The sequence below is a fragment of the Borrelia miyamotoi genome (genome assembly GCF_019668505.1).
GTDB classification, from domain to species: Bacteria; Spirochaetota; Spirochaetia; order Borreliales; family Borreliaceae; genus Borrelia; species Borrelia miyamotoi.
Map to the genome: position 1 here is coordinate 115,344 of NZ_AP024371.1, position 115,343 is coordinate 230,686.

The window sequence follows — 115,343 nt, forward strand, 5'->3', positions numbered from 1 at the left end:
AATCATTAGCCTAAAATACTGCGTAAATCATTTACGAAGCCTAGTATAAAAAGACTCAATACCAATAAAATGCCAACAAAATAAAAGTAATAAATAAATTTTGCACTAAATCGTTTCCCTCGCAAAAGCTCAATTAAACTGATAAAAATCTGACCTCCATCAAACATTGGAACCACAAAAAAAAATAAATTCATACCAGCAATAAGCAAATTTAAAATTGCAATAGTATTAAACCAATATGAAAATCCAATAGAAGAAGAATTAACAAGAATATTCATTATTCCAATAGGACCTACAACATTTTTAGAATTATTCTTAAAATTAGAAAATAATTCAACAATGGAATACAAAATATGACCCAAAATATTTAAAACTTTATTAAAAGAATTTTTAAAAGCAACTATTAAATTATCTGTTTTAAGTACCCTTTCTAAACTAGGCAATAAAGAAATTCCTAAAATTTTCTTAGTATCTTGAAATACCAACTTTGAAGTTAAAATCTCCCCATGTCTCTCATATTTAATATTCACTACATCAACACCAAGCTTAGTGATCAAATTACTTAAATCTTTATTATTATTTAAAACTACATCATTGATACTTATTATCTTATCATTAGGTTTAAGACCTGCAATTCCAAATGGAGAATTTGCTTCAACTTTAGCAATGACAAGATCTACCCAAGGGCTAATTTCTTTTAAAAGTTTATCTAAATTCGTATACTCTTCAAAGCTAACATTCTTATTATCTCTTAAAACAGTGAAAGTCATTTTAGAATCTTTTAAAGAAACAAACTTACTTAAATCAGAAAAATATTTGATATTGTGATTATCAACTCTTAAAATAATGTCCCCATCTCTAAAGTTACTTACAACATTATTATTAATAACATTTATTTTACCAGGGTAATCGAAATAAACAATACCTACCATTTCTATCATGATAAAAATAATTAATGCCAAAATTAAATTAAAAAGAGGACCTGCAAAATATATTAATATTTTCTTAAAATGAGAAATACCAAAAATAGAATCTTTATCTGCTTCAAGCTGCCTATTGAGTTTAATCTCGTTTTCTAAGTGATCAGCTCCCTTAAGCTTACAATATCCACCTAAAAAAATAGGAGAAACTTTATACTCTGTCTCTTTTATTTTGATTTTAAAAAGGCTAGGCCCTATTCCAATAGAAAAAACTTCAACCTTAACTTTAAAAAGCTTTGCACATAAAAAATGACCTAATTCATGAATGAATATTATCAAGGTAAAAGCTAAAATATTAAGAAAAATATACATCACATTACTCCCAAAAAATTATGACAAACATAGATAAAATATAGGACCTGTTAAAAGATATGAATCAATTGAATCAAGAGCACCACCTCTACCAGGAATAATATTACCAGAATCTTTCACTCCTACACTACGTTTAAGCCCAGATTCAAATAAATCACCAATAATAGTAAAAAATCCTATTAAAATACCAAAAACCATAGCTTCTCCATAAGTCAAATTTATAAGTCCTAAAAATACTACAACTATTGCAACAATAACAGAAAACAATACGCCACCTAAAAATCCCATTATCGTTTTATTGGGACTAATAATTGTGGGTCTATAACTATTCTTTCCAAAGAAATATCCAATAAGATAGGCAAAAGTATCATTACCACTAACCATAGAGAAAAGTATTAATAAAAGAATAGGTGCCTTTGGCAAAGTAGTAATAGCAACAATAAACGATATTAAAACACCAGGATATATAAGTATGAAAATCATAGAAGTTGCCTGTAATAAAAAATCAACAATTTCATGCTCTTTAATGAAAACCAAGTTAACAATCCAATTACTAAAAACCAAAGTTATAACCAAATAAAATATTATATTTATACCCAAATCAAAAATATTAAAATGTACATATGTCAAGATTGGAGGAGCTATCCCTAAAAAGAAGGATAAAGCACTAGATAAAGAAGAAGACTTAACTCTAAGCAAATCATTAACTTCCTTTGCAGAAATTCCACTAAATATAAAAATTAAAATATTAATCAATAAATAATCCTTAAACTCAAAAAATATTAAAAATAAAATTAAAGGAACAAAAAATAAAAATGTTCCAAGTCTTGCAATAAATGCTAGTTTTTTAGGCCCAAAATTAAATAAACTTTTATTTCCCAAAATTTCTCTTCCTATTCTTAAAACATGCCAAGTCTTTAACATAATGAGAAACAGAATACTCTGGCCACAAAACATTTGAAAAAACAAATTCACAATAAGCAATTCTCCATAAAAGAAAATTACTTATTCTCATATCTCCACCAGTACGTATCAAAAGGTCAAGATCACAAAGTTCCGGATTATCCAAAAATTTGGAAAACATAAGCTCATCTAAAGTCTCAAACCTTAAACCACTTCTCAGAATTCTCTTAGCAGCTCTTACTATCTCATTTCGACCACCATAATTAATGGCCAAATTCAATACAAACCCATCAAAATTTTTTGTAAAATCAATAGCATCAATGATTGCTCTCCTTACTTCTTTACTTAAAGCTTCAATATCTCCTGATACTATTATTTTTATATTATTCTCACTATAAAACCCAAATTCAGAACTTAAATAATTGGCAATCAAAAACATTAAATATTCTATTTCGGATTTTGTTCTATTCCAATTTTCAGTAGAGAAAATATAAAGAGATAAATATTTTATGCCCAATTTAATAGAATAATGAACTATCTCCTTGGCTCTCTTTAAACCTTCTTTATGACCTTCAAAAAGCGAAAGACCTTCCTTTAAAGCCCATCTTCTATTTCCATCCATGATGATTCCAACATGCATTGGAAGGGAATCACTACTCATACACTCAAATTTCCATTATCTCTTTTGTTTTCAAATCAAAAATTTCTTCTATTTTTTTGATATAAAAATTAGTACTTTTTTGAATATCATCCAAAATCCGTCGTAAATCATCCTCAGTAATCTGAGAATCTCTCTCTTGTTTCTTAGCTCTACTATTTAATTCTTGCCTTATATTCCTAGCCGCAACCTTATATTCATCCGCAATTTTTTTTGCCTGTTTTACTATTTCTTTACGTCTCTCAATAGTCAATACAGGAACTTTAATTCTAAGTACTGAACCATCATTTGAAGGATTCATAAAAAGATCTGAATTAAGTATGGCCTGCTCTATCTTAGAAAGCAAACTTTTATCCCAAGGTTGAATTACAACAAGTCTTGCCTCAGGAATACTAATATTAGCAACCCTAGTTAAAGGGATTTTTTCTCCATAATAATCAACTGATATTTTATTAAAAAGAGTACTACTAATTCTACCTGTTCTTAAAGATTTATATTCACTCTCAAGAGATAAAATAACTTTATTCATTTTCTCATCCAATAAAGCCTTATATTCCTCCATTCAAGCCCCCTCAAAATCAAAAGAATAATAAATTATTATCCAACACTTAAATATTTAAAATCTATTATTTCTATCTCAGTCGAAATTGATTTGGCAACCTCTTCGATCTTCTCCTTAACAGTAAGTTTATCATCCTTTACAAACGATTGTTCTAAAAGAACAATCTCTCTTAAATGCTTTTTAAGTTTTCCAGATACTATTCCCTTAATTACATTCTCAGGTTTCCCACCAACTTCCAACTGTTTCATAAATATTTCTTCCTGCTCTTTGACATAACTAGGAGAAATATCATTCACACTTAAATAAAGTGGAGCAAAAGCTGCTACATGCAAAGCCAAATCCATTGCAAGACTATTTAATCTCTCATCTTCTATTTTTGAAACATTATCTACTTTTAATTTAATAAACACACCTATCTTAGATTGCTCTCCATGAAGATAACTTTTTACAATTTCATTAGATGCAATATTCGTAGTATAAATTCTATTTACATAAATATTTTCTTTTATTGTAGATGCTAAATTTTTAATTTCAAGTTCTTGATGCTCATCTAAAGAATCATTGCCACTCTCAACTAATTGTCTTATCAAAAGATTTCCAAAAGTTACAAAATCACTATTAATAGCAACAAAATCTGTTTCACATGAAACAAGCAAAAGACCTACTCTCGCTTTATTTGCATAAGAGAATACCCGTCCCTCCTTAGCATCTCTACCACTTCTTTTATCAGCTGATGCAATACCCATCTCTCTGAGCTTTTTCTTAGCTAACTCAAAGTCACCACCAACAGCATCTAATGCTTTCTTGCAATCACCAAATCCAGCCCCAGTTGCATCTCTGAGCTTTTTCACCTCTTGAGGATTAATACTACTCATATTACTACTCTCCTTTATATCCTTCTAATTCCTTTTTGTCATTCTTAACTTCAATTTGGCTCATTAAATCTTCTTCATTCAAGTTTTCAACTATCTGAATTCCAACTTCTTTATCACTTTCCAAAATAGCATCAGATATTATTTTAGTAAATAAAGCAACAGAACGAATTGCATCATCATTGCCAGGAATTGGACAGTCAATTACATCTGGGTTACAATTTGTATCAACAACCGAAATGATAGGAATACCAATCTTTCTAGCCTCATTAATCACTATTTGCTCTCTTTTAGGATCAATAATGAAAATAGCACCAGGAAGTTCTTCCATATCTTTAATTCCAGTCAAATTTTTAGATAACTTTAATTTCTCACGATTAAGTTGAGAAACTTCTTTTTTGCTAATCATCTCAAAAGTTCCATCAATTTCCATCTTTTCCAATTTTTTCAATCTTTGAACTGATTTCTTAATAGTATTAAAGTTAGAAAGCATTCCACCAAGCCATCTATTGTTAACATAAGGCATATCACTTCTTTTAGCCTCCTGCTCAATTATTTCGCTTGCTTGCTTTTTAGTTCCAACAAACAAAACTTTCTTACCACTCTTTACAATATTTTGAACAAGTTCATAAGAATCTTTGATACCTTGTAAAGTTTTTTGCAAATCCAAAATATGTATTTCATTTCTCTCTGAAAAGATAAATCTTTTCATTCTTGGATCAAGCCTTTTTACCTGATGCCCAAAATGAACTCCAGCCTCTAAAAGGCTTTTCATAGTAATAACTGCCAAAATAACCTCCTAAATCCCTCGCTTTTACTCACTACTTAAATAGCGGAAATTATATTTTCTTTAATAAGAATATCATAAAATAACCCAATTAGTAAGCTTATTATATTGAACAACTACCATTAATATATTCAATCAAAATATCTTCAACCCCATTTTCAAGACTAATACCTTCCCCAGCTTTATTTTTCCAATATCCAAACACAACATAATGATAAACAATATCTGGCATTAATTCCCTAAATTTAATAAATGAAACCTCACAAGCTTTAACTATTTTCTCTTTTTTGGAATAAATACACAAAAACTAGTTTCTACCTCAATAAACTTATGGCTATGCGCCATTATCTTACCAAAAGCTTCCTTTTCTTCTTTTATCTTGTCAACATAAACTAAGTCATTTTTCAACAGAGTATTAAAGTAATTAAGCATTTTATCCTTACCATATTTTTCAATAGCACTAACAAATTAAGAGCAGTTAGTTTCCCTGTAACACTAAATTTACCTGACTTTATCAATAATATTTAAAGCCTCTAAACCTGACTCTAGCAATAAATCTGATACAAGTGCAACATCAAAATTTGCCTTATAAATCATTTTTATTGCTCTCAGATAATCTTAATAAAAAGATCAAAACTATTGAACCAACAATTGGAAATAAATAAAATAAAATGTTTATTTGCCTATTATAATAATCGAAATAAAAAAGAGGTAGAAAAAATAAAAATAGAACCCCTCCTAAAAAACTTACCAAATAAATCAATAAAAATCTAAACTTTAATATACCAAAAACGACAACAAAAAAACTTACTATAAAAGAAATAAGAATATTGGTTAAAATTAAATGCAAAAAAAATGTTACCATATTTTTCCTTGAACTAATTCAACAATTCAAAACTATGCAAAGTACCTATGTTTACAATAACACTATACAAATCACTTTCAATAGCATTGCCTGCCGCCATAACAAAAATTACCAAATTATACTTAGGAAAAACATCTTTTGTAAAAAAGTCATTACTAATTTGCTTAAGATCAAATGGTCTCTCATCACTATCTAGTAATTTAGATTTTTTTAAAGCTTCAGAAAATTCAACGTAAAAACCATCAACAGTATAAGATCTATACACTGTCTTAACATCTCCTATAAGAGGCGCTGAAAAATCATTACCCTTCTTTATACTAAATAAAACTGAACCAGGAGTACTTTTTCTCAAGTTTCCAAAATCAAGTTCAAAATATAAAGGAAATTTTCCTTGAATCCAACTTTTGTTCAATTTCACAGTCGGTTTCCCCGAAAAATGATCATCATCCAAATTGATTTTATAAAATCCTCTTTCATTAAATGCATTAACATTATTAAAAACACTCTTTAAAGCATTAAAATCTCTTTGAACACTCTTTGTAAATCCATCAGAATGATAATTTGAACCTTCTGGATAAAATTTATAATATATATCAAAACCTTTAACCTTAGCATTATCGTTATTATCAAAATAAAAAGAAGGTAACGCAAAAGCAAGAACATCCCTAGAAGCTCTATTATCAATCTTTAGTGGAGAATCGACTAGAATTATATTATCAAGTCCACAAGAAAATATGAATAATAAAAAAACCAAAAATATATTTTTATAAAAACTTTTCATTCTAAAATAAAAAATAAACCAGCTCATCTAAGCTGCAAAAGCTTATTCTTAGCAAGATTAATATATAAGTTATTTTCATAAGAAAAATTAGAAATTTTTTCATATATCTCAACAGCCAACTTTTTATCTCTAACTTCAATTAATGCCGCTTTACTAAGCAAAGCCCTAATTTTAATAAAATCCAATCTAGTCTGCTTAATCACATCATCATATATCAATAAAGCATTCTCCGGTTGTCCCATTTTTTCATAAACCACAGCTTTATTAATATAGGCAAGATCTCTTTCAATCCACTTGGAATCAATAATCATATCTAAATCATCAATAGCTTTCTTATATAAACCTTTGTTTTGGAAATAAGTAGACCTTGCAAGATAAAAACGAGGAATAAATTCATATGCAATATCATGTCCATCACTTATAGCTGCCTCTATCTTAAATTCTAATTTACGTTTTTCTTCTTCATCCTTTGTTCTTAAATAAATATTTAAATCCCTCTCCAGGTTCTCTACTACTTCCCCTCCTGTCTTGACATAATCTACATCCACAGAAACATAAAAAAAAGCTATAACTGCCAAAAAAACAATAACTGTAAGAATGCCTATAAAAAATTTACTTTTAAACATCAGAATTCCTCTTCAATAGATCTTCAAATGGCCTATAAGACTCCTCATCATTTTCCTTAAACAAATAAGAAGAAATTTCTTCGCTTGATTTTTGCTCCTTATATGCTCTATAAGAAAGCAAAACTAATTTATTTTTAAAGTCAATATTAGTAATCATAACTTTAAGTTTGTCCCCAATACTCAAACTTTCAAAAGTATCTAAACTGGACTCTTTAGTATCTCCAAGTTGAATTTTACTGATAAATCCCATTATTTTCCCATAAACTCTTACCTGAACTCCTTTTGATTTCTTCTCCACAATTTCAACCTCAAGAATATCACCTCTCTTATAGCTCTTAGAAAAATCATCCCAAGGATTTTCTTCCAACTGTTTAATTCCCAACCTAATATTTTGCTTCTTTGCATCAAATTCAATAACTTTACCATTAATTGAACTTCCCAACTTAAAGTATTCCTCGGGATTAACCTCATCAATCCAGGAAATGTCGAACTTACTAATATATGCATCTATACCTTCTTCAAGACTAACAAAAGCACCCGTCTTTGTAATATTTTTAACAATACCCTGCACAACCTTACCAACAGCACATCTTTCATATAAACTATTCCACGGATTATCATTAACTTGCTTAATGCCTAAAGATATTTTTTGATTTTCTTTGTCTATCTCCAAAATTTTAACTTCTACAATTTGTCCAACTTTAACTAATTCTTGGGGACTTTTTATAACTCTTACCCAAGAAAAATTACTTATATGCAAAAATCCTGATATCTCACTATCAAGTTCAACTACAGCTCCAAAGGGCAATATTTTGACAACTTTACCCTTCACAATACTTTCAACCTTATACTTAGATTCAACAGAGTCCCAAGGATTTGTCTTCAAATCTTTAAGGGACAACTCCATCTTCCCCACATTTAAACTTAATTTGATAATTTTTAATCTTAATTTATCACCAACACGAATAAAATCCTCAACATTTTCAACACGACTAAATGCAATATTTCTTTTATGCAATACTCCTAAAACAAGATTCTTAACTCTTATAATAGCACCATAATCAGTAATTCTTTCAACAATTCCATCGACGATATCTCCCTCACTACAAGAACTAACAAATTCTTTTTTCTTCACAACCTCCCGATCTCTCTCCAAAGACCGTCTATCAAGAATCAGTTTAAAACCATCTGTTTTATCCGCTTGAACAATATAAAACTCAATAACTGAGCCTCTTTTTAATCTTTCATCCCTAGACTTAGAGCTTAAATAAGACGGCATAAATCCTACTACATCTTCATTAATTTGAATCTTATAGCCACTTGAAAGCTCAACCAACACCTTACCTTTAAGCACTTTTTTATTTGCAATATACTCATCAACCTTATCTTGCAAATTAAGAGAATCAAGCTTTGTAACACTAAGAACTAATCCCAACTCTCCCCCTATCTTCGTAACTATTGCATTAAGTTTGTTCCCAACACTTGGAATGGTTTCAAATTCATCAATTCTAATAAAACCTTCAGACTTATAACCAATATCTACAAGCACATAATCTTTCATGATATTTATAACAACACCAGCAACATTACTACCCAGTTCTATTTTTTCAAGAACCTTTAGATAATTTTCTTGTAAATCTTCTTGATTTTCCATCCTCACCTCTCTATCACTTTTTTTTCAAATTAAATGTCCTTATGATAATATCACATACATCGTCTAAGCATTTATAACTCGTATCTATATAAAAAACTTCTTTGGCTAGTTTCAATTTACCATACTCTTTATTTTGATCAATTTTATCTCGCCTCTCAAGTGCATGTTCTAATTCATTTAAAGCCACATCCCCATCTCTTTGATTATACCGCCTTAAAGCCCGAACTTTCACGGAAGCATCAAGATATACCTTAACCCTAGCTTCTGGAAAAATTACCGTAGTAATATCCCTACCCTCTATTATATAATCATCATCCTTCAATTTAACTAGTTCTCTTAATTTTTTATTCACAAACTTCCTAACACCCATATAAGAAGAATAAAGAGAAACCTGAAGATCTATCTTTTCATTTAAAATATGATTTATAACATTTATACCATTAAGTAAAAAATCAACACCATCAAATTTAACATCATTTTGTGATATAAGTTCCAAAATTTTGCTCTCACTAAGCAAATCATACTCGTTTAAAGTAAACCTTTGAGCAATTAAAGTTATTATTCTATAAAAATAACCAGAACTAATAAACCTAAAACCTAATCTAATCCCTAATTCTTTCGCAACCGAACTTTTTCCTGAAGCAGAAGGGCCATCAATTGCTATTATCACTTAACACTCCCCCCAAAAGCTGTGCCTTCAATCTATTAATTTTAGCTAAAGAAAGAACTTTAATTTGTCCCTCCTTTAAATTATCTAATTTAATATTACCTATTCTAATTCTGTGAATTTTCTTCAAAAAAATATTCTTACTTAAAAAAACTTTCCTAATTTCCCTATTTTTACCTTCCGTTAAAACCAACCTAACAGAACTATCACCAAGCATTACATAAGATTTTAACTTAAAAATTTCCCTTTCTATCTTTACTCCACGTTTAAAATTAATAAGCAAATCCTCATTAATAGCCTTTTTTGACTCAACAATATACTCTTTCTCAACTTCCCTCATTGGATGCAAAATACCATTTGCAAACCAGCCATCATTAGTGAAAAGTAAAAGCCCAGAACTTTTAAAATCAAGTCTACCAACTGAGAATAAACGTTCCTTAAACAAAGGTTGGACTAAAGATATTGCCAACTTTCTTCCATTTGGATCAAAATTAGAACACAAATAATTTTTAGGCTTATGCAGCGCTATATAAATCTTACTCTCAATTTTGGAAACTCTCCTAAAAACAAATATCTGATCCTTACACTTTACCCTATCACCTAAGAACACTTTATCCCCAAGCTTCGCAAAACTGCCATTTATTCTGACAAGATTTTTTCTTATGAGATCTTCACAAAATCTTCTAGAGCCTATACCCTTATCTGCTAAAAAAACATGAACCCTAAGCCCTTTGCTGTTCATATTTATCAATACTTCTTCCCTTTCTTAAAACTAGCTTACCATCCACATAAACTATGTCTATAACATCTAACATTTTATATTCAAGGACAACTAAGAAATAACAAAATCGGTCAAAAAAATAACACTTATCACCAGGGTCCAACAAAAACTCAAAAATAAAATTATCTTCCTTAGCTAAAATAGAAATAACTCTTGTTTTTTTATCTAAAATTCTAGCATCATATGTACCTAAAATAACATTAGACCTTTTAGTATTACATAAAATATCATCGTTCTTTTTGCTTATCCTTGATGACCTCCTGACTCTACACTTAAAGGCTTTAATTTCAGATACACAACTCTGAAGACTATCCACACTTTCCACAAAGAAACTATTTTTGCGAAAAAAAGGAACCTTAGATGCACTTAAATACACACCATCTTTCAAATTCTGACTCTTGGCCTTAAATTTCTCATACTTTTCACTAAAACTTATTAATTTCCTCACTACTGCCCTTTCAACTAGCTTTTTATCTCTTAACTTTACTGGATAAAAAATTTGTGTCTTTAAATAAAGCAAACTAGTCGCAAAAGAATAAAATCTAATTAACTCTTTAACATCCATTTCAAGACTATCAGAAAATATTAAAAAATCTTCTATTATTTTATTTAAACTAAAAGCCTTTAAAAGATCTCTCCTACGTACTATATAATCAAAAAAACTCTCTATTTTACCTTTAAAATCACCACAAACAATCAAATAATCATCTAAACTCACTATTCTAGCCTTTATCTTTTTCAACATTAAGCATACCAACTTCAGAAAAATCTTGATTGAGACCTTCAAAAATTATCTTTCTAAGCTTACTCTCAAGTTTATTAGTAAGTTCTTTTTCTTTAATGAGATAATTCACAGCACTCTCTCTACCTTGTCCTAATTTATCATTTCCCATAGAATACCAAGAACCTGTTTTCTGTATTAAATTATACTTAATTGAAGCATCCAATATACTTGCTTCACGAGAAATACCTTTCCCAAAATAAATTACAAGCTCTACCTTACGAAAAGGAGGAGCTACCTTATTCTTTACAACCTTAACTCTTATTTTGTTTCCAATAACATCATCTGCAGAAGTTCCTGTTACTTGCTCAATCTTCCTAACTTCAAGACGAAGAGAAGAATAAAATTTTAAAGCATTCCCTCCGGTAGTAGTCTCTGGATTGCCAAACATAACACCAATTTTCATTCTTATTTGATTAATAAACATAATACAAGTATTAGATTTTGAAAGTATACCAGTAATCTTCCTTAAAGCCTTACTCATTAATCTTGCTTGAAGACCAATCTGAGAATCTCCCATCTCTCCATCAATCTCTGCCTGTGGTGTCAAAGCTGCAACAGAATCAATAACAATTAAATCAACTCCACCACTCCTAATTAAATACTCAGCAATTTCAAGAGCTTGCTCACCTGTATCAGGCTGACTAAGCCAAAGTTCATCAATATTAACACCTAAAGCTTTTGCATAAACAGGATCAAGAGCATGCTCAGCATCAATAAAAGCTGCTATCCCACCACTCTTCTGAACTTCAGCAATTGCTTGAAGAGTTAAAGTAGTCTTACCAGAAGATTCAGGACCGAAAATTTCTACTATTCTTCCCATTGGATATCCCCCAACACCAATTGCCTCATCAAGTAAAATAGAACCACTGGATATGCTCTTTATACCCTTGCCTACAGGAGATTCTCCCATCTTGATAAGACTTCCTTTGCCAAAATCCTTTTCTATCTGAACCCTAACAAGCTCAATAGCTTTTTCTCTACTTAATCTGTCATCTAAAGAATTATCTATTTTATCTTTTAATTTTGACATCTTACTCCTTTTAATCAATTTTGGCAGGTTCTATTTTTTTAACATGATATCTAAAATGAGTATTATTTATTACAAAATCAAGATTGTCCCCTTCTTTTGCATCTAATAAATTCTCTCCAAAAGGAGATTTATAAGATATAATACCTTCATCAGGATTTGATTCCCAAGGTCCAAATATCAAATAAAACTCTTCTTTTTCAGTATCTTTATTAATCATAGTAACCTTTGTTCCAAACCCAACAACAGAACTTTGAAGCTCTTTAATATCAACAACTTTTGCAACATCTATTTCTGACATAAGAAAATTTAATCTTTTTGTTAAGAATTGCTGTCTTTCCTTTGCCGAATGATACTCTGCATTTTCTTTTAAATCACCAAGCTCACGCGCCTTACCAATTTCCTTAGAATTCTCCGGTATTTCTACATCCTTTAAATACTGCAATTCCTTTTGCTTTTTACTAAGAGAACTTAAAATAGTTAAAAATCCTATCTCAACTTTATCTCCTGCAAATTGCATTTTCTCATCTTCAAATTCAATATCACCAAACACAGTTCTTATTGCAGATTTAATATGTAAGAGATCCTTTGGAGGAAAATCTCTTATATAAAAACACGTCATATATACCCTTTTGGCAAGTTCTTCATCCATGACTTTACTTAAAACAATATTAAGGTATTTATCCTTAATCAAAAGATTAATTACCATCTTATAAATTCTCTTATTAGCAACAGAATTATTTTTATTATTAATCTTGACAACACTGCCTGTTAAAATCTTGATTAAACTTACTAACAACTCTGAATCAGAATAATCCAAATTTAATGAATAAACAGTATAATGCTTTAAAATCCAAATATAAGCATCCTTATAGATTTTATAATTTTTTATAACATAATTAAAAAGCTGTTCGATTTCTTTTACATCTTCCTTGTAAAGAGAATCTATCAATTTTTTATTAATATAATAAGGAAAAAGCTGTTTATAATAATCAACCCAATCAATCAACTCTTCTTTAATTAAAGATACCAACTCTTTTTTAATCTCCGCATTCAAAATTGAATCAAAAAGATCGACTATATTTTTGGAATATTCTCTTAAGAGAACCTCCAAGTTAATATCTTTTTCAATATTAACTTTCAACGCAATGCCACTCTCAGAGTTTTTTAAAGATTTAAGTATTACATAAGAACTTATAACATAATGATCAACCTTTGTAAAATTATTAACATAAATTAAAAAATAATTAAGCATTTCCTCTTCAATATGCCAATCCTTTATAACACCACCTGCTGTACAATAGTGCATAAAAATTTCATATCTTTTGTAAAAATCTTTTTCTATTTTAAACTTATCATAAACTTTTTCATTAAAGTTAGAAGCCCTCTCATTATACATATAAAAGTCAGCTTTTCCAGATGCCATAACAAAATGAGGATTATCTCTTAAAATTTGCTTAGCTTTCACACTCCAAGCATTCCACGCGCTCTTAGTCATCAAACTTGGAACAAGTTCTCTTTTAATTCCTTTAAGATCAATTGACTTATAACTTTTAATAATTACTCTTAAGGCCCATTCAATATCTTTCTTTAAACTCTCTACAAGCTCTTCTTTTGGCTTAATCGCCTTTAAAACCCTAATATTTTCTTTTTCAAGAGGAGCTAAAGCAGAAATAGCCATATCAAAACTAATAAAATGTCCACGCTTAGAAACAAAATCAACCACAATCCCTTGTTCATTTACATCCTTAACTATTCCTACAAACCAAGTCTGATGATATACAAAATTGCCTTTAGCAAAAAATAAATACTTTTCAAAATCAGAATAAACATCAACAAAATTTTTATCTAAGTTTTCGATATCAGATTTTTCAAGGTATTCCCCAATATTTTTAATATCCTTATATTTTTCTCTTAAAAAAATAACTAAATTTTCTCTTGCTTTCTGATTTTTATGGTCAAGCTTTAAAATTCCCTTTAAAATTTCTATTGTTTCATCAACATTTCCACTTACAGAATAATGCTCATATAAATCTTCATAAAGAACCACAGCTTTCTTAAAACCAAGTTCTTTTTCAACTTTCTGAAGTATTAGAAGAAAAGAATCAAAATCATCAGAAGTATATCGAATCAATTTAGACCATATTTCTCTAATGCCTGACATTTGTTTTTTATCAATAAAACGATAAATGGCTTTTCTAAAAAAATATATTGATTTTTGCAAATCAATATTCTCATAATGCATAGCAAGTTGCCTTACAAATACAGTATCATCAACATCAGCTTCAACAATACGAATCCAAATATCTGGTAATTTCTCATTCTCGTTATTTTGCGAATATATCTTTGCAAGCGTGTAAAGTGCATGCTTATTTTCAGAAGTTAAAAGCATCTTATGACATATATGTTCAACAAGAGACCACCTCAAATTTTGAGAAAACAAGTCCAAAACCGTAAGCAAACTCATATCATTAAGTGGCCTTCTACTATATATAAGCATGCCTGAAATATAAAGACCAGCAATACTCTTCTTGACATCCTTTAAATGTTTACCACAAATATCTAAAGCTTCCTCTGTTAAATTTTCAGAAATTATATTATCTATTAACTCATCCAATTCTCTTATCTTTGCAAGAGAATAATTATTAACAACTATTCTTGTCCACTTATCCTCTTGCAAGATATTATCCAATCTTTCTATAGTAGTGTTAGACATTCAACTCTCCTAATACCAATTTTATTAAAACCAAACTAATTGACATACTGCTGATATATTCCTATATCTATTTCTTTAATATAAGATAAAATTTCATCAATTCGGACACGATCTTCTTTTATCCTTACATAATGATCAATAAGCCAAAAATATTTATTGATAAGCCTTGGAAGCAATATGCTCTCATTTATTGATCTATAAGACTTCTCCTTAAGCTCATTACGCAAGCTATAAACAGACTGCTTTAAATGACCAAGCTCAATAGGCCTTAATTCTCTTTTTATATTAAACACACCATTTAATGCACCATAAACGGGTATCCACTCCTTAATAAGGGTATCAGAAATATTCCTATCACTCTTAATAGCTTCTATTAACTTAAGTATCATCTCAGATTCAAGTGCATCTATATCTATCTTTTGAGGATTAATAAAAAAAGCCTCTCTAAATAATACTTTAGCCTCTTTAATTTCATCAATAAGAGCATAAGAATCAGCAAGCTCAGCAACTACATCTGCATTTTCTTTCGCATCGCCTAATATCTGCAAAAAAACTGCTATAGCCCTCTCATAATTTCCCATTCCCTTATAAGACTTAGCAATCTTTATCAAAATATCTAAATTTTCTGGTTGTAATTTATATATATCTTTATATATAGTTAAGCATAATTGAAATACAAAATACTTAATTGAGTTCCGGCCTTGAATAAAATCAAAATTCATCTTTTTTAAATATCTTCTAGCAAAATTATTCCACTCTCTTATTAAAAACTCAGCCTTTTCATAGTCTTTATCTATCCGGTCAAGGCTTTCAACCTGGCCACTCCAATATACAGAACTTTTTAAAGCCGTTAAAACCTCAATATTATCAAAATCAAGAGAATGTGCTTCTTCTGATTTCATTAAGGCTGTTTTAAAATCACCTTTCCTGAAACTTAAATAAACATCCTTGATTAATTCCGCGATTTTTTCTGATGACACATTCCTACCACTTTAAAATATGTATAAATTCCAAATGAGTTTATATAATTATAACATTAATAAGTTTTTAGTCAAACCGGCCCCTTTAAAACAAAAAACAATATTCTATTTATTATTTTTTTAAGATAAAATTTATGTGAAAAATATTCAAAATAATAATCATGAGGGTAACTTCAACTTTATGAAAATGGAACCTAATAAACTTATTAACAAATCTATTCGCTATTATAACTCTCAGAGATACTCAGATGTAATAAAACTTTTAGAAAAGGAAATTTTCTTTTACAAGAATCACTATTTCTATCATTATATTTTAGGAATATCTTATCTTAGAATAGGAAATTTAGGAAATGCTCAAACATATCTAAAGAAAGCTTATACTTTAAATCCAACAGAACCAGATGTCAAGCAATCAATTGCAATACTACTGGCAGCCCAAGGCAAAGAAGACAAGGCTATACAGATATGGCTTAAAATGATAGAAGAAAATCAAGCAATAAAACGATCAGAACTCTCTTTAGAAACCATTCGAAAAAATCCTATTCAAGGAACACTATTCCTGAATAAAAATAAACTATATGCCAAACTATTTCCTGAAATTAAAGTAAAAACAAGATACAACCTATCTCAATTAATAAAGTCCTTCACAATATCAAGCCTTGCATTCTTAGTAATAGCAATAATATTCTTATTTACATATTATAAAGAAACAATTAAAATAACATTAAATGATTCTACCTCAAAAGAAAACAAATCTATAAACAATATTGCAGCATACATTGATGATATTAAAATAAATGACAAAGAAAAAATTAAAAACCATGAAGGACAATTTGTATTCATACTTACTGAAACTGAAATCAAAAATTCATTTCAAAAGATAAAAACTTATCTAAAAAAAGGCAAAGATAATTTTGCAAGAATTGAAATAAATAAAATATTAAACTCAAATGCATCAGAATCAATTAAACTTAAAGCTAAAAATTTAGCAAGTTTTATCTCAAGACCAGACTTTATTACATTCAACGACTATTTATCTTTAAAAGAAATTCAAAATAACCCATCAATTTATTCAAATGTATATATAAAATGGTCAGGAATTATAAACAATATTGAAAAGAAAGATAACATAACCTACTTTGACTTTTATGTCGGATATAACAAAAATACTCTTGAAGGAATAATAACAACAAAAACTACTTTTGATATCGACATTGATTTCAAAGACTCTGCTGAAATACTTGGCCAAATAGACTATAACTATAACACAAAAGAACTAACTCTAAATGCAATCACAATACGCAAAATAGAGAAAAAAAGAATTAATTTTATGACTAACAAATAAAGCTATTAAAGCTTACATACTTTTAAGCTAAAAAGGCGTGAACAAAAATTTGTCATTTCCTTTAACAAATTTTATAGCCTCATCAAAAGACAATAACAACTCTTCCTTTTTAGTTAAATCTCTTACCTTTATCTTATCTTCTTTATATTCCTCTTGCCCTATAAAAAATAAAAATCTTATAGCCTTATCAAGAGCATATTCTATTTGCTCCTTAATATTTTTACCATCCTTATTCTTTGGATATACCTCACAAGCAATATTGTTTACCTTAGAATAATCATGTCTTCTAAATTTATCTGCAAGTTTATAATAATAATCTTGCAAACCAGAATCTATGTTAACAATTAATACCCTCGAACTGGCTTTAACAACAAACAACTTAATGTAATTAAATTTGTCACTATCAATTATATTGTGAATCCTATCAACACCAAAAGAGCCCCCAACCCCTGAAACTTTTTGTAACGAGTTAGAAAATAAAGATAATAAATTATTGTATCTTCCACCACTACAAATACTTCCCATATCAATGCCTGTCATCTTAGCCTCAAATACAAGCCCGGTATAATAATCAAGTCCACGAACTATTTTAAGATTAAAGTTAAATGCATCCTGAATTCCCAATTCACTAAGATGTATAAAGATCTCTTCAATCCTTTTAATATCATTATTATGTTCTAAAATACCTTTTAATGTCTTCAATTTATCCCAAAAAGTCCCTTGTAAATTTATAAATTCTAATATTAAATCAACATGTTTTTCGCTTATCTGTAAAAGCAAATTTTCTCTCACATTCTCAATTCCTATCTTATCTAATTTATCTACATTTCTTAAAATAAAGACAGTAGCATCTTTTAACCCCAATTTATCAATATAAGCTTTCAATATCCCAATGTGAGAAAAGTGGACAATAAACTTTCTATTAATACCTTCTATGAAATTTAAAAAAACATCTTCAAGCCCACAATAAACAACAGATAGAATCTCAGCATCACCACGAAAAGTATCCTCACCAACTATATCAAAATCAAACTGTAGAAATTCTCTATATCTACCCTTCTGAGGGGTTTCCCCCCTAAACACTCTTCCCAGTTGAGATCTTCTGAAAGGAAATTTAAGCTTATTTCTATTAGTAGCCATAAATCTTGCAAAAGGAACCGTTAAATCAAAACGCATAGAAACATCTCTATCCCCATTATCTTTAAATCGATAGATTTGTTTCTCTATCTCATCCCCGCTTTTCCTTAATAAAAATTCAGAATACTCAAGAATAGGAGTATCCATCAAATCAAAATTATATGAAGCAAGAACACTATGTATTTGCCTTATAATATGAGTACGAATCAACGCTTCTTTTGGCAAGTAATCTCTAAACCCTTTTAAAGTTCTGACATCCACTATATTTAAACCTCTACTAATTTAAAATTCAATCTTTTCATAATATAATATTATAAATATGAGAAGAAATTAATCAAACATTAATCTTAAACTGTTAAATATTTATTACTTATAAGGAGCACCTAAATACTTAATGCGTAAAAATTTTGCCAGCAACTTAAGATTAAATATAGTTCTCATAGCTTTCCTAATAATAACACTTTTAACCATTTATAAATATTTTATGCTAATGTCCTCAAAAGATATACCATATTTCAACCAAAATATAAATTACATCTCAAGAAGAGGAAATATTTATGACAGAAATGGTAAAATAATAGCATTCTCTTCAAAATCACATTCAATAGGAACTTACCCAAATAAAATAAAAAATATTGTAAGTATATCAGAAACCCTTGGAGCAATACTGAAAATTGATCCTCAAACACTAAAAAAAAAACTGTCCTCAAAAAAAGGATTCACATATATAAAAAGAAAAGTAACAAGGGAAGAATCTGAATTAATTAAAAGAATTCAATCAGAAGGCAGATTAAAAGACATCATACTTTATCCAGACTATACAAGAATTTATCCATTTAAAGAACTAACAAGCAACATTACAGGTTTTGTAGGAACTGATAACATTGGGCTTGAAGGCCTTGAACTGTCTCTAAATAGCATATTAAATGGGGATCTCACTAAACAAAAATCTATAAACGAAAAATTAAGTACAAACAACATATACTTAACAATAGACATAGACCTGCAAAAAAATATAAATCAAATAGCAAAAAAATACTTTAAAGAAAATCAACCTGAAAACATGATTGCCATAGTAATGGATGCTAAGAATGGAGAAATTTTATCAATGCTTCAACTTCCACAATATGATGCCAATTACTATTCAAATTATTCTAAAGAAATATGGCACAATTTTGCCACCTCTCTTACCTATGAGCCTGGAAGTATTAACAAAATTTTTACAGTAGCTATCCTCTTAGACAGTGGATTATTAAAATCAAATGAAAAATTTCTAGATAACGGTGTATACCAAAAAAAATTCAAATCAGGTGAAATAGTTACAATCAAAACTTTAAATCCTCCTTATGACTACATCAATCCTAGTGGAATCCTAATTTATTCATCAAATGTAGGAATAGCCCACATTACAGATAAAGTAAGTAACGAATATTTCTATAACAAATTAATAGACTTTGGCTTTGGAGAAAAAGTAGGATTTCCTTTCCCCGGAGAGACAAAAGGTCTCCTAACTCACTATTCAAAATGGTCAGGACGAAGCAAAGCCACAATCGGATTTGGACAAGAAATAGGAGTATCTGCTATTCAAATACTACAAGCTGCTAGCATATTAAGCAATAACGGAATTATGTTAAAACCCAAAATCATAAAAAAGATAAGCGATGAAATGGAAAATACAATTCAAAAATTTCAAAAAGAAGAAATTAAAAAAGTAATATCTACTAATACAGCAAAAAAAGTTTTAAAAATGATGCAAGAAGTTGTAAATAAAGGAGGAATACCAAAACTTAAAATGAAAAACTTAAGTATTTCCGCAAAAAGTGGAACTTCTCAAGTAATTGATAAAAATACAGGAAAATACTCAGAAGAAGACTATACATCCTCAATACTAGTAATATATCCTACAGAAAATCCAAAATACATTATATACATTGTGTATAGATATCCTAAAAAGATAATATATGGAACAAGAATTGCTGCACCAATGGCAAAAGAAATAATAGAATTGATTGAACATAGAAATAATAAAAATGCATACAATGAAATCAAAATTTCTTCAAGAATTAGCATATCAAAACCTACAATAAAATACGAAAAAACAGGAGCTTTACCAAACTTTACAGGGGTCTCAAAAAGAGATCTAATAAAAATTTTAAAAAACTATAAAAACATAAAAATTAAGGTAAACGGCAATGGTTTTGTATATAAACAATCTCACCCACCTAACACAAAATTAAAAGACATCAATGAACTTGAAATAACACTAAAATAATTTAAGAAAATAAATTCTTTATCTCATTTCTATAAAAATCTAAAATATAATTACGTTTAACATCCATCTTAACAGACATCTCTTTACCTATCTCAAATGGTTTTTCTAAAAGGACAAACTTTAATACTTGCTCAAAAGGCTTAAATCCATTAGTTCTATTAATAAGTTTTTTTATCTCATCATTAATAGCTTTAAGAACAATGTTATTTGCAATAATCTGTCGCTTATTGTGAGCATCAAGAATTTTCTGACCTATGCTCTCTAAATATTTATTCACTTCTTCAAAATTAGGAAGAATTAATGCCCCTAAAAATTTTTGATCCTGCCCCACAACAACAGCTTTTTCAATCAATAAAGATTCTTCAAGCTTAATTTCAATTGGCATAGGTTCAATATTTTCTCCATTATTTAAAACAATAGTATCTTTTTCTCTCCCTATTACCTGAACAACATTATCCTTTGACAACTTAACAATATCCCCCGTATCTAAAAATCCATCAGCTCCAATAACCCGCCTTGTAGCATCTTCATCTTGATAATATCCAATCATAACCTGAGGACCTTTAATAAATAGGATTCCTTTACCTGGCTTTTTAAGCTTATTCCCATGTTCATCCCTAATTTCAGCAACAGTTCCAGGCAATATTTTGCCACAAGTACCAAGCATTAATTTCCCATACTCATTAGATGCAACACCAGGAGATGCTTCTGTTAACCCATAAGCATTAGCAAGCTTAATCCCAATTGAATTAAAAAACCTAGCAACAGATAAAGACATACTACTCCCACCAGCAATTCCAACAATAAAATTGTTGCCCAAAAATTTTCTTATTTTTTTAAAAATAAGAAAATCTCCCAAACTTCTAAGCGGAAATAAAACTACTAAACCCAAAACTCCTAAAAATTTTTTTATAGGCATGAATAAATCAAATCCATTATTAGGGTACAATCCTAAAACTATCCTAGAGCAGATATCATGCAAACATGCTACTTTAACAAAAATTTCAAATAATAATCTTGCTAAGAATGACTTTTTGACAAGCTCTTTAAAAATATTCTGTCTTACTGCAATCCAAAGTCTAGGAACAGCAGCAAGATAATGAGGATTAATATTTTTAATATCATCAAGCATCTTCCTTGGAACAATACTTGAAAATAAACAAGTCATACCTTTAAGAAAAATATTATAAGAAAACGATCTCTGAAATGAATGCCAAATTGGTAAAATACACATAAATATTTGACCCTCAGTAACACTAACCATACGACTAAAACTAGATACCTGATAAAGAAAATTAGCATGAGAGATCATTACTCCTTTAGGTGCCCCTGTGGTACCAGAAGTATATATTATTGTTGCCATATCATCAGGACTAACATTCTTTAAAATTTTAATAATCTTTTCATCTTGCCTTGTGTTATCCCCAATTGAAAGACACTCTTTGTAAGTATAAATTTTAAAATTACTAAACCGTTCCTTATTTTTTTCATTTAAATCATCAATAATAACAATTATAGGATTAACTCTAAAACTAACCTGCACAACCAAATCAAGAAGATTTAAATTTTCCACTATCACTATATTTGGAAGAATGGCATTAATAATTACTTCAATCTCAAAAAAAGTAACATCAGTTCCCTTTGGAACATCCACAGCACCTAAAGCCAAAATTGCAAAATCTATAACACTCCATTCAACTCTATTCTCAGAACAAATAAACACTTTATCTTGATACCCCAAACCCATTTTTTCTAAGAATGATGCAAATTTCAAAACATTATTCTTTAAATCCTTATAAGTAACTCTGAAATACTCTTTATTGCTTCCTCTATATATTTGTGCAATTCCACTGCCATGCTTTTCAGCAATCTCAAAAAAAGCTTTTACTACAGACATATAATCCTACTTTATATAATATCTAATGATATTAATAATGTTACTAGATTATAACATTTTCAATAATAAAATCCTAATTCAAATTTTAATTACTTGTAGATTAGTCAATGAGATAATGCTTACACTGAATGTCTTTTTTCCAATTACTTTATTGAAATAATTATTATTTATAGAGAAAGGTTTTAAAAATCAAAATATGTACTATTAAGCATAAAAAAGTTCTAATTGCCTATAATAAAAAATCTAATTCCTTCAGACACTATAAGAATAAAATTTTCCTCTGACCAAATCCCATCAATTTACTTTTCGCCCTTTCTCCCTTTACCACGAACATTATATATCTTAGAATAATATATCTTTCACCCAAATCATCTTCTATCTTATTAAGATATTCATGAAGATCAAGCTCTAAAGATGGATTAGAAATTATTTCTACTATATACACAGACACGCCTAGTCTTAATCCTCATCAATAAAAAGATTATCAAAATTACCATCAATCTTGGTGTTCCCATTATCATTATTTTTGGAAATATTAATGCTATTTTCACTTTGACTTTTATTGAAAAAGCTCTCACCTCCTTCTTTAGGATTAATTCTGCCAATAAAAATACACGATTTAAAAAAAATAAAATTTTTTACAGAAAGCTTAGAAAAAATTTCAAAAATCACAGGAATAAAAAGTAAAGTCAATAATGTACTAGCAATCATTCCACCAATAAAGGTAAAAGCAATTGGCCTTATAAGAGCATTATCACTTGAATCTGAAAACGCAAGAGGAAAAAACCCAATTATCGATGTTAAAGCAGACATTAAAATTGGCCTAAACCTAGAACGGCCTGCTTCAAGTACGGACTCTCTAATACTAAATCCCCTTTTAATCAATAAATTAATATAATCTACCAACACAATGCCTGTATTAACAACAATTCCAATAAGCATAAGCATACCAACAGCAGTAAAAACAGAAACATGTTCTCCTGATATGAAATAAATTGGAGAAACACCTATTAACGTTAATGGTATTGTAAAAAGAATAATGAATGGCTTTAATAGAGACTCAAATTGTGCTGCCAACACTCCAAATACAAGTAAGATAGCCATAAAAATTATAACCATAAAATGCTGCATACTCTTCATAAATTCACTGTATTCTCCTTCAAACTTAACTAACACACCATCCTTTTTAGGAACCTTATTAGTTACAAAATTCACTACATTTGCCGTAATCAAAGCTAAATTTTCATTTGGAGCAACACCTGATGTAAGGTTAACTACTAACGATTGATTTTCTCTTAAAATCTCTCCAAATCCTTTTTTTTTCTTAAGCCTCACTATTGAAGAGAGAGGAATTTTAATACCAGCTGAATTCATAACAAACATTTTATCCAAATCTCTCAAACTAGTCATATTTCCTCTATCAAGCTTGAGCACAATATCATAATTTATCCCATCTTGAGTGTATTTCCCTGCCAAAATCCCATCAATATTACCCTTAATCTCTTTTGAAAGATCTGACACACTAATTTCATAATAATAAGCCTTCTCTTTATCTAATTCTATATCAATTTGAAGCTCTTCTTTTATATCAAGTCCAGGATTAACAAGATTGGGAAATTCTTTCTTTAAAAGACTAACTAACAACTTTCCATATTCTATTGCATACCCAAAGTCAGACGCAATAATTTTAATATCAATAGGAGACCCACCAAAAGAAGTACCTCCTGAAAAAGTATGAGAACCAAGATCAGGATAAAGATTTTCAACACGCTTATCAACTCTATATTTAATATCTCCTTGCTCCTTAATAAATTCTCTACTGTTCTCTTCACTTAAAGGAAATATAATTCTAAAGGAAAACCCACTTAAACTTATTTCAGAAATAACACTCTTATAACCCTTAATTTCGCTCTTTAAAATTTCTAAAACTTTATCTGAGTGAATTCTTGAAATTTCCAAACTCTGCTCATGGGGAAATCTAAAAAAAAAATCCATAGAATAAGAATGGGTTTCGGGAATAAAAGATACATTTAAAAGGGGAAATAAAGCTAAACTTAAAACAAAACTAAAGAGAATAATAAGCGAAAAAATTATCTTGTTAGTTAAAACGTATTTAAGCAACTTAACATAAAATCGTTCACCAAAAGAATAAATCCCATAAAAAAAATTATCAATCTTTCTAATAAATTTATTCTTGATAGGTTTTTGAAAAGTAGTATAAATCCCAACATAATAACTTGAAAGAACAGGAACTAAAAAAACTGCAACAAATAAAGAAGCAGTCAAAGATACTACAATAGTGAAAGCAAAATCCCTAATAAAATCACCAATAATATCCAATTCAGCCTTAAAAATAAGCATAGGAAGAAAAACACAAATTGATGTCAGAGTAGCAGCCATAATTGGTAGCATCATCTCTTGTGTTCCAAGAATGGCAGATGAAATGAGTTTAGCTCCCCTCTGTCTATATTTATATATATTATCTATTACAACAATAGAACAATCTACAAGCATACCAACACTCAAAGCAAGACCCGAAAGACTCATAATATTCAGCGAAATATCCGCAAAATACATCAAACAAAAGGTAAGAATAATAGCTAATGGTATTGCAATCCCAATAATAATTGTCGCTCTAAGACTCCTTAAAAAGAAAAAAATAATACATAACGCAAGCATTGCCCCAGAATAAGCTGCATCAGAAACAGAAAAAATAGCCTTTTTAATAAACTCAGAAGTATCATTAATAAGCTCTAAGAATATATCTTTTGGAAGTTCAAGCTTGATTCCCTCAATCTCTGCATTTACTGAATCTGAAACAACAACAGGATTTGCACCACTTTGTTTTTTGATAGATACCCAAATAGAAGGCTTGCCATTATAATATACATAATTTTTTAAATCATAAGAGACCATATCAACACTTGCAATATCCCTTAATCTAATTTGAGCAAGAGAATTATTATCACCTAAATAAGTATTTGGAGTCTTATAAGAAATAACCACGTCTTCCAAGTCTTTAATCGAATTAAATTCTCCAGATACTTGTGCTTGATATCTTAAATTATTGTCTAATAAGCTACCAACCGACAATTCAAAATTGTGAGAAGAAATAAATGGTGCTATTGCTGATAAAGTTAGTCCATATGCCTCCAACCTATTTTGAGAAACTTCAACTAAAACGTGTTTAGCCTCACCTCCACTAATCTGCACATGTCCAACCCCATTAAGCCTTTCCAACTTGGGCTTAATAATATTATCAGCATACCTTTTAAGTTCTATAACAGACCTATCTGCATACATAACAAATGACAATAATACCAAATCTCTTGCACTTCCTCTATGAATTTTAGGCAAGCTTGCTTCTTTAGGTAGCAAGCTTTTTGAAGACTCAATCACATCTCTTATTTCATTTAAAGCTAAATCTACATTAGTTCCACGATAAAATTGAATAGTAATATTGCTAGTCTCTTTAAAAGAAACACTGTTGATTTTTTTTATATTCTTTATCAAGGCTAAATTGCCTTCTAAAACACTAGTTACTTTTCTTTCAATTTCTTTAGCAGAACTTCCCGCACAGTTAGTAGAAATAATGACATAATTTTCTTCAATAACGGGCCACAAATCTACCTTTAATCTTGAAAAAGTATAAATGCTAATTACAACCAATAACGAAAATAATATTAACATAGCTATTGGTCTACCAATAACCTTTTTTACTAACAATATCGAACCTCAAAACTAAACATTGTCTTCAGCAGCAAGCCCATCTTGAATATCCACTATATCCACATAAGCTCCATCAGAAAGCGAAGAAAGACCTTCAATGACAATTAAATCATTTTCATTAATGCCAGCCTGAATAGAGACAATATTATCTACCTCAAAATCTATTATAGGAAATACTCTTTCAACCATTTTTTTAGCTATATTTAACTTAAATACGCAAAGTTTACCCTCTCGCTCAATAAAAGCACGTTTTGGAATTTTAACCACGTTTTCTAAATGCTTAGTAATAAGCTTGATCTTGGCAAACATACCAACAAGCATTTTGCTTTTATTATCTCCTATAGGTTCAAGATATACCGCAGCAGTACGACTCTTAAAATCCAAAACAGGAGACACTTGTGAAATTTTTGCTTTAAATTTTTCATTAGGATAAGATTCAAGTTCAATAACTGCATCACTGCCAGCCTTGACATCTAAGATATATTTCTCAGTAACATAAGTTTTTATCTGAATTGCATCTATTTTCCCTATTAAAGCAATACTTGTTTGAGGTCCAACTATATCTTCAACTTTGAAATTAACAGATAAAACATATCCAGAAATTGGTGCTCTTACTGAACTCTTTAAATAAAGAGACCCTGGCTTTGACGGATCAAGTACTGCAATTACTTGTCCCTGTTTTACATAAGCTCCAAGCTTAACATGAAGAGACACTATTTTACCGGTAACATCTGGGAAAACCTCAGCTTTAACTTTGACATCTATATCCCCATTTAAAGTAATATAATTACTTAAAGTCCCCTTTCTAGCCTTCACAACAATAACTGGAAATCTAAAAGACTCACTAACATGATCATTGGTATTAATATTCCCTTGAAGTTCACCATTAATCTTCCTACTACACGAAAAAATAAATAACAAAAATAGAAACAATAAATAATGTTTACAATGAACCCCAATATTAAAAATAAAATTCACAAAACATTCTCACTAATCCAACTCACTTACTAAATCTCTATATTCAAGTATTATATTAGCATAATTTAGCTTATCTTTTATAAGCTGCAAATCACTCTGTTTATAGGAAGCTTCAATGTCATTTAATTTCAAAAGATCTAAGGTTCCTGCATTAAAGGCCTTAAAAGCCACATGATAATTCCTTTTAGACATTTCTAAATTTATCTTGGAATTATCTAAAATAGATTTATATAGTCTTATACTCTCACGCTTCTGAATAATATTAGCTTTTAATTCACGAATCTTACTTTCAATTTTATTGCCTAAAATTTGTAATTGATAATCTTGCTCCCATATTCCTATAAAGCTTTTTGAAAATGGTAAAATCTCATTCAAACTATAAGTTAATGCCAAAGAAAATTGAAACCCTTGATTGGACGAATTACCCAAACCATTGCTAAAAGCAATGCCTCCAGGCCCATAATAAATTGAAAATGAAAATTTTGGTAAGAAAGTATCTAGCCAAAGACTATTAAGCATAGTTTTCATAATTTTAGCAGAACCATTTAACTTTCTCACTTCTAAAGACCCGTTAACATCTATAACCTTATCAAATAATGAAATATCTAATATCTCGTCTGACAACTCTCCTATAGTCTCAAAATCTTGAAAGACATCCAACCCTAATAATAATTTAAATTTTTCCTTTATCCTTTCAAATTCAATAATTTGCTGTTCTAAATCAGGTTGGAACTTGCTATACTTCAGCTTAGCATCAAGATAATCTATTTCAGAAATAAGTCCATTATTATAAGCAATTCTTGCTTGCTCAACTTTAACTCTGCTATTTTTAAGTTGACTTTTCAAAACTTCTAAAATATTTTTGAAAGCTATTAATTCATTATACATTTTAAGCACATTTAACTTAATACCTTTAATAACCTTATCTTTGGTGAACTTAGCAAACTCATAATTAAGAATAGCAAGCTTAATTTTACTGAAATCAGATGCAGATATCGAAAAATTAGCAGAAAACCCAAAACCTAAGAACCAATGTGCATTACCTATTAAATTAGGTATAGCAAAGCTAGACTCTGAAAAACTTGAACTAATCTCTAAATTTGGAATAAAAACATTCCAAGAAGTATCTTTATGTAATTTTTTTATCTTTTCTTCGTACTCAGCATTTTGAACATCTAACCCGTACTTTAAAGCCATACGAACAGCATCTTCAGCAGATATTTGCATAACTTCTGCATAAAAAGAAAACGGCAAAATAAAAATTAACCTTTTAATATCCACTTCTACCCTTTTACAGCTACACATAAAAACATTCTTACAAATGATTACAGTATAAACTATATAACTAGTATATCATAAATTTAGTGAAAATGATGATAACATAATATAATTATGTACATGAACATCTTAAAAAAGATTTTCCTAACACCAAACTTGATACTTATTTTATTAATTAAGATATATCAAAAAACTTTTTCCAAAATCATTGGCTTTCAGTGCATATATGAACCTAGCTGTTCAAATTATGCATTAGAATGTTTAATAAAATACAACATTATAACAGCCTTGATTCTAATTAAACTAAGACTGCTTAGATGCAATGCACTATTTAAAGGAGGTTCTGAGCCACTACCAATTAAAAACCCAATATTAAAATCATTAAAGAAATTTAAAGAAAGATTAATCAAATAAACTTTTATATTTATCTGGAACCCAATTTTTGACATACTCTTTATAAAAATCAACAAATTCAACAGCATTAGTATATTCATGCCCAGACTTTTTATAATTTTTCTCTATCAAAGGCAACAACAAATCATCATTCCAATAAAAATTATCAAATAAATAATAAGCATCAGGATCATCTTCTTTAAGACCAATCCTAACAAGAGAATGAATACTCTCAGGCCCTCCCATTGCTAACAAAGGATCATCTAAAAACTTAATATCATATTCGGCAAATGCCCAATGGGGCTTCCATAAAGGAACTAAAATCCACTCATTCTTTTTAATAGCAGACTCTAAACTTGCAAGCATTACACTCTCACTTGAAGAAATAAGTTCATATTCTTGATCTAATCCATAAAGATTAAGGGTTTTTTCTACAGAAAGTTGTGTGCCAGCTCCAGCATCTATTCCTACCATTTTATTTTTAAACTCAGCTCCTCTACCCTTAAGCTCAGCAATATTTGAAATTGTAACATAACTTGGAACTACAAATCCTTGTAACGTTCCCTCATAATTAGCACCAAGATCAACAAATTTATCCTTAAATTTTTCATAATAAAACTTATCCGCCGTAGGAACCCATGCAGATACCATACCATCTACCTGCCCCAGTGACAAATACTGATACATAACAGATGTTGTAACAGGAAATATCTCTGCCTTATACCCCATTTTCTCAAAAATGACTTTTATAATATTAGTAGCGACTGTCTCTCCTATCCAATTAACATACGCAATCTTGATTAATTTTAAATCCTTGGAGTTATCATTATTAGAATTATCATTCTTATCACAAGAAAACAAAACTAAAATAAAACTTATAAAAATAGATATTAATAAACTTCGCATAATCCAATTCTCCTACTAATGCATAAAAACAAAATTATTATTTATTATACATTTCTAAAAATCTTTTGAATTTATTTTCCTTTTTTGCTCCATAATTATCAGTATTTAAATAACTAAATTTAATAAAAATAGCCTGCATAATTCTATCTAAAATAATGGCTATTATCACAACAGCTAATCCAGATATTAAACCTTCACCAAAATTTAATCTTTCAACAGAATATATTACTGTTCTGCCAAGCCCTGATGAACCAACCATCGCTGCAATTACTATCATAGATATTGCCATCATTATTGATTGATTAATTCCCTCTATTATGCTTTGAAGAGCCAATGGTAACTGAATTTGGAAAAGAATACGAACATTACTACTTCCAAAAGACTTTGCAGCCTCAATGACTTCACTTGGAACTTGAATAATTCCAAGCCTTGTATATCTAATAACAGGAGGCATAGCAAAAACTATTGTAGCAAAAATAGCTGAAGATGTACCCATACCAAAAAAAGGTATAGCTGGTATTAAATAAATAAATGGAGGCATTGCCTGCATTAAATCAAGAAATGGTTTTAAAAATACATAAAATTTTGAATAATATCCACATAAAATACCTATCAAAATTCCCCAAATCACTGAAAAAAACACAGATACAAAAATAATTGATATAGTATCCATTGAAACTTCCCAAAGATCAAAATATAAAATAAAACAAAATCCCAACATAATCAGTAAAGCCAATCTTTTCTTTAAAAATAAAAAACTTAAAACACAAATAATCACAATAAAAAGAATAGGATTAATTAAAAGAAACAAATTTTTCAAATTTTCATACAAAAAAATAACAACTTTTGCAAACCCTATGCCATTGGAATTCGAAAAATTATCAACAAAAAAACTAAAAGCCTTATCTATATTAGACACTATAAAATCTCTGGTCATAAATACCTATCTTGCCAATAAGCTAGCAATCTCCCCTAAGTCAATATATCCAATAATATCACCTTGTTCCTCTATTATGATCAAATAATCCATCTTATTTAAATACTTAACAACACTTTTTATCTCATCATCTAACTCTAAAATTAAAGAAATAACATTACTATACTTTTTACCAATAGACAAATTATACAAGCTAAAATTATCACCTTCTTTCTCAAGAATAATATTAAATCTATTAGGTTCATCCTTAAAAGCAAAATCCATTCTAATAATATCCTTAATTTTTAAAATATTTAAAACGGAAAGATTATTAATAAAATTAGCTATAAAATCTGTTTTAGGATCCCTTAATATTTCTAAAGGCTTACCAACCTGAACAATCTCTCCATCTTTCATAAAAGCAATTCTATGACCCAATTTGAAAGCCTCAATTAAATCATGAGTAATAAATACAACTGTCTTTTTTAATTTGTCTACCAATCTCAAAAGCTCACCCTGCATTTCTCCTCTAATCAAAGGATCAAGAGCTGAAAAAGCTTCATCCATTAAAAGTATATCAGGATTAACCACCAAAGCTCGTGCTATACCTACCCTCTGCTTCATTCCACCTGAAAGCTCATTTATATATTTATATTTAGAATCCTCAAGACCCACAAGCTTTAAAATATCAAAAGCCCTTTGTATCCTAATTTCCTTAGGAACATTTTTAACTTCAAGTCCATAAGTCACATTCCTTAAAACATTCATATGCGGAAAAAGTCCAAAATTCTGAAAAACCATGGCAAACTTGTCTTTTCTTAAAGCAGAGAGATCTTTTTGATTAATATCATTCATTTCAATATTATCTACCAAAATAGATCCAGAATCTATTTTATATATGCCATTCAAACATCTAACAAAAGTAGACTTACCGCAACCTGACATACCCATAATAACTAAAATTTCATTCTCATAAACATCAAGACTGATATTTGCATTTGCAATAAAAACAGAAGATTTTTTATAAATGTCAGTTCTACCTTGACCATTCTCATAACTCTTTATAGCTTCAACTATTTGTTTCTTATGATTATTATAAGAAAATGTTTTATAAAGATTCCGGACCCTAACACTAGCTTTACACAAAACAAACTCCTAATGAAAACATTATCACTCTAAATGCATCAATATTAAATATACTCAAATATCAGAATTTTGATTAACACAAATAAAAATAAGGGTCCGTCAAAGACCCTTATTGCAAAATAAAATCTATCTAAGCAATGACAATACATATTGAGGCACTTGATTTGCTTGTGCAATCATAGCCATTGCGGATTGTGTCAAAATGCTGTTAGTTGTAGATGCCACAATTTCATCTGTCATTATTGCATCTTTAACTTGAGCATAAGATGCTTTCAAGTTTTCAATAGCATAGTCTGTGCTAGCCTTAACAGACTCAAGTCTATTTTGAAAAGCACCAAGATTTGCTCTTTGATCAGTTACCATTCTAATAGCATCTTCGATCTTTGAAAGTGACATATTAGCATCAATAGCAGTTGTAACATTAATTGGAGAATTAACTCCACCTTGCACTGGAGCGGCTGCTGGAGCTGGAACTGCTTGAACTCCCTCCTGTTGTGCTCCCTCTTGAGCTGGAGCTGCTTGAGCACCTTCTCCATTAAAAAGATTTGCAACATTAGCTGCATAAATATTGACAGCAATTGCTTCATCCTGATTTGCACCTACATGCACTCTCAATGTCCATGAAGCTTGTGATCCAGCCAATGATGCTGGTGTGTTAATTTTTGCAGGTTGCATTCCAAGCTCTTCAGCAGTTTTTACATTTTGAGCAGCTGACTTATTAGATAACATATGCATTTGGTTGTATTGAGCCTGATCAGCAATTCTGTTTATTTCATCTGTAAGTTGTTCAATTTCAATCTGAATAGACCCTCTATCTGAATCTGAGTATGTACCATTACCAGACTGAACAGCAAGTTCTTTCATTCTTACTAATACTTTCTCTACCTCGTTCAAATTTCCTTCTGTTGTTTGAATAAAATTTATAGCCTTTGAGGTATTTCTAGAAGCTTGAGACAATCCTCTAATTTGTGAATTAAGCTTACCAGCAACACCCATACCAGCAGCATCATCAGATGCACGATTAATTCTATACCCACTAGAAAGTTTTTCTTGAGTTTTGCTAAGATTAGCAGCATTAATGCCATTATTTCTGGAAGCATTTATGGCTGACGTATTATGATTTATAATCATATACAATTCCCTCCGTGTAAATTAATATAATTTTGATATTTTAGACAAATCCATTTGTCTTTTTAAGGATATCATAAAAACAAGAAAAAAATAAATATAATAATTAACTTAAATTAAATCTGTTACCTGTTTTGCCTTTGAAAATTCAAAGATTTAAGGATATTCTCCTGCTCTTTCATCTTCTTTACAGTGAAATCTAAAGTATTAAGTTCTCCTTCAACTTTCTTACCCCTTTCTTCATATTTTCTTCTATAATCTTCAACAACATTTTTCTGATTAGAAATTCTAAGATCATAACTTTTTATCTTATCATAAATAAATCCTCCAGAACTTACCAAAGGAGACAGATAATCACCAAGCATCTTAGCAAGTCCATCATCATAAATCCGATCATCATTAAAATCAACTGCAAAAAGTTCCTTTACTGAATTAATATTGCTTCTTATTATATCATCAAACTTCTTCTCATCAAGTTGCAAATAACGAGAAAGACCTCCTGATGAAGACATAGAATTGGTAAATACCCCTATTTGATTAATGATTGAAAAATCAGGATCATTAGTCCTGTAAGCATTAAACATTATTGATTCTAATCTCGATTTAAGATTTTTTAATGCAAACTCAGCTCTAAGGATCCCTAAATTCTTATAAGCTTTTTCCTTTTCGTCATTACTTAAATAAGACCATTCTTTTAATATATCTGATTTTTGACCTTCCAAATTACTCTCATTTGAACTTACAATATTAATCTCAGCAAGAACCTCATTATAGGCTACCAAAAAATCCAATAAAAGTTTTTTAATCCCATCATAATCAGGCTCAACCTTAGCAACAATAGCATCATCTGATGATTGCTTTAAATTCAATGTAACATTAGGAATTAAATCATTAATAATATTTGAATCACGCTCAACATCAACTCCATCAAATTTTATCTTTGCATTTTCTGCAAAACTTTTGGCATTTATTGGCAAATAACCATCTCTATTTTTTGGATCAAAGATCTCAATATTTCGAATAATACAAACCTTATCATTAGCTATATTTTCGATATTAATCTCTTTTAAATCCAAAAGCGAACCAATTTCAACTTCAACTTTCTCAAAATCACTTGCAACATTTATTGGTGGCAATTCTAAGGAACCTGTATTACTGTTAATTTTAACCATATTCATTTGAACATACCTCTTTTCTTTCAAAGGAACTTTATGATCAGATTCAAGATAAATTATGCTATCTTCACTTTCAACCTTAGCATCCTCAAATGTAGCATAGCCAGGATTAAAAATAATCTTGTCCAGAACACCCTTACTATCTGTATCATAATATTTAATTTCAAATTTAATTTTACTTCTGCTACTAATCTCAATATTCTCTGGAATACTTATCATAATTTCTGAAAGAGGCTCTAAGACAATATTATCCCCATCAAGATAAATTTTATTACTACTATTTTGCTGATTATTAATAATTTCTGTTAAATTCGGACTAAAATTTGTTGTAAGCTCGCTTAAAATACCTATCTGTTTAGCAAGCTTCAAAGCCTCGCCTTTCATAACAAGTTTATTATCTTCTCCTTCCTTTAAGGATTGCAAAACCAATCTACTATTACCAGAACTATCACTCTTCACAATTTTAGCAGATAAAAATCCCTTACCTCGATTATTAATATCCTTTACAAGAGACTCAACATCTCCATTATTCCTAACTTTAATCTCTTTATTACCAACTAAAAATACATAATTTCCCTCAGGAATACTAATTTCCTTTTGTTTAAAATTCTCAGATAAAAAAATATCAGAACCTGCTGTCTGATTAACATTAATCTTATAAGCTTCATTTTTAGCACCATATCGAGCAGATATAGAAAGAACATTATCATTGCTAGAATTGCCTGACATGTAATTAAAAGGACTATTAAAAGATGTAATTTGTCTTGCAAGAGAATTTAGAGTAGAAAGTTTTTTATTAATCATTTGCCAAGCATACTTCTCTTGCTCTAAGCTCTCAAGCTTTTCCACAGATGAATCTACTTTAGCTTTATCAGATTTAAGCATCGACTCACGAATTTCCTTAGTATTATATTTACTATCCACACCTGGAACAAAAAAACCAGAAGACATTGCAACACCTCTTAACTAGAAAGTCTAGCATAAAAATATATAAACATAAAAACAAATAAATAATATTACATTGCAAATGTCAAAACAAACATCTCACTAAAAGACATATAAACAGACAAAAATATTCAAAAAACACATATGCTTATAGTAAAATTTAAATTCATAGGAGAGTACATATGCCAAACTTCTGTTTATTTAATTCAAAATCTGTGTTGACAGGAAATGATAAAATAGACAATTCAGCTGTCCTAATTGAAGACAGTAAAATTTTTGATATAGTAACAGCCGATAGACTTGAAAAAATTGATTTAAAAAAATATGAAATGATTGACGTTAAGGGCAACTATATCACTCCCGGTCTTTATGATAATCACATACATGGATTTTACGGCTACGGAACCGATCAATGCTCAACAAACTCAATAATTAAAATGTCACAACATTTAGCAGATTATGGAGTAGTAGGATTCTTACCAACACTTTATCCACGTACAATTGATGAAATGATTGAAACAATTAAAGCATGCACAGAAGCAATAGGTAAAGAGAAAGGCTCAAAAATTTTAGGACTTCATCTTGAAGGACCATTCTTCTCTCCTGAAAAAAAGGGTGCCCATCCTACATCATATCTTCAAAAACCAAGCATTGAAATCATGCAAAAATTCATAGATGCCGCAGGTGGTACCTTTACAGATTCTTTTGGACGAAAAAAAACAAACATTGCAACAATGACAGTTGCACCCGAGCTTAAAGGTATGAGAGAGCTTGCAATGTTTTGCATGGAAAATAACATAACACTTCAAGCAGGACATACCAATGCAAAATACGAAAATATGATTGAGGGTTTTCAAGTAGGCATACTTCACACAACCCATTTTTTCAACGCAATGTCGAAACTCGATCACAGAAATCCAAATGCAATAGGAGCTGTTCTAATTCATGGAGATGTATCCTGTGAACTCATTGCTGATGGATGCCATATCCATCCAAAACTTGTTTTAATGCTTAGAAAACTCAAAGATATAAGTAAATTAATTCTTGTAACCGATGGATTAACTCCAACACTACAAAAATCTGGGAAATTAATAGCTAACGGAGAAGAAGTGTACCTTAAAAATGACGGATTATTTCATACTATAGCAAACGATACAATAGCAGGCTCGGCTCTCACAATGATACAAGGAGTTCAAAATTTAGTAGAATTTGGATATAGTTTAAGCGATGCAATTCAAGCAAGTTCATACAATCCAACCAGAATAATTAATCTTGAAAAAAAAGGATTAATATGTCATGGCTATGATGCAAACATAAATGTAATTGACAAAGACTTGAATTTAAAATTAACAATGATAGAATCAAAAGTAATTTTCAATAAACTTTAATTCTATCTATATTACATATAAAAGGAGACAGAAATGAGATTAATCATTAGATCTAATTACAAAGACATTTCAAAATGGGCTGCCAACCATGTAGCTATGAGAATAAAAGAATTTTCACCAACAAAAGACAAACCATTCATTTTAGGACTTCCAACAGGTAGCTCGCCAATTGAAATGTATAAAAATTTAATTGAGATGAATAAACTTAGAAAAATCTCATTCGAAAATGTAGTTACATTTAATATGGATGAATACATAGGATTAGATAAAAATCATCCTAAAAGCTATCACTCATTTATGTGGAATAATTTTTTCTCACATATAGACATAAAAAAAGAAAATGTACACATGTTAAATGGCAATGCTTCTAATCTTGCAACTGAATGTAAAGAATATGAGAAAAAAATTAAATCTTACGGTGGTATTATGCTTTTTGTGGGAGGAATTGGATCTGATGGTCACATTGCATTTAATGAACCTGGATCATCACTGCAATCAAGAACAAGAATCAAAACCTTAACTCAAGATACAATTATTGCAAACTCAAGATTTTTTGAAAATGATATCAATAAAGTGCCCAAAAGCGCCTTAACAATAGGAATTGGAACAATCATGGACTCAAAAGAAGTGATTATTATAGTAAATGGTCACAACAAAGCAAGGGCATTAAAACATGCTATTGAAAAAGGAGTAAATCACATGTGGACAATTAGTGCTCTTCAGTTACATAAAAACGCAATTATAGTATCGGATGAAGCTGCAACATATGAATTAAAAGTTGGAACAGTAAAGTACTTTAATGACATTGAAAAAGATAACTTCAATAATAATATATAAGAATTATTACATGCTTATGCAAACAAACATAAACTAAGTATAAGAAATAAATATTCTTTAAACCTAGTTTATGAAGAGCTTAATATAAAAGTTATTCTATTATTTCATTATATACTCTTGAAATCTCCTCCCAATTTAAAGCCTTAAATAACGCATCAATGTATTCAGCTCTTCTATTTTGATATCTAAGATAATAAGCATGCTCCCAAACATCAATACCTAAAATAGGCTTATAATTCTCCATTAAAGGACTGTCCTGATTCGGTCTTGATATTATTTGCAATTCTTTATTTGCATGAAGAACTAGCCAAGCCCACCCACTTCCAAAAATATTCATAGCTGAATCTTTTAAAGCCATCTTAAGATTATCAAGATTGCCAAAAGTACCATTCACGTGCTCTTCAAAATTTTTCAAAATATTATCTTTATTCCCAGGTTTTAAAGTCCTGAAATACACATTATGATTAGAATATCCACCAGCATTATTCCTGATAGCCGCTTGAAGTTCCTTGGGAAACCTCTGAATATTTTTTAATATACTTTCAATATCTTCAGAATAATTTATTTCTGTCTTTTCAAGAACAGAATTTAAATTTACTGCATATGCATTATGATGCTTGGTATGGTGAAATTTAATTGTATCAGCATCAATATACGGCTCTAAAGCATCATAATCATAACCAAGTTCTGGTAATTTAAACATAAGATCCTCCTTTTTAGTCTTTTCCATGACAATTTTTATATTTCTTTTTACTACCACAATAACAAGGTTGATTCCTTCCAATTTTCGGAGCATTTCTAACTATTTGCACTCCTGATGCATTATCCCCTTTATCAAACGTAACATTTGAAAATTTCTTATGAGTAGCACTAACATTCTTAAGCTTTTTATTTTTATAACCACTAGAATCAAGATCAACTTTCATTTGTAAAGTCCGCCTTAAAGTCTCAACCTTAATGTCTTTAACAAGCTCACCAAAAATTGTGAAACTTTCTTCTTTATATTCAGTAATTGGATTTTTATTAGCATAAGATCTCAGATAAACTGACTCTCTTAAAGAATCAAGATTTGCAAGATGGTCTTGAAACTTAGAATCAATATTCCTCAAATATTCATGTTTTAAAAATTCATTTAAAAGTTCAGCTCCTATTAGCTCTTCTTTTGCATCTAGATTAGACCTTGCAATTTCCATTAACTTATCTTTTAAAGATAAAATACTCATGGTTTCAACAGAACCAATACTTTCCATCATGTAAGCAAAAATTGAATTTATTTCACTTAGTATAGAACTTGTAACTACTTCTCCCTTAATTTGATCAAATAAAAAATCAAGATATTCTCTTGAAGAAAGAAGAATACGTTCCTTAATATTATTATCAATAAGAATTGAGTTTCTTTGAGAATAAATAAACTCCCTATGATTTGTTATAACATCATCATACTCTAAAAGATGCTTTCTAATCTCAAAATTTCTATCCTCTACGCGCTTTTGTGCATTGACTAAGGATTTTGTTAACAAAGAATGTGTAATAGGCTCACCTGTTGCCATCCCAAGCTTGCCCATCAAAGCTCTTAGATTATCGCCTGCAAAAAGCCGCATCAAATCATCCTCAAGCGATACATAAAATCTTGATCGACCAGGATCTCCTTGTCTTCCTCCTCGGCCTCTAAGCTGATTATCTATTCTTCTTGACTCATGGCGTTCACTACCAATAACATAAAGTCCACCAAGATCCTTAACTTCCGCATAGTCCTTAAGATACTGCTCTCTTTCAATCTGCATAGCTCTTTGAAATTCTTCAAGACTTGCACCCGTTCCAATTTTCTTACGAACCCGATGCTCAAGATTACCACCAAGCTTAATGTCAGTACCACGTCCAGCCATATTAGTTGCAATTGTAACAGAATGTTTTGCTCCTGCTTCAGCAATAATTAAAGCTTCACGAAAATGATTTTTTGCATTAAGAACTTCATGTTTAATACCTTTATTTTTAAACATATTTGACAAAATTTCAGATTTTTCAATAGAAACAGTTCCAACAAGAACAGGTTGTCCCTTCTTATAAGCCTCATAAACCTCATCAGTAATTGCTTTAAACTTAAATTCTTCAGTGTAATAAATAATATCATCTTCATCAATTCTTGATACCAACCTATTAGTCGGAACAACTATAACATCAAGATTGTATATTCTATGAAACTCCTTTGCCTCTGTATCAGCTGTACCAGTCATGCCAGAAATTTTGTTAAACATCCTAAATAAATTCTGAAACGTAATTGTTGCCATAGTTTTATTCTCACTTGCAACCTTAACACCCTCCTTAGCTTCAATAGCTTGATGCAACCCATCAGAATATCTGCGTCCTTTTAAAATACGCCCCGTAAACTCATCAACAATTTCAACTCCAGAATCCCCAACAATATACTCTCTGTCCTTAAAAAAAAGTAAATGAGCTTTTAATGCTTGAGTCATATAATGAACATAATTAAAATTAGAATCAACATACATAGAACCCTTAATTATGCCTTTTGCAACTAAAATTTTCTCAAGATTATTTAATCCATTTACTGTAAAAGATATCCTCTTCCCTTTCTCGTCAATCGTATAATCTCCATCAAGTTCATCAATCTCTAAAGGATAATCTCCGGTTTTTAGATCCTTAGAGCATTCCTTTAAGAGCGAAACAAGAGAATTCACCTCAAGATAAGCACTAGTATCTCCATCGGTAGAACCGGAAATAATTAAAGGAGTTCTAGCCTCATCAATCAAAATAGAATCAATTTCATCGATAATACAATAATTAAAACTTCTTAAAGACTTCTGAGATAAATCAAAACACATGTTATCTCTTAAATAATCAAATCCAAGCTCATTATTAGTCACATAAGTAATATCCTTATCATATTCCGCTTTTCTCCTAGCAGAATCCATATTAGATAGTACAACACCAACACTAACTCCTAAAAGGTCAAAAACTGGCTTCATCCAATTTGAATCACGTTCTGCAAGATAATCATTAACAGTAACGATAATAACACCATCACCATTTAAACTATTAAGGTAAGCAGCCTGCACTGAAGACAAAGTTTTACCTTCTCCCGTCTTCATCTCTATTATCTTTCCCTGATGGAGAGCAAGTCCAGCAATAAGTTGAACATCATACGGTCTCTCTTTAAGTCGCCTTCTAGCAGCTTCTCGTGAAAGAGCAAACGCCCTTTCTAAAATATCTTCTAAAGTCTTACCTTCCTTAAGTTCATCTCTAAATTTCTCCGTTTCCCCAGCAAAATCCTCATCTGATAAAGACAATGCCCAAGACTCAAATTTATTAATATTTCTCAAAACAGGAAGATATTTTTTTAAATCCCTCTTACTTTTTGAACCAATAGTTGATTCAAATATCGCTCTTAACATATTAGGTATCAATTCTCCTAAAATAATTGACTTTCAACCATTTAAATAATAACATCTAAAACATGAAAAAGTTTTATAAAATTTATTTAAAGTTATTTTTCATGATTATATCATGTAACACCAAAACTTTAAACGAGCTTGGGGAACAACAATTCAAAATCCCATTTGGAACACTACCTGGAGAAATAACGCCACTTGAAAATAAAGTTACAAATTCAAGCTTTGACATTAAAACATATAACGGACTTGTATACATTGTAGAAAAAAAAGCAAATAAACTAATGATTTTTAATTCTTATGGAAAACTAATTCAAACTTATCAAAATGGCATATTTAATACAAATTCTGACCTTAAAATCAAAAAAATAGATTTTGAAAATATCCAAGCAATTTATCCATCAAAAGATTTTATTGTAGTATCAGACCAAATAGATTATAAGAAATCCAAATTTAATGAGAAAGAAAATATAGCATACTCTGCAAGAATATTAATTTTAAATAAAGATTCATCTATAGCAGTATTGGGACAAGAAGGACAAAATGGATCACCATTCCCGCAAGTTTATGATATTAATATCGATGAAGGAAATAATATAGCAATAATAACTGTATATCATGAAGGATATATAATATATTCTTACAATAAAGATCTCTCACCCCTTTACAAGATTTATGTAAATACAAACATATTACAAATACCTGAAGACGAGAGAAAAAAATACAATATATCAATAGATAAAGCATATTTTGATGTAAACAAACAAATCATTTATGTCAAGACAACCCATTATGAAAATATTAGAACCAATGAAAACATTAACGACTTAGGGGTAAGGATCAAAAATCAATATTTCTACACAATGAGCTTAAATAAAAACAAAGAATTTGCAATCAAAAATAAAATTACTCTACCCCAAAATCTACTAGAAGATCAACAAGAAAGTTTCATCAATATCATTGGAATTCAAAAAGACAAAATAATAGCATCTACTAATATGAAAAATTTATCTAATACCTTAATATGGAAACTAGATAATAAGGGAAAGATAAAAGAACAAATGATCTTAATTGAACCACCAAATCTTAAATTTCTTGCTGAAAGTCTATCTAAGGATGGAATACTCAGTATACTTTATGAAGAAAAAAGTGGAGTCAGCGTCTATTGGTGGAATTTAAATAATTTACTTAGACTATGAAGTAAATATTTAAATACCCAATATTTATATTCATGAGAAATAAAAATTGCAAAGAGAAACACGAAACAAGGATCAAAAAACATCTAATTCTTGGAATAATCTTTGTCATAATGCTAATTATTATCAAAGTTGTATTAATTCCTAAATTAAAAAAATTAGAAAGTAGATACAATCCTAGAATCACAATAGAACATAAAATAGACAACAAGAATTTATATATCAAAATCAATATTAAAAATCACAATATAAAAGATCTAGGAAAAGCCAATATAGAAGTATTCTTAGATAACAAACTTATTGAAAATAACATAATTTACATAGACAAGATTAACTATACGTTATATACTAATGTTGCATATAAAAACGAAAATTTAATAAATATAATGCTAATAAATAAGAGAGGCGACAAAGCATATTTTAGCAAAAAATTAGATCTTGGAGGATAAAAGATGTTGCAAGTATATTTTATATCAGTTCTAGTAAATGTTTTAGGAGGATTAGTACTAGCATTTCCAATTTTGGGAGAACAATTTAAGTGCTTAATCATCTTTGAAGATTTTGTAAATATAATTCAAGACAACAAAAAAGTAAGAAGCATTTTTGGAACAATATCTTTAATAGCCAGCATCTTTGAGATAATAATACCTTATGATTTGCCAATAATTGGAAATTTACTTCCTGCTATCAGTTTATTTTTTATTGGTTTTATTTTTAGACAACCGGTACCCATAGGTATTCAAAACAATAAAGGATATGGAAAATTTAAATTTTTCATTGAAAGCAATAAAAAATTAATAGGAATTTTTGCTTTAATTATCGGAATAATTCACTTTTTTGCAGCAAAAGTACCCTTTCTTTAACAAAATCTGATTTCAAAGAAATAATAAGGCTATTAAATTGATAAAAAGGGTAATTTAGCGAAATAATATAGAATAAATTCATTTTAAAACATATAATAATTTTCAAAAAAGACTAAAAATGGTTTTATAATCATAAAATGCAAAACATGGTTCAATATCAATAAGATGAGGTGAATAAATTTTCATAAGCATAAATGAAAAGTTTAACAAAATAAAAATTTTACTGTTAGTTATTCTTGTCAATATGTAATGTACTATAATATATACAAAATGATTAAAAATAAAGAAATAATAATAAACTTCAAAAATTTAGAACATAATGTAATCTCAATCAAAAATCATGTTCAAAAAAAAGAATTAGTAGCTACGTTAAAAGCCGATGCCTATGGACATGGACTTATTCAAACATTTCAATTTTTAAAAAAAAGAGGAATAAATTATTTTGGCCTCTTTTGGATAGATGACGCTTTAAAACTTAAAAAAATAGATAAAAACACAAAGATATTACTTTACATTAACACGGACAAAAGCTCAATCAAAAATCTGGTCAAGTTTAATATTACACCCTTTATTGCTGACTATGAATACTTATCACTAATAGAAAAAGAATGTAAAAAACAAAATAAGAAAATCAAAGTTCATCTAAAAGTCGACGTTGGTATGAACAGATATGGAATCAAAATAGAAAATGCTTTCAATCTAGCAATTCAAATACAAAACTCAAAATTAGTTGAACTTGAAGGAATTTGCACACATTTACCAACAACAGAAAATACAAAAATTACTGAAACACAAATCGAAAAATTTATTTACCTCATAAATGAACTTAAGCAAAAAAATGTAAATCCAAAATACATCCATGCTTCTAACTCAGAACACATAACAAACTATACAATAAATGAAAAACTTAACATGGTAAGACCAGGACTTATCTTATATGGATACTATTCAAATCCCAATAGCATAAATAATAATTTAAAACTTAAACCCGTACTAAGCTTATATTCAAAAATCATATTTATTAAAAATATAAAAAAAGGAGAACAAATATCATACTCTGGTCTCTTCACAGCAAAAAAAGAAATGCAAATAGGACTTGTACCAGTTGGATACTTCGATGGAATTCCACAAAACACATCTAACATTTTCTATTACTTAATAAGAAATAGAAAATGCTTTCTTAGAGGCAAAATATGTATGAATATTTCAATCATAGAAATACCCAACGATCTAAAAATCAATATAGGAGAAAAAGTAGAAATAATCTCTGAAAGATTAAGCTTAAGTATACTTAGCAAAGAATCTGGAATAAGCGAATATGAAATACTCTGCTCAATTGGAAAGCATGAGAAGAAAAAATACTTATATTAAATTACCTAAAGAATCAAACTTCTTAAAATCAACTAAATTCCCTTTACTATCATAAATCCACTTATAAACTGCAATACCCCCAATATCATCTCTTGGTCTTAAATCTGGACCATGATTCATCCTTTTTGACACTTTCCCAAATTTATTGTATTCATATTTATACATACTAACACCATGAATATCATCTTGTAATTGGCCCAAGTTTCCAAAATTTTTCTGACTAATGACTCTATTTTGACTATCATATTCATAAGCATACTCAAAAATAGCACTCAAATCTGCAACCAAAACCCCACTTTTAGAATAATTACTCTTTAAAATTACATTCCCATTAGTATCATACATAAATTTATATCTAAAAACACCAGCAAAATCATCTATAGGATTATCAAAATCTCCATAATGCTCTTGAAATTCAAGAAGTCCATCTTCATTATAAGTATACTTATAAATCATCACCCCATTGGAATCACTGACTAAATTAAAATTCTTATCAAAAAAAAGTTTCTCAATTAAATAAAATTTACTATCATATTTATAACTATAAACCGCAATACCATTAAAGTCATCCATTACTTCATATTTTTCCTCATAACTAGCAGGAATATCACTACTATAATTTTTATTTATCCTATTACTATAGTTTATTATCCTTTTTTCATTATTTTGTATATAAAAAATGGTTTTTCTCATGGCATAACCATTCTGGCTAACAGTTAAATTATTATTAGCATCATAATTATACTCTTTATAAAAGTAATCCTTGTCTTTTAAATTATACTCATATCTATATATTGCTACATTATTCTCATCAGGAGTCAAATTATTTTTAATATCATAATTCAAAACCTCAATAACCTTACCATCAGAATCATAACGATATGTCCTTATTGCAACAGAAAAAGGATTTGAATACAAATAAGATACATGATCCAAATATTCTTCCTTTACAATATTATATTTACTATCATAAGTTAATCTAAAGCCATATATCCCATTTTTAGCTTTTATGTTGTAATTATTATCATCATAATATAAAACTGTTTTTGTCAGACTAGAATCATCGTAATTAATTTTAGTATAATAAACATCATTTAAATCTTTAATTTGAAAACCAACCTCACTAAATCTATAAACATTAAAACTATTATCATCATCGTAAAAAAAATGATAATAAGCAACTCCATACTTATCCCTCATAATTTCATTAGATTTATTATAATTAAAAATATTTTTTGGTCTCCTATTGGGAAAATATTCTATTTGTTCAATGTAAACATCTTTTAAATTCTTAGCAGCAAAACCCCCATTTAAAAATATTCTCCTTTCTATATGCTCAGAATGTTCTATTTTTACTTGACTTGCACAAAAAAAAGAAGGTCTTAAAACACTAAGTTTTCCAATATAATCAATAAATATAAGCTTGTCATCATCATAAACGAATTTATATCCACACTCTTCTTCAGCTTCTTCTTTGCTGATCTCATATTTCCCTATTATCCTATGATTAATATCATAATCAGCAAATCTATAGTAAATTTCTTCTGAAAAAAGAACATAAGCCATAAAAAACATCATCAGAAACATAGCTATTCCTTGATCAATCAACCTCATTTTGATAGATTTATTATACAATAAATTAATACAATAAGGAGTTTAAGATGGCAAAAATTTCTAAAAACGCCCAGAGAAGTGGATCTAAAGAATTATTAAGTAGATGGGGTGGAAAAATTATAATGAAGTCTAAATTTGAAAATGGTAAAATAAGGCACTATGCTGAGTGTCAGATCTCAAAAAATATAGCAAGAAAGCCTAAAGATTTATTTTAAAATCTATTTCTTATTCAATTTATCTTCAAATTTTGACCAAGCTTTATCTTGTTCGCTTTTAGTATAGGTTCTCATTATAGCCTGATGAGTCTTAGGGCCTTCCTTATCTTTTTTAAGATAGGAGTTCCTAATTTTTTCTCTCATCTCTGCTCTCTGTTTTCGCCTTTTTTCTAGCTGCCTTTTCACTCTCTCATTTGGATCAAAAAGTTCCATGTGATTATTTTTAAGCACAACCCTAGAATTCAACCTAGATAAAGCCTCTTTATAACTCTGATGTTTGCCTGTTAAAAATAATACAATCCTCTTTAATAAGGATAAATCCCTATAAGCAGAATCTAAAAGGCTAAACAAGTCAAGTTTATAAATCTTATAAAGAGGTAAAAATGTATTACTATTCTTAAAATACTTTGCGGCCTCGGTTTTTATTATATCCTTAAGATGAGTCTGAATATTCTGAGTTTTAGAAACTCGTCTATAATGAGAAACAATAAAATCAAGAAATGCAATCTTATTTTTTAAGCAATAATCATTTATATCATAATTAACAATGAAGCCAATCAAAGTTTTTTCAAGACCTTCTTCCGTAAGCACAGCGGAAGAACTCTTATCATTATTAAACATCTTGAAAAATTCATCCCTCAACTTATCCCTAATATCAATCAAAATTTGACTGAATTCTTTTAAAAACATAGAATAAGCACATGGTTTATATAAATACATGTCACGTTTAATATTAAATACTCTGGGCAAAGAACCCTTAACACTGGATTCAAAAAAGTATTCATTAGCCACTTTTAAAAAATGTTCAGGATCAGATAATTCTTCAGAATGTTCTTGGAGAATGTTTTTGAATTCTTCTATATTAATAAAGTCTGGCTTAAACTCCATTGTTTTTTCAATTGATTTCAAAGTTTCATCAATCTTAATGTTTTCTAAATTTCTAAGTTCTTCTAAGTTCTTTTCATTGACAATATAAGTATCTAATATTTCTAAAAACGTAAAATAATTTCTAGAGATATTAATACCCTTCTTATTTAAGATCTCATCCTTATTCTCTAAAATTCCTAAAAGAAGATTATAAATAACTCCAATATTATTAACACTGTCATCTAAAATCCTATCATATTCATTAAGCTTTAAATTTCTAGCTCTCATCAAAACATCTTTAACTATTTTGTTAGAAGCAATTTTAAATAAAATTTTCTTAATAAATTCAATAAAATATAAGGCCTTTCCCGACGGAATTATCAAAGAATTCAGCACAAATATCTTTTTAAATGAAACATTATCTTGAAAATATTTAAGATTAATATCTGAATCTGAAAGATTGATAAACGATTTTTCAAAAGCTAACAAATCTCTATCTATATTCTTAATCGTAAGCAAAGTACTAAAAAGTTCTATACCCACATAATGCTTTAAAAACAAATCCTCGATAGCATAATAATAAAAATTATAACTATTTTCATCCGTTATTACTATTTCATAAGGTACCAATTCTCCAGTTGGAGTCACCTGATTAATAATAATTCCTCTCTTAACTTCATAAAGTTTGCGAAATAAAAAATCCAGCTCTCCTTTAAGAGAACGAATTTTGACAGAATAATCCTCAATAAAATTAGCATAACTTATAACATTCTGTTTACACTCTAAAATAATTCCTAAAATCATTTTCTGAGTATCTGAGGAAATTCCTATCTGAGAAATTAAAATATCAACTTCCTTATCATTTAGATAGAAAATTTCAGGCAACTTTTTCATTTTATACTTTTAATCTCCTCATATAAAAACAAAAATAACATGACATAATAATAACATATTGACAAATTTAATAAAATTAAAAAACACCAAATAGAAATGAATTATACAAAATATACAAAAATAAAAAAAGAATAGAAGGTCCTCTGCTAAAAGATCCTTTCAATCTCACTATTAATAATAAAACTAAAGATACAAAAAACATTATACTAAAGTCAACAAAATAAATAGCGCTCATAAGCACAGGATTGATAAAAATACTACTAGATAAAATAAAACCCATATTAAATATATTACTTCCAATAATATTTCCAAGAGCAATATCTGACTCCTTTTTAATCACTGCAAAAATAGAAACAACAATTTCTGGTATACTGGTTCCAAAAGCTACAAAAATAATTCCAATCACTCTTTCACTAATATTAAAAATATTGTGTGCAATATATATTGAACTATCTATTAAAAGCTTTGAACCTAAATACAAGAAATATATACTTAACAATAATATAAAAGTATTTAAAAATAGAAACTTAAAACTATAATCACAATTAAAATTTTCTAAATTTTTTGTAATAGAATGATATTTTTTTTCTTCTCTATAAAATAAAAACAGATACAGTAAAAATAAAACTAAAATTATCAATGCACTGATTCTATCATAAGGTACCTTAAAAAAAGACAAAGAATGAAAATCAAAAGAAAAAAATAAAAGAAAAAACATCAACAAAAATAAAATTATAAAAGAAAATTTGAGTCTCTTAAAATCAGTTTCAATCCTCAAAAAAAGCCCTGTTAAAGGAAGTGCAAGCAACATATTAATAATATTACTACCAATGATATTAGAAACAATAATTTCATTTTTACCCTTAAACGATGCTATTAAGCTTGTAAAAAGCTCTGGGGCACTTGTTGATAATGACACTACTACAACACCAATTAGAAGATGTGGCACTTGAAAATAAGTAGCAATATTAACAGCACCCTTTAAAAGACAATTTCCACCAAGATACAACAGACATATACCAAGTACTACATAAAAAAAATAAATAAATTCCAAAAAAACCTCCTACTAAAATAATATTTAAGAAAAACCCAAAAACTCGCTTAGATCAGTCTTAACCATATAGTAAATATTAGATGCATTCCACAGACTAAAGCCATTACCCAATGACTCCTTAACCCCTCTCAATTGATGATAAAAATATTCTAAATAAACCTCTTTACTTACTTGACGTTCCTGACCAAGTAAAAAAGCTTGAACATAAGGTCTAATTATAACCCTACCAGAAGAGAATATAGAGGCTCTATTACTCCCCTCTTTGTAAATTTTATAAGCTCTAGTAGTATAATACATCTCATTCTTTAAAAAATCATTAGTATAATGAGAAGGATAAAACATGGGAGAAATAACATCAACATAATCGGAAATCATAGAAATATTTTGACCAATACTATTTGTCACAAACCATCCATTATTTCCATAAATATCAACAGAAATAGGAATAGAAATATTTTTTCTAGCCATAATTAAAAAAGATTCAAGCGCATCAATTGCTTGCATCTTATATTTATTAAATCTTGAAGTTATAAGAGATACAGGACCATCTGTTGGAAATCTAATGTAATCAAACTGAATCTCATCAACTCCAAGAGATTGAATTTCCTTTGCAATACGTAAATTATAATCCCATGTTTCTTGATTGAAAAGATCTACCCAATGTTCTTTTTGAACAAATTTAAAAGAAGGACCATTGTCAACTCTTATAATGTTTGCCCAAGGTCGATTGGTCTTTTTATTCCAAAGAGCATACTCACAATTATTATAAGCATACAGCTTTGCATCCTTAAATACAACAATCCGGGCAATAACATATATTCCAAGTTCATTTGCTTTCTTTAAGATATAAGGAACATCTATCAAATTTTTAACAGCCTTTATCTTGTTTGGAAAATCTAATTTACTTGGATAGGTTAAAATACCACTATCATCTTTAAAATCAATGATAACAGCATTCATACCCAAGCTCTTTATAAACTTAAATCTCTCATCAACAGCTCTTCTATTGCTAAGAGTATAAGCTGTTAAATAAATAGAACCTTTATTAGAAGCAAGTTTCATTCTTGCTAACTTTTTAAGAAAATTTTCTTCATAAACAGAAAATTGATCGTAAAAAGTCCATTTACCATCAACATAGGAATAAAAATGATTATCATAAGTTCTAAACAAAAGTTTTTCGATTCTTTCATCTGACAAGTCAATAATGCGAACTATCTGCTTTTTAAAGGGAAAATCTAATTTTTTAACAACCCCTAAAACTGTATTAATTAAAACAATATCTCCATAAATTCCATAAGAACAATACAACTCATTTGCATTCTTTTTTGAAAACTCTATCGCACTAATCACATCATAATAACCAGCACCCAAATAAGTTTTAGCCATTAAAGAATTTAGATTTTTAAAATCTAAATTCTCATTAACGCTTAAATAAATTCCACTATTAGAAGTACCAATAGCAATATACTTATACTCTCCTCGGGATAATGCACTTGATGTAATATAAGCATTTTTATTAAATTTCTCATTGCCAACCAATTTTATAAAACTTTTAAAATAATTATAAGAAATATAAACAGAATCACTAGTTGTTAAAAGGGAATTCGAAGAATAAAAATCTTCATAAACGGAAGTTATTCTCTTAGTTACAGGCCTTGCAAATGGATATATCCATCTGGTCTCCAGCCCCTCAGGTTCAACCTTAAATATTGTATTATCATGCTTCTTATATAAAGCACCTTTATGAACAAAAAATAAATCATTACTCTTAAAATATTTATCTTCGTCTAATGAATGCAAACGAAAACATAAAAAAAAATAAGCAAATAACAAAAAAATTACATATAAAAACATTATACATGTATTAAGTTTCATACAAATAAATTCCAACCTTTTTTAAAATAAATATTATTTTAACAGATTGTTAAAGTTACTATTAAATTCTTCCATAAAGTTTTGTAATATCACTTATCTTTTTGCCCAAATCAGAATTCAAGTCACTATTAAATATCCTAAAATTGTTAAGAATTGCATCAGGCATATTCATCCTAAAATCAACATTCAGATCAAGATAATCTTGAATCGGAATGATTACACTATCTGCAACACTAGCCATTGCACCTCTTATCATATCCCAAACAACAGTATCTTCACTAGTATTGAAATAATCAAAAATATATTGCTTATGAGCATTATCAACAGCACCAATAAATCCACGTGTGGTATAAGTATCACGATTACCTGTATAAACAACACAATTTTTTATATAATTATGAGGAAGATATAGATTTTGAGAATCAGAATTAAAGGCAAATTGCATAATTTTAGTTCCAGGAAAATTAAAATAATCTCTTAACCTAAATGTGTCCCCAAACTCTTCTCCAGAATCCTCTACCCAAACTTCCAAATGATTGAACTGACTTAAAACATGTTTAAAAAAATCTCTACCAGGACATTTCACCCATCGTCCATCAAACACTGAAGATTCTTCCGCAGAAACCTCCCAAGTCGATACAAATCCTTTAAAATAATCTATTCTAACAATATCAACATATTTATTCAGAAAACCAATACGATTAATCCACCATTCATAGTTATCCTTTCTTAAAGCTTTCCAATTATAAGCTGCATTTCCCCAAAGATATTCTTTCTTAAAAAAGCAATCAGGAGGCATACCCGTTACCTTATCTTTACTTGCATCAAACTTTAACTTAAAATATTTCTGGTGTGCCCAAACATCAGCAGAATCATAAGAAACAAAAATGGGAATATCACCTATTATTTTAATTCCAGCATTATTAGCATATCTTTTTAAAGCATTAAATTGTGAAAAAAAGAAATATTGTAAAACTTGTTGAAGATTTATTTCAACCTCAAGAGTTTCTCTAAGCCTAGATAAAGCCCTAGTATCTCTTTTTAAAATTTCTCTACTAAATAAAATATTAAAAGACTGTGGGAATTTAAATTTAGAATAGTACTCTTTAAAAACAACAAAACTTGCAAAATCTAAAAGCCAATAAGCAGCAGATTTTTTAAACTTCTCAAATGCATTCATCTCATCAGTTGTTGCTCTACATAAAAAATTTAAAGCAGCATTTCTTAAAACAACCTCTTTAGCTCTTAAATTATCATAATTAATATATCTATCATCCAAACATTCAAGTGTACTTAAATCTATGTCAATAAATCTACTAATACTATTTAAATCAATAAAATTGATATTACCAGCAAATGCAGAACAACTTGAACAAAGAGATCCTACAAAACCAGGAGGTGAATAAGGCAATATTTGCCAATAACTTTGAGAAGCAGCTGAAAGAAAATCTATAAATTTATATGCCCCCTCTCCTAAATCACCAATACCATATTTAGATGGCAAAGAACCAATATTTAGCAAAATTCCACTTTTTCTATTCATTTTTTATACCTCAAAATAATTAACTATTTAATTAATATCTTAAAACAATAACTTATATACAATCATTATAACTAAAATATGAAATCACAAGACATTATTCAAAAGATTTAATGAAATTTTTCTAAAAAACATTGTATTAATAATGATATAATCAGTTAAATGAATATTAAAATTGCTATATTACTATTTTCAGCAAACACTTTAACATATCCAGCTGAAATATTGGAATTTAAATACACGAAAGGAACTAAATTCAGAATAGAAACTACAGATAATCAAAAAATTTATCTAAATGGAATATTTAATTCAAAAAACAAGACTAATATCCAAATATCAAGCGAAGTAAAAGACATAAAAGACAACTTTGCCGATATTAAATCTTACTTCAGAGTGTTAAAAAGAGATGATGAAAGTGATGTTTACTTACTTAAAGAAGAATTTGAAGGAAATTTTAGTATAAACAAACAAGGAGAATACAAAATTAATAGTAATCAAAAAAGACCTTCTGTTAGAGGCATTCCCAGATTTCCAAAAACACCTATAGCAATAAATGAAACTTGGATATATCCAGCAGAAGAATATGTTCAAGCATCTGAACTTTCAAAAGAAATAAAAGATTATGTCATAAAGTTTGATGTAAATTATATATATAAAGGTAAAGAAAAAATAGGTGACAAACATTATGACATAATTAACTCAAATTACAAATCTAAATATAATATAAAAAACACACAATTTTCTTAAAAAGTTAATCAAATAATTTACTTTGACTCAAGGTTAGGGAATATATATAAATATGAAGATATATACGAATTTGAAATAGAAAAAGACAACAATAACATTAAAATGATTGGCAACTCATCTGGAGAAATAATCTCTATTGAATTGCCAAATGACAACTCAATAGAGAATGAAGTAAAAAAATATATCAATGAAAAACAGATAGACTCTATTAACGTAGAAAAAAACGAAAATGGCATCAAATTGAGCTTAGATGTCGAATTTTATTCTAATTCTTTTCAGATTATCAAAAAAGAACACAACAAACTAAAGCACATAGCCAATTTATTAGAAAAATTTAAAGACAATAATATTCTAATAGAAGGACATACTACAGAATTTGGAACAGAACAAGAAATGCAAGAACTATCTGAGAAAAGAGCTCATTCAATTGGAAACTATTTATTAAAAGTGAAATCAAAGAACAAAAACCAAATATTTTTCAAAGGATGGGGTGCTAAAAAACCTAAATATTCAAGCTCATCTCCTTTAGCATCACAAAACCAAAGAGTAGAAATTACAATTCTAAACAATTAAATATTAAATCGACCTTCTGCTCTTTTTTTCTTTTTTGGTTTGACAATCTATACATAAAAACGCATAAGGAATAGCCTCAAGTCGCTCTCTTGCAATACCCTTATCACAAGCCAAACAATTACCATAAGTATTTTGAGAAATTCGATAAAGTGCCTGATTTATTAAACTTAGCTTCTTCTTTTCTACAGAACTTAAAGCTTCAAGATTATTACCATCCATATTGTCAAATGCAATATCAATTATATCCTTTAGATGCATATCATTATTAATGATTTCTCTTTTGCTATTCTCAACAGATCTTATAGAATTTAATATTTCTTTTTTTGATTCTAAAAGAAAATTCCTCATCTTTTCAATAAATTCATGCTCAAAACTACTTTTCTGCATGATATTACCTCCCTATAATAAATTACAATCTTTAAAAAACTCCGTGTAATTATATAAACAATCCTATACAATGTAAACTAGTACATTAATTTTTAACAAAAAATAATTGCAATGATATTCCTAATTGTGTACAATTTATTCTGTTATAAAAATAACAAGGAGGCATTTTGAACACTAAAGAAGAAGCTATTGAAGCTGAAGGTATTGTAAAAGAATCTCTACCAAATACAATGTTTAGGGTAGAACTTAAAAATGGACACTTAGTTCTCGCCCACCTATCTGGAAAAATGAGAAAACACTTCATAAAAATAGTTCCTGGAGATAAGGTAAAGGTTGAGCTATCCCCTTATGATCTTACAAAGGGAAGAATAGTCTATAGAGAAAAATAATCTAGCCCATATAAATGTAACTCAAATTAACGAAAGCATCACTCTACTTTATATTAAATTATCTTTAACGGATGCAATAAAGTTTTTATGAACCCATCCCTGAAGTCCATGACTTGTTTGAATAAGAACAAAGTCATCTTTTTTATTAAGTACATAAACACTTATATTTCCTTTCAAAAACCTCCAGCTTCTTGAAAAATTGTCAGGAACTTTATAAAGAGAAACTAGATCACCTCTAATAATTCCAATTTCAGATTGTTGCGCAACATAAAAGTAATATGTTTGAAATGAAGTAAAACACATCGCAGATATAAGCAAAAATAAAATGATTTTCTTTAAGTTCTTTGCATAAAATTTATAAGAAATAATCACTACCAAAATATTTATCAAAATTAAAGTAATAATAAAGAAAATATTGGAAAAAACAAAACTATTATTCTGAATATTCTCATTAATTCCATTCTTAGCTTCAATAAAATCAATTACTTTGTAAAAGGTATCATTACTTGGCGAAGTAAAAAATGCTTTATAAGCCGAATAAATTGCATCAAAATATCTATCCATCTTACTCAAAATGATAGCTCTATTTAGCCACAATCCTGAGTAACTTGGATTCTTTCTAAGAATACTATCAATTTTATTCAGAGCAATATCATAATTTTTTAAATTATAATCCTCTATTAAATCATTTATGTTATTTTCTGACAAAGAACCATCGTTTATAGCATTAAGACTAACAGCAAAGGTTAATATTAAAATAACTAATCCAAAACCAGATGCAATAAAAAACTTCTTATACTTAATGCAAATAGCTAAAGAGCATAAAATTCCTGGTATTAAAATCAAATAATAAATAGGTACAAAAAATAAAAAAGTTTTATTCTTATGATTTAAAATATCATGATATGAAAGCAAACTAAAATCTGAAAATAAATCTTTACCAGAATCAGTGCTCTTTTGAAATTCTCCATAATACTCATATTTAAGTCGCTTCCCACTAAGTTTATAAATTTTTCCATCATCAGGATCTAAATAAGTAAAATCATGAATATTTAAGAATAAATTGCCCCTATTATCTGGCTTAACAGTATATATTTTAGAGATACTGCCCTTATATCCATCTTTTGAAGGCTCAAAATTATAATTTTTTTTCTTATAAATAATTTTAGAATTATAAGTTTCAACTTCTGGAAACCTAATATGCGGCAGATTACCTTGCCCCGTAATTTTCACCACAATATTAAAAGTATCTTGATTAACTAAAGTTGAACTAGGAAATTCATAGTCAATTTTAAAAGTTCCAACAGCTAAAGACTTCACCTCATCGGGTATTGGTTTAATTTTTAAAGAAAGCTCGGGACTCATACGAAAAATATTTTCACCTATGTTAAAAGAAATACTAGGAATAATAACACCTTTTGAACCTCTAAGGGGAGTCAAGATGAAATTATACAGGGGTAAATCCAAGATTTCTTTACTATTAAAAGTCCTATACTTAATGTTTTCAAACATAGGAGTTCGATCAATCATTGCATCTTTAACAGCATTAAAAGAACTGTTCGGAAATTTCAAATCGCTATTTACAAGCCAACTAGAACGCAAAACAAGTCCAACGCTCTGATACTCATAAATTCCTTCTTTATCAAAATCCCAATATAATCTAACTGGTAAACCAAAAGACTGCATCTCATCTTCTTTTAAAACAACCACCTCAAATTCTGAACTTAAATAAACTTCATCAAGATAAATTATTTTTAATGAAGGAATCTTAACAAATCCCAGTTTATCAAAATAATATTCAACCTTTATTTCTGTAACAAAATTATTTCCATCTAGTGCCTTAGATATCAAAGCAACCTTAGCATTATCATTTATATCTTTATTTATCTCAAATTTGAATAAATCTTCATCAATATCTTGAGACAGATCTAATCTAATAACATGAATAACCTTAGACCCTTTAAGCACTTTAGTTGATAATAAATAATCGTTACCAGACAAAGAGAAAATTTTGAAATTTATAAAAAATAAAACTAAAAATATTACCAATCTTCTTTTAAAGATAAAGCTTGTTCTTTTGCCCTCATTACCCATAAAACCCTCTCAAGATTCTCAACATATCTTAAAAAATTTTCATTGTTCTCAATAAAACCCTGATTTCTTTTAATATTTAAATTCTCTAAATTATCTGGAATGGTCCTTTTCTTAATTATTGCAAGTTCAAGATTATATTTAGCATTATAACTTGAAGGATTAATTCTTAAAGCTTCCTTAAATGCTATCTCAGCTTTTCGATAAAGCCCTTGATTATAGTATATGACTCCTTCATTGTAATTTATATTAAAATTCAAAAAAAAATCACTATCTCTTTTCGCATATGAAAACATACGAAGAGAACTTTCATACTCTCCTAAAGAATAATATACAATCCCAAGATTATAATAACTCCAAGCAAAACTTTGTTTATCATCCGCAAGACTATAATAAATGGAAATTGCACCTTGATAGTCGCCTCTAATATATTTATAATTGCCAATAGCCATAAAAGACATAGCTTTAATACTAGAACAAGACAAAAAAGGCACAAAAATAACACCACTTAACAAAACAACTAAAAAGTCTCGTCCCATCTAATGACCTTAACAAATACATACAATAAGATAAATAAAAAAGAGATCACCAAAAAAATCTTGTATCTCAAAATACCAACAAGTAAAATATCACTTGAAACTTTTTTCATTATATCATTCCTTATATCATCAATAACATAACTTGTACCTTTCAAATATAAATTATAATAAGAACCCTTAAGAGAAGCTGCAAGAAGATTCAAATTATCCTCATCAAGCATTGCTTTCACTGCATTGCCGTTTTTATCTTTAACAATCAAATTATCATAAACCAAAGGAGATGGTGTATCACTACCAATCCCAACTACAAAGCTAGTAATATTACGCAAATCAACCAACTTAGAAAATCTATAATAATTATTATCACCCCAATCATCTCCATCCGTTAAAATTATTAAAAAATTATAATAAGAATCATCTTTTATGCCCTGCAAGGCACTAAACACTCCTTCACCTAAAAAGCTACCAGGAGAACTTATTAGATCAGGCTCAATATAATTTAATACCTTATTCAAACTAGCTTTACCCTTAGAAAACGGCAATACTAGCAAGGATTTCCCTTTAAAAATAGTAAGCGAATACTCAGGATTCTCAAAATTATTTAAAATTAAACTAACAAAATTTTTAGCGCTCTCAAGTCTGTTAACCGATTTTCCCTCATCAAAGGTTAACATACTACGAGAAATATCAAATACAAAAGATATCCTTATATTTGATCTCTTATCTTCAGTGGCTTTTTGTCCCCAAGAAATATCTAAGATAGCAATAATCAAAGAACCCAGACTTAATGTAAAAAAAAATATCATAAAAATTTTTTTTATATAATAATTTTTAATATAAGCATTATTAACATACATGAAACTTAAAGTCTTAAAAAATGGAATAACTTTTCTAAAGTTATGAGTGTACACAATAAGAACTAAAAATAAAACAATAAACAAGTAAAAAGCATAATAATTGCCTACACTCATAATACCTCTTTCAAAAAGACCTTAGAAAAAATAAAATAAAGGATCAACAAACAAAATATGGCTAATAGAAATTCATTATGAACATCATCATTATCAACAGTAATTCTAACCTTTCTCTCTATATTTTCTTTCTTCGAAAAATCCTGAATTGCAAGTTTAAATGAAAAATCATCACCCACAGAATAAAAAAGCCCCCCTGTCTTACTTGAAATCTCAAAAAGCATACTAGAATCATAAACCTCTTTTAAAGTCCCTTGATAAAACCTACCAGATCGCAATTTAAATTTAACACTAAGCTGTTCACTGCTACCAATTCCAATAGAATAAATTTTAACATTTAATCCTTGAGCAAGATTTATTACCTGATCCTTATAAACTTCATCTGAATTAACTACACCATCCGTCAAAACAATCACTGACTTTTTAGGTGCTTCAGAATGTTTCAAATGAGAAAGAGCAATGGAAATTCCAAGCCCCAAAGCAGAACCATTTCCAAGATCCATAATATAAATATTATCCAGCTTCTTAGAAAAAAAATCTCTATCAACTGTCAGTGGAACTATTAACGAAGCTTCTTTTGCAAAAGCTACTAAACCAATATTATCATTCTCTCTTTGATAAGCAAAATATTTAATCAATTCCTTAGCAAATTCAAGTCTATTTTTAGATGAAAATTCAATAGCTCCCATGCTAGGAGATATATCTAACACAATAACAATATCAGCTCCACTGCTAAGATAGGTTAATTTTTTTTTCGAAATAGAAGGACCTGCTAAGGTTAAGATCATAACTATTATTGATAAATAAAAGAAAGTATAGGTTATAAAATACAAAAAATTCAAACTATAATCCCTCAATTTTATAGAACCAAAATTTCCATAAATAGATACTGGAAATTTAACTTTCCCTCCCCTACGATTAAAAAAATGACTAAAATAAATTATTAATGGAAGAATCAAAAGTAAAAATAAATAAAAAGGCTCATTAAATGTTAACATTATCACCTCTAATAAATTCATCAAAACTAAAAGCCGCTTTCTTTAGATCTTCTAAAATAAGCGATAGATTCCCACCAGACAAATTAATTCCACTAAATTTGCTAAAATCAGAAAGCCTAAAAACATTAACAAAAATTGAACAAATTTCATAAGGAACATTAATACTTTGCAAAATTTCAGAAATTTCTGTAGTAGTAATTGCATTAAAATTAAAACCTGTTTTTTTAGATAAATAAACCCTTAAAGAAGAATTTAATAAATTATAAACAACAGCTTGTTCTTCATTATTTTTAACATAATTAGATAAAACAACTAACTGCTTCTGAAAAACTTTATAAGGTTTTCTCAACCTATGCCTCATTACTAAAAACACTAATAACTGCTTTACAAACTTTAAAAAATTAATAAATAAATAAGGCACTAATACAAGAGCTAAAAGAAAAATAATAAGATAAGTATTAGTGCCTGGAAGGAAAAGCACTCCTTCTATATCCTGAATTTTAAGAGAATCATTATCAGAAACTAACTTACTAGTATTTATTTTTATATTATTAAGAATTATTTTAAAAAATTTGTTACCATTGACAACATTTCCAGCATAAATACGTGGAAGAGTATTACTTCCAACATAAAATGAAACAAAACATATTATTAATTCCCCACTCTCAGGTCTGTAAACAAGTGACTTAATCTCAACAAACTCATTTTTGATTTTCTCAAACTCAATAGGAATAAATATTTCATCTTCACTAAGAATTAACGAAAATTTAAGCTCAACAGTATCTCCCACATAATAACGAGTTGGTATAAATATTTCATTTCTTAGCTCATAAGAAAATAAATCAAAAGACAAAAAAAATGCAAAAAGAAAAATTGTATTTCTCAAATACTATTCTCCTTTTTTAAAAGAGCTTTCAATTTTCTAAAAACATCATCTTTTGTACTAATTTCTATAAAATTAATACCTCTTTTTATGCATTCTTTCCTCCATTTTATTTTATCTAGTGTCCAATAATTTTTATAACTATTTAATATAGCTTTACTAAATCCTGAAATTAAAAAATTCTCACGGGTTTCAATATCTTCATAAGTTAAAAACCCATATTGAGGAAGATTCTCATCAAGAAAATCTGTAAGCCTTATTGCAATAATATTATGACGTTTACTAAGAACAGTCAAAGATTTAAAATAATCACTGGCTTTAAAATCTGAAATAATGACAATCAAGGACCTTTTTTTATAATATTCAGCTGTATTTTTAAAGACATAAGTTAAATTACTTCCTCTTTTAAGCTTTCTATTTATTGTCTCATTTAAAATTAATCCTAAATGTGAATGTCCTTTCCTAGATGAAATAAACTTATCTGTTTCACTTGAAAAAAAAGTTATCCCTATCTTATCATTATTAAAAAATGCCATATGAGCAAAAATAGAAACTAATAAATCCTGAATTTCTTTTTTATTAGTCAAGCTTCCCAGAGTCATTGAAAGAGAATTATCAACAAGCAGATGAAGATTCATCCCCTTATCTTCTCTAAAAACCTTTGAAAATATACTATCTGTCTTTGAGCTAACGTTCCAATCAATCAATCTAGCATCATCTGTCTCCTCATATGGTCTAAACTCATAAAATTCAAGACCAAGACCCTTAAAAATAGAACGATATCCCCCAAAATTAAGATCTAAGAGCATTTTTCTTGAGAAAAATTTTAAAGCTTTAATTTTAGTTTTAGTGCTAGTAGCATTTGATTCATTACTATATCGCATATTAAATGCAACCTCTAAGGAAGTGCCACAGCTGAGAGAAGTATCTTAATAATATCGTCAGTATTCATTTCCTCAACCTCTGCCTCATAAGATGGAATAATTCTATGCCTCAACACATTGTAAGCTACAGCCTTAACATCTTCAGGAAGAACAAACAACCGACCCTCATAAAGAGCATTAACACGAGCACATTTAAGCAAACTAAGTGATGCCCGAGGAGACGCCCCAAACTCAATATATTTAGTAAATGGATAAGTTTTTTTGTCACTTTCACGAGAAGCCGCTATTAAAGTAACAATGTAAAGCATTATTTTATCATCCACTTTAACCTTCCCTACTACACGCTTAAGATCTGTTAAAGAATAAGTATTCATTACCTTTGCAACTTTAATATTCTCAAGCCCACCATCAACTGAAAATATCTTAAGAAGCTTGATTTCATCTTGAATAGAAGGGTATTTCACATTCACCTTTAATAAAAATCTATCAAGTTGAGCTTCTGGCAAATTATAAGTCCCCTCTTGTTCAATTGGATTTTGTGTTGCAAGAACAAAAAATGGCTCTGGTAGCTTATGAGTCTCATCACCAAGGGTTACTTGACGTTCACCCATTGCCTCAAGAAGTGCTGACTGAACCTTTGCAGGAGCTCTATTAATTTCATCTGCCAAAATAATATTTGAAAATACAGGTCCCTTTCTAACTTTGAAAGTTCCTGTCGTACTCTTATATACCATGTTACCCGTAAGATCAGAAGGCAAAAGGTCTGGAGTAAATTGCACTCTTTTAAACCCAAGATCAAGAACATCTGAAACTGTCTGAATCGTCAATGTTTTTGCAAGTCCCGGTACACCTTCAAGCAAGACATGCCCTTCAGTTAAAATTCCCATCAAAATAGCATCAATCATTTCTCTTTGACCAAGAATCCTACTCGAAACTTCTCTTCTAAACTTATTGATTAAACTTAATGCATTCTCTACTTCAGAATCTATTTGAAAACCACTTTTCATACCACTCCCACAGTACTAAAATTTTTTTTATTAAAAATAAAATATAAACAATAAAACACAAAAATAAAATCACTACCTAATAAATAATAAAATTCCTCTCCTTAGCGCTATTCATTACCTATGATATGATTTCTAATTTGTCAAAAAAGATTTCAATATCATCTAATACAAGCCATAATCAAATCTCCATACTTTAAAATATTTGCATATTTTCTTATATTTCTAATAAACTCTGACTGTAATAAATCCATTTTTATTTTCTCTTTATATCAACTTACAAATGCTTTATGTAAGTAAAAGGTCCCACCACCTAAAAACTTTTTAAGAAAGTTAAAATAATTCATCATAACATCATTAAATTAGGTACTAGCTTACTTTTAGGACTTGAAAAATATATAAGCAAAACTTGAATATCCGTATTTCTAATGCCAGAGATTCTACTTGCCTGAGCAAGATTGGTTGGCTGAATTTTAGCAAATTTTTCCCTTGCTTCTCTAGACAGACCATCAATTTCATAATTGAAATCAAGAGGCAATTTAATGAGCTCAAGATTATTCATTTTATTAATCAAATCTCTTTGCCTATTAATGTAACCTTCATACTTAATATCCAATTCAACCTGTTCAAGAATCACTGTGGAAGCACTTAACTTAGAATCTATATTAACAAGATCAATCAAATTAACATAGGGATCCTTTACAATATGATAAAAATCCTTATTAACATGTTTCTTTAATTGTAAGGTATTAGCTTCCTTTTCCTTAAGACGCCTCTGACGCAAAAGTTCCTTAATTTCTTCTATTTTTTTCTCCTTGAAAAAATATCTAGAATATTTTTCCTCACTAACCAGTCCAACTTCATATCCCCACTTAATCAACCTCTTATCACTAGTATCATGTCGTAAATTAAGCCTATGTTCAGCCCTTGAAGTAAACATTCTGTAAGGTTCCTTAGTCCCTTTAGTAACAAGGTCATCGATAAGCACTCCAATATAAGAACTCGCCCTTGGAAGTATCATAGGATCTTTCCCCTGTAATTTAAGTGCTGCATTAATGCCAGCCATCAACCCTTGGGCCGCAGCTTCCTCATACCCTGATGAACCATTAGTTTGCCCTGCAATAAAAAGTCCCTCAACCTTTTTAGTCTCAAGGCTTGCATACAGTTCAATGGGATTGATATAATCATACTCAACAGCATATCCAGGCCTTGTAATAACTGCATTTTCAAGCCCATCAATGCTATTGATTAATCTTTTTTGAACATCCTCGGGCAAAGATGAACTCAAGCCATTAAGATACATTTCTTCAGTACTTAATCCTTCAGGCTCAATAAATATTTGATGTCTATCTTTATCTTTGAATTTTACTATCTTATCCTCAATTGAAGGACAATATCTTGGACCATTTCCAACAATTTCACCAGAATAAAGGGGAGAGAGATGCATATTATCACTAATTATCTCATGGGTTTTTTTATTGGTATAAGTGATATAACAAGAAAGTTGGACTTTATCCATCTTAGTATTTGAAAAGGAAAAAGGAATGATATCAGAATCTCCAAATTGAATCTCTGTTTTTGCAAAATTTATACTTTTCCTGTGCACTCTTGCAGGTGTACCTGTTTTAAGCCTACCCATCTCAAAACCAAGATCAAGTAAAACCCTTTCAAGACCATAAGCAGCAGGCTCAGAAATTCTACCCATACAAGCCCTATACTCACCAATAAATATTTTACCTCTAAGAAAAGTCCCCGTTGTAAGCACTACAACACGAGATTTAAATTTATTACCCCTCTCTGTAACAACACCTTGGATTTTATTTCTCATAGAATTAAGCAAAAAATCACAAACAGTATCTTGAAAAAGATCAAGATTATCCTGTCTTTCTAATATTTCTTTTGCCTTAACTTGATATACCAATTTATCCGCCTGTGCACGAGGTGCCTGAACAGCAGGTCCTCGACTTTTATTTAAAATTCTAAATTGAATCATACTAAAGTCAATAAGGCAGCCCATTTCTCCTCCAAGAGCATCAATTTCGCGTACCATATTTCCCTTAGCAAGTCCACCAATAGCCGGATTGCAAGAAAGTTTACCAATTGTATCTAAATTTTGAGTAATTAAGAGAGTCTTAAAATTTAATCTTGATAGGGCAAGAGATGCCTCTATACCAGCATGTCCTCCTCCAATCACAATAGCATCAAAATCCATATCTATCTATTTCCCTAAACAAAAATTTTTAAACATATTATTAAGTACATCCTCATTCGTAACCTCACCTGTTATCTCACCTAAAAGATCAAGAATCTCATAAACATCAAATGCTAACATATCATAGTTTATATGCTGTTCTATTTTATTTAATAACTCAATAATTAAATTATAAGTTTTCTTTAAAAGTTCTACCTGACGACTTGATGATACGATAACATCATAAGCATTAATATCAACATAATCAAAACATGCTAATGACTTCATCTTATCATAAAGAGAATCTATACCAAATAAAGTTTTCGTACTAATCTTTACTAAATTTGATGAATTTATATTACGTGAATTAAAAAATGCAACTGTCCGCTCATCCTGTTCCAAATCAATTTTATTTAGAACAAAAAGTACTTTAGAATGTCCTCTATAAGAATCAATAAATTTTAAATCATCACTCGTTAATTTTGAACTTAAATCAATCATATAAAGAACTAAAGATGCTTCTTTGATCAAAGAATTACTCCTAACTATGCCCAACTGCTCAACAAAATCATTAGTCTCCCTAAATCCTGCTGTATCAAAAACGTTAAATAGAATACCATTAAGCTCAAAATTTGCTTGAATATAATCTCGTGTGGTACCAGCATAAGATGAGACTATAGCTCTATCTTCTTTTAGCATCAAATTAAAAAGAGAAGATTTACCAACATTAACAGAACCTGCTAAAACTAATGTAATTCCATGATCCATCTTCTTTGAAATCTCATAAGAATTTATTAGTATCTTAAGTTCATCTCTATTTTTTGAAATAGTCTCAAAAGGAATAGCTACCTCATCTTCATCAGTTTCATAATCAAGATGAACACTAAGTGCTGAGAGAAAATTTAACATATCTTTTTTGATCAAATTTATTTTAGAAAACAAAGATCCCGAAAGTTTGTTAATAGCAAGAGCATGGGTCTTATTGGTTTTCGCAGAAATTAACTCATTAACTGCTTCTGCTTTAGTAAGATCAACCTTTCCAGCCAAAAAAGAACGAAGCATAAATTCACCAGGCTCGGCCATCCTAAATCCCACTTTTAAAAAACAATCTATAATTCTCCTTATACCAATAAGAGATCCATGGGCCATAATCTCTATTGAATCTTGACCTGTAAAACTTTTGGGAGCTCTATAAAGACAAACAACAACTTCATCTAATTTATCACCAGTTTCCCTATCTACTATAAACCCATAGTGAATTGTATGACCAGAGGCCTCAATAAGACGCTTGGGATCTGAGAACATTTTAGAAAATTTCCTAATAGAAGAAACCCCACTACTACGAATCACACATAAAGCACTACTAAGAAAAGGCGTAGCAAGTGCAACAATATCGTCTTCTCTTTGAAAAATATTACTCATAAACTATAAAAAATTATAGCATAGCATGAATATTGAGCAAAAAGTTCTATAATATCAAAAATCCTAAACTCCCATAAATTTACCCATAAAACCATTTCTAACGACAAATAAACTACTTTATGATTTATTTTAGCATAAAATAAACTAAATATCTGCTTATAAGACAAATGACCTAAATTTGTAAATATTATAAATTTCACTTATAATTTATTCCATAAAGATGAAAATCAAATTAGAAACAGAACTTAAAAATATTCTACAAGAAGAAGTTCTTTTAGTAGAAAATATATACAGTATACATCTAAATATAAAAAAATGTCTTGATGACAAGAATGAATTAATGCTTAAAGAAGCAATCAATAAAACAAGCATCTACCTTAACAAGTTTAAAGACATAGAACAAAAGAGAGAAGAAATTTGGCAAAAGTTTACAGAGCATGGAAAATTTGAATCAACTCACATGACTATAGAAAAACTATGTTCCGTTTATAAAAAAGAGATATATCATTATTTTCATCGATTGAGAATAGGAATATTGAACATTAAAAATTTAAATTACTTAATATTAAGCTATGCAGAAACATCTCTTGATGTTTTAGATCTAATATTTAAAGATGCTCAAGAAAGTGTAGACAATATCACTTATAAAAATCCTTACGGGCCAAGAAGTGGAAACTTAAATGAAGCATCCGTTTTAATAAACAAAAGATTTTAACTACTTAAGGAGTTTAAAATGGATTCAACATTCTCAGGAATAGAAATTGGCAAGAAAAGCTTGCTTGCACACAAAGACGCTATGAATACAGTTGGACATAATCTAACTAATACGTCAAAACCTGGATATTCAAGACAAAGAGTTATAATGAAAACTGAAATACCAATTTACACTCCCCAATTAAACAGAGCAAGCAAAACCGGTCAACTGGGTCAAGGAATAATGATACAATCCATAGAACGAGTAAGAGACGATTTGCTTGACATAAGAATAGCTGAAGAATCTCAATATCTCGGCTACTGGAAAGCAAAAGACAAATTTATTTCTCTGCTTGAGAATATATACAATGAACCGGAAGAACAATCTATCAGAAAAAGATTAAACGATTTTTGGGATAGCTGGCAAGATCTATCAAGACAGCCTCAAGGATTGGCGGAAAGAAACATTATCTTAGAACGCGGAAAATCTTTTGCAGAAATAGTAAGAAACAGATTCCACTCTCTTGAACGAATATACATAATGGCAAACGATGAAATAAAAATTACGACTGAGGAAATAAATAACTACCTTAGAAATATCAGCGATCTTAACAGACAAATCGCAAAAGCAATTGCAATAAAAGATCAACCAAATGACTTAATGGATGAAAGAGACTTACTAGTTGATAAGCTAAGCAATTTAATTGGCATCTCAATAGAAAATAGACGAGATCCCAATGAATTTTTAATTCACGTAGACGGAAAACACCTTATCCAAGGTATACTTGCAAATGAACTTGTGTTGGAAGCAGTCAATGGGCCTACAAGAACCAAATGGAATGTTTTATGGAATAATGGAGAACCAGCCAATATTAATACTGGGAAATTAGGAGCTCTTATAAATGTAAGAAATAATGAAATTAAAAACGAAATTAATGAACTAAACAACATGGCAATTAACATCACAGAACTTATAAATGAAACCCATATGTTAGGATACGGTCTGGACAAAAAAAATGGAAGAATTTTTTTCGATCAAGAATATAAGTTAACTGACGAGCTTGGGCGATATGACAGCAATGGAGATGGTCAATTTGATTCTGTTCAAATATTCAAAATAAACAGTACAAATGAAATTTTTCCAGAAGAAAAGCTAGGATTTTCAGGAATACTAAGATTTCAAGAAATCAACAAAAACGATTTCATAGAAATACCCTATCTAACAACAGATACTGTTCAAGATATAATAAGTAAAATAAATCACTCCAAAGCACAAGTTACTGCAAGAATTAATTCAGAAGGAAAATTTGAAATCAAGGCAATCAAAGAAGAAGAAAAAGATATTGCTATATTTAGAATTAAACACATTGAAGATTCTGGATTATTTTTAACAACTTACACAGGCATTTTAAATACATCAGGTGCTCAAGGTGCTTATAATTACCAAGATGTTAATACCACTAACAAACTAACAAACACATCTAGCTACACAATATCCCCTTCAAAAAACCCAGCAGCATGGTTTAAAGTATTTAAAGAAATTGAAGAGGATCCATCAAAGATTGTATCAGGAATTAGAACCCCAACAAATAACATCCCCATTGGAAATAACAAAGCAGCATTAAGTATTGCCTCTTTTGCAAATTCACAAATTATGATTGGAAAGAATGAAACATTAAATGACTACTTTGCCAATACAGCCTCTAATATTGCAATAAAAGGACAAATAGCAGAAATTACAAAAAATAGTCAAGAACAAATACTTAAAAGTTTAACTGATTTAAGGCTATCAATATCTGGTGTAAATAAAGATGAAGAGTTAGCAAGCATGATAGAATTTCAACAATCATTTATTGCTGCAAGTAAATTCATTACTGTTTCAGCAGAATTAATAGATACAATAATAAATAAAATGGGAGTATAATACATGATAAACAGAGTAAGCCATCCTTTAACATATGATAATTTCAAAGCATCCTCAACAGATAAGGAAGCAAAAATAACAAAACTTGTGGAAAGTCTATACCAAGGTGGCAAAAAAATTACAAATCTCAGAGACGATCCAACAGGTATCAATCATGCAATAAGATTAGACAGTGAAATATTTAAGCTTAACACATATGCTAAAAACATCAATAGTACCAAAAGCAAATTAAGATATGTAGAAGGATATTTACAATCCCTAGCCAGTATTTTAACTCGTGCAAAAGAAATAACCGTCCAAGGAGCAAGCGGTACATATGAAGCCAATGATAAAAAAATCATAGCAAAAGAAATAAATGCGATACTTGAAGATGTCTTTGCAATAGCAAATGTAAAAGGAGCAGATGGATATAGCATATTTGCAGGAACCAAAATTAATGCTGAAGCATTCAAAGCGACTAGAGAAAACAGAATAAATAGAATAACTAGAGATAGAGCAGAAACTCAAATAATAAAAGTAGACTATAATGGGGACCAAGGAAAAAAAACAACTGAAATATACAAAAAGATTTACGACCCAACCAACTATCCTGGAAGCGAAGTATTCTTTTTGCAAAATCATCACATAATATCATCAAAAAATGTTAATGGATTTATTGTCAAAGAAAATACAAAAATCTATGTTGATAACATTGAAATAGCATTAACAGCAGGAGATACAGCTTCAGACATTATTTCCAAGATCAATGAATCATCTGCTTCTGTTGAAGCCACTCTTGATCCTATTTTAAACTCAATAGCTATAAAAACAACTACACCTCATCAAATATGGATAACAGAAGAAGGTTCAACAGTATTACAAGATCTAGGAATTCTTACGCAAAATAATGATAATAAAACCCCTCCTTATAATATTTCAAATAATGCTGAAGTTATAAATAGAACAATTTTTGATAGCTTGATTGAATTGAGAGACAATCTAGAGGAAAATAGAGAAGAACTTATTGGAAGTAGGAACTTAGCAGAAATTGATGAAAGTTTAAATAAAATTCTTACAACATTAGCCGATCTTGGAGCCAAAGAAAACAGACTTGATCTAAATTATGCAAGAATCAGTAAAGAAATAATAGATATGAAAGATGATATGGTTAAGTATACTGACCTTGATGTAACAAAAGCAATAACGGATCTTAACATGACAAGTCTAGCTTATCAGATATCTTTAGGAGTATCTGCAAGAATAATGCAAACAACTTTATTAGATTTTCTAAAATAAATGAAAAACGAAATTAGTATAAAATTCAATTTTCCTGAAGGAATATTGGGATTTGAAGAGATCAAAGAATTCATAATAAAAAATTCTGAACACAAGCCTTTCTCTATCATGCAATCAATAAGTGGAGAAATAAATTTTTTAGTAACATCTCCTTTTAATTTTTTAGAAAGATATTTGCCAAATATAGAGCAAAAAGATTGGTTAGACATTCAAGCAGAAAATGAAGATGAAAAAGTCATACTATGCATAATCAACATGCATGTAACAAATTACAAAGAAATAACGGCAAATTTAAAAGCTCCAATCATATTAAATAAAAAAAAACTAATCGGTAAACAAGCCATATCTACACATGAAGAGCATTATCTTAGATATAGAGTCTTTAAGGAATAAACATGCTAATATTATCAAGAAAAGTAAATGAAAGCATAAAGATAGACTCTAATATTGAAATTTCAATACTAGAAATAAAAAAAGACAACGTTAAAATAGCTATAAAGGCTCCTGAAAACATTAAAATACTCAGATCTGAAATTTATGATATCATTAAAGAAGAAAATAAAAAATCAATCCTAAAAGATAAGAATAATATAAAAAATCATATGAATAAAATTAAAAGCTTAATTGATTATTTTAGTAAATGAGAATTAATCTCTGCATCACTAAGTCTTACATAAAAAGGTCCTGATAAAATATCATCGCCTTGCCTGCCTCTTTCTAAGTACTTAAGCTTACCAAGCTCTGTCAAAACTGCACCAAAGGGTTCTAAATCGCTGAAAATCTCAAATTTATTTTTAAGTTTCTCACAAACAAATTCAATACCATTGCCAACAATAATAAACTTTGAATCAAGGTTATCTAAATATTCAAATAACTCTGATTCAGAGAAACAAAAAATTCCACCACATAATCTAAAATCTCGATAACATCCAAGGAAATATCTACCCGCTGTAAAGCTTAAAACCAATTTATCTGCTCTTGTATGAACTAACCTTGCAAAAACATCAAAAGTAGGTATATTAACAAAAGGAACTGAAAGTCCTAAAGAAAGCCCCTTAATAAAGCTTAAACTAATTCTCAAACCTGTAAAAGAACCAGGCCCAGAAGAATTAATAAGTAAATCAAGTTGATTAAGATCAATACTATTTTCTAACACAAAATCATTAAATAATTTTGGAACACTAATAGAATAATTAATCTCATCTTTATATTTAACTATAGATAAGACCTCATCATTAATTTCAAAATAAATCAACAAAGTTCTATATGAATATTCAATCGCAAGAGTATTCATCATTAAAATTCTAAAATCCTATTAGTATCTTCTATCTCAAACTTTAAAAGTATTAACCTGTCCTTTGGCAAAACATCAATAATAATCTCTGGCCATTCAATAGCTATTATAGACACTTTATCCAAGAGAATCTCCATTCCACCAACAAGTTCAAACTCATCCAAAATATTTAAACGATATAAATCAATATGATAAAACTTAAAATCTATAAACTTATAAACATTGACAATATTATAAGTTGGACTTGTAAAATAAGAAATGCCAAGCCTGAAAGCTAAACCTTTTAAAAAGGTCGTTTTTCCAGTCCCCATATTACCACAAAGACCTAATATTTTACCAATGGGCAAAGGATTAAAAAAAGACTTAGAAAAGTCTATCATTTCATCTTCTGTTTCAAAAGATAATCTCAAGGAAGCTCACCTTTTATATCAAGATCAATAACACGCTTCTTAATCGCAATCATCAAACTAAGAACAGGATAATCTAAAGAATCTAGAAACTCAACAGTGACATGCTTTTCACCCAAAGGAGTTGACTCTATTGTAAATTTTACTTGCTTAGACTCATTAGAATCCCTATATTCATACACAACCTTAGCAAAGTATACACTCCTATAATATATATGACTATTTTGCTTTTTAATATCATCAAGAGAAACAAATCTCACAATTAGTATTCCTTTAAATAAATCCCAAGAAGCCAACATAGAAATATTTTCATTTAGCGCTATTTTTAAAGATGGGATTTTCATTTTTAACTTTTAGTGCACTTTATACAAACTATCCGTTAAAACAATACTCAAATCCCCAAATTTAGTAAGACGTCGCAAAAAATAACTCTAATTTCTATAATTAAACTTCCCAGGAAATTCCTATTTTTTTATCTCATAAACAATTTTTTTAAAAGCTTCAATATCTTCAATCGCTAAATTAGACAAAATTTTTCTATTCAGCTTAATATTAGTCTTTTTCAAACTTTCAAGAAACCTCGAATAATTTATTCCCATACCTGTTAAAGCCGCAGAAATTCTTACAATCCATAAACTTCTAAAATCTCTCTTACGATTTTTTCTATCTCTTGTAGCATACATCATACCTTTACGAAGAGTATCTTTAGCCTTCTTATAATTACTTTTTTTAGTCCCCCAAAAGCCCTTTGTTTTCTTTAAAATCCTTTTTCGCCTTGCAACATGAACCATGCCACTCTTAACTCTAGCCATATATAATCTCCTTAAATGTTCAAGCATAAGGTAATAAGGTTTTGATTCGCTTAATTTCAGAAATCGAAACCAAACCTGATTTACCTAAATTCCTTCTTCTCTTTGCAGACTTTTTTGTCAAAATATGTCTCAAATTTTGCTTTTTATGTTTGACTTTACCTCTTGAAGTAAAAGCATACCTTTTTCTCGCACTTTTGCATGTCTTCATCTTTGGCATTCATATCTCCTTATTAATTACTTCTTAGACTTAGGTGCAATAATTAAAAACATTGTCTTGCCTTCCATCTTAGCTGGTGACTCTAAAACATAATTAGAATCACCCACCCTTTCAAGAATACCTTCTAAAATTCCATAGCCCAAATGAGTATGAGCAAGCTCACGTCCCCTAAATCTTATAGTAACTTTTACCTTATTACCTTCTTTGAGGAATCCTAAAATATTTCTATACTTAAAATCAAGATCATGAGTATCTATTTTTGGCTGCATCCTAACTTCTTTAAGTTTAATTATTTTCTGATTCCTCTTCTGTTCTTTTTGACGCTTTTCCTGATGAAACTTATATTTTCCATAATCAATTATTTTACAAACGGGAGGCAATGCATTTGGAGAAACCTCAACCAAATCAAGATCAACATCCCTAGCACGTCTAATAGCGTCCTCAATTGACAAAACAGATTGAGTCCCATCATCAAAAACCACTCTAACCTCATGAGCCTTAATTTTATGATTAATTCTTAACTCTTTATCTCCTGACCTTACTCTATCTCTATCTTTACCGAAATTCCTATTTATCATCTAAAAATACGCACTCCTCAAATAGCATTAATTAATAATTAATTTTAATACACCTTAATTAAAAAGTAAATTCGAACACATATCTATTAAGAACAATAATAAAAAGATCTTCTAAAATTCCAAAAAATAAAAATCAATTGATTAATGAGTAATTTAAAAGTAAAATTTAATTATTATGAATATATTTTTGCTAGTAAGCTTGCCTTTAGCCTTTAAAATATACATGCAAATAAAACATTCTCATCTAAAATTAATCAAACAGAGTTATATTCATGCAATATTAATACTATCTGCTATGACCATTTTTTCCTTATTATACCTAACAGAAGAATTCATATTATACAAAACCCTGCTAATAAACTACCAAACAAAATTTAGTCTAGCATCTTCAATATTTATTAAAGAGCAAATATATTATTATGTTCTCCCATTATTTATATTCACGTTTTTTTTTACATTCAATCCAAATTCACTGCTTAAAAAAAATCCAATATTTTTAACATATTTTGCATTTGGATTAATATTCTCTAAAAATTTAGAACTAATTATCACAAACAGTAAAGTTTTTGGTACATATGAGTACATTAAAATACCCCTTCTACATATACTAGAACTAATATCTACAGCAAGCATATGTACAAAAGGAATACATCTTAATATGACACAAAACATAAATGGGTATAAATTAATTTTCATTCCCATTTTAATCTTAGAAGCAATAATTACACTTTTAAAAGTATTAATTTTAACCAACGCACAAGCCTATGCTTTAACTATATTAATAATAATACTGGGAATCTCAATTTTGAATAAAAAATTTATTAGAACTACAAAATAATGCTACATACAATAAAAATTTTTATCATTACAATAACTTTATTTCTATTTTTTGATTGTAAAAACAATAAAATCGCAAATAAAGACTTTAGTTATGTCATCATTTTTTCAAATCCAACAGAATATTTCTTCAAAATTCAAAATGCTCCATTTATCCAAGAAGAAGTACTATTTATCAATGAAAAAGATATCGAAATTATTAAAGATAAACTAAAAAATATAAAAAAGATACTCCTTACACATAAACCAAGTAATACAATATTCAGTGACAATAAAATTAAAAAAAAAACTTTCTACCTCTCTGAAATCAAATTTTCATTAAAAAAAGCAATAGATTTTATATTCAACGACTCATCAACAGATTTAAAGACTTCATTAATAATGACAGATCACACATTAAACAAAGAAGATTCAGAGCACTTGAAAAAAAATGCAAAAGAGAAGAATATAAACATTATTGTGATAGATCACAAAAACATCCCGTACTTAAAAAATTTGATTACTCCCAAGATAACAAGAGTTATCCTATTTTCAATGAAGAATAATCATGTTTTTTTAAAAAAATTATCAGAATCAACTTTTTTTAAAAAAATAGACTTCATATTAATTGGAAGCAATAAAAAAGATTTAAAAAAAATTCATACAAAATATATAATTGGCATTAATGAATTGAATTTAATAGAAATAGTAAAAAAAATTACTAAAAACTTCCAATACGAATTTAATATTTATAAAAAAACAACATAAACATGATATTCAAAGCACATTACATTATATTGAAAATTAAAAATTACCTAAATAATTGGCTAATAATCTGTATATATTGACTAAAATGTTGGACCAAAATTTATAAATGAATATGAAAAATATGAAAAAGAAACATCAATTATTTAAGATAATAATTAACAAATTGAATCTTTAAATAAATCCTTAAAGTTATCAAATAACACAGAGACAACACTGTCCAAATTACAATTTTTAATTTTTGCAATTTCAAGACATATATACCCCAAAAAGATTGGAGCATTCATTTTTCCTCTTAAAGGAACTGGCGCCAAAAATGGACTATCTGTTTCAATTAAAATATCTTTAATACTTAACTTTTTTAAGACTGATCTTAAAGAATCTGAATTTGTAAAAGTTAAATTACCTGCAAAAGATATCTTAAATCCAAGATCAATAAATTTTTTAGCATGCTCATAAGTACCAGAATAACAATGCAATATTCCTCTATTCATAAAATTAAAAGATTTAATAATATTGTAAATATCATCATAAGCCTCTCTAACGTGCAAAATGACAGGCCTTTTATATTTCTTAGCCAAATCTAACTGAATACTTAAAACCTCAATTTGCTCACTTTTATTATCCGCTTTAAAATAATCAAGCCCAATTTCACCAATAGCAGCAACATCCTCCTCTGATAAAATCCTTTCAAGCAATTCAAAATCATCTCTGAAAGCCTTATTTAAAGGATGAATTCCAGCTGTCAGTGCAATATGAGAGTAGGTATCTAAAAGTTGTTTTCTCTCATAAAAATCACTAGGATGCAAGCCAACATCAATAAAATAAGAGAACCCATTTCTAAAACATTCATTAATAACATAATGAATATCTATAGAACCTTTCTTAAGTTCATTGAAATGAACATGAGTATCTATTAACTTCTTAAAAAAAACAGATCTTTCAAAATCAAGCTTCATACATCTAATTTCTTCCTAAGGTTATTAAGATTATTAATGTAGTCAATAATGGTAACATTCTTCATACCAAGTTGCAAGAAACTTGATAAAATATCTATAGCATTTTCAATTTGACCTAATGCCTCATAACACTCAGCAGCATTTATATATAATATTGAATTCTTAGGATTGGTTTTTATCAAATTTTTAATAGCAACCAATGCCTCTTCATACTTCCCCTGTTCTTTTTGAAGTAGTGCAAGACCAAGTATAGCAAACATATCAAAATCAACATCAAGAGCTTTCTTATAATAAAGCTGTGAATTCTCATAATCTTTCAAATATCGGTATGTATCTCCTATTCTTGTTAAAACCAAATTATTCTTTGAATCTTGCTCTATTATTGAAAGCCAATATTTTAAGGCTTCATGATACTCTTTATTTCCTCTATAACAATCAGCAAGTCCAAAAATAGCATAAAAATTATTAGGAGAAATTTCCAAAGCCTTTTTAAAAAAATAAATTCCTTTACTAAATTCCTTTAATTTCCTATAACAATTACCAATCGAAGTTAAAACACGAACATCAATTTTAACTTGATTTATTTCATACATTTTAAGCCAATACTTCAAGGCTTCCTTATATTCCTTAAAGTCATAATACAAATGTCCAATACCAACAAGAGCATAATCATTATCAGGCACAATTTCTAAGACTCTTAAGTATGATTGTCTAGATTTTTGAAAATTTTTTAATTTTCTATAAGAAGAAGCAATTCTCGTAAGAACCGTAATATTTTCAGGATCATATTTTAAATACTCTTCCCATATATCTGTAGCCCTTTTATAATCATCTAAACTCCTATAACAGTCTCCTAAACCAAAAAGTGCATAATTATTATTTGAATGTTTGGCAAGGCATCTTTGATAATAAATTATAGCATTACCAAAGTTTAGCTTCTTCCTTTCAATGTCCCCAAGTCCAACAAGAGCATAATTATTATCATCATCCTTCTCCAAGATATCATTAAACAATGCTTCTGCTTCAAGCAGTCTCTCTTCTTTTATCAGCTGATATCCCCTTTTGGACTTTTCAGTAACATCAAGAAGCTCATTATCAGAAATTTGTGAGATGTCCTCAAAATTATCTAAAAGTTTCTTGTCTAACATAAATACCCCTTTTTAACTGGTTTATTAAAGACATAACATTCACTTCATATATGCTATCTTAAAAAACATATAAGCTATATTTATATATAAACACATCAAGATATTAATCAAATCTTTAACATCCAATCTCAATAAACATATTATATAAAAAATTAAAAAAATATACTTAATTTTGTACACTTAAACTTATTTATTTAAATTGTATATAAGCCTATTTAGATAAAATTCATGGGCAATTATAACAAAAAAAAATCAAAAATAGGATAAAATATTACTACCTTACTAGGAGAAAATTAGGATGTTTTTAAAAAAATTAAGTCCCATGGAAGATAAAATAAAAGTACTTGAAGAAAAATTAAAAGATACAAATCTAATTAAAAATCAAAAAGAATATGCAAAAATAGTAAAAGAATATAATTATTTAGAAAAAATCAAAGAAAAAAAAGACGCATACAAGAAGATATTAAACCAAATCGATGAAAATCAAAAAATTCTGGTAGAAGAACAAAATTTAGAAATGAAAGAATTAGTAGAACAAGAATTGACTAATTTAAATCTTAAAAAAAATGAAATTGAACACACAATCAAAATATTACTATTACAACAAGATGAAAATGACAGTAAAAATATAATTATTGAAATTAGAGCTGGAACAGGAGGAGAAGAAGCTGCTCTTTTTGCAAATAATCTCTACGAGATGTACATCAAATATTCTGAGAAGAAAAAATGGAAAACAGATCTTATTAACTTTAACGAAACGGAACTTGGCGGACTTAAAGAAATAAGCTTTGAAATAAAGGGAAAAGATGTATTTAAAAAATTAAAATATGAAAGCGGAGTACATAGAGTTCAAAGGATTCCTATAACAGAATCTAACGGAAAACTTCAAACCTCAGCAGCAACCGTTGCTGTACTACCTGAAGTTGAAGACACCGATATTAAAATCAATGAAAAAGATTTAAGAATAGACGTCTACAGATCTTCTGGTGCTGGAGGCCAACATGTAAACACAACAGACTCTGCTGTCAGAATCACACATGTACCTACAGGCCTCGTGGTACAATGTCAAAATGAAAGAAGTCAGCATAAAAACAAAGATCAAGCTATGAAAGTATTAAGAGCAAGACTCTATGAATTTGAGGCACTCAAAAAACAAGAACAACGCTCAAATGACAGAAAGCAACAAGTAGGTTCAGGTGATAGGTCTGAAAGAATTAGAACATACAATTTCCCACAAAACAGAATAACAGATCACAGAGTAAATATTAGCCTTTATAAACTAGAAGAAATTATGCAGGGAGAACTTGATTCTTTTCTAGACACACTAGCTATAAAATTTCAAGAGCAAGCATTAAAAGATAACCCAATATAATTTTGCTAATGACAATAAATGAAGCTATAAAAAATGCAAAAAAATATAACTTAAATACTCTTGAAATTTTGTTACTACTTGAAAAAATCTTAAAAAATCGGAAAGAAATAATTCTTGCAAATATAAATAAGAAATTAACAAAACAAGAGGAAAATAAATTATTACATCAAATAAACAAAATAAAATCAGGAACTCTCATACATCATATACTTGGAACAAAAGAATTCATGGGAATCAAATTCTATATAAATAAACATGTACTAATTCCTAGGTCAGATACAGAATGCATAGTAGAAGAAGCCTTAATACAAATTCAAAAGAACAACTTAAGCAAGATTCTAGACTTATGTTGCGGAAGTGGATGCATTGGTTTAACAATTGCACATTATAGTAAGCTCAAAGTAACACTATCAGATATTTCTATCAAAGCATTGAAAGTAGCGTCAAAAAACAAACAAAAATTAAAATTAGAAAATTATATAGAAATACAACACTCAGATCTGTTAAAATGTATAGGTAAAGAGTTTGAGCTAATAATCACTAATCCTCCTTACTTAAATAAAGATGAACTCAAAACAAAGGAAAAATTAGCAAAAGAACCAAGGCTAGCTCTTTTGGGGTTTGGAAAAGATGGACTTGAAATTTCAAAGAAAATAATAAGACAAGCAAAATATAAGCTCGCCCAGAATGGACTCTTAATAATAGAAATGGCTCCATGGCAAACAAAATCTTTAAAAAAGTTTGCAATTCAAGAAGGTTTTAAATATTTAAAAACCATATATGACATTGAAAGCAGAGAGAGAGGACTGATCCTAAGAATAAATCATGATACAAGTTTATGAAATCGCATATTTACTTAAAATTAATGATATTGATAAACTAAAAAACATTTTTAGAAAAACTGTCAATAATAACTATCAAGATGAAATTCAAAAAAAATTAATATTTAAAGCTCTTGAAATATCAGAACAATTACACTACGGACAATATAGAGAAAGTAGAGATCCATATGTAATTCATCCAATAATGGTTGCATTATTTCTCACAAAATTTCAACTAGACTTTAAAACAACAATAGCTGGTCTATTGCACGATGTTCTTGAAGATACAAGCGTGGCTAAGGAAAAAATAATTGAAGAGTTTGATCAAGAAGTTTTAAGTTTAATTGATGGTGTAACAAAAATTCATGACTTACACAATAAAACAAGAGCAATTAAAGAAGCAAATAGCTTTTCAAAAATGTTTTTTGCAATGACTCATGATATTAGAATAATAATCATAAAGCTTGCTGATAAATTACATAATATGGCAACTCTTTCTCATTTACCTAAAAACAGAAGAGAAAGAATTGCAAAAGATTGCCTTGCCACTTACGTACCAATTGCAGAGCGACTTGGTATTTCATCTCTAAAAATATATCTTGAAGATTTATCATTAAAATATCTTTATCCAAAAGAATACAAAGAGATCAAAAATTTTCTAGCTGCAACAAAAATAGAGAGAGAAAAAAAATTATATAAGGGAAAATTAATAATAGAAAAAGAACTTAAAAAAATAGGAATTGATGTTGTAATTACAGTTCGTTCAAAACATTTTTACTCAATTTTTAGAAAAATGAAAACAAGAAATAATAACATTTCTCAAATTTTTGATACTCTAGGAATAAGAATAATTTGTAAACAACAAAAAGAATGCTATGAAATATTAGAAATTGTACATAAAGTTTGGAAACCAATACCTGGTAGATTAAAAGATTATATAGCAATCCCTAAAGAGAATAAATATCAATCTTTGCATACTACTGTTAGAATACCTGAAGATAACCAATTAATTGAAATACAAATTAGAACAGAAGAAATGGATAAAATTGCTAAATATGGTGTTGCAGCTCATTGGCTCTACAAAGAACAAGCTGAATTAAAAGCCGATGACATATCATTCATTAACCGAATCAAAAAATGGCAACAAGAATCAGCCAATAAAAACCAATATTCAATGCATGATATATATAAAGAACTCCTAAACACATTTATATATGTTTATACACCAGAAGGAGAAATAGTAGAACTTCCATTTGGCTCAAACTCAATCGACTTTGCATACACAATACACACAGACATTGGAGATCAAGCTCTTTATGCAAAAATTAATGGAAAAATTAGCTCACTAACCAAACCATTAAAAAACGAACAAATCGTTGAAATATTCACCTCTTCAGAGGCAAAACCTGATGTAATTTGGCTTAATAGCGTTAGAACAAAAAAAGCACGTTCAAAAATTAGATCTTGGCTTAATAAAAATGATAATACAATATTTGTAGACAATAACATAATTGCATATCTCATTGGAGAAAATAAGGAACAAAAAAGACTCTTTAGTCTGTTCAAATCTTTAACAAAATCCAAATTAAAAAGTACTACAATAGCTTCTGATTGCAACCCATCAACAGGGGAAGACATTACTGGAATAATACAAAAAGACACAATCGTAGTTCACAAAGAAAATTGTAAAGAAATTCAAAATCAGAAAAAAAATCATCTTGTTGAAGTAGAATGGGAAGCAACCCCAACAAGAAAAGTGTACCATATCATAATATTCTTAAAAAATTTAAAAGGTCTTTTTAATTATCTAGATAATATTTTTACAACCTTTGAAGTAAGACTCATTAGCGAGAAAATAGAAGACTGTGGAAATGGACATGGAATAATTAATATAATTATCTCATCAAATGCCAAAAAAGTATCAATGATCTTCGCTTTACTTAAAGCAAACCCCAATGTACTCCAAATAATGCAAGTAGAAGAAGATATTAAAAATTATGATAATTAGGATATTCTTAATATTAATACATACATTCATTTCACATAAAATAATCAAAGCAGAAGATACAAAACAATGTAACGATCAAATAAGGCAACATATCACAAAAATCAACACACTAAATAAAACCCCAGAAAAAATACAACGAATAAAAAATATTTATGATTACATAAAAAAATACTTTCTCAAAAATAAGATTCAATACAAAGAACACTCACTACAAGAAATTGGATTTATTGGATACTCACAAAAAACAATTCACGTAAAAATAAAAGGAACAGAAAAAAATACTTATAATATCATTGTACCAGTCGAGATAGAATATGATTTAAAAAATGATCTAGCAATTTCAATTGTAATCACGCTACTAAATAATTTGAAGAACAAAGAAATTAAAAACAACATAAATATTTATTTTATAGAAGACGATTCACACAAACAAATAACAACAATAAGCAGTAGATTATTATTAAATAATAATTTAATTGAAAAGAATACAAATACAATATACCTAATGTTAAATGCAGAAAAAGAAAATAATCCAATACAATTTAAAAATCAATCAAACATAATAAACTCAAAAACAAGTCTAAGCTTTTTGGAAATACTAATAAAAACATTTGATAGCAATAAAGTAAATTTTAAGATATCAAAAATAAATGATAAAAATACCAACGAAATATACAACCTATATTTAAAAGAAGAAATTCCAATTTTAATAATAAACAATAATAGGGAGCAATCACTCTTAAAATATCTAAAGAATAACAATCTTTGTGACATTTATAAATCAATTGAAGACACAATCAAAGCTAAAAAAAACATTCTAAAAGAAAATGCTCTGCACTATATCATCATAAATATTCCATTTAAAAAGTGCATAATAAATGAAAACACTCTTATAATAATAATATATGCTATTTATAATTTAATTATCTTAATGTTCATTAAAAGATTTAAAAAAACTAGTATTATCCTTAGAAAGACCAAAGAAAACTACCACAAAATAATAAAACTATTTTTTATCTTATTCTTAAGCACATATATTTCCACTTTAATCACAACTAAAATGCTGACTGTCTATGAAAATTTCATAGACTATAACTTTATAAATCCAATATATCTAGTAAATTTCTTTCTCACATTATTCATCTTTAATCTTATATCTTACCTCACATATAATTTTAAAATACACTTAACACTTAAAGAACTCAAACATTTAGCAATAGTAATCTCTATTATTGAGCTTATTATGTTATTATACATCAAAATAGAATTTATTTTAATCATAATTTTAAAAAATATACTAATACTAGTTATTCCTAACAAAATAAAAATTTTAAAAAATATAGTAATAATGCTTATTTGGATAACAAATTTTATGATAATAACATCAATACAAACAACCTCAATGATATCAAAACCGATTGCACTAAGCTATTTCATAGCAATATCACTCTTCTCAGTAATACTTACCAATATTGCTGAACACCTAAAACACAAAACCACAGCAATGAAGCAAGAATTTAAAAAATCTGAGAAAATTGAATCCATCATTTTTCTCTTAATAATTGCCGTTACTATAATATCATACAATATAGACAAAATTTCAACAATAAAAGTAGATCAAATAATAAGTTTTCCAGAAAAAATTAACAAAATTAGTATAGAATACTTACAAGAAAATAGAAATACAATTCAAATATCAACAAAAGATTTCCATATAAATTTAAACAAAAATAAAAAGCATGCAGAAAAAGAAATCAAAATACAAGAAGATTTAATAGATTTATCTTTTAAAAAAACAGATGCAGCTGAGAGAACTATCTATGAAATTAAGATTGCCACAAATAAGATTGCCAAACAAATTAATTTATTTCTAAAAAATGCATCTGAACTCATAATATATCAAAGCAATACACCCTATAAAATAGCATCTAACAAGATCATATTCACAATAAATAATATTAAATCAAATGCAATAAACATAACTTTTACTATTAAATCTCAAGAAGAAATTCAATATGAGGCATTTGCTCACTTTGATATTAATGAACATTACCTAAAAATATATGATAAAGAAAGCAAAAAAGAAGTCAAAAATATCAACATAGATTATTCATATGCAATAAAGTATTCCGGAACACTTCCAAAGTCTGCAAAATACGATCAAGATAAATTTTTTAAGCTTCAAAATGACAAAGAAATTAAAAATTTAAAAAATTTACAACTAAATTAGCTTTATAACGGCCTAAAATCAATGTTATTCTTTTTCTTTTCATAACTCTGAAAAGCTAAAGTTATCAATTTATCAAGCAAAGATTCATAATCAAGACCATCATGTTCACACATCTTAGAAAACATTGAAATATCTGTAAATCCTGGAATTGTATTTATCTCATTAATATAAATTAAATCAGTATCTTTTTCAATTAAAAAATCAATTCTTGCCATACCCCTAAGCTCTAAACATCTATAAGTCAGATATGCATACTCCTTAATGTCTAACAAATGCTTAGTATCAAGATGAGCAGGAATATCAAATATAATAGAATTTCCAGGGATAGTAGAATATTTAGCATCATAATCATAAAATAAAAAATCTTGTATGACGATTTCACCAGGACTAAATATTCTAATCTGATCATTTCCAATAACAGAACATTCAATTTCTCTTACCTGCATAAACTTCTCTGCTATAATTGTTAAATCATACTTAAAAGCTTCCTCAATGCATTTTTCAATCTGAGTATCATCATATGCAATACTTATCCCAATTGAAGACCCCAACATAGCTGGTTTTACAATTACAGGATATCCCAAATTTTGACTTATATCTTTTTTTATCCCATCTTTATCTAAAAGATAATCATATTCTCTAAATCCAACAAAAGGAATTAAGGGAAGATTAAAACTTTTAAGTAAAAGCTTACAGAAATACTTATTACTAGCAATAGCACTGCCTAAAATACCAGAACCAACACAAGGAATATCCATCATTTTTAAAAGTCCCTGAATAGACCCATCCTCACCTGTTCTCCCATGCACAATAGGAAACACAACATCAATTTTAAGATCCCTATTATTAACAAATATTCCACAACCAGGAATTAAACTAATAATGGCAGAACTATCTCTTTTAATTAATGCAGGATCATCAGGAATAGAATCCAGTAAATACCAAACCCCAGAATATTTGTCAATAAAACTTGAAAATACATTATACTTATCAATCTTCACAAGAGCTGAATAAATCCCATAAGCAGATCTAAGAGAAACTTCATGCTCAAAAGAAACTCCTCCAAATATTAACATAAGATTTTTTCTCATAGTATCAAATCCTTTAATTCATATTTAAAATAATATCCTTAATAACAGCTTCTTCATCCCAAAAAATACTTTTATCTTTATATATTATTGAACGTTCATGCCCCTTACCAAGAGTAACCACCAAATCACCCGTACATGCAATACTTATTGCCTTTTCAATTGCGCTTCTCCGATCAGGAATGAAAAATAAATTTTTATTTAAAGTCTTTTCTGAAATTCCTTCCGCAATGTTTTTAATTACTTGCATACTATCTTCACCTCTTGGGTCCTCATCACAAAGTATTATGATGTCTGAATATCTATTGGCAATTTCTCCCTGTAATCTTCTCTTGATAACATCTCGCTCTCCGGCAGAACCAAAAACAGAAATCAATCTATTCTTTGATAATCTTTTAAAAATAGGAAAAATCTTAAAAAAAGCCCCGGGTGTATGTGCATAATCAATAATTAAAGAAAAATCCTGTCCAAAATCAACACCCTGCATTCGTCCACAAAGACCCTCAATATTAATAAGCTTATCAGTAAGATCTGCAATATCAACACACATAATTTGATTAACAACAATTAAAGCCGCCATAACATTTTCGACATTAAAGCTACCAATCAAATTAATTCTAGCATCATATTTAATGTTTTTATGATAAAATTCAAACTCAGTAAAATTTATTTGTTCATTAATCCTACTTACAAAAAAATCAGCTCTTTGATTCCTTAAACTATATGTATAAGCTCTATTAATAGAATTTAAAAAGAGAGAAAAATTATCATCATCCATATTGATAATACCAAAACCACCATTATCATTTGCAGAAGAAAAAAGGCTAAGTTTAGCATTCAAATAATGATTAATAGTCCCATGAAATTCAAGATGCTCATGGGTAACATTAGTTAAAACAGCAACAGAATATGCAATATCAATAAGTCTTGATGTCCTAAAATCAAGCCCATGCGAAGTAGATTCAATAATAGCATATTCAATATTATTCTCTACCATTTTACTAAGAACTAAATGAATTTCTGTTGACTCTGGAGTTGACTGTCTATAAGGATTTTTAACCAAAGTCCCGCTTCCATCTTCAAAAAATACCGTTGAAATAAACCCAACCTTAACACCCATAGCCTTTAGTAAAGTATAGATGTAAAAACAAACAGAACTCTTACCATCGGTTCCTGTAACACCAATAATCTTAAGCTTCTTTGAAGGCTCATTATAAAAAATATGAGAAAAATTTGACATAAATCTCCTCATATTCCAAGAATCAACTCTAATGTATGTTACATTGGAATAATAGAAATCAACATCAGTAGTATGAACGATAACATTGCTGCCCCGTTGAATTGCTTCACCAATAAACTCTTGACCATCAAAATGAAGTCCTGGAAGAGCAAAAAACACAAAATTAGATAAAACATTCCTTGAATCATATGTAAGTCCCAATATTTCCACATTGCAAGACCCTCGAATCCCCTTTACTAGATCCTTATCTAACCTAGATAAAATATTATTAAGAGTTTTTTTATTCATATTCATAAATATTACAAAAATAAAATTTATTTTTATAGAAAAATACAAAAAATAGAATATTCAAAAAACATAAAATCCAATCATCAAATCACAAAAGATCAATAGATATTGTTTACAATTTAAATATTTTTTAATAAACTAAGTAATATTTAATGCGGCGTCGTACCCAAGTGGCTAAGGGAAAAGTCTGCAAAACTTTGATTCGCCGGTTCGAATCCGGTCGACGCCTTATAATCTTTAAGTTAAAATCAAGACAAATATTTTATAAAGATAAACAAAATTAAAGAAAATACCTTAAAGATAAACTAAAATAATAACTATGTTAGAATTAATAATTATATTAACATCCATAATTCTCTCAGCAATTTTCTCAGCATCAGAAACAGCTTACACGTCATTAAGTTTGATTCAACTTCAAGATATAAAGAAAAAAGGTAGACTAGGAACAATTGTATATCACTTAGCTCAAAATCCATCAAAACTTGTAACAACAATTCTAATCGGAAATAATATTGCAAATATAACAGCAAGTGCCCTTACAACAAAATTTGTTCTCGACAAATATGGACACAATGCACTTGCTTTATCGACTGGAATCATAACAATAATAGTTCTTATATGCTCAGAAATATTTCCTAAACAAATTGCTATTCTAAATAATGAGAGTATAGTTTTATCAACTTCAATTTTACTCAAGATATTAACAATTATATTAACACCAATAATATACGCAATTAATGGAATAGTTAAAGGTTTACTAAGCCTATGCAAAATAAAAGCAAGTCAAAAAATGACTAAAGATAGCATAAAAAACATGTTATCTTTAGCAGAAAAACTAGGAATTTTAGAAAATGATGACAGAATATTCATGCAGAAAATGCTAAACATAGGAGAAGTCAGAGCATCTGAAATTATGACACATCGTACAAAAGTATTCTTACTATCAAGCACATCAAAATTAAAAGATAAAATTAAATTAATTAAAAAAGAAGGATATTCCAGAATTCCTGTATATAAAGGTCAAAATAGAGAACAAATAATAGGAATTTTAATAACTAAAGACTTAATTGAAATCAGTAAAAAAAAACTTGAAAAAAGTATCATTAAATTTGTCAAACCTGCTGTTTTTGTACAACAAAACAAAAGAATAAAAGATATACTAGATGTAATGCGACAAAAACAAAAAATAATGGCCATTGTTATCGATGAATATGGAGGCTTTTCAGGAATACTTACAATAGAAGATATAGTAGAAAAAATCTTTGGAGAAATATTTGATGAATATGATTTCGAAGAAGAAAAACAACTCATTACTAAAAAAGATGAACATATTTATCTAATATCTGGCGAGACTACATTTGATGAAATTGAAGAAACAGTTGGAATAAAAATTCAACACAAAGACTACATAAACACAATTGGAGGCTATATCATGGATTTACTTGATAAAATACCCACAAAAGGAGAGCAAGTTAATACAGAACATGGAGAATATTTAATAGAAGAAATCCAGAATCATAAAATAAAAAAAATAACATTCAAAAAACTTGAAAAGGAATGAAAATGAACAAAAATATTTGGAAAATACTTTTTCATTATTTAAAATCCAACTTAAACCCAAAGCTCAATCTGATAGCAATATCAAAATATAAAGGATTTAATCAAAAAATCCACAATTCTTTAGGAATGAATAACAAAAGGAGGAAAAATGCTAAACAATATCACAAAATTTCTTAATAAAACATATGATTATATGATCACACTAATTGTACTAGTAATAATATTAATAATAGCCATTTCAAATATTTTTATAGTTGGACCATCTGAGGAAGCAATTGTTCTTCGTCTTGGTAAGTTAAATAGAACACTTGAATCAGGCATATATATAAAAATTCCATTAATTGAAGACAAGGTTATTGTACCAGTAAAGATAGTACAAGAAGTTAAATTTGGCTTTAATACAAACAATAAAACAGCAACTTATTCAGGCGAGGATGAAGGAATAATTATTACCGGTGATTTAAATATAATCAATGTTGAATGGTTAGTACAATATAAAATTAGTGACCCATATTCTTTCATGTTTAAGGTAGAACACCCAGAAGAAACCATAAAAGACATTGCAAAATCATCAATGAATAAATTAATTGGTGACAATACTATTTTTGAGATAATTAATGACAACAGAGTTGGTGTCACAGAAGGGGTAAAAATTTCTATGAATGAAATTATAAAGAAATATAACTTAGGAATTGATATTGTTCAAGTACAAATCAGAAATGCTATGCCCCCCAAAGGAAAAGTTTACGAAGCGTTTGAAGATGTTAACATTGCAATCCAAGACAAAAATAAATTCATTAATGAGGGAAAGAAAAAATTTAATCAAGTTATCCCAAAAATTAGAGGGGAAGCACTTAAACTGATAGAAGAAGCTCAAGGATACAAAGTAAACAGAATAAATAATGCATTAGCTGAAACTGCTATCTTTAATGCGATCCTTAGCTCGTACACCAAAGCGCCAGAAATTACAATAGAGAGAATCTATAACGAAGCAATGAGGGAAATTCTAGAAAATAAAGATAATATTGAAATAATTGACAAAAATTTAAACAATTTCCTGCCATTTAAGGAGGTCAAATAAATGAAGCACATATTAAAATTCTTATTCTCCATTACCAAAATTTTAGCTTCTGTATTAATATTGGTATTAACACTATTAGCCATCGTACAACCAATCTATATATTAAAAGAAAATGAAATTTCAATTACTACAAGGCTTGGAAGAATTGAAAGAACTGAAAATACAGCAGGACTTAAATATAAAATCCCATTCATTGAAAATGTACAAATATTCCCCAGAAATATACTTAGATGGGATGGAGAACCTCAAAGAATCCCAACAGGAGGGGAAGAAAAGCAATTAATTTGGATAGACGCAACTGCTAGATGGAGAATTTCAGATATTAATCAATTCTATACCGCAATTAAAACAATGGACAGAGCTTATACAAGAATCAACGCTGCTATTGAGCCTGCCGTTAGAGGTGTTATCGCTAAATATCCTTTACTTGAAATCATAAGAAGCTCAAATAATCCAATCCAACGTCTATCTGATGGAGTTTTAATACCAGAAGAAATTAAAAATAACACAACATACAAAATCACAAAGGGTCGAAAAGTAATTGAAAATGAAATAATTAAAGTTTCTAATAACAATACAAAAGACATTGGAATTGAAATTGTAGATGTACTTATCAGAAAAATTGGTTATGATCTAAGTTTAATTGACTCTGTACATAACAGAATGATTTCAGAAAGGCAACAAATTGCAGAAGAGCAAAGAAGTATGGGAATCGCTGAGCAAACAAAAATCCTTGGTAGCATTGAAAAAGAAAAGTTAAAATTATTAAGCGAAGCAAGAGCTGAAGCAGCTAAAACTAAAGCTGAAGGAGACCTTACGGCTGCAAAAATTTACGAAAATGCTTATGAAAAAAATGTTGAATTTTACAAATTTTGGCAAGCACTAGAAAGTTATAAAATTACACTTAAAGATAAACGAAAAATATTTTCAACAGATATGGATTTTTTCAAATATTTACATACTAAAAAATAAATCATACAAAATGGGTAAATACTTATTTTTTAGTATGAAGCCCATTTTCGCAAAAAATTTCAAAGATAATGATACTATGATACAAATAAGTAATCATTTCAGTAAAAAAATTTCAAAAGTTAAGACAATAATTATTGCCTTAATAAACAGAAAATAAATACTAATATATCCCTAAACTTAAAAGAAACAGACGAAAAATAAAGCTGATTAAATTTAATAACAAATAAAATTATTTACACAAAAAATTAAAAATCACTTTTTTATTGACAAAAAATCTTGTTTATGAAAGAATTATTTCTGTTAATAAAAACTATGCTCTTAAAAAAAACCTAGCCGCTGTAGCTCAGTTGGTAGAGCAAAGGACTGAAAATCCTTGTGTCAGGAGTTCGATTCTCCTCGGCGGTATTATGTAAGTTAAAGATTTTTGTATGTAATGTAGCCAAAATTTAAAGGAGCAAATAGACTTTACTCCTCTATTGTTGAAGGCTATGTAAAATAAATATGACTATATCTCAATTGACAAAATATAGAGCTAAATTCTTATCTCACAAATTCAGTTATCTTAGAAAATGATATTGAAGGCTTTAAAAGGACTCTCAATGATTCTTAAAGAAACAAAAAAAGTAGAAGATCTAACAGAAAATGACATAATCTTTTCAAATATTGGAAATCTGGCTAAGTTAAGTACAAGAATAAATGAAAAGATAATTAAAGTTCTCAACAAAGGTAATGTCTCATGTGTACCAGTAATAAATAATTACAATAACATTCCATATGAAAAGCTAATAAATATAGTTAATGACGAACTTCTAAATAATGAAATCAATTTTTTAAAGGAAGACCTAGCAGAAGTTTTAAAAGACATATATAAACCATTTTCAGAAAAAGACAAAATATTTACAATTGCCGGAACAAAAACAATCATTAATTTAAATATTCTCATGGAAAAAGAACCTGATCCAATTTACCATAAGGCAATAATTGAGGGCAGCTCAAATATTTTACCAAAACACAAAATAATATCTATTCAAAAGATACTATCAAAAATATATAATTACTTTGATTGCCAAAAAATTAGAAATAAAGATAATCTTAATAGTACAAGAACAATAAAAAAGCTATACCTATACTCAATTAGAAGAGATTATGAATTCTTCAGAGGGCAAGTAAAAACAGAAGGCGATTCTGTATTGCTACATGCAATTGATACCACAATATACTTTTTAATAACCATTGCACAGTTAAATAAAGAAAGGGCAAGAAAAAATGCTCCACGTTTAACATCAAAATTTTTTATTGACAAATCAGAATTAACAGAATTCACAGAATTTTTTTATGATAATGATACTATATTACAAGCTGCACTTGGAGTACTATTACATCCAATCGGACTCATGCATACCACAATATTACAAGAATTAAGAGAAAAGATTAGCCTTAAGAATGAATACATAAGAGAAAAATATGTGTCTAAAATAGAAATTTTAGAACAAAGTGTCAATGTTTCCAAAAATCTATTTAGAATGAGAGAAGATATTTCTGCCATTACAAAGATGATGATAAACGGACAAAAAAATTATCTTAACATCAAAAATGATTCAAAAACAACAATAAAAAAATTTACCCATGAACTTACTAGAATATTTTGCATAATAGACGTTTATGATGAAATGGTTAATCCAATAATCATCAAAGAACCTGTTAATCCCTTAGAGGCTATTAAATTTTTAACAGAAAACAGTGATAAATACCATTGGAAAAAAGACAAACCAGAAGAATACTTAAAAAACAAAAAATTTGATGTCGAAATGCTAAAAAATTTTCTGAAAGTGCTTGCACCATTCGATTATGGAGATATATTAGACGTATACACAAAAAATTGCAATGAACTTCTATTTAAAGCAGTTGTCCTTGAATATACAATAGGTATTTTGCCTATTTTATCCATTATAAAACAAAAGGACAAATTCTATAAAATTGGAGACATACTAATGAATATTGAAGCCAAAGAAATTATCATAAAAAAACAAAATGGAACAATTACGAAAAATCCATTAAAAAATGCTGATAAAATTGAATTAAGGCACAACATATCAGAACTCAAAAGTAATGAATTTAAACTTTTAACTTCTAGTCAAGAATAATGCTTTCTCTACACATAAGAATTGACCTTAAAAAAATCAAGTCTTGAACCCCCATATTTTCTAAAATCATACCTAGAAAGTCTTAAAATATTATCGTCTAAATTTTCTCTCGAAGGATAATGAATAATAATTTTTGCATCTTTCTTTAAACTTTCATTTCTCGATATTATTTTAAGCAAATCTTCTTTAAAAGAATACTTAAAAGGCGGATCAAGATAAATAATATCATAAAAAAGATTATTCTTTTTAAGGAAAAATTCAGCCTTACTGAAAAAAAACTTGTAAGGTTCACTTACAAACTCAAAATTCTTAATTAAAATATTCTTAGAAAGCCTATTATAATCAACAAGATGAGCAAGACCAGCTCCCCTACTTAAAGCCTCAAGAGACATTATCCCCGTACCTGCAAATACATCAAGAAAATTTGACCCTAAAACCTGGTTAAAAAAAATAGAAAAAAAGGCTTCTCTAACAATAGCCATCACAGGACGCACACTACCTGTTTTAGGAAAAGTAATTTTCCATCCCTTATATTTACCTGCACTTATATGCACAAGGACAAATTTTAAACCATTTTTAAAAAATGTTAAATACTTACAATCCAAATTCTGATATAATTTTACTTGGGAGCGCAGACAAAATATGAAAGGAATTATCTTAGCAGCAGGATACGGAACAAGATTTCTACCAATTACAAAAACTATTCCAAAGGAAATGCTGCCAATTTTAAACAAACCATCAATTGATTACATTATTGAAGAATTCACTAGTTCTGGAATCAAGGAAATATTAATAATAACTTCAAGGAGAAAAGGAGTTTTGGATAACTATTTTGACAGAGATGTTGAACTTGAGACTGCATTTACAAAAGAATACAAAAAAGATTTGCTAGAAAAAATTAAGATTAAAGATATTAATATTAGTTTTATAAAGCAAAGTGCAATGATGGGAACAGGTCATGCTTTATTACATGCAAAACCCTGGATAAGGACTGAAACTGTAATAGTTGCATATCCTGATGATTTACATATTGGAAATCCATCCTTAACAACACAACTAATAGAATTACACAAAAAAACTGGAAAAAACATATTATCTGTCATCGAAAATCCCAAAGACATTAATAGATATGGAGTAGTAGAATTACATAAAGACAACATTCATGTAAAAAATATCGTAGAAAAACCAAAAATTGGAAAAGAACCAAGCAATAAAGCATCTATTGGAAGATTCTTATACACACATGAATTTTTTCAATATTTAGAAGAAGGATTTAAACTTCACAAAAAAGGAGAATATCACCATATTTATGCTTTACAGAAATTGATGTCTGAGAACAAAGTATTATATAAAAAAGTAGAAGGCGAACGACTTGATATAGGTGATGTTGAAGGTTATTTAGAATCAATAATAAAAGTCGCAAAACGTGATGACAAATTACTACAAATTATCAAAGAATCACTAAAGGATTAAATGAAGATATTAACAAAACATCAAAAGTTCTATGACAATCTTAAAATATTAAAAAAATACATAAACGCAAACATAGAAGAAAAAATTTTAAGGTATAGCATTTTATCAAAACTTTATAAACTCAATGAAGAAGAAATTATAACTCTTATCAAAGTAAGTAAAAATTACGAACTTCAAAAAAACTCAACAAATACCACACTTGAAGAATATTATTATGAAGAAACACAAGACAAAAAAGTCAAAAACTGGCTGCTAGAAATAATTAGAGAAAAAAATTTATTACACATACAAAAAGAAACAAATTTTATTAGCAAAAGACCTGAAATAACATACAAATTAAACTCAACCAATTTTCTCAAACTAATTGCAATACAAAATAATAAAAAATACACACAAGAAAAAAAAGAATTATATAAACAATTAATATTAAATTTCTCTAGTAATTTAAAAGTAGACAATTTAGAACCAACAATAGATATACTAATAGCCGTAAAACATAGAGACAAGAAAAAAATTAAACAAATATTAAAATACAATCAATCATTTCAAAGATTATTTAAATCAAGCTTAAGAAAAAAACAAAGTAGAGTAATTAAAATAAAAAAACTGCTTATTTTAACCTATTGGCCAGTAGGATGTCTATCTAAATCACTTTTCAACAAAATTTTAACAAAAACCTACAGATACATAATAGACGAAGTTTTAACCTTAAAGTACGATGAAATCCTAAAATACCTAAGAGCAATAAAAACTTTCAGTCTTAATAAAATTTTTTACAAAGGATCAAATAAAAATTCTAATTTTAACTATTTTTTCAGTGATTTTACACAATATACCCCAAAAGATTTCCAAAATACTTTAAAGACTTATATATCTTCACTTGAAAAATCTGCAACAAAACAATATCTAAAATGGTTTTTTAAAGACAAAGTACCAAATGAATGGTCAGACTTTATATTTGCAATTAAATATATTGAAAAACATAAGCTGATAAATTTAAATGAAAATATAGAAGATATTACCATGGCAAAATTTAAAGCAGAAGAGTTTTTTGTTTCGTTTGAAAAAATGAATTTCAACCCATATGAAGACTTAAAAATATTTCAAAACAAGCACATACAAAGAACATTCTTACAAAACATAATAAAATATATAAAAAACAATACAAAAAAAATAGATACATGCGGATGGATTGCATTTTACATATATGCAGATGAAGATGACAAGGTAAAATTTTCAAAGAATATAAAAAAATTTTTTAAGAGCAAAAATAACGAAATTCAAAATCAAATATTTGTCTACTTCCTATCTTTTTATACAAAAATTGATAAAAAACATTTTAAGTTCATATCAGAAATAATGATCCAACTTGATGAGAGTAAAATCACAGTACCTGAAAAAATAATAAAAATGCAAAAAACAACTCTCTACAATGTAAACTATCATAAATCATATATTTTCATCAAATCATTAATTTTAAGAACAAGAGTATTTAAAAAAATACTTCACAAAAATATTAAACTAGAAGAATTTAAAACTGAAACACTACTACCTGCCATATATTATCTTGCTTGTTATTATAAACCAGATACATTAAAAAAAGAAAAAACAATACCAATCGAACAAAAAGAAGAAATAATGAAATTTATCATATTCTTAAATAAAGAACAAAATAATTTTGACTTTAAAACGCTATGAAATATAGAAATATTTGCTTAAAAGTAATAAAATAATACTCATAAAAGATATGAAAAAATGCTTATCACCGCTTAAAAATTTGGTCATCTCACTTATTTTACTATTTAACTCAAACCTCGCACATTCCCAAAGATTAATCAAGGTTGGACAAGAAGAAATAAAAAATAAAAACTATCTAAAAGCAATCAAAATACTCAGTGAAGCTATACATAAATACCCAAAAGTACAAAATGGATACTATTTTTTAGCAATGGCTTATAGAGAAAATAATCAACTAACAGAAGCAGAAGGAGCACTATTAGATGGAATTGCAGTAGGAGGGGATATTGATTATAAGTTATATTTTGAACTGGGTAATATAATGTTTAAACGAGGGGAAGGCTATTATAATTTAGCAATTCAATATTATTCCAACTCAATTAAAAGCATGCCCAATTATGACGAAGCATTGCTTAATAGAGCAAACTCTTATGTTGAACAAGGAAAAATTCATTTTAAGAAAAAAGATTACAAAAATGCATGGGATTCATACACTATGGCAATCCATGATTATTCACAATTTATTACACTAAGACATGAAAGTGAAAAAAGAAACGCTATTCTCCATATAATAGATCGTTTAAGAAAGAAAAAAGCAGATTTGGAAAAACTTGATAAAAACCACAAAAATAGAAGTGAACAAATTATCACAGAACAGCAAAAAGGTCAAGACGAAACACAAATTCAGGACAAAATACAAAGTCAAGACGAAACACAAATTCAGGACAAAATACAAAGTCAAGACAAAACACAAATTCAGGACAAAATACAAAGTCAAGACAAAATACAAAGTCAAGACAAAATACAAAGTCAGGACAAAATACAAAGTCAAGACAAAATACAAAGTCAAGACAAAATACAAAGTCAGGACAAAATACAAAGTCAAGACAAAACACAAATTCAGGACAAAATACAAAGTCAAGACAAAACACAAAGTCAGGACAAAATACAAAGTCAAGACGAAACACAAATTCAGGACAAAATACAAAGTCAAGACAAAATACAAAGTCAAGACAAAACACAAGGTCTTCAAAACAAAAAAACAATGATTAAAAAAGAATTTAAAGATATCTTAAAAACAGATTCTTTAATTGAATTAGAAAAAATTAATTGGCAAGAGGAGTTAAACATAGATGAATAAAATAAGAAGCTTACCTATACTAATAATTTTAATAGTATTACTTATTACTTCATTTGGAGGCCTTGGTTATTATGTGTATAAAGAACGAATAAACAAAAATAATCAAGAAATAATGCTAAACGAAGTAAAAAATAGTATTATGGATAGAAATTATAAAAAAGCATACTCAATAACAAAAATTCTAAAAAATAAATATCCACAAAATACAGACATTGCAATCCTTGAAAACACTCTATCAGAACTTGCAAATAATAGCCCTTTTGAATCAAAAGATTTACAAAGAGATACTGCTAATCAAATACTAGATAAAATACAAGGAAAAGAACAATCAATACCAATCAACAATGAAAATTCCGAAATTGCTTTCAATAATAAATATATCAAAGACACTACAAAAATAGAAAACTATGCCGATAGAAAAAACAATACTGGTATTGAAAACGAAGATATTTTAGAATTCAAGCAAATCACAGTACCTAAGAATCTAAATAATAATAAAAGTAAGATAATAAATCAGGAAAAGACAAATCTAAATAACAATGAATCTATTGAACATAAAAAAAATTTATTTGACTTAAAAAAATTAAAAGAAAGTCTGAATAAAGAATTAAATAAAGCTGAAATCTCTCAATTGCACACTCCAAAACAAGTTATAGAAACACATAAACAAAATGAAGATAAACTTATCAAAAAGAAGACAGACGACTTTCAAGAAAATAAAATAAAACAAATTCTAAAGCCAGAAATTAAAATAGACAGCACAGATACAAAAAACACTTCCATCTCACAAAGTAAAATAATTAAAAAAATAGATCAGTCTTATAATTATGTTATAAAAAAAACACTCTATGAAATATTAGATAATATTAATACCGGAAATTCTTTAATTGCAAAAAAAAGACTTAACGAACTCATTAAAAAAGGATTGAGTAATAAATTTAATAAAATCAATAACTTAATTGATCAACTAAAAACTCAAGAAGCATCTAATCTTTTAATTCAACTAATAAGACAAGATATCGAGCCAAATTTACCCAACATAAAAAAGGCTCCTTTTAACAAGAAGCTTTTAAAACAAAAGCAACATAAAAAAGAAATTCCTCAACTAAATGAGCACTCAATAAACGATCAAATAAAAATTGAAAAAAAACCTCAAATCCATTCAGACCATTCCAAACAACCTCAAACAGATTTAAAATCTCTTCAAATGCTAGCATTAGCAAGTGAGAAACAGCAAGACTTCAAAAATGCCGAAGAAATTTATGAAAAAATTGCAAGCATTACAAATAATGAAGAAGATTACTATAAAGTCGGAATAATGCAATTTAAACTTAAAAAATATGAAGAATCAATAAAAGCATTTGATAAAACAATATCACTGAATCCAAAACATAAAAAAGCATATACAAATAAAGGAACAAATTTAATTTTATTAAATAAACCAAAAGAAGCAATTGAAGTTTTCAAAAAAGCAATTGCCATTGACCCCAATTATGATACTGCCTACTACAAAAAAGGAATAGCAGAAGAAAAAAACAATGACAAACAAAATGCTTTCTTAAGTTTAAAAAAAGCTTATGATATTAAAAAAAATCCCAATTACGCCCTGCAAGCAGGAATTATTGCAAACCATATTGGAGACTTTCAAAACAGTGAAAAATATCTAGAAAAGGCAATAGTATCGATAAAAGAAAAAAATGATGTTATGTTTTACAACCTAGCAATAGCAAAATTTGAAAATAATCGCCTGAATGAATCACTGCAAACGATTAATAAAGCTCTTGACATAAATCCAGAGAAACCTGAATATTTATATTTAAAAGCATCCATTTATCTAAATAAAGAAAATTACAATGAAGCAATACCTCTCTACAATAATGTAGTTTTAAAAGATCCTGAAAATATTACGGCCCATATAAATTTAGCAATAGCATACGAAAAGTCCGGCAATGAACTAAAAGCAATTGAAATTCTTGAAAAGATTAGCAATAAAAATCATTTATTAGCATTAAACAATCTTGGTATACTTTACAAAAACCAAGGAAACTACCAAAAAGCAATAAAAATTTTCCAAAGAGCAGAATCTCTCTCAAGTCTTGAAGCAAAATATAATCTTGCAACAACCTTTATTGCTGTTAAAGACAATAAAAGAGCAACTACAAAATTACAAGAATATATCAAAGAAAATCCAAACAATCCAGAAGCCTTACACGCACTAGGAATAATAGAATATAATGATAATGGGAATGATACAATACTTAAAGAGGTTATCAAAAAATTTCCTGATTATAAACAAAACAATATAATCATGCAAATAATAAATGAATAAAATAAAATTTCTAGATAAAAGTCTTGTACAAAAAATAGCAGCAGGAGAAGCCATAGATCGGCCTTGCTCTGTTTTAAGAGAATTGCTTGACAATGCAATAGATTCCGGAGCAGATAAAATTGAGGTTTTTCTTGAAGAAGGTGGAATCCGCAGAATACTCATCATGGACAATGGCAGTGGCATAAGCCAATCAGATTTAAAGATATGCTACCTACCCCACACAACATCAAAAATAACTGAAGAACAAGACCTTGAAAAAATCAAAACACTAGGATTTAGAGGAGAAGCTCTCTCAAGTATCGCCATTTGTTCAAATCTCACAATAACAAGCTCAATCACAGGAGAAGACAGCTACCAAATTGAAGTTGAAAATGGAATTGAAAAATATTTTAAAAAACAATCTGCTATAAATGGCACAATAGTAGATATTACAAATCTATTTCATAATCTCCCAGCAAGAAAAAGATTCCTAAAAAAAGATTCTGTTGAGACAAAAATGTGCATAAAAGTTTTTGAAGAAAAGGCTGTCACTCATCCCAATATTGACTTTAAATTGAGTATAAACAACGAATTGAGAAAAGTTTACTTTAAAGAAAGCCTCATAGATAGAGTGCAAAGCGTATATGGAGAAATAATAGAAAACAATAAATTTGGGAAAATAGAAGCAGAATATGAAAGTATAGAAATGCAAATCTTTTTCGCCCCACCTAACTTCTCAAGAAAAGACAGACGAAATATAAAAATATTTGTCAATAGGAGACCCGTAGAAGAGAAAAGTCTATTATCAGCAATAATTGACGGACATAGAAGAATACTAACTAATAGAAATTTTCCAATATGTTATCTATTTTTAGAAATAGATCCCAGACATGTCGATTTTAATATACATCCTCAAAAAAAAGAAGTAAGATTCTTTAACTTACCATTTCTTCCTAAACAAATTGCAAATAATATTAATGAATTCTTTGACAGAGAAAAAAAAGAAATTTTACAAGACTATCACAATATAATAATAAAAAGACAACTAACAAATGATGCTCATCTATTACAATCTGAGAATGATTCAACAAACTCAGATTTTCAATCTTATGAAATCACAAAAAACAAAGCATTAATTCTAGACAAACCACAAAATAATAAAATAACAAACATAATAGAAGATAAAGTAAAATTTGAAAGTCAAAATCCAATTCACAAAGATAAACCATCATTTAAAAACCACATACAAAATATTTTTCTACAAACTTCCAAAACAATAAACGAGCTCCAAAAACCAATAGAAAAAAATCAATTCAAATATATGGGACAACTATTCTCAGAATTTCTAATAGTAGAAAACCATGATGAAGTTTATTTCATAGATCAGCATGCACTTCATGAAAAAATCATATATCAAACTCTAATAAATTCAAAAAAAATTATCCAAAAACTTTTAGTACCAATTGAATTTCAAGTAGACTTTGAAGATACAAATAAAATACTAGAAAGCGAATTAGAAGAATATAGAAAAATAGATATTATAGTTACCAAGATCAAAGAGCAAACCTATCAACTCGAATCAATTCCCAATATTTGCAACAAGTATGAAAATATTATTATCCAATTTTTAAAGACAAGAAAAAGTAAAACAATTGATTCTTTGAAAGCCGAATTATACGCAACAATTGCATGTAGACAAGCCATTAAGAGCAATGATATAATAAGCTCTGAATTTAGTAAATTTTTAATAAATGAATTTTTCAATCTCAAACTGAAGCACTGTCCACATGGAAGAAAAATTTATCATAAACTTTCCAAATTTGAGCTTGAACAAAGTGTCAACAGAAAATAAAATTAAGATATGAGCTACTTATGATAAAAGATCTTAAGTTTAAAATTCAAAAACTAATCCTAGAAAAAGACAAAAAATTAGTTGAACTTGGAAAAGCGCTTAAAAACAACAATACAATAGAACTGAAAAAATTAAAATCTTACACATCTTTAAAATTAATAGAAAAAGAAATAGCTCAGCTTAAAATAAACTTAAACAAAACAGAAGATAACGAGAATAAATTAAAAGAACTATACAAAAAGATTCAAAACTACAAAGAAAACAAAAAACACGTCCTAAAAACATACGAAACAAAACTTAAAAAAATTATCGAAATAATAATAAATAAATATCCAAACAATCTGTCATCAATTTTAAAACACAAAATGAACATTACCAAATCAATACTTGCAAAGTATAAATACAGAAAAACAGAAATAATAAAGTTCAACGAAAAAGTCAATTTTTTTAAAAAATTTATGATAAATATTAAGCTAATGCTAAAAGCAATTATAAATCAAATAAATATAGAAAAAATAGGAAAAGAATTCGAGAAAAAAATAATAAAAGAACATTTATTCTCAGAAAACTTAGAAAAGTTAGTTAATGAATTTATAGAAAGCAAAGATTTAAGCAGAGAGATTATTGAAGAATATAAGTTAATGAATGAAATTCAGGAAGAAATCATAAAAATAAGTAGCAAAATCAAAAATAAAAGAACAAAAGAAAATATTAATAATAAGAATAAAATAGAAAACGCTATTAATATTGTTCAAACAAATAAAGAAGCTATTTTAAAAAAAATTGCCGAAGAATTTGTTGAGATGTCAAAAACAGAAAAGGGATTAAATAAAAGCGGCGCAATCAATTCATCGATAGAAACAATAAAAAAGTTAAATCAACAAATATCCACATTAAACGAAAACCTAGTAAAAGCAATAAAAATGAAAGAAATTGAAAAAATACAAACAAGAATGCAACAACTTATAAGCAATAAAGAATCAATTGAGAACAAATTAAACACACTAAATTCAAAAATAGAAACCATAAAAAATGAAATCGATGAACTTGACAATAAATAAAAAAGTAAATACAATGTCTTAAAGTATTTAAAAGCTTTAATTGGCATAAGTGAATTTAACTCACTTATTAGAGATTTTTAGCTTTGATTACAGGGTCCATAGCTCAGTTGGTTAGAGCCCCCGACTCATAATCGGGTGGTCCCAGGTTCAAATCCTGGTGGACCCAAACTAATTTAATTTAAAAAATAGGTTAGAATTTTTTCCTATATAGTAAAATCCTAGGTAAGTATCCAAATTACCGTCACTCATTTGAGTATTAATCAAGTCTTCAATCTTAGCAACTGAATATAAAAAGTCGATTTCATCCTTAGGCGTTCTAATAAGATACACATTATTATCACTAATCTTATTTAATTTAACCATATCCTTAAATTTATACACATAATCATGCATTAAAGCCAATTCTTCTTCTGATAAGCTTAAATTTATGACAATGTCTTTACTATATACCCTCATTCCAAAATCAAAAAGAAGAACTTTTGCTTCAAAACTTTCAAAAGTCTTATCAGCAACATTAAACCTCAAATCCTTACAATAAAGAATATCCTTACCGAGAACAGAATCAATGAAATAAGAAACGTATTTATCCTTAGTCATTTCAATAAATTCCTTACTATTAATATTTTCAATAACAAATTTGCTTATATCCTTAGAATTCAAAACTCTAACTGCAAAATCAAAAGTCATGAAATAATCCAACTTATCCTTAGTGAAATAATAATTAATCACATAATCAACTTCCTTTACATCAGGATAACTCATATCACAAGAACAGAAAACAATAAAAAAAAACAATATATTGTTAATCTTTAAATCTCTCAACATATTCCTTTGTTTCAGAATTAACTAAAATCTTATCTCCAACATTAATAAAAAGAGGTGCTTTTACTATCAATCCCGTATGAAGGATAACACTCTTCATAGCATTAGTTACGGTATCACCTTTCACAGCAATCTCAGCATCTACAACTTCAAATGCAATCTTTGGAGGTAATTTAAGATCAATAACTTCATCTTCCCACTTGACAAGAGTATAAATTTCAGCCTCTTGCAAAAACAGAAACTTATCCTCAATGTCTGCAACTTCTTTTAAATTCACATTAAATTGATCATAAGTTTCTAAATCCATAAAAATAAGATTTTCATTCCTCCTATAAAGATATTGAGACCTCACTTCTAACACTTCAATTTCTTCTGCTGTGTCAGCACCCTTTAAAGTTTCATTAACAATAGACTTATTTTTAAGATTTTTAAGCTTTAATCTTACAATAGAACTACCTCTACCCATTTTAGAAAATTCTCGAGTAAGAACAACATGTGGCATGCCTTTAAAAAGCAAAAAAACCCCTTTTTCAATATCTCCAGACTTAATTATACTCATCTAATACCTCGAATTTATAATCTGTATAATAACTTATATCAAAAAATCAAAATATTTACTATTCATTGACTTATACAAGATTAATGATATTATATATAGTTGTAAAAGGAGTTAATTTAATGCAAGCAATCAAAATGCTTTTTTCTATTTTACTAGCTTTTTTATTTAGTAATTGTACAAATAAAAGTAAAGAAAATGTAATTGCAATCGGTGGATCTACCTCAACAACCTCTATTATGGATGAAATGATTCTAAGATATCAAAAAATAAATGATCAACTTAAAGTGACTTATGATGCACAAGGTAGTAGCGTTGGAATTAAAGGATTATTTGATGGTATTTATAAAATGGCAATATCTTCAAGAGACGCAACTGAAGAAGAAATAGCTGAGGGAGCAAAAATCACGGTCATTGCTTATGATGCTTTAGTATTTATTACAAGTCCTGACATCAAGATAACAAACATTACAGAAGAAGATTTAGTCAAAATACTTAATGGAAATATTAGAAATTGGAAACAAGTCGGTGGACCTGATGCTAAAATTAACTTCATAAATAGAGATTCATCATCTGGTTCTCATTCATCTATTAAAGAACTACTTCTTGATAAGATATTAAAAAATGCTGAAGAATCTCAATTCAGAAAGGATAGTATTGTGGTAAAATCTAATGGCGAAGTAATTGAAAAAGTAAGCCTTACATCTCACTCAATTGGTTATATCAGTTTTGGATATTCAAGAAGTTCAATGGAAAAGGGTCTACACACACTCTCAATAAATAGCATATATCCCACAAAAGAAACGATAATCAAGGGAAAATATACTATAAAGAGAAGTTTAATAGCAATCACGAACAGTATCTCTGAGGATCAAAATACACTTGACTTTATTAAGTTTATGCTAAGTCCAAATGGACAAGATATTGTTGAAGAACAAGGGTTTATAAGAGTCCACACAACTAAAAACAACTAAAATCATGACAAATTGGCTAAAAATCTAAGGTAAATATAAACTTAACAAAGTTCAATTTCTACAGGGGAACTCTTTTAAAGCATGAAATTAACTTTAAGGACAAAAAGAAATATTGTTAAATTGGCTTTCAACTGTTTTATTTTTGCATCAACAACAATTAGTACTTTGGCAATATTGCTATTAGTCTTATTTGTAATTAAAAATGGATTAACGCCATTTCTTCATAATAGAATTAAAATTTGTAATTTCCTATTTAGTACAAATTGGAATCCTACTAGCAGATTACAAAAATCTTACGGGGTTTTATCCTTCATTATAAATTCAGCTTTAACAACATTTTTCTCCGTCTCAATTGCATTACCAATTGGACTTGGATTTGCAATTTACCTATCTGAAAAAGCAAAGGGAGCTTATCAGAAAATATTACAAACTACAATAGAGCTCTTAGCAGGAATCCCAAGCGTAGTTTACGGATTTTTTGGAAGTACATTTATAGCATCCCTTATAAAGAACATCGTTAAAAGAGAGGACAACTTAGGATATAATCTAATAAACTCAGTAATAGTTTTAAGTATAATGATACTCCCAACAATAATTAGCGTTTCATACACAGCACTTAAAGCTGTTCCAAAATCATATAAACTAACATCTCTTGCACTAGCTGCAACAGATTGGCAAACAACATATAAAGTAATGATTCCTTCAGCTAGAAGAGGTATCTTAGCAGGAGTAATATTAGCAGTTGGAAGAGCCATTGGTGAGACAATCGCAGTTTTAATGGTTGGAGGTGGTTCACCCCTATTTATAAAAAATATATTTTCGCCCATTAGAACTTTAACAATAAACATTGCAATAGACATGGGATATGCATCTGGAACTCACAGAGAAGCTCTATTCTCTACAGCACTGGTCTTACTATTATTAGTAATAATAATAAACTCAATTAAGCATTTTATTCTATCTTCTTCTAAAAGGCTAAAAATCAAGTGAATACAATTAAAATAAACAAATTATTCAATAAAATCGCATTTTGCATAATAAATTTCATTGCCTATTCCTTAATAATGCTATTAATTTTCATAATATCTTACATAATATACAATTCACTATTCTTTACCAGTAAAAAACAGACACTATTTTTAGATGAAAAAAAATATTTTTTACCATTCAAATTTAATAATAAAATAATAAAAATTGCCTTTATTATTAATAAGAGCATAAAAGCAGAAGAAATCACCACTCAAGATATCTATAACATATACAACAATAAAATTTCACACTGGGGCAGCATATCAGATCAAAATATTGACATAGTTCCAATTGCAAGTTCACAATCAAACCTTTCCAGCAAAATTATATTAGAAACTTTCACCAAAGACAATAAATTTAATAATAGATATATAAAAATTATAGAATCTAATGAAGAAATGATATCAACTGTCAATCAAACATCAGGTGCTATTGGATACTTAAGAAAAGAGGATCTTGAAAAATTAGATTTTAAAAAATATCCGAAGATCAAACCCTTAAAAATTAGCTCCATGTCTATCTTAATAGGCAAAAAAACATTGCAAAAAAGTGAAAATGAAATCATTGATACACTAAGTCTTAATGAGATTAAAGAGTTACTCGTAGGCACAACAGATTGGAATGAATTAATATCTAAAACTATCAAATTAAATATTATAAAATATTCAGATTATGATAAAAACGCAATAAAAATAGTAGAAGAAAACGAAGGAACAATTGCAGTTGTACCTTGGCACGCATTCTACAAAAGTGATGCACCCTTTCTCAAACTATACTACATGCAAAAAAGCATGCCTTTAAATTTAAATTTCATATTATCTACTCCAAGAAATTCTGGAAAATATGGAGGAATTTCTTACTTAATCTTAAATACATTTTATGTCATACTATTAACAGCAATAATCTCAATTTCAATAGGAATTGGCACAGGAATAATGCTTGCAGAATATACTTCAAATAAAGTACTGTATAAAACAGTATCTATGAGTGTTGATATATTATCATCAATTCCTGCTATTATTTTTGGACTTTTCGGACTTATCTTTTTTGTGCCAATTTTAGGTATGGGAATACTTTCTGGAGCAATAACAAGTTCTTTAATGATATTACCAATGATCATTAAAACAACTGAAGAAGCACTAAAATCAATTCCTAAATCATACAAATATGGTTCTTTTGCCCTAGGTGCCAATAAAACAGAAACTATAATTAAAATCTTATTACCCGCTTCTAGTTCAGGTATTTTAACAGGAATAGTGCTTGCAATAGGACGTGCTCTTGGAGAAACTGCCGTACTCCTATTTACAATGGGAACAAATTTAGGACTTGCAAGTTCCTTAAATGAGCCTTCAAGAAGTTTAACTGTACATCTATTATTATTATTTCAAGAAGGATATCTAGACAAAGGTTTTGCAACAGCATCAATACTTATAATAATGATACTTTTAATAAATCTAACATCAAAATTTCTAATCAATAAACTATATAGGATCAAGTAAATGACTGAAGATAAAGCAATTATTAAAACTGAGAATTTAAATTTGTTTTATACAGATTTTAAAGCATTAAATGATATTAATATATCAATACTAAGAAATAGCATTACAGCCTTAATAGGCCCATCAGGTTGTGGAAAATCAACATTTCTTAGAACACTTAATAGAATGAATGATCTTGTGGAAGGCGTTAAAATAGAAGGAAAAGTTATATATGAGGGCAAAAGCATTTATTCAAATAATTTTGATGTACTGGAACTTAGAAGAAAAATTGGAATGGTTTTTCAAACTCCTAACCCATTCTTGATGTCAGTTTATGACAACATAAGCTATGGACCTAAAATTCATGGAATTAAAGACAAAAAAAAACTTGACGAGATAGTTGAAAAATCATTAATAAAAGCTGCACTCTGGAACGAAGTAAAAGATAAACTTAATAGAAATGCTTTAAGTCTTTCAGGGGGACAACAACAAAGGCTCTGCATTGCAAGAACTCTTGCAATTGAACCAAATGTAATATTAATGGATGAACCTACTTCTGCTCTTGATCCAATCTCAACAGGAAAAATTGAAGAATTAATAATAAATTTAAAAGAAAGCTACACGATCATAATCGTAACTCATAATATGCAACAAGCTGGACGAATATCTGATAGAACTGCATTTTTCCTTAACGGATACATTGAAGAAGAAAGCCAAACAGATGATTTATTCTTCAATCCTAAAAATATTAAAACAGAAGAATACATCACCGGTAAATTTGGCTAATTTACCCCAAAGAAACATCTAGAAACATCATCAAAGCAAACCCAAGAACTCCAAATATAGTTGGAACCTTATTGTCAATATCTTTCCTTTTAGCTTCAGGTATTAATTGTTCAATTGAAACATAAATCATTGCCCCTGCTGAAAAAGATAAAGCAAAAGGCAAAATCCTAGTAAAAGTATAAACTGCATAAGATCCTAAGAATCCACCAATAATTTCTACTAAACCTGACATTTGACCATAATTAAAACACTTCCATAAAGGCACATTTCCTCGTCTTAAAGGCAAAGAAATTGCTGCACCTTCCGGCATATTTTGAATACCAATTCCTAAGGTAAGAATCATAGCTCCAACTAAAGTATGAATGTCAGGCGAAGAAGCTAAAGCACCAAAAGCAACACCAACAGCAAGTCCTTCTGGAAAATTATGCAACGTAACAGCTGTAAAAAGTAAAAAATCCTTTTTACCATGTCTTGTTAAATCTTCATCAATAAATGTTAGCTTATCAAGATCTGGCACAAATACATCTACAACATATATAAAAAATGCTCCAAAAAGAAATCCAAAAACTGCCGGTACCCATGCAACATAACCAAGTTCTTCTGCCATCTCTATTGCTGGTTTAATAAGTGAAAAAAAACTAGCAGCAATCATAATTCCTGCTGAAAATCCAAGCATAGCATCCATTATTTTATTATTTACCTTTCTAAAACAAAAGACAGCAGCCGCTCCAAAAGCTGTAGTAAACCAAGTAAAAGTAGAACCCAAAAATCCTAAAAAAATAGGATGTAAAGTTAACAAATAATCGCCTAAACCTTTAAACATAAAGTGTACCCTCCATATTCTTAATCTTAATTAATCAAAATTGCTCTTATTCTTCTTATGCCTGAAGACGAGGCTTGTTCTTTTTGTATCTTAAAAATACCAAGCTCACCAGTATTATTAACATGAGGACCGCCACAAACTTCAATTGAAAATCCATCGATTTCATACACACTCACAACATCTTCATACTTCTCACCAAATAAAGCCATAGCACCCTTAGCCAAAGCATCATCCAGACTCATCACAGATCGCCTTACAGACAATTTACTTTTTATCTGTAAATTAACCATATCTTCAACTTTTTTAATTTCATCATCTGTCATTTTATAAGGATGACTAAAATCAAATCTTAATCTCTCACCAGTAATATTACTGCCTTTCTGCCTTACATGATCACCTAAAACTAGTTGAAGGGCCCTATGAAGTAAATGAGTAGCTGTATGCAATTTAGTAGTTTCATATCTACAGTCTGCAAGACCTCCTTTAAAAACTTTATTACCTCCTTTCTTAGAAACCTCTTGATGTTTTCTAAAATGCTCTTCAAAGCTTACTTTATCCACACTAAATCCATGCTCAGCTGCAAGTTCTTCCGTTATCTCATAAGGAAAACCATAAGTATCATAAAGTTTAAAAGAAATATTACCTGGAATTGATTTTGATGATAATCGCTTAATTAACTTAACAAATTCCTGCTCACCATAACGCAAAGTTTTAAAAAATTTTTCTTCCTCTAAATTTAATTCAGCCTTAATAAACTCTTTTTTTTCTGTTAATTCTTCATAAAAAGATTCATAAATCTCCAAAACAGAATCAACAAGATCTGCTAAAAAATGAGCCTCCATCCCAAGTTTCTTTGCATATCTAATAGCCCTCCTAATTATTCTTCTTAAAACATAACCCTGCCCCATATTAGAAGGAGAAACTGAAAAATGATCAGCTAAAATAAAACAACTTGCCTTAATATGATCAGCAATGATTCGCATAGCTCTATCATTCTCTAAATTTTGTCCATAAATTTTTCCAGAAATCTTCTCTATCTTATCAATTATAGGTTTAAATGCATCCGTATCATAAACTGAAGATTTTCCTTGCAAAAATGTAATTGTCCTTTCAAGTCCCATACCTGTATCCACACATTTACGATTTAGTTCTTCATAATTTCCATTCTCATCCCTTTTGTATTGCATAAAAACATTATTCCAAATCTCAAAATACTTACCACAAGAACATGTAATATCACACTTAGTAGAACATTTCTCTTTGCCTGTATCTACAAATATTTCAGTATCTGGTCCACAAGGACCCACGTTCCCAACAGGTCCCCAAAAATTACTTTCTCTTGAGAGATAAAATATTCTATCTCTAGAAATCCCAAGACTTTCCCACACATTAGCTGTCTCTATATCACGAGGAATACTCTCATCACCCTCAAAAACACTAACATAAAGTTTATTTTTTGAAATATTTAAATAATTAGGTGAAGTTAAAAACTCAAAACTATACTTTACAGAGAGTTCTTTAAAATAAGCACCAAAAGACCAATTTCCAAGCATCTCAAAAAAAGTTAAATGAATAAAATCTCCAACTTCATCAATATCTCCTGTTCTTAAACACTTTTGAACATTAACCAACATATCACCAGATGGATGCATTTCTCCAAGAAGATAAGGTACAAGAGGCTGCATACCAGCCGTATTAAAAAGGACTGTAGAATCATTATCAGGAATTAAAGACTTGCCTGCAATTTCATAATGTCCTTTACTTTTAAAAAATTCTATATACTTTTTACGTAGTTCATTAAGTTTCACTAAACAAATTCCTCATTTTTTCTATATATTACCAACTCGCCCTTTAAAGTTAAATTCTTAATATAATCAACAAAAGATGTAGTCATTAATTTTATATCTTTCTTTTTGACTTTTTTCAAAAAAGACTCTTCTTCTAAAATAGAATCTTTACGTCTTCTTGAAACATTAAAAAGAATTTTATCTCTAATTTCATTACTTTTATCTTTAATAATAACTGCAATATCATTATCTGTAAATTCTCTTAAAATATTATGCATGTCATTATCTGTAATCCTAAGTATTATGTTAATATCAAATATTTTTTCTCTAATCTCACTATCTTTAAGAGGATCTAAAGCTTTCATATCAATACTAGTCAAAAGATTTTTCTCATCCTCAGCATCCATATAACTTAAAATATCAACAAGTATTTTAGAACCATCTAGTTTTTCGGTTTTAAGCCTCCCCTGCATTTCAAATCTGCTTTTTAATCTATTAGAGATAATCTCAACCATATCTATATTTAACCGCCTTGGCTTAGCAAGCTCTTTAATAAACTTTTTCTTAATATCTTTTTCAAACATAGAAAAAACATATTTTTTCTGCTCTTTAGTCAAATAATTATATATTATCAAAAGCGTTTTAATGTTTTCATCTTTAATTAAAGCCCAAAGCTGCTCATTCTCAACAAAAGATAAATAATCAAAAGGCAAAAATGGATCAATGCCTGTAACTTTTTTATAAATCTCTTTTGCTTTGGCCTTACTCAAAGATTTATTCAACACTTCATAAGTAAACTTATCATCAATTTTGAAATATTTTTTCTCACTTCTTACCAGCTCCTCAAATTCTTGAATAATTCGTTTTTTATCACCAGGAGTAATGTACTTAATTTTAGTAATTTCCCTAGTAATCAAAATTATATCAGAATCATCAAGCTCAGCCATAATCTGCGCCGATTTTTCAAGACCAATAGCCAAAAAATATTTTGCTATTTTTGATAATTTACTTTCTTTACGAATAAACCCTGGCTTCTCCATTTTTTTATCAGAAAAACTTGATTCGCTGAAAGTTCCTTTTTTTCCTCTCTTTACAAGATTGATCCAAGACTTCAGCAGTGAACCTTGCATCTCAGAATCAGAAAAATCATTATTCAAACTTTCTTTTGCAACACTTTTCAAAGTTCTTACTCCTAAATTTTTTGCATTTTGATATTTAGAAAGCCTAGGATCTTGCATAGACCCCTTCAATATTTGTAAGAACTAATAAACACGAATGATCTTTGAAAATCCTAGCTGGACATAAACTCAAAGAAACTTCTGAATTTAAAAAATTCTTTAAAGCATCTTTTTTTTCATTACCAATAAAAAGTAATACAGAAGCCCTAGAAAAAAGTAAAGATTTGGGAGTAAGGCTAATTCGCTTATTAGGAAGCTTTGGTGAATCATATTCATACTGATACCCCTCCATTTCAGAGAATAAAAGTTTTTTTGAAGGAAAAAGAGAAGCAAGATGACCATCCTCACCAACAGACAAAATGCTAAGGTCTAACCTTGTAAATCTAGAATTAAATTCAACATTGTAATTATGAATAGATAATGCTTCATCAAACTCACTGTAAATAAATGGATGAAAATTACCACCACAGACTAAATTCTTTTCTACCATTTTAGAAAAAAATCTTTCATTTAAAAGCTTAAAATTACTAGAATCGCTATTTAAATCAACACAACGCTCATCTACCAAAAAAAAATGAGATTTTTTAAGAGAATAATTCTTCTCATAAAAGATATTGAGAAAAGAAATAATATTCCGACCACCACAAATCCCAATACTAGTAAAATCATCTTGACTAATATTGTTCACAAAAAAATCAAAAAATCTGCCTTTTAAATCACTTTCTTTATTAGAATAAAAAAACTCCATCACTATTCCTTTTAATAAACTTAATTTAAGTAATAACAAACCATTGTAACTACCCTTAATTTCTTCTTTAAAGAATTTTCATGAATTTATACAACTTTCATCAACTATAAAAATTCGACTTATAGTTTTAATTTTTCCCAAAACTCCCAAAACAATATCTGAATTAATTGCAATCTATAAAATAACCAATTTACAATTTTGAATAGAATCTGACACCATCTCAAGCTTAATATCATCAATCTTATCAAAACAATAATTTAGTTCTTCAACACAAAACAAAGATATATCCTTATCATAAAATTTCGCAATGTCTCTTCTTATCTTCTCCACATTATCAACATCTTTAGTATAAATACCTATAGTCATATGAATATCATACTCAAGAATAGAGTTCTCATAAGCTTCAGAAAAAACACACTTTTAATATTTACAATCCTCCTTACTAAATCCATAACCAATAAAAAATTTCCTTATCTCAAAAAACTTTTCACATTTTAATTTACTAACCTTGTTTATAGGAAGTCCAAAAAACGATATTTTAAATCCCAACTTGAGGAAGTTGATATAATCTCTCTCTCAATTAAACCCTCAAAAGTAATATAATTTTCTTCTTTAACTCTGATATTCTTCATTCCATCAAATATCACAATTGATGCTGCTACAATAAAAACTAAGGACGATAGCAAAACTAATACCCATTTCCACAACATAAATTTCTGCCTCTCAACCCCCTTTATAAACTTATAAATATAATATCGTCAAAACATTGTCAAATTGAATAATTTATTTTAGCATATCAGACCATGTTAACAAATCACAAGATAGCAATAGAACCAATAATGGTAAATATTACCAATGAACATTTAAGTACCAAATAAAATTATTATCAAAAAAATTACCTTATTACTCAAATGATTTCTACAAAATTAATTATCATGAACAATATATATCAACTGAAAAAAGAACATAAAAATATATTTTATTGAAACAAATAAAGAAATAACTAACATCGACCAAATAAGAACATATCTCTCTCATTGAGAGTCTATTATGATTGGAAGAATTGCAACAAAACCTTTACTTTATTCAAGAAAATTCTTAAAAGAAATATTATTAAAATAGTAGAATACATAAAGAATTCAATGAATACTTCTCAACTAACACCATACTAAACATATAATGATAATAATAGCACTTGCTAACGAAGATACTTGCAAAGCTAGACAAACACTAAGTGCACCTTTTCTTAAAGATTTAAAAATCACGAAATACTCTTAAGAACAACTGAACATTCAAAAAAGATACTTTAAAATCTAATTCTTAGGAAATATATAGTCAAAACCTGTATATTTGACTAAATTATCAGGTATCCGAACTCCACCTCTTTTATCCTGAAAGTTCTCAAGTATAGCAATGATGGTTCTTGTTGAGGCTATTGCTGTCCCATTTACCATATGCACAAATCTATTTTGATCATCATCCTTATATCTAATTTTAAGGCGCCTTGACTGATAATCTGTACAGTTTGAAGTTGAAGTAACCTCCCCATACTCACCTCTACCTCCCCCCCTGCCTGGCATCCAAGCTTCAATATCATACTTTTTATAAGCCGGTGCACCAAGATCAAAAGAGCAAACATTTAAAACTCTATACGGAATCTCAAGTTCGGTAAAAATTTCTTCTTCTAATTCTAAAAACTCATCGTGAATACGATCAGAATCTCCTCTCTTACACAAACAAAACATTTCTACCTTGCTAAACTGGTGCACCCTATAAAGTCCTTTAGAAAATTGACCAGCTCCTCCAGCCTCTCTACGAAAACAATGAGAAAGTCCTGCCATTCTTAGTGGAGACTTAAGATCTAATATCGTATCATAATAATATCCACCAAGAGTAACCTCAGCCGTACCAACAAGATATTTATCTGTATCTTCAATTTTATAAATATTACTTTCATTACCACGCGGATTAAATCCAATTCCATCAACTATAAATTCTCTTGCAACATCAGGGGTGATGAATAAATCAAAACCTTTAAGCTTAAGTTTATTTAAAGCAAAATTAATCAACGCAATTTCTAAAAAAACAGCTTCATTTTTAAGATAATAAAACTTATTCCCACTAACTTCACGCGCCCTTTCAAAATCAAAAAGATCCAAAGCAATACCAATCTCTAAATGATCCTTTGGTTTAAAATCAAATTCTGGAATCTTTCCTGACATTTTTAACACAACCCCCCCATCCTTACTATCACCAACAGGAACATCAGGAGCAAAAATGTTTGGAATCTTCTTATGCTCAATCAAAAGCCTGGATGCTATATGACCTAACTTCTCTTCCAAATCTGTAATTTCAGCTTTTAAATCCTTACCAATTTTTATTAAATAATGTCTCTGAGAGTCATCCATTCTTCTCTTCATAGCATGAGCATTTTCATTCCTCATTGCATTCAGCTCGCCTATCTTAGTAATAAGTTTCCTTCGCTCATCATCAAGAGCAATTAATAGATCAAGATTTAACTTTTGACCTCTATCCTTAATATTTTTTTGAATAACTTCCAAATTCTCTCTTATAAACTTCAAATCAAGCATCAAAGAACTCCCAAAATAGATCTAACTAAAAATAATTAAATTCAAATAAAATGAAAAACAAATTATGTTAATTAACATAAAAAATATTATATAATATTTGAGAATAATAGTAGAATAAACTTCACATAAGGAGAAAAAGTATCTTTATGATCAAACAATCAACTACTCGTAAAGTTTTTATGCTAATGTCTTCACTAGTCATTCTTATAGGATGTGCAAAAAAAACAAAAAAGATAAATTTTAATGACATCGAAAAAAGTCATGATAAAACAGATGGAATAATCATTCAATCAATTTTATCAAAAGAAGAAAACGAATTATTTGAATATAAAATTAGAATACCCAAAATAACAGATGCTAAAACAAAAAACAATAGCCTAAAAGCATTCAATGAAGAGATTGAAAGCTATGCAAATGAAATAGTCAAAAATTTAAAAAGTGGAGCTCAAAATATTAAAAAAGATTTTAACAAACCAAGCTTAAAAATAGACTACGAAATCTACCATGGATATGGTATTTATACAATAATAGTAAATGCCACCCAAGAAATCAATAATACATCTATCACAAACTATAGAAGTTACTATATTAGCGATAATGGAGATTACATCTACAACATAGATGAAATCATTAACGTAGAAGAATCATTCCCTTACTTTACTCAAAAAATTAAAGAAAAGGTTAACAAAACACAACTAAGCGAATTACTCTTTGATTTGCAGCAAGCAGTGATTTATTTTGAAGATAAAAAAATAATAATAAAATTTCCAATTTATGTATTTAATTTAGATGACACAAAAAATATCGACAATATATTCGAATTTAGCGAAGAAGAAGCAACAAAATACATAAAAAAGGATAAAACAAAACATAAATGAAAAGAAAAAAAATTTTCTGCTTAATTTCAAAAAATTACCTAGAAGAATACGATGCTGAGGGATGCTATTTTCAACATGAAAGCGGATTAGAAATATTCGAATTAAAAAGTAGCAAATTTAAAGAAAATGCCTTTGGAATAGCATTCAAAACTATTCCTCTCAATAATACTGGAGTTGCTCATATTATAGAACACACAATTTTTTGTGGTTCAAACAAATATAAAATAAAAGATCCCTTTCTTTATTTGATGAAAGGAAGCCTAAACACTTTCTTAAATGCAATGACATTTCAAGATAAAACTCTCTATCCAGCAGCATCTACAATACAAAAAGACTATTTCAATTTGTTCAAAATATATGCTGATGCTGTTTTTCATCCTCTACTTAAAAAAGAAGCTTTTATGCAGGAGGGTTATAATATAAATCCAAACAATTTTGAACTATCCGGTATTGTTTTAAATGAAATGAAAGGTAATTATTCTAATAAAAACTCTTTAATCAACGAACTTGCAACAAATTCTCTCTTTTGTGAAAACACCTATCAATATGATTCCGGGGGCAATCCCATTAATATCATTGACCTTACATATGAAGAATTTATTGAATTTTATAATAAACACTATACACTAGAAAATTGTAAAATATTTTTATTTGGCAATATTGACACTAACAAGAATCTCAATTTTATTGAAAAATACATAATTAGACCTTATAAAAAGGAAAAATTAAATATTAATTACAATATAGACAAAGTTAAAAGGTGGAAACAAGGCAAAACACTAAATTATGACATCCCAAAAGAAAATGAAAATGCGCTTGGAGTATATGCAATAAATTGGCTATGCACTGATATTAAAAATATCAAAGAAAATACTGGACTTGAAATTTTATCAGAAATTCTCTTAGATAGCTCCTGTCAATTCACTATAAATATGCTAAAAAGTGGAATTGGTGATGTAATATCCGATATTAGTGGCATCAATACAGACATAAAAGAATGCGTATTTTCATTCGGATTGCAAAACG

102 protein-coding genes, 3 tRNA genes and 3 pseudogenes (1 of these 108 only partly in view) are annotated in these 115,343 nt (G+C 28.5%); 42 read left to right on the top strand and 66 right to left on the bottom strand.

What is annotated here, in order from left to right:
- Positions 1–5 precede the first annotated feature (5 nt).
- The 18 genes from rseP to K5Q05_RS00645 form a co-directional block, all read right to left on the bottom strand.
- Positions 6–1,292 carry an RIP metalloprotease RseP gene (rseP, locus tag K5Q05_RS00570; protein ID WP_025443992.1) on the bottom strand — a complete coding sequence of 429 codons (1,287 nt, stop codon included), beginning with the start codon at positions 1,290–1,292 and terminating at the stop codon, positions 6–8.
- Positions 1,293–1,310: 18 nt separating this feature from the next.
- A complete protein-coding gene (locus tag K5Q05_RS00575) occupies positions 1,311–2,216 on the bottom strand; it encodes a phosphatidate cytidylyltransferase (protein ID WP_084821508.1) in 906 nt (301 codons plus the stop codon).
- On the bottom strand, positions 2,164–2,856 hold the full coding sequence (uppS, locus tag K5Q05_RS00580) for a polyprenyl diphosphate synthase (RefSeq protein WP_025443990.1): 693 nt from the start codon (positions 2,854–2,856) through the stop codon (positions 2,164–2,166). The genes K5Q05_RS00575 and uppS overlap by 53 nt, the downstream gene beginning before the upstream one ends.
- 4 nt (positions 2,857–2,860) lie before the next feature.
- Positions 2,861–3,415, bottom strand: coding sequence for a ribosome recycling factor (gene frr, locus K5Q05_RS00585; protein ID WP_025443989.1), 555 nt, complete (start codon positions 3,413–3,415; stop codon positions 2,861–2,863).
- Positions 3,416–3,450: 35 nt separating this feature from the next.
- Entirely contained in the window at positions 3,451–4,290 is an 840-nt protein-coding gene (gene tsf, locus K5Q05_RS00590; RefSeq protein WP_025443988.1) for a translation elongation factor Ts, read from the bottom strand.
- A 4-nt stretch (positions 4,291–4,294) separates the two neighbouring features.
- On the bottom strand, positions 4,295–5,077 hold the full coding sequence (gene rpsB / locus K5Q05_RS00595; protein ID WP_025443987.1) for a 30S ribosomal protein S2: 783 nt from the start codon (positions 5,075–5,077) through the stop codon (positions 4,295–4,297).
- Between the two features lie 100 nt (positions 5,078–5,177).
- Complete coding sequence (locus K5Q05_RS04250) at positions 5,178–5,306, bottom strand: hypothetical protein (protein WP_255315109.1); 129 nt, start codon at positions 5,304–5,306, stop codon at positions 5,178–5,180.
- A 41-nt stretch (positions 5,307–5,347) separates the two neighbouring features.
- Positions 5,348–5,506 carry a hypothetical protein gene (locus K5Q05_RS04255; protein WP_232515456.1) on the bottom strand — a complete coding sequence of 53 codons (159 nt, stop codon included), beginning with the start codon at positions 5,504–5,506 and terminating at the stop codon, positions 5,348–5,350.
- Between the two features lie 154 nt (positions 5,507–5,660).
- A complete protein-coding gene (locus K5Q05_RS04340) occupies positions 5,661–5,939 on the bottom strand; it encodes a hypothetical protein (protein WP_025443985.1) in 279 nt (92 codons plus the stop codon).
- 13 nt (positions 5,940–5,952) lie between these two features.
- The gene (locus tag K5Q05_RS00605; protein ID WP_051480317.1) at positions 5,953–6,720 is read right to left on the bottom strand and encodes a hypothetical protein; all 768 of its coding nucleotides are present in this window, start codon (positions 6,718–6,720) and stop codon (positions 5,953–5,955) included.
- 23 nt (positions 6,721–6,743) lie between these two features.
- Positions 6,744–7,346 carry a tetratricopeptide repeat protein gene (locus K5Q05_RS00610; RefSeq protein ID WP_025443983.1) on the bottom strand — a complete coding sequence of 201 codons (603 nt, stop codon included), beginning with the start codon at positions 7,344–7,346 and terminating at the stop codon, positions 6,744–6,746.
- The gene (locus K5Q05_RS00615) at positions 7,339–9,000 is read right to left on the bottom strand and encodes a 30S ribosomal protein S1 (RefSeq protein ID WP_025443982.1); all 1,662 of its coding nucleotides are present in this window, start codon (positions 8,998–9,000) and stop codon (positions 7,339–7,341) included. The genes K5Q05_RS00610 and K5Q05_RS00615 overlap by 8 nt, the downstream gene beginning before the upstream one ends.
- 13 nt (positions 9,001–9,013) lie before the next feature.
- A complete protein-coding gene (gene cmk / locus K5Q05_RS00620) occupies positions 9,014–9,670 on the bottom strand; it encodes a (d)CMP kinase (protein ID WP_025443981.1) in 657 nt (218 codons plus the stop codon).
- Entirely contained in the window at positions 9,654–10,409 is a 756-nt protein-coding gene (locus K5Q05_RS00625) for a pseudouridine synthase (RefSeq protein ID WP_025443980.1), read from the bottom strand. The genes cmk and K5Q05_RS00625 overlap by 17 nt, the downstream gene beginning before the upstream one ends.
- Complete coding sequence (locus K5Q05_RS00630; RefSeq protein WP_172799049.1) at positions 10,390–11,193, bottom strand: hypothetical protein; 804 nt, start codon at positions 11,191–11,193, stop codon at positions 10,390–10,392. The genes K5Q05_RS00625 and K5Q05_RS00630 overlap by 20 nt, the downstream gene beginning before the upstream one ends.
- Positions 11,171–12,262, bottom strand: coding sequence for a recombinase RecA (recA, locus tag K5Q05_RS00635; protein ID WP_025443978.1), 1,092 nt, complete (start codon positions 12,260–12,262; stop codon positions 11,171–11,173). Before recA ends, K5Q05_RS00630 begins: the two co-directional genes overlap by 23 nt.
- A gap of 10 nt (positions 12,263–12,272) precedes the next feature.
- Positions 12,273–14,975, bottom strand: a complete 2,703-nt coding sequence (greA, locus tag K5Q05_RS00640; RefSeq protein ID WP_025443977.1) for a transcription elongation factor GreA — start codon at positions 14,973–14,975, stop codon at positions 12,273–12,275.
- Positions 14,976–15,010: 35 nt separating this feature from the next.
- On the bottom strand, positions 15,011–15,955 hold the full coding sequence (locus tag K5Q05_RS00645; RefSeq protein WP_025443976.1) for a tetratricopeptide repeat protein: 945 nt from the start codon (positions 15,953–15,955) through the stop codon (positions 15,011–15,013).
- A 187-nt stretch (positions 15,956–16,142) separates the two neighbouring features.
- Here K5Q05_RS00645 and K5Q05_RS00650 point away from each other — a divergent pair, with 187 nt between their 5' ends.
- Entirely contained in the window at positions 16,143–17,300 is a 1,158-nt protein-coding gene (locus tag K5Q05_RS00650; protein ID WP_025443975.1) for a tetratricopeptide repeat protein, read from the top strand.
- Positions 17,301–17,327: 27 nt separating this feature from the next.
- Here K5Q05_RS00650 and hisS read toward each other — a convergent pair whose 3' ends face one another.
- A complete protein-coding gene (hisS, locus tag K5Q05_RS00655; RefSeq protein ID WP_025443974.1) occupies positions 17,328–18,698 on the bottom strand; it encodes a histidine--tRNA ligase in 1,371 nt (456 codons plus the stop codon).
- A 133-nt stretch (positions 18,699–18,831) separates the two neighbouring features.
- Here hisS and K5Q05_RS00660 point away from each other — a divergent pair, with 133 nt between their 5' ends.
- A complete protein-coding gene (locus K5Q05_RS00660; protein WP_025443973.1) occupies positions 18,832–20,709 on the top strand; it encodes a penicillin-binding protein in 1,878 nt (625 codons plus the stop codon).
- 1 nt (position 20,710) lies between these two features.
- Here K5Q05_RS00660 and K5Q05_RS00665 read toward each other — a convergent pair whose 3' ends face one another.
- From K5Q05_RS00665 to K5Q05_RS00685, 5 genes and pseudogenes are all read right to left on the bottom strand, one after another.
- A complete protein-coding gene (locus tag K5Q05_RS00665; RefSeq protein WP_025443972.1) occupies positions 20,711–22,606 on the bottom strand; it encodes an AMP-binding protein in 1,896 nt (631 codons plus the stop codon).
- A gap of 221 nt (positions 22,607–22,827) precedes the next feature.
- A pseudogene (locus K5Q05_RS00670) lies at positions 22,828–23,057 on the bottom strand (PG0541 family transporter-associated protein).
- An 8-nt stretch (positions 23,058–23,065) separates the two neighbouring features.
- Positions 23,066–26,332, bottom strand: coding sequence for an efflux RND transporter permease subunit (locus K5Q05_RS00675; protein ID WP_044003461.1), 3,267 nt, complete (start codon positions 26,330–26,332; stop codon positions 23,066–23,068).
- Between the two features lie 15 nt (positions 26,333–26,347).
- Positions 26,348–27,313: an efflux RND transporter periplasmic adaptor subunit gene (locus K5Q05_RS00680; protein ID WP_025443971.1), complete on the bottom strand. Its 966-nt coding sequence runs from the start codon at positions 27,311–27,313 to the stop codon at positions 26,348–26,350.
- Positions 27,314–27,325: 12 nt separating this feature from the next.
- A complete protein-coding gene (locus K5Q05_RS00685) occupies positions 27,326–28,618 on the bottom strand; it encodes a TolC family protein (protein WP_051480306.1) in 1,293 nt (430 codons plus the stop codon).
- Between the two features lie 93 nt (positions 28,619–28,711).
- Here K5Q05_RS00685 and yidD point away from each other — a divergent pair, with 93 nt between their 5' ends.
- Positions 28,712–29,005 (top strand): membrane protein insertion efficiency factor YidD, encoded by a 294-nt coding sequence (yidD, locus tag K5Q05_RS00690; RefSeq protein WP_165940964.1) that lies wholly within the window; start codon positions 28,712–28,714, stop codon positions 29,003–29,005.
- Here yidD and K5Q05_RS00695 read toward each other — a convergent pair.
- The 5 genes from K5Q05_RS00695 to fliD all read right to left on the bottom strand — a co-directional run bounded on the left by K5Q05_RS00695 (position 28,994) and on the right by fliD (position 35,206).
- Positions 28,994–29,890 carry a glycine betaine ABC transporter substrate-binding protein gene (locus K5Q05_RS00695; protein ID WP_025443969.1) on the bottom strand — a complete coding sequence of 299 codons (897 nt, stop codon included), beginning with the start codon at positions 29,888–29,890 and terminating at the stop codon, positions 28,994–28,996. The two genes, yidD and K5Q05_RS00695, sit on opposite strands and share 12 nt — an antisense overlap.
- A 37-nt stretch (positions 29,891–29,927) precedes the next feature.
- On the bottom strand, positions 29,928–30,827 hold the full coding sequence (locus tag K5Q05_RS00700) for an ABC transporter permease (protein ID WP_020954536.1): 900 nt from the start codon (positions 30,825–30,827) through the stop codon (positions 29,928–29,930).
- A gap of 6 nt (positions 30,828–30,833) precedes the next feature.
- Positions 30,834–31,952: an ATP-binding cassette domain-containing protein gene (locus K5Q05_RS00705; RefSeq protein WP_025443968.1), complete on the bottom strand. Its 1,119-nt coding sequence runs from the start codon at positions 31,950–31,952 to the stop codon at positions 30,834–30,836.
- A gap of 126 nt (positions 31,953–32,078) precedes the next feature.
- Positions 32,079–33,083, bottom strand: coding sequence for a flagellin N-terminal helical domain-containing protein (locus K5Q05_RS00710; RefSeq protein ID WP_025443967.1), 1,005 nt, complete (start codon positions 33,081–33,083; stop codon positions 32,079–32,081).
- 122 nt (positions 33,084–33,205) lie between these two features.
- Positions 33,206–35,206, bottom strand: a complete 2,001-nt coding sequence (gene fliD, locus K5Q05_RS00715; protein ID WP_025443966.1) for a flagellar filament capping protein FliD — start codon at positions 35,204–35,206, stop codon at positions 33,206–33,208.
- A 176-nt stretch (positions 35,207–35,382) separates the two neighbouring features.
- Between fliD and nagA the strand changes: the two genes are divergently transcribed.
- Together nagA and nagB are read left to right on the top strand one after the other, a co-directional pair.
- Positions 35,383–36,588 (top strand): N-acetylglucosamine-6-phosphate deacetylase, encoded by a 1,206-nt coding sequence (nagA, locus tag K5Q05_RS00720; RefSeq protein WP_025443965.1) that lies wholly within the window; start codon positions 35,383–35,385, stop codon positions 36,586–36,588.
- Between the two features lie 33 nt (positions 36,589–36,621).
- On the top strand, positions 36,622–37,425 hold the full coding sequence (gene nagB, locus K5Q05_RS00725) for a glucosamine-6-phosphate deaminase (protein ID WP_025443964.1): 804 nt from the start codon (positions 36,622–36,624) through the stop codon (positions 37,423–37,425).
- 91 nt (positions 37,426–37,516) lie between these two features.
- Here the strand turns inward: nagB and K5Q05_RS00730 are convergent, their stop codons facing one another.
- Together K5Q05_RS00730 and secA are read right to left on the bottom strand one after the other, a co-directional pair.
- A complete protein-coding gene (locus K5Q05_RS00730; RefSeq protein WP_025443963.1) occupies positions 37,517–38,128 on the bottom strand; it encodes a superoxide dismutase in 612 nt (203 codons plus the stop codon).
- Between the two features lie 13 nt (positions 38,129–38,141).
- On the bottom strand, positions 38,142–40,838 hold the full coding sequence (gene secA / locus K5Q05_RS00735) for a preprotein translocase subunit SecA (RefSeq protein WP_025443962.1): 2,697 nt from the start codon (positions 40,836–40,838) through the stop codon (positions 38,142–38,144).
- A gap of 62 nt (positions 40,839–40,900) precedes the next feature.
- Here secA and K5Q05_RS00740 point away from each other — a divergent pair, with 62 nt between their 5' ends.
- The 4 genes from K5Q05_RS00740 to alr all read left to right on the top strand — a co-directional run bounded on the left by K5Q05_RS00740 (position 40,901) and on the right by alr (position 44,265).
- Positions 40,901–42,034, top strand: coding sequence for an LIC_12708 family protein (locus K5Q05_RS00740; protein WP_025443961.1), 1,134 nt, complete (start codon positions 40,901–40,903; stop codon positions 42,032–42,034).
- A 110-nt stretch (positions 42,035–42,144) separates the two neighbouring features.
- Positions 42,145–42,480, top strand: a complete 336-nt coding sequence (locus K5Q05_RS00745) for a hypothetical protein (RefSeq protein ID WP_232515455.1) — start codon at positions 42,145–42,147, stop codon at positions 42,478–42,480.
- Positions 42,481–42,483: 3 nt separating this feature from the next.
- Entirely contained in the window at positions 42,484–42,894 is a 411-nt protein-coding gene (locus tag K5Q05_RS00750) for a hypothetical protein (protein ID WP_025443959.1), read from the top strand.
- A 270-nt stretch (positions 42,895–43,164) separates the two neighbouring features.
- A complete protein-coding gene (alr, locus tag K5Q05_RS00755) occupies positions 43,165–44,265 on the top strand; it encodes an alanine racemase (protein ID WP_025443958.1) in 1,101 nt (366 codons plus the stop codon).
- Here the strand turns inward: alr and K5Q05_RS00760 are convergent.
- Positions 44,257–45,852, bottom strand: a complete 1,596-nt coding sequence (locus K5Q05_RS00760) for a hypothetical protein (protein WP_025443957.1) — start codon at positions 45,850–45,852, stop codon at positions 44,257–44,259. The two genes, alr and K5Q05_RS00760, sit on opposite strands and share 9 nt — an antisense overlap.
- A gap of 74 nt (positions 45,853–45,926) precedes the next feature.
- Here K5Q05_RS00760 and K5Q05_RS00765 point away from each other — a divergent pair, with 74 nt between their 5' ends.
- Positions 45,927–46,094 carry a hypothetical protein gene (locus tag K5Q05_RS00765; protein ID WP_099497110.1) on the top strand — a complete coding sequence of 56 codons (168 nt, stop codon included), beginning with the start codon at positions 45,927–45,929 and terminating at the stop codon, positions 46,092–46,094.
- A gap of 3 nt (positions 46,095–46,097) precedes the next feature.
- On the opposite strand, the gene K5Q05_RS00770 is transcribed toward K5Q05_RS00765, so the two are convergent.
- From K5Q05_RS00770 to malQ, 4 genes are all read right to left on the bottom strand, one after another.
- Positions 46,098–47,855, bottom strand: coding sequence for a hypothetical protein (locus K5Q05_RS00770; RefSeq protein ID WP_025443956.1), 1,758 nt, complete (start codon positions 47,853–47,855; stop codon positions 46,098–46,100).
- 76 nt (positions 47,856–47,931) lie between these two features.
- On the bottom strand, positions 47,932–48,909 hold the full coding sequence (locus K5Q05_RS00775) for a calcium/sodium antiporter (RefSeq protein ID WP_025443955.1): 978 nt from the start codon (positions 48,907–48,909) through the stop codon (positions 47,932–47,934).
- Between the two features lie 24 nt (positions 48,910–48,933).
- The gene (locus tag K5Q05_RS00780) at positions 48,934–50,784 is read right to left on the bottom strand and encodes a putative glycoside hydrolase (RefSeq protein WP_044003453.1); all 1,851 of its coding nucleotides are present in this window, start codon (positions 50,782–50,784) and stop codon (positions 48,934–48,936) included.
- A 61-nt stretch (positions 50,785–50,845) separates the two neighbouring features.
- Positions 50,846–52,327, bottom strand: coding sequence for a 4-alpha-glucanotransferase (gene malQ / locus K5Q05_RS00785; protein ID WP_025443953.1), 1,482 nt, complete (start codon positions 52,325–52,327; stop codon positions 50,846–50,848).
- Between the two features lie 159 nt (positions 52,328–52,486).
- Here malQ and K5Q05_RS00790 point away from each other — a divergent pair.
- Positions 52,487–53,644, top strand: a pseudogene (locus K5Q05_RS00790) (OmpA family protein).
- A 3-nt stretch (positions 53,645–53,647) separates the two neighbouring features.
- On the opposite strand, the gene K5Q05_RS00795 reads toward K5Q05_RS00790, so the two are convergent.
- Positions 53,648–54,031, bottom strand: coding sequence for a TraR/DksA family transcriptional regulator (locus K5Q05_RS00795; RefSeq protein WP_025443952.1), 384 nt, complete (start codon positions 54,029–54,031; stop codon positions 53,648–53,650).
- A gap of 167 nt (positions 54,032–54,198) precedes the next feature.
- Between K5Q05_RS00795 and infA the strand changes: the two genes are divergently transcribed.
- On the top strand, positions 54,199–54,420 hold the full coding sequence (infA, locus tag K5Q05_RS00800) for a translation initiation factor IF-1 (RefSeq protein ID WP_020954558.1): 222 nt from the start codon (positions 54,199–54,201) through the stop codon (positions 54,418–54,420).
- Positions 54,421–54,468: 48 nt separating this feature from the next.
- Here infA and K5Q05_RS00805 read toward each other — a convergent pair whose 3' ends face one another.
- The 9 genes from K5Q05_RS00805 to mnmE form a co-directional block, all read right to left on the bottom strand.
- Positions 54,469–56,514 (bottom strand): SH3 domain-containing protein, encoded by a 2,046-nt coding sequence (locus tag K5Q05_RS00805; protein ID WP_084821512.1) that lies wholly within the window; start codon positions 56,512–56,514, stop codon positions 54,469–54,471.
- Positions 56,463–57,050, bottom strand: a complete 588-nt coding sequence (locus tag K5Q05_RS00810; protein ID WP_025443950.1) for a tetratricopeptide repeat protein — start codon at positions 57,048–57,050, stop codon at positions 56,463–56,465. Before K5Q05_RS00810 ends, K5Q05_RS00805 begins: the two co-directional genes overlap by 52 nt.
- Positions 57,032–58,021, bottom strand: coding sequence for a vWA domain-containing protein (locus K5Q05_RS00815; RefSeq protein ID WP_025443949.1), 990 nt, complete (start codon positions 58,019–58,021; stop codon positions 57,032–57,034). Before K5Q05_RS00815 ends, K5Q05_RS00810 begins: the two co-directional genes overlap by 19 nt.
- Positions 58,018–59,019 (bottom strand): vWA domain-containing protein, encoded by a 1,002-nt coding sequence (locus K5Q05_RS00820; RefSeq protein ID WP_025443948.1) that lies wholly within the window; start codon positions 59,017–59,019, stop codon positions 58,018–58,020. The genes K5Q05_RS00815 and K5Q05_RS00820 overlap by 4 nt, the downstream gene beginning before the upstream one ends.
- Positions 59,006–59,905: a hypothetical protein gene (locus K5Q05_RS00825; RefSeq protein ID WP_025443947.1), complete on the bottom strand. Its 900-nt coding sequence runs from the start codon at positions 59,903–59,905 to the stop codon at positions 59,006–59,008. The genes K5Q05_RS00820 and K5Q05_RS00825 overlap by 14 nt, the downstream gene beginning before the upstream one ends.
- Positions 59,902–60,786, bottom strand: a complete 885-nt coding sequence (locus K5Q05_RS00830; RefSeq protein WP_025443946.1) for a DUF58 domain-containing protein — start codon at positions 60,784–60,786, stop codon at positions 59,902–59,904. The genes K5Q05_RS00825 and K5Q05_RS00830 overlap by 4 nt, the downstream gene beginning before the upstream one ends.
- Before the next feature lie 14 nt (positions 60,787–60,800).
- Positions 60,801–61,793: an AAA family ATPase gene (locus K5Q05_RS00835; protein WP_025443945.1), complete on the bottom strand. Its 993-nt coding sequence runs from the start codon at positions 61,791–61,793 to the stop codon at positions 60,801–60,803.
- 343 nt (positions 61,794–62,136) lie between these two features.
- Entirely contained in the window at positions 62,137–64,002 is a 1,866-nt protein-coding gene (mnmG, locus tag K5Q05_RS00840) for a tRNA uridine-5-carboxymethylaminomethyl(34) synthesis enzyme MnmG (RefSeq protein WP_025443944.1), read from the bottom strand.
- A gap of 6 nt (positions 64,003–64,008) precedes the next feature.
- Entirely contained in the window at positions 64,009–65,403 is a 1,395-nt protein-coding gene (gene mnmE, locus K5Q05_RS00845) for a tRNA uridine-5-carboxymethylaminomethyl(34) synthesis GTPase MnmE (RefSeq protein WP_025443943.1), read from the bottom strand.
- A gap of 220 nt (positions 65,404–65,623) precedes the next feature.
- Between mnmE and K5Q05_RS00850 the strand changes: the two genes are divergently transcribed.
- Genes K5Q05_RS00850 through csrA form a run of 5 tightly spaced genes read left to right on the top strand, consistent with a single transcriptional unit; the run spans position 65,624 to position 69,939 of the window.
- The gene (locus tag K5Q05_RS00850) at positions 65,624–66,118 is read left to right on the top strand and encodes a hypothetical protein (RefSeq protein WP_025443941.1); all 495 of its coding nucleotides are present in this window, start codon (positions 65,624–65,626) and stop codon (positions 66,116–66,118) included.
- A gap of 18 nt (positions 66,119–66,136) precedes the next feature.
- Entirely contained in the window at positions 66,137–68,020 is a 1,884-nt protein-coding gene (flgK, locus tag K5Q05_RS00855; RefSeq protein WP_025443940.1) for a flagellar hook-associated protein FlgK, read from the top strand.
- A 3-nt stretch (positions 68,021–68,023) separates the two neighbouring features.
- Entirely contained in the window at positions 68,024–69,295 is a 1,272-nt protein-coding gene (locus K5Q05_RS00860) for a flagellar hook-associated protein 3 (protein WP_025443939.1), read from the top strand.
- Positions 69,296–69,688 carry a flagellar assembly protein FliW gene (fliW, locus tag K5Q05_RS00865; RefSeq protein ID WP_099497107.1) on the top strand — a complete coding sequence of 131 codons (393 nt, stop codon included), beginning with the start codon at positions 69,296–69,298 and terminating at the stop codon, positions 69,686–69,688. It begins immediately after the preceding gene.
- A gap of 2 nt (positions 69,689–69,690) precedes the next feature.
- Entirely contained in the window at positions 69,691–69,939 is a 249-nt protein-coding gene (gene csrA, locus K5Q05_RS00870; protein WP_020954573.1) for a carbon storage regulator CsrA, read from the top strand.
- Here the strand turns inward: csrA and tsaB are convergent.
- From tsaB to infC, 6 genes are all read right to left on the bottom strand, one after another.
- Complete coding sequence (gene tsaB / locus K5Q05_RS00875) at positions 69,924–70,592, bottom strand: tRNA (adenosine(37)-N6)-threonylcarbamoyltransferase complex dimerization subunit type 1 TsaB (protein WP_025443938.1); 669 nt, start codon at positions 70,590–70,592, stop codon at positions 69,924–69,926. The two genes, csrA and tsaB, sit on opposite strands and share 16 nt — an antisense overlap.
- Positions 70,592–70,999 carry a tRNA (adenosine(37)-N6)-threonylcarbamoyltransferase complex ATPase subunit type 1 TsaE gene (gene tsaE / locus K5Q05_RS00880; RefSeq protein ID WP_025443937.1) on the bottom strand — a complete coding sequence of 136 codons (408 nt, stop codon included), beginning with the start codon at positions 70,997–70,999 and terminating at the stop codon, positions 70,592–70,594. Before tsaE ends, tsaB begins: the two co-directional genes overlap by 1 nt.
- A complete protein-coding gene (locus tag K5Q05_RS00885; protein WP_420043031.1) occupies positions 70,996–71,295 on the bottom strand; it encodes a hypothetical protein in 300 nt (99 codons plus the stop codon). Before K5Q05_RS00885 ends, tsaE begins: the two co-directional genes overlap by 4 nt.
- A gap of 165 nt (positions 71,296–71,460) precedes the next feature.
- Entirely contained in the window at positions 71,461–71,808 is a 348-nt protein-coding gene (gene rplT / locus K5Q05_RS00890; protein ID WP_025443935.1) for a 50S ribosomal protein L20, read from the bottom strand.
- Between the two features lie 19 nt (positions 71,809–71,827).
- Positions 71,828–72,025 (bottom strand): 50S ribosomal protein L35, encoded by a 198-nt coding sequence (gene rpmI / locus K5Q05_RS00895; RefSeq protein ID WP_025443934.1) that lies wholly within the window; start codon positions 72,023–72,025, stop codon positions 71,828–71,830.
- Between the two features lie 17 nt (positions 72,026–72,042).
- Positions 72,043–72,603 (bottom strand): translation initiation factor IF-3, encoded by a 561-nt coding sequence (gene infC / locus K5Q05_RS00900; RefSeq protein WP_020954579.1) that lies wholly within the window; start codon positions 72,601–72,603, stop codon positions 72,043–72,045.
- A 175-nt stretch (positions 72,604–72,778) separates the two neighbouring features.
- Here infC and K5Q05_RS00905 point away from each other — a divergent pair, with 175 nt between their 5' ends.
- Both K5Q05_RS00905 and K5Q05_RS00910 read left to right on the top strand, forming a co-directional pair.
- Positions 72,779–73,441 (top strand): hypothetical protein, encoded by a 663-nt coding sequence (locus K5Q05_RS00905; protein WP_044003446.1) that lies wholly within the window; start codon positions 72,779–72,781, stop codon positions 73,439–73,441.
- Positions 73,441–74,187, top strand: a complete 747-nt coding sequence (locus K5Q05_RS00910; protein ID WP_099497105.1) for a hypothetical protein — start codon at positions 73,441–73,443, stop codon at positions 74,185–74,187. Before K5Q05_RS00905 ends, K5Q05_RS00910 begins: the two co-directional genes overlap by 1 nt.
- A gap of 155 nt (positions 74,188–74,342) precedes the next feature.
- Here the strand turns inward: K5Q05_RS00910 and K5Q05_RS00915 are convergent, their stop codons facing one another.
- Positions 74,343–75,143: a TatD family hydrolase gene (locus tag K5Q05_RS00915; protein ID WP_044003444.1), complete on the bottom strand. Its 801-nt coding sequence runs from the start codon at positions 75,141–75,143 to the stop codon at positions 74,343–74,345.
- The gene (locus K5Q05_RS00920; protein ID WP_025443931.1) at positions 75,140–76,291 is read right to left on the bottom strand and encodes a tetratricopeptide repeat protein; all 1,152 of its coding nucleotides are present in this window, start codon (positions 76,289–76,291) and stop codon (positions 75,140–75,142) included. The genes K5Q05_RS00915 and K5Q05_RS00920 overlap by 4 nt, the downstream gene beginning before the upstream one ends.
- A 298-nt stretch (positions 76,292–76,589) precedes the next feature.
- Here K5Q05_RS00920 and prfA point away from each other — a divergent pair, with 298 nt between their 5' ends.
- From prfA to K5Q05_RS00940, 4 genes are read left to right on the top strand one after another with little or no spacing between them, the layout of a single operon-like run.
- A complete protein-coding gene (prfA, locus tag K5Q05_RS00925; protein WP_025443930.1) occupies positions 76,590–77,663 on the top strand; it encodes a peptide chain release factor 1 in 1,074 nt (357 codons plus the stop codon).
- Between the two features lie 8 nt (positions 77,664–77,671).
- On the top strand, positions 77,672–78,505 hold the full coding sequence (gene prmC, locus K5Q05_RS00930) for a peptide chain release factor N(5)-glutamine methyltransferase (RefSeq protein ID WP_025443929.1): 834 nt from the start codon (positions 77,672–77,674) through the stop codon (positions 78,503–78,505).
- The gene (locus K5Q05_RS00935; RefSeq protein ID WP_025443928.1) at positions 78,489–80,492 is read left to right on the top strand and encodes a RelA/SpoT family protein; all 2,004 of its coding nucleotides are present in this window, start codon (positions 78,489–78,491) and stop codon (positions 80,490–80,492) included. The genes prmC and K5Q05_RS00935 overlap by 17 nt, the downstream gene beginning before the upstream one ends.
- A complete protein-coding gene (locus K5Q05_RS00940; RefSeq protein WP_025443927.1) occupies positions 80,482–82,722 on the top strand; it encodes a ligand-binding sensor domain-containing protein in 2,241 nt (746 codons plus the stop codon). Before K5Q05_RS00935 ends, K5Q05_RS00940 begins: the two co-directional genes overlap by 11 nt.
- Before the next feature lie 2 nt (positions 82,723–82,724).
- Here K5Q05_RS00940 and K5Q05_RS00945 read toward each other — a convergent pair whose 3' ends face one another.
- Both K5Q05_RS00945 and K5Q05_RS00950 read right to left on the bottom strand, forming a co-directional pair.
- A complete protein-coding gene (locus K5Q05_RS00945; RefSeq protein WP_044003442.1) occupies positions 82,725–83,813 on the bottom strand; it encodes a D-alanine--D-alanine ligase in 1,089 nt (362 codons plus the stop codon).
- Between the two features lie 13 nt (positions 83,814–83,826).
- The gene (locus K5Q05_RS00950) at positions 83,827–85,338 is read right to left on the bottom strand and encodes a UDP-N-acetylmuramoyl-L-alanyl-D-glutamate--2,6-diaminopimelate ligase (protein WP_025443926.1); all 1,512 of its coding nucleotides are present in this window, start codon (positions 85,336–85,338) and stop codon (positions 83,827–83,829) included.
- Positions 85,339–85,494: 156 nt separating this feature from the next.
- On the opposite strand from K5Q05_RS00950, the gene K5Q05_RS00955 reads away from it, so the two are divergent.
- The 6 genes from K5Q05_RS00955 to K5Q05_RS00980 all read left to right on the top strand — a co-directional run bounded on the left by K5Q05_RS00955 (position 85,495) and on the right by K5Q05_RS00980 (position 91,095).
- Positions 85,495–85,567: transfer RNA gene (locus K5Q05_RS00955), tRNA-Cys, on the top strand.
- Positions 85,568–85,657: 90 nt separating this feature from the next.
- On the top strand, positions 85,658–86,899 hold the full coding sequence (locus tag K5Q05_RS00960; protein WP_025443925.1) for a hemolysin family protein: 1,242 nt from the start codon (positions 85,658–85,660) through the stop codon (positions 86,897–86,899).
- 147 nt (positions 86,900–87,046) lie between these two features.
- Positions 87,047–87,979 (top strand): FtsH protease activity modulator HflK, encoded by a 933-nt coding sequence (hflK, locus tag K5Q05_RS00965; RefSeq protein WP_025443924.1) that lies wholly within the window; start codon positions 87,047–87,049, stop codon positions 87,977–87,979.
- Positions 87,980–88,951: a protease modulator HflC gene (gene hflC / locus K5Q05_RS00970; protein WP_025443923.1), complete on the top strand. Its 972-nt coding sequence runs from the start codon at positions 87,980–87,982 to the stop codon at positions 88,949–88,951.
- Positions 88,952–89,283: 332 nt separating this feature from the next.
- A tRNA-Phe gene (locus K5Q05_RS00975) sits at positions 89,284–89,356 on the top strand.
- Between the two features lie 194 nt (positions 89,357–89,550).
- Positions 89,551–91,095: a hypothetical protein gene (locus tag K5Q05_RS00980; protein ID WP_025443922.1), complete on the top strand. Its 1,545-nt coding sequence runs from the start codon at positions 89,551–89,553 to the stop codon at positions 91,093–91,095.
- Between the two features lie 8 nt (positions 91,096–91,103).
- Here K5Q05_RS00980 and rsmD read toward each other — a convergent pair whose 3' ends face one another.
- Positions 91,104–91,649: a 16S rRNA (guanine(966)-N(2))-methyltransferase RsmD gene (gene rsmD / locus K5Q05_RS00985; RefSeq protein WP_025443921.1), complete on the bottom strand. Its 546-nt coding sequence runs from the start codon at positions 91,647–91,649 to the stop codon at positions 91,104–91,106.
- Between the two features lie 88 nt (positions 91,650–91,737).
- Here rsmD and K5Q05_RS00990 point away from each other — a divergent pair, with 88 nt between their 5' ends.
- The 7 genes and pseudogenes from K5Q05_RS00990 (at position 91,738) to K5Q05_RS01020 (ending at position 100,833) form a co-directional block, all read left to right on the top strand.
- Positions 91,738–92,568, top strand: coding sequence for a UTP--glucose-1-phosphate uridylyltransferase (locus K5Q05_RS00990; RefSeq protein ID WP_025443920.1), 831 nt, complete (start codon positions 91,738–91,740; stop codon positions 92,566–92,568).
- Entirely contained in the window at positions 92,569–94,266 is a 1,698-nt protein-coding gene (locus K5Q05_RS00995; RefSeq protein ID WP_025443919.1) for a BB_0208 family protein, read from the top strand.
- A gap of 1,090 nt (positions 94,267–95,356) precedes the next feature.
- A pseudogene (locus K5Q05_RS04380) lies at positions 95,357–95,446 on the top strand (tetratricopeptide repeat protein); the annotation flags it as partial.
- A complete protein-coding gene (locus tag K5Q05_RS01005) occupies positions 95,439–97,775 on the top strand; it encodes a tetratricopeptide repeat protein (RefSeq protein ID WP_099497104.1) in 2,337 nt (778 codons plus the stop codon). The pseudogene K5Q05_RS04380 and the gene K5Q05_RS01005, both read left to right, overlap by 8 nt.
- Entirely contained in the window at positions 97,768–99,606 is a 1,839-nt protein-coding gene (gene mutL / locus K5Q05_RS01010) for a DNA mismatch repair endonuclease MutL (protein WP_099497103.1), read from the top strand. The genes K5Q05_RS01005 and mutL overlap by 8 nt, the downstream gene beginning before the upstream one ends.
- A 20-nt stretch (positions 99,607–99,626) precedes the next feature.
- The gene (locus K5Q05_RS01015; RefSeq protein WP_025443917.1) at positions 99,627–100,667 is read left to right on the top strand and encodes a hypothetical protein; all 1,041 of its coding nucleotides are present in this window, start codon (positions 99,627–99,629) and stop codon (positions 100,665–100,667) included.
- Between the two features lie 92 nt (positions 100,668–100,759).
- A tRNA-Ile gene (locus K5Q05_RS01020) sits at positions 100,760–100,833 on the top strand.
- A 2-nt stretch (positions 100,834–100,835) separates the two neighbouring features.
- On the opposite strand, the gene K5Q05_RS01025 is transcribed toward K5Q05_RS01020, so the two are convergent.
- Both K5Q05_RS01025 and efp read right to left on the bottom strand, forming a co-directional pair.
- Positions 100,836–101,492 carry a hypothetical protein gene (locus tag K5Q05_RS01025; RefSeq protein WP_025443916.1) on the bottom strand — a complete coding sequence of 219 codons (657 nt, stop codon included), beginning with the start codon at positions 101,490–101,492 and terminating at the stop codon, positions 100,836–100,838.
- Positions 101,470–102,048: an elongation factor P gene (efp, locus tag K5Q05_RS01030; protein ID WP_025443915.1), complete on the bottom strand. Its 579-nt coding sequence runs from the start codon at positions 102,046–102,048 to the stop codon at positions 101,470–101,472. The genes K5Q05_RS01025 and efp overlap by 23 nt, the downstream gene beginning before the upstream one ends.
- 119 nt (positions 102,049–102,167) lie before the next feature.
- Between efp and K5Q05_RS01035 the strand changes: the two genes are divergently transcribed.
- The 4 genes from K5Q05_RS01035 (at position 102,168) to pstB (ending at position 106,312) form a co-directional block, all read left to right on the top strand.
- Positions 102,168–103,019, top strand: coding sequence for a phosphate ABC transporter substrate-binding protein (locus K5Q05_RS01035; RefSeq protein ID WP_025443914.1), 852 nt, complete (start codon positions 102,168–102,170; stop codon positions 103,017–103,019).
- Between the two features lie 81 nt (positions 103,020–103,100).
- Complete coding sequence (gene pstC / locus K5Q05_RS01040) at positions 103,101–104,009, top strand: phosphate ABC transporter permease subunit PstC (RefSeq protein WP_025443913.1); 909 nt, start codon at positions 103,101–103,103, stop codon at positions 104,007–104,009.
- 104 nt (positions 104,010–104,113) lie between these two features.
- Positions 104,114–105,547, top strand: coding sequence for a phosphate ABC transporter permease PstA (gene pstA / locus K5Q05_RS01045; protein ID WP_025443912.1), 1,434 nt, complete (start codon positions 104,114–104,116; stop codon positions 105,545–105,547).
- On the top strand, positions 105,548–106,312 hold the full coding sequence (pstB, locus tag K5Q05_RS01050; RefSeq protein ID WP_025443911.1) for a phosphate ABC transporter ATP-binding protein PstB: 765 nt from the start codon (positions 105,548–105,550) through the stop codon (positions 106,310–106,312).
- Position 106,313: 1 nt separating this feature from the next.
- Here the strand turns inward: pstB and K5Q05_RS01055 are convergent, their stop codons facing one another.
- The 7 genes from K5Q05_RS01055 to serS all read right to left on the bottom strand — a co-directional run bounded on the left by K5Q05_RS01055 (position 106,314) and on the right by serS (position 113,439).
- Entirely contained in the window at positions 106,314–107,135 is an 822-nt protein-coding gene (locus tag K5Q05_RS01055) for a ZIP family metal transporter (RefSeq protein WP_025443910.1), read from the bottom strand.
- A 26-nt stretch (positions 107,136–107,161) separates the two neighbouring features.
- Positions 107,162–108,943 carry an alanine--tRNA ligase gene (locus tag K5Q05_RS01060; protein WP_025443909.1) on the bottom strand — a complete coding sequence of 594 codons (1,782 nt, stop codon included), beginning with the start codon at positions 108,941–108,943 and terminating at the stop codon, positions 107,162–107,164.
- The gene (locus K5Q05_RS01065; protein WP_025443908.1) at positions 108,943–110,160 is read right to left on the bottom strand and encodes a flagellar motor switch protein FliG; all 1,218 of its coding nucleotides are present in this window, start codon (positions 110,158–110,160) and stop codon (positions 108,943–108,945) included. Before K5Q05_RS01065 ends, K5Q05_RS01060 begins: the two co-directional genes overlap by 1 nt.
- Positions 110,147–110,848, bottom strand: a complete 702-nt coding sequence (locus K5Q05_RS01070) for a 6-phosphogluconolactonase (protein ID WP_025443907.1) — start codon at positions 110,846–110,848, stop codon at positions 110,147–110,149. The genes K5Q05_RS01065 and K5Q05_RS01070 overlap by 14 nt, the downstream gene beginning before the upstream one ends.
- A 174-nt stretch (positions 110,849–111,022) precedes the next feature.
- Complete coding sequence (locus tag K5Q05_RS01075; protein WP_025443906.1) at positions 111,023–111,214, bottom strand: hypothetical protein; 192 nt, start codon at positions 111,212–111,214, stop codon at positions 111,023–111,025.
- Between the two features lie 146 nt (positions 111,215–111,360).
- Entirely contained in the window at positions 111,361–111,558 is a 198-nt protein-coding gene (locus tag K5Q05_RS01080; protein WP_025443905.1) for a hypothetical protein, read from the bottom strand.
- Positions 111,559–112,161: 603 nt separating this feature from the next.
- Entirely contained in the window at positions 112,162–113,439 is a 1,278-nt protein-coding gene (gene serS, locus K5Q05_RS01085) for a serine--tRNA ligase (RefSeq protein ID WP_025443904.1), read from the bottom strand.
- Positions 113,440–113,585: 146 nt separating this feature from the next.
- On the opposite strand from serS, the gene K5Q05_RS01090 reads away from it, so the two are divergent.
- Positions 113,586–114,317, top strand: coding sequence for a hypothetical protein (locus tag K5Q05_RS01090; protein WP_025443903.1), 732 nt, complete (start codon positions 113,586–113,588; stop codon positions 114,315–114,317).
- Positions 114,314–115,343 carry the beginning of an insulinase family protein gene (locus K5Q05_RS01095; RefSeq protein WP_025443902.1) on the top strand. 1,889 nt of this gene lie beyond the right edge of the window, so 1,030 of the gene's 2,919 nt are visible here — the first part of the coding sequence; its start codon is at positions 114,314–114,316; its stop codon lies off the right edge, out of view. Before K5Q05_RS01090 ends, K5Q05_RS01095 begins: the two co-directional genes overlap by 4 nt.

Coding starts and splice junctions, on each gene's coding strand:
- rpmI (WP_025443934.1), bottom strand. CDS start 72,025: ATGCCAAAGATGAAGACATGCAAAAGTGCGAGAAAAAGGTATGCTTTT.
- flgK (WP_025443940.1), top strand. CDS start 66,137: ATGGATTCAACATTCTCAGGAATAGAAATTGGCAAGAAAAGCTTGCTT.
- prmC (WP_025443929.1), top strand. CDS start 77,672: ATGACAATAAATGAAGCTATAAAAAATGCAAAAAAATATAACTTAAAT.
- K5Q05_RS00660 (WP_025443973.1), top strand. CDS start 18,832: ATGCGTAAAAATTTTGCCAGCAACTTAAGATTAAATATAGTTCTCATA.
- fliD (WP_025443966.1), bottom strand. CDS start 35,206: ATGTCTTCTGGTTTTTTTGTTCCAGGTGTGGATAGTAAATATAATACT.
- K5Q05_RS00885 (WP_420043031.1), bottom strand. CDS start 71,295: ATGTTGGCTTCTTGGGATTTATTTAAAGGAATACTAATTGTGAGATTT.
- K5Q05_RS00820 (WP_025443948.1), bottom strand. CDS start 59,019: ATGTTAACATTTAATGAGCCTTTTTATTTATTTTTACTTTTGATTCTT.
- K5Q05_RS01025 (WP_025443916.1), bottom strand. CDS start 101,492: ATGTTGAGAGATTTAAAGATTAACAATATATTGTTTTTTTTTATTGTT.
- K5Q05_RS00920 (WP_025443931.1), bottom strand. CDS start 76,291: ATGTTAGACAAGAAACTTTTAGATAATTTTGAGGACATCTCACAAATT.
- K5Q05_RS01080 (WP_025443905.1), bottom strand. CDS start 111,558: ATGTTGTGGAAATGGGTATTAGTTTTGCTATCGTCCTTAGTTTTTATT.
- K5Q05_RS00605 (WP_051480317.1), bottom strand. CDS start 6,720: ATGAAAAGTTTTTATAAAAATATATTTTTGGTTTTTTTATTATTCATA.
- malQ (WP_025443953.1), bottom strand. CDS start 52,327: ATGAATAGAAAAAGTGGAATTTTGCTAAATATTGGTTCTTTGCCATCT.
- K5Q05_RS04340 (WP_025443985.1), bottom strand. CDS start 5,939: ATGGTAACATTTTTTTTGCATTTAATTTTAACCAATATTCTTATTTCT.
- K5Q05_RS00960 (WP_025443925.1), top strand. CDS start 85,658: ATGTTAGAATTAATAATTATATTAACATCCATAATTCTCTCAGCAATT.
- infC (WP_020954579.1), bottom strand. CDS start 72,603: ATGATAAATAGGAATTTCGGTAAAGATAGAGATAGAGTAAGGTCAGGA.
- pstB (WP_025443911.1), top strand. CDS start 105,548: ATGACTGAAGATAAAGCAATTATTAAAACTGAGAATTTAAATTTGTTT.
- uppS (WP_025443990.1), bottom strand. CDS start 2,856: ATGAGTAGTGATTCCCTTCCAATGCATGTTGGAATCATCATGGATGGA.
- tsaB (WP_025443938.1), bottom strand. CDS start 70,592: ATGATGAATACTCTTGCGATTGAATATTCATATAGAACTTTGTTGATT.
- K5Q05_RS00910 (WP_099497105.1), top strand. CDS start 73,441: ATGCTACATACAATAAAAATTTTTATCATTACAATAACTTTATTTCTA.
- prfA (WP_025443930.1), top strand. CDS start 76,590: ATGTTTTTAAAAAAATTAAGTCCCATGGAAGATAAAATAAAAGTACTT.
- K5Q05_RS00710 (WP_025443967.1), bottom strand. CDS start 33,083: ATGATTATAAATCATAATACGTCAGCCATAAATGCTTCCAGAAATAAT.
- mnmE (WP_025443943.1), bottom strand. CDS start 65,403: ATGAGTAATATTTTTCAAAGAGAAGACGATATTGTTGCACTTGCTACG.
- K5Q05_RS04255 (WP_232515456.1), bottom strand. CDS start 5,506: ATGCTTAATTACTTTAATACTCTGTTGAAAAATGACTTAGTTTATGTT.
- K5Q05_RS00935 (WP_025443928.1), top strand. CDS start 78,489: ATGATACAAGTTTATGAAATCGCATATTTACTTAAAATTAATGATATT.
- K5Q05_RS00860 (WP_025443939.1), top strand. CDS start 68,024: ATGATAAACAGAGTAAGCCATCCTTTAACATATGATAATTTCAAAGCA.
- K5Q05_RS04250 (WP_255315109.1), bottom strand. CDS start 5,306: ATGCCAGATATTGTTTATCATTATGTTGTGTTTGGATATTGGAAAAAT.
- K5Q05_RS00745 (WP_232515455.1), top strand. CDS start 42,145: ATGCTAATTATTATCAAAGTTGTATTAATTCCTAAATTAAAAAAATTA.
- fliW (WP_099497107.1), top strand. CDS start 69,296: ATGAAAAACGAAATTAGTATAAAATTCAATTTTCCTGAAGGAATATTG.
- K5Q05_RS00780 (WP_044003453.1), bottom strand. CDS start 50,784: ATGAAACTTAATACATGTATAATGTTTTTATATGTAATTTTTTTGTTA.
- K5Q05_RS01055 (WP_025443910.1), bottom strand. CDS start 107,135: ATGTTTAAAGGTTTAGGCGATTATTTGTTAACTTTACATCCTATTTTT.
- K5Q05_RS00630 (WP_172799049.1), bottom strand. CDS start 11,193: ATGTTGAAAAAGATAAAGGCTAGAATAGTGAGTTTAGATGATTATTTG.
- efp (WP_025443915.1), bottom strand. CDS start 102,048: ATGAGTATAATTAAGTCTGGAGATATTGAAAAAGGGGTTTTTTTGCTT.
- K5Q05_RS00905 (WP_044003446.1), top strand. CDS start 72,779: ATGAATATATTTTTGCTAGTAAGCTTGCCTTTAGCCTTTAAAATATAC.
- K5Q05_RS00850 (WP_025443941.1), top strand. CDS start 65,624: ATGAAAATCAAATTAGAAACAGAACTTAAAAATATTCTACAAGAAGAA.
- rseP (WP_025443992.1), bottom strand. CDS start 1,292: ATGTATATTTTTCTTAATATTTTAGCTTTTACCTTGATAATATTCATT.
- K5Q05_RS00950 (WP_025443926.1), bottom strand. CDS start 85,338: ATGAATAAAAAAACTCTTAATAATATTTTATCTAGGTTAGATAAGGAT.
- hflC (WP_025443923.1), top strand. CDS start 87,980: ATGAAGCACATATTAAAATTCTTATTCTCCATTACCAAAATTTTAGCT.
- K5Q05_RS00765 (WP_099497110.1), top strand. CDS start 45,927: ATGGCAAAAATTTCTAAAAACGCCCAGAGAAGTGGATCTAAAGAATTA.
- K5Q05_RS00830 (WP_025443946.1), bottom strand. CDS start 60,786: ATGCGATATAGTAATGAATCAAATGCTACTAGCACTAAAACTAAAATT.
- nagA (WP_025443965.1), top strand. CDS start 35,383: ATGCCAAACTTCTGTTTATTTAATTCAAAATCTGTGTTGACAGGAAAT.
- rplT (WP_025443935.1), bottom strand. CDS start 71,808: ATGGCTAGAGTTAAGAGTGGCATGGTTCATGTTGCAAGGCGAAAAAGG.
- K5Q05_RS00940 (WP_025443927.1), top strand. CDS start 80,482: ATGATAATTAGGATATTCTTAATATTAATACATACATTCATTTCACAT.
- frr (WP_025443989.1), bottom strand. CDS start 3,415: ATGGAGGAATATAAGGCTTTATTGGATGAGAAAATGAATAAAGTTATT.
- mutL (WP_099497103.1), top strand. CDS start 97,768: ATGAATAAAATAAAATTTCTAGATAAAAGTCTTGTACAAAAAATAGCA.
- serS (WP_025443904.1), bottom strand. CDS start 113,439: ATGCTTGATTTGAAGTTTATAAGAGAGAATTTGGAAGTTATTCAAAAA.
- K5Q05_RS00915 (WP_044003444.1), bottom strand. CDS start 75,143: ATGAAGCTTGATTTTGAAAGATCTGTTTTTTTTAAGAAGTTAATAGAT.
- K5Q05_RS00795 (WP_025443952.1), bottom strand. CDS start 54,031: ATGCAGAAAAGTAGTTTTGAGCATGAATTTATTGAAAAGATGAGGAAT.
- K5Q05_RS00650 (WP_025443975.1), top strand. CDS start 16,143: ATGGAACCTAATAAACTTATTAACAAATCTATTCGCTATTATAACTCT.
- greA (WP_025443977.1), bottom strand. CDS start 14,975: ATGTCTAACACTACTATAGAAAGATTGGATAATATCTTGCAAGAGGAT.
- nagB (WP_025443964.1), top strand. CDS start 36,622: ATGAGATTAATCATTAGATCTAATTACAAAGACATTTCAAAATGGGCT.
- K5Q05_RS01065 (WP_025443908.1), bottom strand. CDS start 110,160: ATGCAAGATCCTAGGCTTTCTAAATATCAAAATGCAAAAAATTTAGGA.
- hflK (WP_025443924.1), top strand. CDS start 87,047: ATGCTAAACAATATCACAAAATTTCTTAATAAAACATATGATTATATG.
- K5Q05_RS01035 (WP_025443914.1), top strand. CDS start 102,168: ATGCAAGCAATCAAAATGCTTTTTTCTATTTTACTAGCTTTTTTATTT.
- K5Q05_RS00990 (WP_025443920.1), top strand. CDS start 91,738: ATGAAAGGAATTATCTTAGCAGCAGGATACGGAACAAGATTTCTACCA.
- K5Q05_RS00750 (WP_025443959.1), top strand. CDS start 42,484: ATGTTGCAAGTATATTTTATATCAGTTCTAGTAAATGTTTTAGGAGGA.
- yidD (WP_165940964.1), top strand. CDS start 28,712: ATGAACATCTTAAAAAAGATTTTCCTAACACCAAACTTGATACTTATT.
- K5Q05_RS00575 (WP_084821508.1), bottom strand. CDS start 2,216: ATGTTAAAGACTTGGCATGTTTTAAGAATAGGAAGAGAAATTTTGGGA.
- secA (WP_025443962.1), bottom strand. CDS start 40,838: ATGTTAAGAGCGATATTTGAATCAACTATTGGTTCAAAAAGTAAGAGG.
- K5Q05_RS01005 (WP_099497104.1), top strand. CDS start 95,439: ATGAATAAAATAAGAAGCTTACCTATACTAATAATTTTAATAGTATTA.
- csrA (WP_020954573.1), top strand. CDS start 69,691: ATGCTAATATTATCAAGAAAAGTAAATGAAAGCATAAAGATAGACTCT.
- pstC (WP_025443913.1), top strand. CDS start 103,101: ATGAAATTAACTTTAAGGACAAAAAGAAATATTGTTAAATTGGCTTTC.
- K5Q05_RS00730 (WP_025443963.1), bottom strand. CDS start 38,128: ATGTTTAAATTACCAGAACTTGGTTATGATTATGATGCTTTAGAGCCG.
- K5Q05_RS00835 (WP_025443945.1), bottom strand. CDS start 61,793: ATGAAAAGTGGTTTTCAAATAGATTCTGAAGTAGAGAATGCATTAAGT.
- K5Q05_RS00995 (WP_025443919.1), top strand. CDS start 92,569: ATGAAGATATTAACAAAACATCAAAAGTTCTATGACAATCTTAAAATA.
- K5Q05_RS00980 (WP_025443922.1), top strand. CDS start 89,551: ATGATTCTTAAAGAAACAAAAAAAGTAGAAGATCTAACAGAAAATGAC.
- K5Q05_RS00695 (WP_025443969.1), bottom strand. CDS start 29,890: ATGCGAAGTTTATTAATATCTATTTTTATAAGTTTTATTTTAGTTTTG.
- K5Q05_RS00740 (WP_025443961.1), top strand. CDS start 40,901: ATGAAAAAGTTTTATAAAATTTATTTAAAGTTATTTTTCATGATTATA.
- K5Q05_RS00945 (WP_044003442.1), bottom strand. CDS start 83,813: ATGAGAAAAAATCTTATGTTAATATTTGGAGGAGTTTCTTTTGAGCAT.
- K5Q05_RS01090 (WP_025443903.1), top strand. CDS start 113,586: ATGATCAAACAATCAACTACTCGTAAAGTTTTTATGCTAATGTCTTCA.
- K5Q05_RS00665 (WP_025443972.1), bottom strand. CDS start 22,606: ATGTCTGTAGTAAAAGCTTTTTTTGAGATTGCTGAAAAGCATGGCAGT.
- mnmG (WP_025443944.1), bottom strand. CDS start 64,002: ATGGATTTTGATGCTATTGTGATTGGAGGAGGACATGCTGGTATAGAG.
- K5Q05_RS01075 (WP_025443906.1), bottom strand. CDS start 111,214: ATGACTATAGGTATTTATACTAAAGATGTTGATAATGTGGAGAAGATA.
- K5Q05_RS00700 (WP_020954536.1), bottom strand. CDS start 30,827: ATGACCAGAGATTTTATAGTGTCTAATATAGATAAGGCTTTTAGTTTT.
- K5Q05_RS00610 (WP_025443983.1), bottom strand. CDS start 7,346: ATGTTTAAAAGTAAATTTTTTATAGGCATTCTTACAGTTATTGTTTTT.
- K5Q05_RS00685 (WP_051480306.1), bottom strand. CDS start 28,618: ATGTGTAGCTGTAAAAGGGTAGAAGTGGATATTAAAAGGTTAATTTTT.
- K5Q05_RS01070 (WP_025443907.1), bottom strand. CDS start 110,848: ATGGAGTTTTTTTATTCTAATAAAGAAAGTGATTTAAAAGGCAGATTT.
- K5Q05_RS00815 (WP_025443949.1), bottom strand. CDS start 58,021: ATGAGTGTAGGCAATTATTATGCTTTTTACTTGTTTATTGTTTTATTT.
- tsf (WP_025443988.1), bottom strand. CDS start 4,290: ATGAGTAGTATTAATCCTCAAGAGGTGAAAAAGCTCAGAGATGCAACT.
- recA (WP_025443978.1), bottom strand. CDS start 12,262: ATGTCAAAATTAAAAGATAAAATAGATAATTCTTTAGATGACAGATTA.
- K5Q05_RS00810 (WP_025443950.1), bottom strand. CDS start 57,050: ATGGGACGAGACTTTTTAGTTGTTTTGTTAAGTGGTGTTATTTTTGTG.
- K5Q05_RS00805 (WP_084821512.1), bottom strand. CDS start 56,514: ATGGGTAATGAGGGCAAAAGAACAAGCTTTATCTTTAAAAGAAGATTG.
- K5Q05_RS00770 (WP_025443956.1), bottom strand. CDS start 47,855: ATGAAAAAGTTGCCTGAAATTTTCTATCTAAATGATAAGGAAGTTGAT.
- K5Q05_RS00615 (WP_025443982.1), bottom strand. CDS start 9,000: ATGGAAAATCAAGAAGATTTACAAGAAAATTATCTAAAGGTTCTTGAA.
- K5Q05_RS01015 (WP_025443917.1), top strand. CDS start 99,627: ATGATAAAAGATCTTAAGTTTAAAATTCAAAAACTAATCCTAGAAAAA.
- alr (WP_025443958.1), top strand. CDS start 43,165: ATGATTAAAAATAAAGAAATAATAATAAACTTCAAAAATTTAGAACAT.
- K5Q05_RS00760 (WP_025443957.1), bottom strand. CDS start 45,852: ATGTTTCTGATGATGTTTTTTATGGCTTATGTTCTTTTTTCAGAAGAA.
- K5Q05_RS00625 (WP_025443980.1), bottom strand. CDS start 10,409: ATGAACAGCAAAGGGCTTAGGGTTCATGTTTTTTTAGCAGATAAGGGT.